The sequence below is a fragment of the Curtobacterium sp. MCLR17_043 genome (genome assembly GCF_003224215.1).
GTDB lineage: Bacteria > Actinomycetota > Actinomycetes > Actinomycetales > Microbacteriaceae > Curtobacterium > Curtobacterium flaccumfaciens.
Map to the genome: position 1 here is coordinate 1 of NZ_QKLH01000011.1, position 111,399 is coordinate 111,399.

Sequence of the window (111,399 nt, forward strand, 5' to 3'; positions counted from 1 at the left end):
GTGCGCGGGCGGGCCCCGCCGCGCGCGCCCGTGCGACGGCGCCCGCCCGCGCACCGCGCCCCCGCGTACCGTTGGTGCCATGAGCAACTCCTTCGCGATCACCGGTGCCCACGTCGTCCCCGTCTCCGCTCCAGCCTTCGACGGCGGCGCGGTCGTCGTCGAGGACGGCCGGATCACCGCGATCGGTCCGGACGTCTCCCCGCCCGAGGGGATGCCCGTGGTCGACGCCACCGGTTCGTGGCTGGTGCCCGGGTTCGTCGAGGCGCACGGCCACGTCGGCATCCACGAGGAGGCCAACGGCGAGGCCGGCAACGACACGAACGAGATGACCGCCCCGAACATGGCCGGGGTCCGCGCGATCGACGCGATCGACATCGACGACGAGGGCTTCCGGGACGCCCTGGCCGGCGGGATCACGAGCATCGTCGTCAAGCCCGGCTCCGGCAACCCGATCGGCGGGCAGAGCGTCGCCATCAAGACCTGGGGCGGCCGGACGATCGACGAGCAGCTCATCTCCGACTCGGTCAGTGTGAAGAGCGCCCTCGGCGAGAACCCGAAGCGCGTCTACGGCGGCAAGGGCCAGACGCCCTCGACCCGGCTCGGCGTCGCGAAGATCATCCGTGACGCCTTCGTGGAGGCGCAGAACTACAAGGCCGCCCGCGACGCCGCAGCCGCGAAGGACGAGCCGTTCGCCCGCGACCTGACGAAGGAGACGCTCGTCCGGGTGCTCGACGGCGAGCTCGTCTGGGACCAGCACACCCACCGCCACGACGACATCGCCACCGCGATCCGCCTGTCCGAGGAGTTCGGCTACCGCCTCGTCGTGAACCACGGCACCGAGGCGCACAAGATCGCCGACGTGCTGGCCGCCAAGGACATCCCGGTCATCTACGGCCCGCTCTTCACCAGCCGCTCGAAGGTCGAGCTCCGCGACCGCGGCATCCCGAACCTCGCCACCATCGCGGCCGCCGGGGTCCGGGTCGCCATCACGACGGACGCGCCGGTCGTGCCGATCAACATGCTCGTCGACCAGGCGACCGCCGCCGTGAAGGAGGGCCTGCCCGCCCAGACCGCACTCGAGGCCCTCACCGTCAACCCGGCCGAGTTCCTCGGGTTCGGGGACCGCGTCGGTCGCCTGGCCGAGGGCTACGACGCCGACCTCGTGCTCTGGGACGGCGATCCGCTCGACGCGACGAGCCGCGCGACGCGCGTCTGGATCGACGGCAAGCCCGTCTTCACGTGGACCGACGGAGCGGGCGTCACCACCCCGCGCTGGTAGGGACCACGAGACGCCGGCGTCCTGCGTGACGCGGTGGGCTCAGCCACAGGCGGACGGGAGGCCCGTGTCGGGCCCGCCACGGGCCTCCCGTCCGTCAGGTGCCCGGTCGCGAGACGCCGTCGTGTCGGCACGACGCCGTCACGCCCGCGAGACGCCGCTCGATTCCGCGGCGTCTCGCGGACACGACGGCGTCTTCCGGGTTGAGCGGTCAGCCCGTGCTCAGACCTCGCGCGCCAGCAGGAAGTCGTTGATCCGCGTCGTGAGCTCGGCGTCGATCGGACGCGCGTCGCCGTTCACCGAACGGATCGGCGCAGCCTGCCGCACGCTCGACACGAGCCAGAGCGCGTCCGCCGCTGCCAGGTCGGCGAGGGTGACGAGTTCGTAGGCGGTCTCGATGCCCTCCTGCTCGGCGAAGCGGAACACGTCGGCCTGCGTCGTGCCGGCCAGGATCCCGATGTCGGTGCGGGGCGTGACGAGCCGGTCGCCGACCTTCATGATCAGGTTGGCGCGCGTGCCCTCGAGCACGTATCCGTCGCTCGAGACGAACAGGGCGTCGTCGGCGCCGCGGCGGACGGCTTCGCGCAGGGCGGCCATGTTGACGCCGTACGACAGCGTCTTCGCGCCCTGCAGCAGCCACGGCGAGGTGCGCTCGACGTCGTGCCGGTACCCGCGGTCCAGGACGACGACGGAGATGCCCTCGGTGCGGGCGGCAGTGGAGTCGCCCGACGGTGCGGCGTAGACCCACCCGGTCGGGCGGTCGGCGCCCTCGACGCCACGGGTCAGGACGGTCTTGGCGAAGGCCTCCCGCACCGGGTCGAGGCGGGCGCAGACGGCCTCGATGGCCTGGCGCCAGGCCTCCGGGTCGGGCGAGGGCAGGTCGAGCATCGCGGCGGAGCGGCCGAAGCGGGCGAGGTGCGCCTCGAGGGCCTGGGGCCGACCGTCGATCACCGTGATCGTCTCGAACACGCCGTCACCGCGCGTGACGCCGAGGTCCTGCACCTGCACGTGCTCCTCGAGCGGCTTCGCCCAGGTGAAGGCGTCCGCCGCGGGGTCGTGCGGCGCGGCGTCGCGGGAGGGCTGGTTGAGGACGGCGAGCACGGTTTCGGTCATGGGTCCATCCAACCGCAGCTCAGCCGGCTTCGGGCAGCGCGCCCAGCAGCTTCCACACGGCGGGCGTCAGCTCGGGGTGCTGCAGCGCGATCCGGCGCAGCCGGTGGTACTCCTCGCCCAGCCGGGTGCCCTGCCCGGACGCCGGGTGGCTCGACCACTGCGCGTGCCGCTTGCCGATCGCCTCGTCCAGGTCGACGGCGTCCGCACGCAGGATCAGCACGACCTGCTCGTCGACGGTGGGGAGCGTCGGCATGAACTCCCACGGGTCCTCGCCCTGACGACTGCGGTGCTCGACGAGCATCGAGATCTCCTCGGCGGCCTCGGCGCGCAGCACTTCGAGGCTGCGCCCGGTCCTGCGGGGCTCAGCCATGGTGCCCCCGCAGCACGCCTGCCATGGGAAAAGCGTACGACACTCCATCGGTCACACTGGACGCGTGACCCTTCGCGACGAGAGCAAGTCCCAGCATCCCCGGGTGGTGGTCGTGTACCTGCTGCGCGACGGCGAGGCAGGCCCCGAGGTCCTGCTGGGGGAGAAGCGCCGCGGCCTCGGCACGGGCCGGCTGGTCGGCCCCGGCGGCAAGCGCGAGCCCGGCGAGTCGGCGGTCGAGACCGCCGTGCGCGAGGTGCGTGAAGAGGTCGGCCTGCGGATCGACGCGGTCGACCTGGAGGCCCGTGGCACGTTGGACTACCGGTTCCCGTACCGACCGTCCTGGTCCCAGGTCTCGGACGTCTTCGTCTGCCGCCGCTGGCAGGGAGACCCGTCGGGCTCCGACGAACTGGAGCCGCGGTGGATCCCCGTCGACACCGTCCCGTACGACGCCATGTGGGACGACGCCCGGTACTGGTTGCCGGGGGTGCTCGCGGGCGGCAGCGTCCGCGCGCGGTTCACGTTCGCCGAGGACGACGCGACCGTCGCCGGGTTCACCGGGACGGGTGTCGGTGTCGGTGTCGGCGTGGGTGAGTAGCTGCTTGCTGCTTGCTGCTTGCTGCTAGCGCGGCTGCTGGGTGCGGGTGCTGCCGGTGCGCGCTTCCTCGGCGGCGGCCATGACGTCGGCGTCGCCGCTCCGGCCACCCAGGGGCCGCACGAAGAAGTCGATGATGCCGACGACGATCGCGCCGATCATCGAGAACATCGCCCACCCGACGAACAGCCCGGCGGTGCCGCGGCCGTCGGCGGGCGCGAGCAGGACGCTCGCGGCGTAGAAGCCGACCGTCATCACGAGGAACACGACGACGACGGTGATGAGGACGCGGTGCCAGGTGATGCGCGGGTTCATCCGATCAGGATACGCGTCAGCGGTACCGCACCGGTGCGCGTGCCGGCACGGATGATGCGCGCGCATCGTGCGACAGAGCACGCGTCGTTCGACTGGCGCATCGTCGCAACATGCGCACGCACTCGGTCTGCGGGAGCGGTGCGATCGTCAGGAACGAGCTACCGGTCCGCGGGACGCTGCACGGCGATGCGACCGGTCGGTGTCGCGTCCGGCTCGAGGCCGTCGCGACCGCCGGTGAAGACGTCACCGCCGGTGCGCTCGTCCTCCCAGGCGTCGTCCCGCAGCACGCTCAGGGTGCCGGTCTCGGTGGAGGTCAGGCCGTGGCGCGCGAGCTCGGCGTCGCGCTGCCCGCCGAGGAACTCGCGGTTGGCGGTGTTGGCGTCCTGGAACATCGTGGTCCGGCCGGTGACGATCGCGCGGATCCGTCGGCGCTCCCACCACTTCTTGCCGAAGTACATCAGCACCAGGCCGGCCGTGGCGTAGCAGGCCATCGTGATCAGGCCGCGGGCCGGGCCGGGGCCGACGCCGTAGACCTGGTGCTTGATCATGTCGACCATGCTCGAGCCGACGACGACGTTGTTCAGCCAGGCGAAGGGCTCGGGCATGAACCACTTCGGGTAGGCGCCGCCGGACGACGGCATGGACAGGAAGACGAAGCAGATCATCGCGGGTGCGGCGATGAACCGGCCGACGAAGTAGCTCAGGCCGTTCACCGCCAGGCCGATCGCCACGATCCAGCCCCAGGCGATGAGCACGAGCTGGATCCAGTGCCCGTGGATGGCGCCGAGCACGGGCCCGGCGAGGGTGTTCGTGATGAGCGAGATGACCAGGCCGCCGACCACGATGACCGTCATCCGGGTGCGGTGCCGGAGCGGGCCGCCCATGATGCCGATGAACATCGCGACCATGTAGCCGCCGATGCACCACGCGAGCATGACGTACATCGCGACGGTGCCGTACTCGTCCCAAGCGGGCAGGGGTGCGAGCTCGGTGACCTTCGGGGTCGCCACGCCCAGGCCGGTCAGTACCGCGGTGAGGGTGGCCGGGACGAGGCTCGCGACCTGGAACTGGTGCGCGCTCGCCTTGAAGAACTCGTTCGCGGCGGGGTCGTACGCGACCGCCATGGAGCCGCCGACCACGTCGCGCTTCGCCTGCGCGAGCGAGTCGTACGTGTGGAACACGAACTCGCCCGGCAACGCCTGCTGCACCGCCTGCACGAACGCCGGGTCGCTGCCGATCAGGGCGATCGGGACGTCGTGCGGGTGCGGGGCGTGGAACGCGAAGACGTAGCACAGGCAGAACCCGACGATGAAGAACAGCGGCATCCAGAGCTGCAGGCCGATCAGCTGCAGCGACGGGTGCAGGGTCGAGTACCACCGGCGGTAGGCGCCGTGCTGCTGGGGCGCGGGCACCGGAGCCTGTCGCCGGGGTCCCGAACGCGTGTGCCCGGCGACCTTGCCGCCACGACGCGGCTTGGTCCCACGTGCGGAGGGCCTGGTCCCACGCGGCTTCGGCGGCGTGGGACGGGAACCGCCGGGGCGCTCCGGTCCGTCGTCGTTCCTGGGGACGTCGTTCCGCGGCGTGCTCACTCGGCGCTCTGCTCCTGCTCTCGATCGGAGCGCCAGGATACGCCCGGGGTACTCAGGAGCGACTGCGCGACGCCTGCGCCGAGTCCATGGCGAGTTCTTCCGCGTCGAGGGTCACGAGCACGCGGCGCATGACCTCCTCGTCGAGGTTCCCCTTCTCCCGCTCCTCGAGCACGATCTCGCGGCGGCGGTCGAGGAGCTCGCGGCGGATGTCCTGGATCTGCGAGCCACGCAGGCGCAGTGCGACGTTCCGCCCCTCGTCCTCTTCTTCCTCGGCGTCCTGACGGAACGTCTCGGCCTGCCGCTCGAGTCGCGCCTTCAGCCGGTTCACCACCGAGTCGACGGCTTCCGAGCCGTACTGCTTCGCCCACGCCGGACGCCGTTTCTCGAGCAGCTCGATCGCGGCCTCGGTGGTCCGCTGGTTGAGCCGCATCTCGCTGCGCACGTCCTCCTCGCCCTCGGCCGGGTCCTGCACCTTGAGCGCGCGGATGACGAAGGGCAGGGTGAGTCCCTGCAGCAGCAGGGTCCCGACGGTGACGAAGAAGGCGATGATGAAGATGGTGTCCTGCGCCGGGATCTGCGTCGGGCTCGCCACGACCGACACGGCTGCGGCAAGGGTCACCACGCCGCGCATGCCCGTCCACGAGATGACGGTGAGCTCCCGCCAGTTGAGCTTCGGCTCCGCGGAACCGCGCATCCAGCGCAGCGACGGGTGCCCGCGGGACAGCTTGATCCGCAGCGGCCGGAGCCACTTCCCGTTGAAGCGGTTGCGCGCGTAGGACTCGAACACGAACAGCGGCCGCACCAGGATCACGACGCCGAGCACGACGGCCGCGGCGGTGAGTGTCTGCCCGAGGCTCCGCTCGCTCTCGACCAGGTCCTGCACGACGGTGTTGAGCTGCAGGCCGATGAGCGCGAACACGAAGCCCTCGAGGATGACGTCGATGCTCGTCCAGAGCGGACGTTCCTGCAGGCGGGTGGCGTAGCCCTCCTTCGGCGAGTTGTAGCCGATGTACAGGCCGGCCGTGACGACCGCGATGACGCCGGAGCCGGACAGGTCCTCGGCGAGGATGTAGGCGACGAAGGGCAGCAGGATGCTCATGATCGTCTCGACCACGGGGTCGTTGATGCGCATCCGGATCCAGTGCACGACGACGCCGAGCACGATGCCGACGACCAGACCGACGCCGATCGCCAGGCCGAAGATGCCGAGGTCCTGCCAGATCGTCAGCGACGTGCCCGCGATGATGAGCGTGAACACCCGCACCAGGGTCAGCGAGGCCGCGTCGTTGATCAGGCTCTCGCCGGACAGCACGGTCATGACGCGGCGGGGGAGCCCGAGCTTCCGGCCGATCGCGGCGGCGGACACCGCGTCCGGCGGGGCGACGATCGCGCCGAGCAGGATCGCCGCCGGCAGCGTCATGTCCGGGATGAGCAGGTACGCCACCCCGCCGACGACCAGGGCGGTGACGATCACCAGGAAGATGCCGAGCCGTCGGATCTGCTTGATCGAGCCGCGGAAGCTCTGCCACGACACGTCGAGGGCCGCCGAGTAGAGCAGCGGCGGCAGGATCACCGTGAGGATGACCTCGGAGTCGATCTCCATCGGCGGCAGCCCGGGCAGGAACGAGGCGGCCAGGGCGACCGCCGTGACGAGCAGTGGAGCGGGGAGTCCCTTGGCCCGGGCGAACCCCGTCACCGCGAGCGATCCGATCAGCAGGATGAGGAGCTCAGCGGTGTCCATGGACCCATTCTTCCATCGGCATGGTTCCGAACCTGAACGAGTGTGAAGCTCCGGTGAACAACAGGTGGCCGATCAGGTTTGCTCGAAGGGCCGACGCCTGGGACACTTGCCCGCGGTGGACATCACACTCATAGTCGTCCTGGTCATCGCGTTGGCCCTCTTCTTCGACTTCACAAACGGTTTTCACGACACCGCCAACGCGATGGCGACCCCGATCGCGACCGGCGCCATGAAGCCCAAGGTGGCGGTCACCGTCGCTGCGGTGCTCAACCTGGTCGGTGCGTTCCTCAGCACCGCCGTGGCGACGTCGATCTCGCACGGGTTGATCAACGAGGGGCCCGGTGGCGTCGCCATCAGCCCCGAGATGATCTTCGCGGGCCTGATCGGGGCAGTCGTCTGGAACATGATCACGTGGCTCCGCGGGCTGCCGTCGTCGTCGTCGCACGCGTTGTTCGGTGGGCTGATCGGTGCCGCGATCGTCGGTGCCGGGTTCCAGTCGGTCAACTACGTCGCGCTGCTGACGGTGGTGATCATCCCGGCGTTCGCCTCGCCCGTGATCGCCGCGCTCGTGTCGTTCCTGTCGACGCGCATCGCGTACCGGATCACGAAGCGTCCGGTGTTCCCGAACGAGCGTGGCGGGTTCCGCATCGGGCAGGTCTTCACCAGCTCGATGGTGTCCCTGGCGCACGGCACCAACGACGCGCAGAAGACGATGGGTGTCATCACGCTGACCCTCATCGCCTCGGGCGCGCAGTCGTCGAACCAGGGCGTGCAGTTCTGGGTCGTCGTCGCCTGTGCCCTTGCGATCGCCCTCGGTACCTACACGGGCGGTTGGCGCATCATCCGCACCCTCGGCTCGGGCATCACCGAGATCCGTGCGACGCAGGGCTTCGCCGCCGAGGCCTCGACCGCCGCGACGATCCTCGCCTCCAGCCACCTCGGCTTCGCACTGTCGACCACGCAGGTGTCCTCGGGCTCGATCATCGGTGCCGGTCTCGGCCGCCGCGGCTCGAAGATCCAGTGGTCGACCGCCGGCAAGATCGTCATCGCCTGGTTCATCACCCTGCCCGCGGCCGCCGCGGTCGGTGCGGTCGCCTCGGGCATCGCCCGCCTCGGTGTCATCGGGCTCGTGCTCGACGCCGTGATCGGTGCCATCGTCATCCTCGGCCTGTACCTGTGGTCGCTCCGCAAGCCGCACGAGCAGGCCTCCGCGATCGAGGTCGACGTCGCCGCGAACGCGGTCCTGACCCGCAAGGAGCTGCGTGACATGCAGCGCAAGAAGCGTGCCGACGCGGTCGCCCAGCGTCGCGCCGAACTGAGCCGCGAGCGCACGCTCCGTCGCATGGCGGCCCGCAAGGGAGGCCGTCGCTGATGGGCATCGCGCTTGACGGACGCCGTTTTGCATTCCTCGAAGGGGGAGACCGCTGATGGGCATCGACTGGTTCGCATTCCTCACCGTGGCGCTCGTCGCCGTGGTCTCGTCGTGCTTCGTCGTCGCCGTGTACTCGGTCGGCCTCCGTCTCTGGAGCGCCGCCGACACCCGCGAAGGCAAGTTCACCGTGAAGGACGACGGCACGATCGGCCCGGCCACCGCCGGCTTCCCGAACCCCGCCGGAGCCTCGGCGGCCGCACGCGCACTCCGCGCCGCTGCCATCGCGTGCTTCGTCGTGTGCGGCGCCGTCGTGCTCTACGGCATCTACCTCATCGTCCCGCAGTTCCACTGACGGGCACGCTCACTCGTCGCGCGTTCGCCGGGCCCGCCGCGCCCGCTCGCGCGGGCGGCGCGCTTGGTGAGCAGAAGATGTCGAGTCGCCGTCCGTGACCCGACCTCTTCTGCTCACGAAGGGCGCGGGCGGACGGACGGGACGCCCGTTGCGGCCTGGCACCGGGCCTCCCGGCCGTCGCGGGCGAGCGGGCGAAATGCCGCCGTGCGTGGCTGAAGTGACCCCGGCATTCCGCCCGCTCGCGCGGGCGGCGCGCTTGGTGAGCAGGAGATGTTGAGTCGCCGTGTGGAACCCGACCCCTTCTGCTCACGAAGTGCGCGGGCGGGCGGACGGGAGGCCCGTGGCGGCCTGGCACCGGGCCTCCCGTCCGTCGCGGGCGAGCGGGCGGAATGCCAGCGTGCGTTGCCGAGGCGACCGCGGCATTCCGCCCGCTCGCGCGGGCACGCCGCCCGCTCCGCCCAGCCCCGGCGCGTTCCCGGACCGGCCGGACGGACGGGACTAGCCTCGACGTGTGACCGGCAACGAGGAGGCACCTGTGACGACGACGACGCGGACCGAGAGCGACTCGCTGGGATCACGAGAGGTCCCGAACGACGCGTACTGGGGCATCAACACGTTGCGGGCACTCGAGAACTTCCCGATCACCTCCGTACCGATCGCCGTGTACCCGGACCTCATCGAGGCGCTCGTCACCGTGAAGCAGGCGGCCGCGCGGGCGAACCGGGCGATCGGTGTCCTCGACGAAGAGCGCGCCGACGCGATCGACCGTGCAGCGCAGGAAGTCCGCGACGGAGCACTCCGCGAGCAGTTCGTCGTCGACGTCGTGCAGGGCGGCGCCGGGACGAGCACGAACATGAACACGAACGAGGTGCTCGCGAACCGGGCACTCGAACTCCTCGGGCGGGAGCGGGGCGACTACGCGTACCTGCACCCGATCGACCACGTGAACCGCAGCCAGTCCACGAACGACACGTACCCGACGAGCATCAAGATCGCGATGATCTTCGGGGTCCGTCGTCTGATCGTGCAGCTCGAGGAGCTCTCCGCGGCGTTCGCCGAGCGGGGCCGCGCTTTCGCCGACGTGCTGAAGGTGGGCCGGACGCAGCTGCAGGACGCGGTGCCGATGACCCTCGGGCAGGAGTTCACCGGCTTCTCGCACACGATCCAGGAGGATGCCGACCTGCTCCGCAAGGTGATGCCGCTGCTCGCCGAGATGAACCTCGGCGCGACGGCGATCGGCACCGGGATCACCGCGGACCCGCTCTACCGCGACGAGGTCCGCCGGCAGCTGCAGGAGGCGAGCGGCATCGACGTCGTCACCGCCCCCGACCTCATCGAGGCGACGAGCGACGCCGGTGCGTTCATGACCCTGTCCGGCACGGTGAAGCGCAGCGCCGCGAAGCTCTCGAAGATCTGCAACGACCTGCGGCTGCTGTCGTCCGGTCCGCAGGCGGGCCTCGGCGAGATCACGTTGCCGGCTCGCCAGGCCGGCTCGTCGATCATGCCGGGCAAGGTCAACCCGGTGATCCCCGAGGTCGTGAACCAGATCGCCTACGCGGTCGCGGGGGCGGACACCACCGTGACGATGGCGGCGGAGAGCGGGCAGCTGCAGCTCAACGCCTTCGAGCCGATCATCGCCCACTCGATCCTGCAGTCGCTGCAGTGGATGTCCCGCGGCTGCGCGACCCTGCGCGAGCACTGCGTCGTCGGCATCGAGGCGAACGAGGCGAAGCTCGCGGCCCAGGTCGACACGAACGTCGGCGTCGTCACCGCGCTCACGCCGTACATCGGGTACGCGGCCGCGGCGTCGATCGCGCACACGGCGCTGACCACCTCGACGCCGATCTCGACGCTCGTCGTGGCCGCGGGCCTGATGGAGGAGGACCAGGTCATGCGCGTGCTCAGCCCGGCACGGCTGTCGGGCATCGAGCTGGCGACGGGTGCGATCCCGATCATCACCGAGGAGATGCTGGACGCCGAGGCGCGCAAGCGCTGACGCGGGGCGTCCGCGCCCCAAGAACGCAAGCACCGCACGCACACACGCCCGTCAGGGCAGCGGCCGCTCGCCCACCCGCACCTGCTGCGCCATCGCCCGCAGGTGCTCCTCGTTCGGGGTCAGCTCGGCGTCCTCTTCCTCGGCGACCCGCGCGGCCTCGGCCCGGACGTGCTGGGCGGCCGCGATGTCCTGGTCCCGCCAGCGCGCGAGCGTGAAGTTCCGCGTGACGTCCCGCAGCGGCAGCCGGATCGACTCGTCCGCCTCGATGCCGGCGAGCAGCTGCCGCATCCGGATCACCTCGGAGTCGAGCTCCCCGCCGACCACGAGCACGAAGTTCGAGATGTACAGGTACACGAGCAGCAGGATCGCGCCACCGAGCCACCCGTAGGCGCGGTTCCCGCCACCGAGGGTCTCCACGTAGAGGGCGAACCCCACCGTGGCTATGGCCCAGGTCACGATCGCGAACGCGGCACCGGCCGACACCCACCGCAGCTGCGGGGTCTTCACGTTCGGCGTCGCGTAGTAGAGCACCGCCACCATCACGACGAGGTCGGCTGCCAGCACGGGCCACTTCACCACGTTCCACACGTCGTCGATCCAGGGCGCCCACCCGAGCTGCCGGATCACGGCCTCGGAGATCGTCGGCGTCCCGAGCAGGATGACGATGGCGACGGCACCGCCGACCATGACGAGCAGCGTGACGAGGAGCATCATGCTGCGGAACTTCCATATCCGCCGGCCCTCCTCGACCTCGTAGGCGGTGTTCATCGCCCGCCCGAACGCCGTCGCGTAGCCGGACAGCGACCAGAGCGTCAGCACGACGCCGATCGTGAACCCGAGCCACGGGTTGTCCAGGGTCAGCAGCTGCCGGAGCGGCCCCTCGAGGTGCTCGGCGGTCTCCGGCCGGACGATGAACCCGAGGACCTCGACGATGTCGGTCAGGCTGTCGCCCTTGCGGTCGACGATCGACAGCGCCGACACGACCGCCAACGCGGTCGGGAACACCGTCAGGAGCGCGAAGAACGTCAGCGACGCTGCCGCGTCGACGACGCGGTGCCGGATGACGGAGTGGTAGGTGCGCCGGACGACGGCGCGGACTCCCGTCCGCTGGAGGTCGCGCGATGCGCTGTCCGGCATGTCTCGTACGGTACCCGACAGGTGCGGTCCTGGAGGCGCGGTGCGGCGTCCCCACGGGCCTCCCGTCCGCCTGTGGGTCGCGCTGGTGCGCCTGCAAGACACCGGTGTTAGCGCTCCGCACCGCGGGACGCGGGTGTTCCAGGCGCGAACACCGGTGATCCGCGGCCCCGACCCGCCCGTCAGTTCGCGTGCGGGTGCAGGGCGTCGTAGCGGCGGAACGAGGGGACCATCCGGAGCAGCAGCGCGACGAGGCCGATGATCAGCACGCCGCCGATGACCGGCGGGTACGCGATGCCGGCCGCGACGACCAGGCCGGCGTACAGGTCACCGAGCCGCGGGCCGCCCGTGACCACGACGATGAAGATGCCCTGCAGCCGACCGCGCATGCCGTCCGGCGACGCCGCCTGCAGGATCGTGTTCCGGAACACCGAGCTGACGTTGTCCGCACCGCCGGCCATGGCCAGGAACAGCGCCGCGAGCCCGAGCGCCGGCAGGATCTCGACGCCGAACGCCTCACCCGAGCGGCCGCCGAGCACGTGCGCCAGCGCGATGACCACACCGAACGCAGCGATCGCCCCGCCGTACGCCGTGATGGCCCAGCCGACGGCCTCACCCTGGCGTCGGACGTGCCCGAGCGGCCCGGAGAACACGCTCGACAGCAGCGCCCCGATCGCGTACGCGGCGGTCAGGGTGCCGACGGTGATCGACCCGCCGCCGATGACGAGTGCGCCGATCGCGGGGAACAGCACTCGCGGCTGCCCGAAGGTCATCGCGATGATGTCGAGCACGAACGTCATCGTGATGTTGCGTGACCGCCGCAGGAACTTCGCGCCCTCGATGAGCGATCCGAGCCCCGGCCGCAGTGCGTCGTGGTCGGCGGCCATCCGGGGCAGCGTGAACACCCCGAGGAACGCGAACGTGAACAGCACGACGTCGATCGTGTACGTCGGCGCGAACCCGACGGTCGCGATGAGCACGCCGGCGATCGCCGGACCCACGGTGACCTGGAACCCGGACGCGATCCCGCCCAGGGCGCTCGCCGCGGGCAGCAGGTCGGTGCCGACGAGCCGGGGGACGATGGCCGAGCGGGAGGCGTTGCTGACGGTCGCCGCCACGGCGTTCACCGTCGCGAGCACGTAGAGCAGTGCGACGCTGTGCAGGTCGAGCCAGGCGTGCGTGGCGATCAGTGCGACGGCGACCCACGCGATGATCGACGACACGAGCGCAACGAGGCGTCGGTCGAAGGCGTCCGCGAGCATGCCGCCGTACAGGCCGGCGACGATCATCGGCACGAGCGCGATGACACCCACCAGGGCCACGGCGAAGGTCGAGCGGGTGATCTCGTAGACCTCGAGCCCGACGGCGACCGTGGTCATCTGGGTACCGATGCCGGCGATCGCGGTTCCGGCCCAGAGTCGGGCGAAGGCAGGGGAGCGGCGGAGCGGGGTGAGGTCGGCGAGCAGGCGGCGGCGAGGCGGTGCGGGAGTCGATGGTGTCACGGTGGAACCATTCTGCGGGCTGGACGCTCGTTGCGCGTGCCCGGTGCGCGCTCTGGTTGACTGATCGGCATGACTGACCTGAACAGCAAGCCCGAGTTCGACGCCCCCGAGGGCCCCGCCCCCACCGAGCTCGTCATCACCGACATCGTCGAGGGCTCCGGCGAGGAAGCGTCCGCCGGCTCGACCGTCAAGGTCCACTACGCCGGCGTCGAGTACGAGACCGGCGAGGAGTTCGACAGCTCCTGGAACCGCGGCGAGCCCATCGACTTCCCGCTCGCGGCCCTGGTGCGCGGCTGGCAGGAGGGCATCCCCGGCATGAAGGTCGGCGGTCGCCGCAAGCTCGTCGTCCCGCCGGAGCTCGCCTACGGCCCCGCCGGTGGTGGCCACTTCCTGTCCGGCAAGACCCTCATCTTCGTGATCGACCTGCTCGGGGTCCGCTGATGCAGGTCGGTGCCCCGACGATCGAGCTGAACGACGGCCACCGGTTCCCGGAGCTCGGCCTCGGCACCTACGGCTTGAACGGCGACGAGGGCGCAGCCGCGGTCGGCACGGCGATCGCGAGCGGCTACCGGTTGCTCGACACGGCGCTGAACTACGGCAACGAGGACGCCGTCGGCAAGGCCGTCCGCGAATCCGAGGTGGCGCGCGAGGACCTCGTCGTCACGTCGAAGCTGCCCGGCCGGCACCACGGCTACGACGAGGCGCACCGCTCGATCGACGAGACCCTCGGCAACCTGGGGCTCGACCACGTCGACCTGTACCTGATCCACTGGCCCAATCCGTCGGTGGACAAGTTCGTCGAGACCTGGAAGGCGTTCGTCGACCTCCGCGACAGCGGCAAGATCCGCTCGATCGGCGTCTCGAACTTCACGCCCGAGCACCTCCGCCGCATCGTCGACGCCACCGGGGTCGCCCCGGCCGTCAACCAGGTGGAGCTGCACCCGTACTTCCCGCAGGCGGAACTGCGGAAGGTGCACCAGGAGCTCGGCATCGTGACCGAGAGCTGGAGCCCGCTCGCGAAGCGGTCGGAACTGCTCACCGAGCAGCCGATCGTCGACGCCGCCGCGGCGCACGGTGTGGCACCCGGCCAGGTCGTGCTGCGCTGGCACGTCCAGCTCGGTGCCGTGCCGGTGCCGAAGTCGGGTGACGCCGCCCGCCAGAAGGAGAACCTCGACGTCTTCGGCTTCGAGCTGACCGACGACGAGGTGCAGGCGATCTCCGCGCTCGAGCGCGGTCGTCTGTGGGACGGCGACCCGGACACGCACGAAGAGATGTGACTCCGACGCGACCCTTCGGGGACAGCGGGGCTCCCGGTGGGCAGTACACTGGTTCCCCCTCTTCCCGAAGGGTTGCGTGTGTCCGAACCGACCGAGATCGACCGTGAACGCGGCTACGTCGACGGCCTCTTCCGTCGTCTCGACGAGCTGACCGCCGAGGCCGAACAGCGCCTCGCCGAGACCCGCCGACAGGCGGTCGGCGGCAACCACCAGAGCCGCAGCGAGCGCGACGCGTACGCGCGGCTCTACGAGGACACCGTCGCGACGCTCGAGCGGGTGGGGGACCGTCTGGTCTTCGGCCGGCTCGAGGTCGCCGAGCCCGACAGCCCAGACGACACCTTCCGGTACATCGGCCGTGTGGGGCTGCGCGACGCCGAGCACCGGCCGCTGCTGCTCGACTGGCGCGTCCCCGGTGCGAGCGCCTTCTACCAGGCCACCGCCGCGCACCCGATGGGCATGCGCTCCCGTCGGCACCTGTCCCTGCACGGCCGTCGCGTGGTCGGCGTCGAGGACGAGGTGTTCGACGCCTCGCTCTACGACGACGAGCGCACCCACCTGCAGGGTGAAGGGGCGCTGCTCGCCGCGGTGACCGCCGAGCGCACCGGCCGGATGACCGACATCGTCGCGACGATCCAGGGTGAGCAGGACCGCATCATCCGCTCTCCGCTCGAGGGCGTGCTCATCGTGCAGGGCGGCCCCGGCACCGGCAAGACCGCCGTGGCGCTGCACCGCGCCGCCTACCTGCTCTACTCCTACCGCGAGCGGCTGCGGGGCTCCGGCGTGCTCATGGTCGGCCCGTCCCCGGCGTTCCTGACGTACATCGAGCAGGTGCTCCCGTCGCTCGGCGAGACCGGTGTCGTGATGGCGTCGCTCGGCTCGCTCTACCCGGGCGTGCACGCGACGACGCACGACTCCCGCGACGTCGCCGCCGTGAAGGGCGCCGCGCAGATGGCGTCACTCCTTCGGCGGGCCGTGCGCTCGCGCCAGGTCGTGCCGACCGAGTCGGTCACGCTCGACATCGAGGGCGAGCGGCTCGTCGTGCCGCCGCAGCTCGTCGCCGACGCCATGAAGCGTGCGCAGGACCGCGGCAAGCCGCACAACGCCGCCCGCGTCACGTTCAACAAGACCGCCCTCGACGCGATGACCCGTCTGCTCGCCGAGCAGCTGCGGGAGCGCGGCACCACGGTGGACGAGGCCGACGAGAAGGTCCTGCGCGAGGACATCCGGAGTTCGTACGACGCCCGCGTGCTCCTCAACACCGCGTGGCTGCCGCTGCCGCCGGAGAAGTTCCTCGAGGACCTCTACGCCCGGCCGAACTGGCTCGCCTCGCTCACCCCCGACTGGACCCCGGAGCGCCGAGCCCTGCTGCAGCGTGCCCGAGGCGCAGCCTGGACCGTCGAGGACGTCCCCCTGCTCGACGAGGCCGCCGAACTGCTCGGCCCGTTCGACCCGACCGGCGGTGCCGCCAAGCGCGCGGCGAAGGCCAGCCGGAACCGCGACATCGAGAACGCCCGCCAGGCCATCGAGAACATGGGTGTCGAAGGCATCGTCAGCGCCGAGCAGGTCGCGGGCTCGTTCGCCGAGGGCGGCGACCCCCGCTCCACGGCCGAGCGCGCCGCCGACGACCGCGAGTGGACCTACGGGCACATCGTCGTCGACGAGGCGCAGGAGCTCTCGCCGATGCAGTGGCGCGTGCTCGCCCGCCGCAACCCGCTGCGCTCCTTCACGATCGTCGGCGACATGGCGCAGGGCTCCTCGCCGGGTGCCGCACGCACCTGGGACGACGTCATCGGGGCGCTCGCGCGTCGCCGACGCGGCCGTGCGCCGCAGGTGCCGCTCGACCACCGCATCGAGCAGCTCACGGTGAACTACCGCACCCCGCGCTCCATCGTCGAGGCCGCGGGGGCCTTCGCCGACAGTGCCGGGCTGACGGTCACCCGCAACGAGGCCGTACGCGACGGCGACCCCGTCGAGCGCGTCCGCGTCGCCCGGGCCGACCTGCTCGACACCGTCGTGGCGGTCGCCGACGCCGAGCGCGCCCGGATCGGGTCCGGCACCATCGGCGTCATCGTCCCCGAGGCCCAGGTCGACACGATCCGGCAGCGGCTCGCCCGCACCGAGGCGGACGTCCGGGGCCTTGCCTCGCCGAACGCCGGCTCGCTCACGGTGCTGACGGGTGCGGACGCCAAGGGCCTGGAGTTCGACGGCGTGCTGCTCGTCGACCCGGACGGCGTGGGGGCCGACGCCGCCCGTGCCGCCGCCGCGGTGTACGTCGCGATGACGCGTCCGACCCGTCGCCTGACGGTCATCGACGTCGACTGACGATCGCGTCCCCGCGGGGCGGACGGGAGGCCCGGTGCGGGCCCGCCACGGGCCTCCCGGCTCAGGTCGGGTCGCCCTCGGAGCGCACCCGCGCGACCAGGTCGGCCCACGGACCGTCGAGGCGGCGACCCGGGATCGTCACGGTGGTGCGCTCGACGGTGATCGTCCAGCTGAAGTCGTCGGGGACGGGCGTTGCCGTCGGCGCCGGGGTGCGCTGCAGCGCATCGACGACCTCGGACCACGCCGTGGGGTCGCTGCTCGTGTCGGTGTCGACCCGCCAGCGCCGTGTGGTGCCGGCGAAGCCCCCGGAGCGGCGGACCTCGATGCGCATGCCCTCGACGCTACGCCCGGGTGGCCTGCTCAGTCGAGCACGCCCACCTGCTGCCAGGCCTGACGGACCGCGGTCTGCTCGGCGGAACCGTCCCCGAACCGCCGCCCGGCCGCGTCGACGGTGACGGTCGCGAACCCCGCGAAGTCGATCGAGGCGGTCACCTCGGCCGACGTCAGGGCGTCCCACCAGACGGCGCCGGCACCCAGCCACGCGGGGCCGCCGATGGCCGTGGCCGTCAGGAAGAATGCGTGGTTCGGGATGCCGGAGTTCGTGTGGACCCCGCCGGCGTCGTCCGTGGTGACGACGAAACCGGCCATGGTCGCCGGCTGCGGGTCCTTCCCGAGCACCGGGTCGTCGTACGCGGTGCCTGGGGCCCGCATCGACCGGAGCGCGTCGCCCTGCACGGCGTCGGTGAACAGCCCCTCGCCGATGAGCCAGCTCGCCTGCTCCGCCGTCTGCCCCGCCGCGTACTGGGCGACCAGGGAACCGAAGACGTCGCTGATCGACTCGTTGAGGGCGCCCGACTGGCCCTGGTAGGTCAGGTCGGCGGTGTACTGCGTGACGCCGTGCGCGAGCTCGTGGCCGATGACGTCGAGCGCGACGGTGAAGCGGCGGAACACCTCGTCGTCGCCGTCGCCGAACACCATCCGGTTGCCGTCCCAGTAGGCGTTGTCGTAGTCCTGGCCGTAGTGCACGGTCGCGTCGAGGGGGAGTCCGGCGCCGTCGATCGACACCCGGTCGAACACCTCGAGCCAGAAGGCGTGCGTCGCGCCGAGGCCCGCGTACGCCTCGTCGACCGCGGCGTCACCGGAGTCGGCGTCGCCCTCGCGCCGGACGACGGTGCCGGGCAGCGTCGTGGTGCCGTGCGCGTCGGTGATCGTCCGCTGCGGGGAGCGGTCGACGGCGCCGCTGACGCTGCGCGGTGCGACCAGGTGCGCGTGCTTCGGCGCCTGCACGGCGTCGAGCGAGGCCAGTGCGGTGCGTGCCGCCGAGGCCGCCCGTGGGAACGCATCGGCGTCGGCGACGGCGCGGAGCAAGTAGGGCGGGACGACGGAGCGGATGCGGTCGGTCGCGGTCATGCGCACATGCAACCACCGGGCACCGACACGGCCCTGCGCGGGCCGTCTTGCGGCGTCGTCAGTCGCGCTTGCGGTGCTCGACGAGGGCCAGCGCGTACGACTCCCACCACTGGCCGGCCGCGGGGCCGCCGTTGCAGGTGCCGTCGCTGAGCCCGGGCGTCTTCACCCAGAGCAGGGCGTCGAGCCGGGTGCTGCCGCCGGTGACGTGCGGCTCCTGGCCGAGGCCGGCGCCCTCGGGGTTGCACCAGGTGCCCCGCCACCCCTGCCCGTTGCGGGAGACGTCGATGACGAAGTGCGGGTCGCCGCCGATCGCGTCGCCGAGCTCGTCGGCGTACGCGCGCTCCTGGTCGACCCGGTAGAAGTTCGACACGTTCGTGAAGAAGCCCTGCACCTCGTCGACGCCGGCCTGCCGCAGCCAGTCGGCCATGGTGGCGGTCGGCACACGGTTCTCGTTGCCGCCGTCCAGGTACACGGTGAGCCCGTGGCCGGTCAGGGCGTCGACGGCCTTCCGCAGCAGGGGCAGGCGTTCGTCGCGCAGCCGCTCGCAGTTCTGGACCTGGGCGATCGAGTCGGGTTCGACGAGCACGACCGCGTGCGAACCGGCCATCGCCCGGACGGCGGACCGGACCCACGGCAGGTAGGCGTCGTCCTCGGTGCCGCCCTTCGAGTAGCTGCCGCAGTCACGGTCCGGGATGTTGTAGAGGACGAACACGGGGGTGCCACCGCGTTGCTCGGCCGTGCTGACCACCGACCGGATCGTGGAGCGGGTCTCGGCCCGCGAGGTGTTCGTCAGCCACGTCGCGATCGGCTGGTCGGCGATCACCGCGATCTGCTCGGCGGTCTCGGCGTCGCCCTCGGCCCGGGCCTGGCGCTCGCGGAGGCCGGCCTGGTTCACCGCGGTCGGCTGGCGCGCGAGCCCGCCCGGGAACGCCTCGGCCGCGGACTTCCGCTCGGCGACGGTGCGCCCGCTCGGGGTACGGTCGCCGTCCGGCTGGCCGCCGTTCCACGGGCCGACGACCACGAGGGTCGTGACGACCGCGGCGACGACGACGGCCGCAGCGGCGATCCACCCCCACTGCCGCAGGCCGCCGGTGCGGTTGCGGCGTGGGGTGCTGGGTGCCTCGTGCTCCGGCATGCTGCGGTGCTCCTGATCTGACCGTGCGGTGTCGGTGGTGCGGGCACCGATCGCGCCCGGACCCATGCTGACAGGTGCGGGGGAGTCCTGACCAGCGCCGATCCGCGATCGCCCAGGTGTCGCACCGACGGCTGACAGGAGCGCTCCAGCGACCGCGCAGGACCGTGCAGCACACTGTGCGGATGTTCCGTCGACTCCTCCTCCTCGCCCTGACCGCGGGCTACGCCTGGGCGATCTGGCGGATGACGCTGACCCCGCAGGTCTTCACCTCGGCCCAGAACTCCCTCGTGCTGCACGCGATCGCCTGGGTGCAGCAGCTGCCGCACGGTGCCTGGTTCACGTACGAGCGCACCGAGTTCCTCGCCAACATCGCGATGTTCGTGCCCGTGGGGATGCTCGCGGCGCTGTGGCTGCCCCGGCGCTGGTGGATCCTCGGCGCGCTCGTCGCGGTCGCCCTGTCCACGGGCATCGAGTTCGCGCAGGCCACCTACCTGCCGTACCGCGTCGCGGACCCGCGCGACGTGCTGTCGAACGGCCTCGGCGGTCTGCTCGGCGCCACGCTGGTCGGACTCGTCCGCAGCCTGCTGCCGGAGCGTCGCCGCCGACGCCGTCTGCACCCCAGGACCGCCTAGGACTCTGGTAGTCTTGTGCGGTTGCCGTCGAACGGCCGCGGACAAAGAGCGCTCGTGCATCAGGCACGGGCACCGCGCAACGGACAGGAAGGGGATCACCATGGCACTTGACGCACAGGTCAAGCAGGAGATCATCGAAGAGTACGCGACCCACCCGGGCGACACCGGATCCCCCGAGGTCCAGGTCGCCGTTCTGACGCGTCGTATCAACGACCTGAACGAGCACCTCAAGGAGCACAAGCACGACCACCACTCGCGTCGTGGCCTGCTCCTCATGGTAGGTCAGCGTCGCCGTCTCCTCGGCTACCTCTCCGACGTCGACATCGCCCGCTACCGCACGCTCATCGAGCGCCTCGGCCTGCGTCGCTAGTCGACCGACACACGCTTGACCGAACGCCCCGGTCCTCCTCGTGAGGACCGGGGCGTTCTTCGTTCCGCGGGGCGTTCGACGCTCGGCGGGGCCCCGCTCCGGCCGCACTCCGTCCTCGGTCGGTCACGACACGTCGCCCGCGCTCGTCCAGCGGTCACGACTCGTCGGCCACCACGGTTCCACTCGACACTTCATGACCGATCGGCGGCCGGCGCGCGGGGAGTCGTGACCGATCGGCACGCTGTTCGATGGCGGGAATGGTTGCGAGGGCAACCCGGTTGGATGCTATGTTCATGCAAACGCATCGAAAGTCGGGAAGCATCATGACCACCATCGCCGTCGTCTCCGCCGGACTCTCCGAGCCCAGCTCCACCCGCTTGCTCGCCGACCGTCTGGGGGAGGCCGCCGTCGCGTCGCTCGTCGCCGAGGGCACCCCGGCACACGTCGTGCACGTCGAACTCCGGCCGCTCGCGCACGAGATCACCGACGCGATGCTCACCGGCTTCGCGGCCCCGGCGCTCTCCGCAGCGATGGCCGCCGTGGTCGAGGCCGACGCCGTCGTGTTCGTCACGCCGATCTTCACCGCGGGCGTCAGCGGACTGGCGAAGTCGTTCCTGGACGTGCTCGACAAGGACTCGTTGGCCGACATGCCCGTCCTGCTCGGGGCCACCGGCGGGACCTCGCGGCACTCCCTCGCGATCGACCACGCCCTGCGGCCCGTCTTCGCGTACCTGCGCGCGGCGATCGTGCCCACCGGGGTCTTCGCCGCGACCGACGACTGGGGGACCGACGGTGACGCGGCCGCCCTGGACGGTCGCATCCGCCGGGCCGGAGCCGACCTGACCTGGGCGATCCGGGCCTCCAGGCGGGCCCCGCAGGAAGCCGATGCGCTCCCCGCGACCCCGGACTTCGCGAGCCTGCTCGGCGGCCTCGGCCACTGACCCGCGTCCCGCCGCCGTCGACGGGAGCACGTGCTCTTAGACGGACCACAGGGTTCGTACGGTCGGTGCGCGGCGGGTGCGCGGCTGGCTCATCGGTGCCCTCGGGAACCTCGTCGTGACGACGAGGAGCACCGATGGACACCAGAGGCAGCGGCAGGCGATCCGCACGGATCACGAGTGCGCTCGTCAGCGTGGGCGGGCTCGTGGTGGCGATGGTCACCGGTGCGGGGCTCTGGCTCGGGCACGAGCAGGCGAGCACGAGCACGAGCAGTGACACGAGCACGAGCAGCTCCAGCAGCAGCGAGTCCAGCAGCAGCGACTCGAGCAGCAGTACCGACACGAGCACCGACTCGTCGACCCAGCCGACCGACTCCGCCACGAGCGACTCCGGGACCAGCGACTCGGACACCGGGGTGTCGCAGGGCACCACCGGCGGGACCTCCGACACCACGACGACGGGGTCGTGACCGTGCGCGCCGCCACCGAGTGGGACCTCTGGACCACGACCGCCCGGGTCGTCCTCGACCACCGGGACCGTCGGCACCTCGCGGACGCGGAGTCCTGCGTCCGGCAGGTCACCTCCGCCGTCGACGCCGCGTGCAGCCGCTTCCGCGACGACTCCGAACTCACCGCACGCGCCGACGACCTCGTGCGTGGCACCGTGGTGTCGCCGCTCCTCGCCGCACTGGTGCAGCAGGCGCTCGACGCAGCCCGGCTCTCCGACGGTGACGTCGACCCCACCCTCGGGCGCCGGATGGTCTCCCTCGGGTACGACGCCGCCTTCGCCGACGCCCAGCCGGTCCCGTCGCCCGAGGCCCTGTCGCGTGCACGCGACGACCGTCCGGCGTGGCAGCGCATCCTGCTGTCGGGCACGTTCCTGCGCATCCCCGAGGGCGTCACCCTCGACCTCGGTGCCACGGCGAAGGCCGCTGCCGCCGACATGGCCGCGGCGAGCATCACCGCACGGCTCGGCATCGGGGCGCTGGTGTCCCTCGGCGGTGACGTCGCGACCGCCGGCCCGGATCCGTCCGGCGGCTGGCAGGTGCGGGTGGAGGACCTCGAGGGTGACCCGGTCGACCACGTCCGGATCGCCTCGGGGTGGTCCGTGGCGACCTCGAGCACGCAGAAGCGCCGCTGGGAGCAGGACGGCACCGCCCGGCACCACATCCTCGACCCCCGGTGGGGTCTGCCCGCCGAGCCGGTCTGGCGCACGGTGACCGTCGTCGCCCCGTCGTGCACCACCGCCAACACGATGACGACCGCCGCCGTGGTGCGCGGTCGCACCGCCGCCGAGTGGCTCCGGCAGAGCGGACGCGCCGCCCGGCTCGTCGCCGCCGACGGCACGGTCGTACGGCTCGGCGGCTGGCCCGACGACCAGGGCACCGACGGCCAGCGCGCCGACGACGACCGATCGGCGGTCGCCTGATGGACACCGCTCTCTGGGTGATCGGCCGGGGCTTCGGGGTCACCGCCGTCCTGCTCCTCACCCTCGCAGTGCTCCTCGGCATCGTTACCAGGAGCGGACGACCGCTGCCCGGGCTGCCCCGGTTCGCCGTGCAGCTCGTGCACCGGGACGTCGCCCTCGCCGCCACCGTGTTCGTCGCGGTGCACGTGGGTTCGCTGCTGCTCGACACCGAGGCCGAGCTGCGCCTCCTCGACACGGTCGTGCCGTTCGTCGGCGCCGACCGGTGGTTCTGGCTGGGGCTCGGCACCCTGGCCGTCGACCTGCTCGTCGTGCTCGTCGTCACCGCACTGCTCCGCCGTGTGATCGGGCCGCGGGCCTTCCGCGCCGTGCACTGGGCGGCCTACGCCATGTGGCCGATCGCCCTGGTCCACGCGGTCGGCACCGGGACCGACGGCACCTCCGCGTGGTTCCTCGTGCTCGCCGGCGTCTGCACCGCGGCCGTCGTCGGCGCCGTCGTCTGGCGCTGCACCGCCCGTGTCACCGAGTTCCGTTCCGCGAAGCTGGAGGTCGTCCGATGACCCTGACCCACCCCCGCACCGTCGTCCCACCCACCGGCACCCGACGGCTCCTGGCCGCACCCGGTCCGGCCCGCACCGACCACGAGGACACCTTCGGCCCGCTGCCGCAGCTCGGCCCGTGGCTGGTCGACGAACTCGGCCGCGCCGGCGTCGACGGCCGCGGCGGAGCCGGGTTCCCGCTCGCCCGGAAGCTCGCCGCCGTGACCGCGAATGGTCGACGTCGGGGTCGGGGTGCGCCCCTCGTGGTCGCGAACGCCGCCGACGGCGAACCCGCCAGCCGCAAGGACGCCGTCCTGCTCGAGCGCGCACCGCACCTGGTACTCGACGGCATCGTCGTCGCGGCCGCCGCGATCGGTGCCTCCGAGGCGGTGCTCGCCACGAGCGACCGACTCGCCGGTCCGGTCCGCCGGGCCCTCGCGGAACGCGCCGACCGCGGCGGCGACCCCGTGCCGATCAGCCTGCGGGTCCTGCCCCACGCCTCCTTCGTCTCCGGGGAGGCCAGCGCCCTCGCCTCGGCCGTCGCCGGTGGCCGGGGTGTGCCCGAGGACCGCGTGGTGCGGCTCGCCGAACGGGGCCCGAGCGGGCGACCGACCCTGGTGTCGAACGTCGAGACCCTCGCCCAGGCAGCACTCGTCGTGCGCTTCGGGGCGGCGTGGGCCCGGGGCGTCGGCAGCCCGAGTGCCCCCGGCACCCGGCTCGTCACGGTGAGCGACGTGACGGACCCGACCACCGCGGTGGTGCTGGAGACCGCCGGGGGTGCGCCGCTCGGGGAACTGCTGCGGGCCTCCCGGCTGCCCGTGACCGATCCGGCGCACACACGCGCCGTACTGGTCGGCGGATGGGGCGGGACGTGGCTGCCGGCCGCGGCCCTCGACACGTCGTTCGACCCCGAGGGACTGGCTCGGTGGGGTGCCGCGCCCGGGGCCGGGGTGCTCGCCGTGCTCGACGACCGGACCTGCCCGATCGCGGTGACGGCACGGCTGGCGGCGGCGCTCGCCGGAGCGTCGGCCGGACGGTGCGGACCCTGCGTGAACGGACTGCCGCGGATCGCCGACGTCGTCGGGGACCTGGCCTCGGGGCGAGCATCGGGGGACCTGGCGGGCGAGGTGCGTCGGGTGGCCGCGCTGGTGGACGGTCGTGGGGCGTGTCACCACCCGGACGGGGTGGCGCGGATGGTGCGGAGCGCGCTCGACGTGTTCCACGACGACGTGCAGGCGCACCTCGGTGGCCGGTGCCTGCTGCGGCGCGGGGGTGCGTGGTGAGCGGGGGCGCGGGCGCAGGCGCGGATGTCGTCTCGCTGCACGTCGACTGGACGCGCTGCCGGGGCCGGGGGTTGTGCACGGAACTGTTCGCCGAGCGGCTCGAGCGCGACGAGTGGGGCTACCCGATCGCCCGGGCCGGCACCCCCGGCGCCCGGGCCGGAGGCGACCCCGGCGATCCCGGTGTCCGGGCCGGCAACCCGGGCGACCCCGGCACCCCCGGTGCCGGCACCCGCGACGTCCCGGTCCGTCCGCACGAGCGGGCCGCTGCGGCCGACGCCGTCGCGATGTGCCCCCTGCAGGCGCTCCGACTGGTGGAGCGGTGAACAGCCGGCGACCGGCGCCCGGCCGGCCCAGCGCTCAGTACCAGTGCGGGTTGACGCTCATCTCGTGGCCCCACGCCCCGCAGGGTGATCCGTAGGCGCTCTTGATGTACGCGAGCCCCCAGTCGATCTGCGTGTTCGCGTTGGTGCGCCAGTCGGCTCCGGCGACCGCCATCTTCTCGGCCGGCAGCGACTGCGGGATGCCGTAGGCGCCGCTCGAGGCGTTCAGGGCGTTGGCCCGCCACCCGGACTCCTGCGTCCAGAGCGACACCAGGCACGAGAACTGGTCGGAGCCCCACCCGTACGACCCGAGCGCGCTCCGTGCGTAGGCCTGCGCGGCCGCGGGGTCCACGGCGACGCCCCCGGTGCTCGGGTAGGACGAGCCGGTGCCGCCGCTGGTCGCGCCGCCGCTGGAAGCGCTGCTGCCGGCGTTCGCCGCGGCCGCGTTCGCCGCCGCCTCGGCCGCAGCCGCCGCAGCCCGCTTGCGCTGCTGCTCCGCCTTCTGCGCGGCGACCCGCTGGCCGAGTTCGTACCCGGCCTCCTGCTTCGCGGTGCTGTCCTTGAGCGACGCGAGCTGCGCGTACAGCTCGTCGCTGTGCTGCTCCGTCGACTCGACGGCGGCGTCCGCCGCCTGTTCCGCCGACTTCGCCGCGGCCGAGCGTTCCTCGGCCGCCTGCGCGCGCGTCGCGCGTTCCGTCTCGGCCCGCTCGGCCTGCTCGTGCAGCGACGACGCCGTGCCGGCCGCGACGGACGCGTCGTCCATCACGCCGGACCAGGTCTCCGACAGCTGGTCGAGGGCGCCGAGCTGGTACAGCAGCTGGTCCGGGTTCTTCGCGGTCGCGATCCGGGTGGTCATCTGGTTCGTGCTGCCGTCGCGGTACAGGTTCGCGGCCAGCTGACCGGCCCGCTGCTGGGCCCGGTCCGCCGTCTCGCTCGCGTGCTGCGCCTGGGCCTGGAGGCTCGTGGCGGCCTGGGTGGCCGACGCCAATTCCGACTCGGCCGCGTCCGCCTTCGACGAGGCCACCAGGGCGGCCTGCGACTTCGCGGCGGCTTCGTCCTGCGCCGACTGCAGCGCCGCCTGCACCTTCTGCACCTCGGCGCGCTTGGCGGTCTCGTTGCCCTTGGCGCGCTGGACGTCCTGCCAGGTGGGGTACTCGGTGGCGTTCGCGGGGGCAGCGGTCAGGGCCGGGGCGACGAGCGCGCCGACGACCACGGCGGCCGCGACGAGCACGCCCCGCGAGGGGGTGAGGCGCATGTCGGCAGGCTACCGATGTTCACCAGGAGTCCAGCGAGCCGCGCCGCCGACAGCCTGAGGACTGGTAAAGTCCATTGTGTCCGAGGACTCATTCCCCGGACGTCACACACAACACTGCGCAGGCCGGGCACGGAGCTGGTCATCGGTGGTGGCTCGCGGGCCGGAACGGTTTCCCGAGTGCTTCTACTGCTGGCCAGACATGCGTCCGGAACGATCGGCGCGCACGCACCATCGAGTGCCGTCGCCATGGCCTGCCGGAAACACATCAAGGAGGCGCCCTTTTGGAGGGTCCCGAGATCAAGTTCGCCGAAGCCGTCATCGACAACGGCAAGTACGGCAAGCGCACCGTCCGGTTCGAGACCGGTCGGCTCGCACAGCAGGCCCAGGGCGCGGTCGCCGCGTACCTGGACGAGGAAACGATGCTCCTCTCGGCCACCAGCGCCGGCAAGCACCCGCGTGAGGGCTTCGACTTCTTCCCGCTGACCGTCGACGTCGAGGAGCGTTCCTACGCCGCCGGCAAGATCCCCGGTTCGTTCTTCCGTCGTGAAGGCCGTCCGTCGACCGAGGCCATCCTCGTCTGCCGTCTGATCGACCGGCCGCTGCGTCCGTCGTTCGTCGACGGCCTCCGCAACGAGGTGCAGATCGTCATCACCGTCCTGAGCATCGCTCCGGACGAGTTCTACGACGCGCTGGCGATCAACGCCGCGTCCGCGTCGACGCAGATCTCCGGTCTGCCGTTCTCCGGCCCGATCGCCGGTGTGCGCCTCGCGCTCATCGGCGACCAGTGGGTCGCGTTCCCGAAGGCCTCGCAGCTCGCCGACGCCGTGTTCGACCTGACCGTCGCCGGTCGTGTCGTCACGGACGAGGCGGGCAACGAGGACGTCGCGATCATGATGGTCGAGGCGGAAGCCACCGAGCACGCGTGGGACCTCATCCAGGGCGGCGCCACGAAGCCCGACGAGGCCATCGTCGCCCAGGGCCTCGAGGCGGCGAAGCCGTTCCTCAAGTCCCTCGTCGACGCGCAGGCCAAGCTCGCCGCGCAGTCGGCCAAGGAGATCCAGGACTTCCCGGTCTTCCCGCCGTACGCGCCCGAGGTCTACTCGGCCGTCGAGGCCCTCGCGCTCTCCGAGCTCGGTGACGTCTACAAGATCGCCGCCAAGACCGAGCGTCAGGACGCCGACGACGCGCTCAAGTCGCGCGTCAAGGCTGCCATCGCCGAGCAGGTCACCGCGGGCTCGCTGCCCGAGGTCGCCAACTCGCAGGTCGGTGCCGCGTACAAGTCGGTCACGAAGAAGGTCGTCCGCGGCCGCATCCTGACCGAGCAGATCCGCATGGACGGCCGGGGCCTCGCCGACATCCGTCCGCTCGACGCCGAGGTCGCCGTGATCCCGCGCGTCCACGGTTCGGCGATCTTCCAGCGCGGCGAGACGCAGATCCTCGGCGTCACCACGCTGAACATGCTCAAGATGGAGCAGCAGATCGACTCGCTGTCGCCCGTCACGAAGAAGCGCTACCTGCACCACTACAACTTCCCGCCCTACTCGACCGGTGAGACCGGCCGCGTGGGTTCGCCGAAGCGTCGCGAGATCGGGCACGGCTTCCTCGCCGAGCGCGCCCTCGTGCCGGTGCTGCCGTCGCGTGACGAGTTCCCGTACGCCATCCGTCAGGTCTCCGAGGCGCTGAGCTCCAACGGCTCGACCTCGATGGGTTCCGTCTGCGCCTCGACCCTGTCGTTGCTCAACGCCGGTGTGCCCCTCAAGGCCCCGGTCGCCGGCATCGCGATGGGCCTCGTGTCCGACACCGTCGACGGCCAGACCCGCTACGCGGCCCTGACCGACATCCTCGGTGCGGAAGACGCCCTCGGCGACATGGACTTCAAGGTCGCCGGTACCTCGGAGTTCGTCACCGCGATCCAGCTCGACACCAAGCTCGACGGCATCCCGTCGACGGTGCTCGACGCGGCGCTCAAGCAGGCCAAGGAGGCCCGCTCGGCCATCCTCGGTGTGCTGAACGAGGCCATCGACGCCCCCGACGAGATGGCGGACACCGCTCCTCGCGTCATCTCGGTGCAGATCCCCGTCGACAAGATCGGCGAGCTGATCGGCCCGAAGGGCAAGACGATCAACGGCATCCAGGACACCACCGGTGCCGACATCTCGATCGAGGACAACGGCACCGTCTACATCGGCGCCGTCGACGGTCCGTCGGCCGAGGCCGCTCGTGCCCAGGTCAACGCGATCGCGAACCCGACCAACCCGGAGATCGGGGACCAGTTCCTCGGCACCGTCGTGAAGATCGCCACCTTCGGCGCCTTCGTGTCGCTGCTCCCGGGCCGTGACGGTCTGCTCCACGTCTCCGAGGTCCGCAAGCTCGCCGGTGGCAAGCGTGTGGAGAACGTCGAAGACGTGCTCGGCGTCGGCCAGAAGGTCCTGGTCGAGGTCACCAAGGTGGACGACCGCGGCAAGCTGTCGCTCGCGCCGGTCGTGGCCGACGAGACCGAGGGTGACTCCACCTCGGCCGAGACGGTCCGCGCCCACGCCGAGGACCCGGCCGAGGGCTGATCCTCTCCGCGTCCTGACGCACGAACGGCCGCCGTCCCCTCCGGGGCGGCGGCCGTTCGCCGTTGCAGGGCAGGTGCCACGCGTGCGTTGGCCTCGCGTGCTTTCGCGGTCAGCGACACCTCACGGGCACGGCTCCGCGTGAACTGTCGCTGTGCGCGAACGATCGCCGCGCCGTGCCACGTGCCGGTCAGGCCGCGGGGGTCTCCTGCGTGCCCATGAGCTGCGCGCGCCCGAGCAGGTGCCCGCGGAGCATGAAGCCCACGACCGCGGGGGTCGCGTCGGCGGGGACCTCGAGCACGGGGACGTCGAGGGCGCTCAGCGTGAAGAAGTAGCGGTGCACACCGTGGCCCGCGGGCGGAGCAGCCCCGAGGAACGTGTCCGTGCCGAACTCGTTGCGGCGGCGGAGTGCCTCGGCGGGCAGCAGGGCGTCGTCGGTGCCGGCACCTGCGGGGAGCGAGGTCGCCGAGCCCGGGATGTCCGTCAGGCTCCAGTGCCAGAAGCCGGAGCCGGTCGGGGCATCGGGGTCGTAGACGGTCAGGACGAAGCTCTTCGTGCCTTCGGGCGCGCTCGACCACTCGAGTGCGGGGGAGCGGTCCTCACCGCCGGCGTCGGAGCCGCGTGCCGAGGTGGGCAGCTCGCCTCCGTCGGTGAAGTCGGGGCTCGTCAGGGTGAAGGACGGGACGTCGGGCAGGTTCCAGTTGGGGTCGTTGGCCATGCCTCAAGCCAACACCCGCCGGCTCGGGCCGCGCTCGGTGCGCGCGCGGGGCTGTGGGAGTTCGCACGTGACGGCCTGGAGGCGCGGTGCGGGCCCGCCACGGGCCTCCCGTCCGGCCGCGGTCGCCTCGACCGCCCCACGAAAGCGACACATGTGCGTCGCGCGGGTGCGTCGGTGCCGCGAAGGCGACAGGATGCCGCGAACTGTTCGCGGTGATCTGTCGCTTTCGCGAAAGCGACAGCCGACAGCCGACAGCGACAGTCGGGCGTCAGCCCGCGAGCACCCGGTCGACCACGCGGTTCAGCGCAGCGGTGGCGGCGATCGCGTCACCGGCGTACGCGCCGGCCATCGCACCGTCGCGCGCGAGCATGAGCTCGTCGGCGCCGTCGCCGGGCAGGGGGTGTCCGGCCTCCTGCAGCAGGGTCGCGAGCCGCTCGGTGTACCAGTCGCGGTGCACGGCGACGACCTGGCGGACCGGGTCGCGCGGGTCGTGGTACTCGGCGGCGGCGTGCAGGAACGCACAGCCGCGGAACGCCGGGTCGTTGACGTCGTCGGCCAGCGCGGCGACCCACGCACGGACGGCCCGCTCGGGGGAGCCGGCGTCGGTGATGAGCTGCTCCATCCGCTCCTGCACGCGCTCGTGCTGGGTGCGGATGTAGGCCAGGATCAGGTTGTCCTTCGACCCGTAGTGCTTGTAGAACGTCGCCTTCGTGACGCTCGCCTCGGAGATGAGGCGGTCGACGCCGACGCTGTGGATGCCCTCTTCGTAGAAGAGTCGGGTGGCGGTCTCGAGGACACGGACCTTCGCGCCGCCGGAGCGGGGAGTCGGGGGGACGCTCGACCCGTCCGGCGACGCGAGGTTCGTGCTCGGGCCGGGGAGACGCTGGACGGCCGGTTGGGGGGAATCGACCGTCACAGCGTGTACTCCTCGGACTCATCGGCTCCGCGACCGGAGTGGGGGGACTCGGTGGTCGCGCAGGACTGATGTCCCGAGCCGCCGGATCGGAACTTAGGGGGGCTTTCGATCCGGCGTGACCAACAGTAGCACAAGGAGGACAGACAGACGAGTCGGTCTGTCCACATTTTCTGTACCCCACTTCGAGTGGCATGCGACCGAGACCGGGAAACTGGGCGGGAGGCATCGACGGATCACTAGGCTCGTCTGCGATGAACCAGCCAGTGCCACTGCCGCTCGGGGCCCCGGACACGTCGTTCCTGACGTCCGGCGGGGCCTTCGTCCGTCGCACCGTGCTGCCCTCGGGTGTCCGTGTGCTGACCGAGGCGGTGCCGGGTGCCGCGTCGACGAGCATCGGGTTCTGGGTCGGCGTCGGTTCGCGTGACGAGCGCGACGGGCAGTTCGGATCGACGCACTTCCTCGAACACCTGCTCTTCAAGGGCACCGAGACCCGATCGGCGCTCGACATCGCCATCGCGTTCGACTCGGTCGGCGGTGAGCACAACGCTGCGACCGCCAAGGAGTACACCTGCTACTACGCACGGGTCCGGGACACCGACGTCCCGATGGCCGTGAACGTCATCGGTGACATGGTCACCGGTTCGGTGCTCGAACCGGACGCCTTCGCCGTCGAGCGCGGGGTCATCCTCGAAGAGCTCGCGATGGCCGCCGACGACCCCGCCGACCTCGCCGGCGAGGCGTTCTTCGCCGCGGCCTTCGGCGGACACCCCCTGGGCCGTCCGATCGGCGGGACCCCGGACAGCATCCGTGCGGTCCAGCGCGACGAGGTCCTCGCGCACTACCGCGAGCACTACGCACCGAACGGCATCGTCGTGACCGCTGCCGGGGCCGTCGACCACGACCGGTTCTGCGAACTGGTCGCCGGCGTCTTCCACGACGCCCCCGACGCCGAGCCGCTGCCTCGCCGCACGCCCGAGACCGTGGCCGACCCGGTCGAGGCGAAGCTGTCCGTGGTGCACCGCCCGACCGAGCAGGTCAGCATGCTCCGCGGCTCGCAGGGCCTCGACCTGCGCGACGACCGCCGTCCCTCGCTCAGCGTCCTGAACGCCGTGCTCGGTGGTGGCATGAGCTCGCGCCTGTTCCAGGAGGTCCGCGAGCGCCGCGGTCTGGCCTACGCGGTGTCGTCGTTCGCCCCCGCGTACCTGGACAACGGCGCCTTCGGTGTCTACGCCGGGTGCGCGCCGGACAACGTCGCCGGAGTCATCGACATCGTCGACGCCGAGTTCCGCCGGATGGTCGACCACGGCATCACCGACGACGAGCTCCGACGTGCCAAGGGCCAGATCGAGGGCGCGCTGACGCTCTCGCTCGAGGACTCCGACGCCCGCATGACCCGGCTCGGCCGTTCCGAGCTCGGCACCGGCGAGTACACCGACCTGTCGACGGCGCTCGAGCGTGTCGACGGTGTCACGACCGACGGCGTGCTCGAACTCGCGCGCGACCTGCTGACCCGGCCGACGATCACCTCGGTCGTCGGTGCCGTGCAGCAGGACGAACTCGCCGCGGCCATCGGGATCGGCAGCTGAGCACGGACATGTCGCACTACCTGTACCTCGTCCGGCACGGCGAACACCAGGACGCCGAACACGGCCTGCGGGACGGCAAGCTCTCCGAACGCGGCAAGCGTCAGGCGACCCTGATCGCGGACCGTCTCGGCGGCGTGCCCTTCGACGGCGTGTACCACTCGCCGCTCGAGGCCCCGAGCGAGACCGCCGCGTTCCTGTCGCAGCGCCTGCCGTCGATCCAGCCCGAGCCCTCGACACTGCTGTTCGACTGCATCCCCTCGGGCCCGACCCCGGACATGCCGCACGCCTACCAGGGCTGGTACGGCGGCATCACCGAAGAGGAGATCGTCGCCGGGCAGGCCCAGATGGGCGACGCCGTGTCGGAGTGGTTCACCCCGGCGCGCGAGGACCGGCACGACCTGCTGATCACCCACAACGCCGTGATCGGCTGGTTCGTGCGCGAGGCGTTCCAAGCCCCCGAGTGGCGCTGGATGGGCACGAACGTCGCCCACACCGCGCTCACGATCATCCGGATCCGTTCGGCGAAGCCCGCCGAGGTCGTCACGCTGAACGACCTGGCCCACCTGCCGGTGGAGCTGCGCACGGGTCTGCCCGTCGACCAGCCCGTCTAGCGGCTGCCCGTCCGGTCCGCGGTGGCGCGGCCGGGAGGCTCGTGGCGGCTCAGGCGATCGGCTTGCGGTACCAGGCGGTCGCGTTCGGGTTGTCGTTGAACGGCTCGACCCGCTGGTACCCGCGGCCGCGGTACATCGCACCGGCCGCCACGAGCGAGTCGTTCGTGTCGAGGACGATGCTCGTCGCCCCGAGGTCGGCCGCGGCCCGCTCGAGCAGGTCCATCACGGCCGTCGCCACGCCCGTGCCGCGCCCGGCCGGTGCCACGAAGACGTGCTTGACCTCGAACCGGACGTCGACGGCACCGGTCGCGTCGACCCCGTCCGCGATCCGACGGAGGCCGCCGCAGCCGACCGCGACGTCGTCGTCGTACGCCACCGCGAACACCCCGTTCGGCGGCGTGAACTCGGCCGCGGGGGTGCGCTTCCGCGAGTACGTGCCCTGCGCGCTCGGGAACGTCGCCGCGCGCTCGTCCAGGTACGCGTCGAGCAGCGCGTCGACCTCGGGCAGATCGGCCGGCACGGTCCTGACCTCGACTGACATGCGTCGATCCTAGGATGGACCGCATGGTCACTCCCGTCGCCGTCGTCGGCGCCACCGGTCGTCTCGGGGGCCTCGTGGCGTCCGTCGTCGAGGAACTCCCGGAGTTCGAGCTCGTCGCCCGCCTGTCGTCGAAGGACGGCGCGCACGAGGCGCCGCCGTCGGTCTTCGGCGGCGCGGCCCTGGTGGTCGACGTGACGGTGCCCTCGCTCAGCCCGGCGATCGTGGAGAACGCGCTGTCGAGCGGCGCGAACGTGCTCGTCGGCACCTCCGGCTGGTCGCTCGACCGGCTCGCGAAGCTCCGCACCGGGCTGCGGGAACGCCCGGACCAGGGGGTGCTCGTGGTCCCGAACTTCTCGATCGGCTCCGTGCTCGGCACCCACCTGGCGACGATCGCGGCACCGTGGTTCCCCGCCGCCGAGATCGTCGAGACCCACCACGCCGGCAAGATCGACTCGCCCTCGGGCACCGCGGTGCGCACCGCCGAGCTGATGGCCGACGCCCGGCGCGAGGTCGGTCCCGTGGACGCCCCGCACGTCGACCAGCGCGCCCGCGGCCAGCAGGTCGCCAGCGTGCCCGTCCACTCGCTCCGGCTCCCCGGGGTGAAGGCCGTGCAGGACGTCGTGCTGAGCGGCCCCGGTGAGACGCTGACGATCCGGCACGACACCAACGACGACGTCGCCTACGTCGCCGGCATCCGTGCGGCGCTGGCGAACGTGGTGTCGGCGCGCGGCCTCACCGTGGGCCTCGGCAGCGTCCTCGGCATCGGCTGACCGCCGTGGGTCGGATGGAGCGGGCCGGACGCACGATCCGCTCGCCGTTCTGGGGTGCAGCGCTGATGGCGGTGCTGCTCGCCCTGTACATCGTGCTCGTCGGGCAGCGCGCCGTCGCCTTCATCGCGACCGGGATCCCGATCGGCATCGGCATCGGCGTCGCGCTGTTCGTCGTCGCCGCGATCGGGGCGCTCCTGCTCGTGCTGGAGTTCCGCTTCGGCATCCGCATCACCCGACTCGGCGCGCGGCTCGAGGCCGAGGGCGGCACCCCGGACGACGTCGTCCCGGTGCGACCGTCGGGCCGGCCGATCCGCGACGCCGCCGACGAGCTGTTCCCGCGGTACCGCGACGCGGTCGAGCAGGACCCGGCCGACTGGCGTGCCTGGTACCGGCTCGGTATGGTCTACGACGCCGCCGGTGACCGCAAGCGCGCGCGTTCGGCGATGCGCACCGCCCTGGCGCGCGCCGCCGACCGCTGACCCCGGGGCCGGAGGCGGATCAGAAGACGGCGTCGATCGCGTCCGCCGCCTGCGTGTACCGGAACGTGTAGCCGGACTCGAGCAGCTTCGTGGGGACCATCCGCTGGCTCGACAGGAGCATGTCGTCGGCGGCGTCCCGCAGCGCCAGGCGCAGGGCGAACTCGGGGATCCGGAAGAGGTACGGGCGGTGCAGGACCTCGGCGACGTGCTTCGTGATGCGGTCGGCCACGACGGGCTCGGGGCCCGCCAGGTTCACCGGGCCGGACACGTCCGGTGCCGCGGTCGCCAGGTGCACGATGGCGCCGACCTCGTCCTCGAGCGCGATCCACGGCCAGTGCTGGCCGCCGGTGCCCAGCCGGCTGCCGACGCCGAGCTTCGTCAGCGGGACGAGCGGCGCGAGCGCACCGCCGCCCTTGCCGATGACGATGCCGGTGCGGAGCGTGACGACCCGGACCCCGGCGGGAGCGGCGTTCGCGGCGGCTTCCCACGCGGTGCAGACGTCGGCGAGGAACCCCGTGCCCGGGGCGGCGTCGTCCTGCAGCACGTCGGCCGGGCGGTCGCCGTACACGCCCGAGGCCGAGCCCGAGAGGAACAGCGCCGGGGGAGTGGCGGCGTGCCGCATCGCTTCGACCAGGGTGTCGGTGGCGTCGATGCGCGAGCTGCGGATCTCCTTGCGGTACGCGTCCGTCCACGGCAGCTTGCCGATGTTCGCGCCGGCCAGGTTGATCACCACGTCGGCGCCGTCGAGGATCGCCGGGTCGAGCGGTCGTCGCCCCGGTGCCCAGCGGAACTCGGTCGCGGTGCGCGCTTCGCGGCGGACGAGCGTGGTGACGTGGTGCCCCGCCTCGCGCAGGGCGCGGACGAGGGGCGTCCCGATGAACCCGGACGAGCCGGCCACCAGGATCGAGAGCGGTTGTTCCGTCGTGTCGGGCATGCCCGCAACGCTACTCACACCGACGTAGGCTTCTGTGTGTGACCGACAGCGAGACCGTACAGCCCGACGCCTCCGTCCCGACGCCCTACGAAGACCTGCTCCGCCGGGTCCTGACGGAGGGCTCGCCGAAGGGTGACCGCACCGGCACCGGCACCCGCAGCCTGTTCGGCGCACAGCTCCGCTACGACCTGTCGAAGGGCTTCCCCCTCGTCAGCACGAAGCGCGTGCACTTCAAGTCGGTCGCGTACGAGCTCCTCTGGTTCCTCCGTGGCGAGGGCAACGCCACCTGGCTGCAGGAGCACGGCGTCCGGATCTGGAACGAGTGGGCGGACGCCGACGGCGACCTCGGCCCGGTGTACGGCGTGCAGTGGCGCTCGTGGCCGACCCCCTCGGGCGAGCACGTCGACCAGATCGCCCAGGTCATCGAGCAGATCAAGACCAACCCGGACAGCCGCCGGCTCATCGTCTCGGCGTGGAACGTCGCCGACGTGCCGGACATGGCGCTCGCCCCGTGCCACGCCTTCTTCCAGTTCTCCGTCAACGACGGCAAGCTCTCGTGCCAGCTCTACCAGCGGAGCGCCGACATGTTCCTCGGCGTCCCGTTCAACATCGCCTCGTACGCGCTGCTGACCCACATGATCGCGGCGCAGACCGGGCTCGAGGTCGGCGACTTCGTCTGGACCGGCGGCGACTGCCACATCTACGACAACCACGTCGAACAGGTCGAGGAGCAGCTGTCCCGCACGGCGTACCCGATGCCGACGCTCGAACTCGCACCGCGCGACTCGATCGACGACTACGAGTACGAGGACTTCACCGTCGTCGGCTACGAGCACCACCCGGCGATCAAGGCCGCGGTCGCCGTCTGATGATCGGCATGGTCTGGGCCCGCTCGACCACCGGCGTCATCGGTGCCGACGGCGGCATGCCCTGGCACGTGCCCGAGGACCTGGCGCACTTCAAGCAGGTCACCGGCGACGCGACCGTGCTGATGGGCCGGCGCACCTGGGAGTCCCTGCCCGAGCGCTTCCGGCCGTTGCCCGGTCGGCGCAACGTCGTGCTCACCCGGGACACGACGTGGACGGCCGACGGCGCCGAGGTCGTGCACGACCTGCAGGCCGAACTCGAGCGTGCCGAGGGCGCCGACGAGACCGTGTGGGTCATCGGCGGCGGTCAGGTCTACGCCGCCGCACTCGACGCGGCCGACCACGTCTCCGAGACGCTGATCGACGTCGACGTGCCCGGCGACACCGTCGCACCCACGCTCGACGAGGCGGCCGGCTGGACGCTCGCCGACGAGGGCCCGTGGCAGGAATCCCGCACGGGCACCCGCTACCGGTTCCTGGAGTGGCAACGCCGCGCCTGAGCGCCCGCACGCGCCGGGCGTGACCGGCGGGACGGACGTGATCCGGGCCTCCCGGCCGCGCCGCAGGCTGTCCACCGTCCACACGGACGGCGGTCCTCGCGCGCATCCCCGGTACGCTGGTGCCCGTGTCCCCGCGTGAGAATCCCTTCGGTCAGGTCCTCGTCGCCCTCGTGACCCCGTTCGCGGCCGACGGCGAGGTCGACTGGCCCGGCGTCGAGCAGCACATCGACGACTGCATCACCGCCGGCGCCGACGGCATCGTCGTCACCGGCACGACCGGCGAGACGTCGACGCTGACCGACCCGGAGAAGCTCCGTCTGGTCGAGGTCGGCAAGTCCGTCGCCGCCGGCCGCGCGAAGATCATCACGGGCGGTGGCTCGAACGAGACCGCGCACGCGATCCACCTGTACAAGCAGAGCGAGAAGGCCGGCGCGGACGGCGTGATGATCGTCACGCCGTACTACAACAAGCCGACGCAGTCGGGTGTCCTCACCCACTTCCGGATGATCGCGGACGCCACCGACCTGCCGGTGATCCTGTACGACATCCCGGGCCGCACCGGCATCCCGATCACGTACGACACGATCCTGCGTGCGTCCAAGCACCCGAACATCCTGGCCGTGAAGGACGCCAAGGGCGACTTCGCCGAGGTCTCGCGGGTGCTGAACAACACCGACCTCATGTACTTCTCCGGCGACGACACGAACGTGCTCCCGCACCTGTCGATCGGCGCCACCGGCCTGATCGGCGTGACCGCGAACATCACGAGCGCGCCGTACCGCACCATCGTCGACGCCGTGAACCGGGGCGACCTGGCCACCGCGACGGCCGAGCACAAGCGACTCGAGCCGCTCGTCCGCGCCGTGATGACGCACGTTCCCGGTACCGTGGCCGCCAAGTACATCCTGCACGGGCTCGGCCGCATCGGCAGCCCGCGTGTCCGACTGCCGCTCGTCGGCCCCGAGGACTCCGAGGCGTACGCCATCGAGACCTCCCTCGAAGCCGTGCGCGACGTGCCCGGCGCCGACTTCTCGAACTTCCGCCCCGACCGCAACGCGGCGGCCGGCGGTGCACTACCGAAGGTGCCAGGCACCACCCGCTAGCGAACACCGCGGCGCGCAGCACGCGCGTCGCCCGAATCCGTAGGACCGAATGCCCACACAGATCTCCGAACCGCAGCCGCTCGAAGCCGGCACCCTCCGCGTCGTCCCCATCGGGGGCCTCGGCGAGATCGGTCGCAACATGACCGTCTACGAGTACGAGGGCAAGCTGCTCATCGTCGACGCCGGCGTGCTGTTCCCCGAGGAGCACCAACCCGGTGTCGACCTGATCCTGCCGGACTTCTCGCCGATCCGTGACCGCCTCGACGACGTCCTCGGCGTCGTGCTCACGCACGGCCACGAAGACCACATCGGCGCCGTCCCGTACCTGCTCAAGCTCCGCGACGACATCCCGCTGATCGGCTCCACGCTGACCCTGGCGCTCGTCGAGGCGAAGCTCAAGGAACACCGGATCAAGCCGTACACGCTCGTCGTGGCCGAGGACCAGACCGAGCAGATCGGCCCGTTCCACCTCGAGTTCGTCGCCGTGAACCACTCCATCCCCGACGCCCTCGCCGTCGCGATCACGACCCCCGCCGGTCGTGTGCTGCACACGGGTGACTTCAAGATGGACCAGCTCCCGCTGGACGACCGCATCACCGACCTCCGCGCGTTCGCCCGTCTGGGCGAGGCCGGCGTGGACCTGTTCCTACCGGACTCCACGAACGCCGACGTGCCGGGCTTCACCGCTCCGGAGCGCGACATCGGCCCGGTGCTCGAGAACATCATCATGCGCGCCCGCAAGAAGGTCGTCGTGGCGAGCTTCTCGTCGCACGTGCACCGCGTGCAGCAGGTCCTCGACGCCGCCGCAGCCGCGAACCGCAAGGTCGCGTTCATGGGGCGCTCGATGATCCGCAACATGACGATCGCCGCCGACCTCGGGTACCTGCGGGTGCCGGAGAACGTGCTCATCGACACGAAGAAGGCGAAGAACGTCCCCGACGACCAGATCGTCTACATGTCGACCGGGTCGCAGGGTGAGCCGATGGCCGTCCTGGCCCGCATGGCGAACCTCGAGCACCAGATCGAGATCGGCGAGGGCGACACCGTCATCCTCGCGTCGTCGCTCATCCCGGGCAACGAGAACGCCGTGTACCGCGTCATCGACGGGCTGACCAAGCTCGGTGCGAAGGTCGTGCACAAGGGCAACGCGAAGGTGCACGTCTCCGGACACGCCTCCGCCGGCGAGCTGCTCTACTGCTACAACATCCTGCGGCCGCGCAACGTGCTCCCCGTCCACGGCGAGCACCGCCACCTGTACGCGAACGCCGACCTGGCGATCCAGACGGGTGTCCCGCCGCGCAACGTGATCCTCGGGCAGGACGGCATCGTCGTCGACCTGAAGGACGGCGTCGCGACGGTCGCCGGCCAGCTCGACATCGGCTACGTCTACGTCGACGGCTCCACCGTCGGCGAGATCACCGACGCCGACCTGAAGGATCGCCGCGTCCTGGCGGAAGAGGGCTTCATCTCGATCTTCTGCGCGGTGGACTTCACCACCGGGCAGTGCGTGATCGGCCCGGAGATCCAGTCGCGTGGCTTCGCCGAGGACGACTCCGTGTTCGACGACGTCCGCCCGCAGATCGCCAAGGCGATCTCCGAGGCCGCGGCCAACGGCACGCGCGACTCGCACGCCTTCGCGCAGGTCGTCCGTCGCACGGTCGGTCGCTGGGTGAACACCAAGCACCGCCGTCGTCCGATGATCGTCCCGGTGGTCATCGAGGCGTAGGGCCCGTTCGCAGGATGGGCGCGCGTTCGCGTCCGTCCGGCCCGGGAGGCCCGTCCAGCGTCCGTCACGGACGCTGCGGCGGGCCTTCCTGCGTTTGTCCTGAGCGGGCGTTAGGGTTCTGCCCATGGCCGGAGGCACCAAGTCGACCACGCGCTCGCGCGCGTCCACGTCGTCCCGTGGCAACGGGACGCGCGGTTCGTCGCGCACCCAGGCCACGACGAAGAAGCTGCCGCAGGCCGCACCCACGCCGGTGTTCCGCGAGCAGAACCCGCTCGTGACCTTCTGGCTCGCGATGGCGCACGGCGTCGGCGCGATGTTCCGGCTGCTCGGCAAGGAGACCCTCGAGAAGGACCAGCGGCGCGACGGGTTCCCGTTCCTGCTGTTCCTGCTGGCCATCGCCGGCGGGGTCGTCGAGTGGCTCAACCCGACCAACAGCGTCTCCGTCGCACTCGACGCGTACACGTTCGGCGGGCTGTTCGGCCGCCTGGCCTTCGCCCTGCCCGTCATCATGATCGTGTTCGCCGGGTGGTTGTTCCGGCACCCGGCCTCGGTGCACGACAACACCCGGATCGGCATCGGCCTGGGCATCCTGATCGTGTCGATCGCCTCGCTCTGCCACGTCTTCGGCGGCCGTCCGAGCGCCGCCGACGGCATGCCCGCACTGGCCGCCGCCGGTGGGGTGCTCGGCTGGGTGGTCATCGGCTGGCTCGTCACGATCGCGACCGCCTGGGTGGCCGTCCCCGTGGCGATCGTGCTGCTGGTGCTCTCGCTCTTCATCATCACCAAGACGCCGCCGAACAAGCTCGGGCGACGCCTGCACGAGCTCTACGCCTACCTGTTCGGCGCCCCGGCTCCCGCAGCAGAACCCGAGGCCGACGCCGCCGCCGTGGCGGAGCCCGCCGCCCGCGCCCGCACGTCGAAGCGCGGCAAGAAGGGCGACACCGACTTCCAGCTGTTCGACGACCTCGGGTTCGGTGACGAGCAGGCCGCTGCCGACGCCGAAGCCGGTGGCGACAACGTGCCGTGGTGGCGCCGGAACAAGTCCGGGCGCGAAGAGGACCCGGCGTACGACAGCCCCGTGCTGCCCCCGGCCAGCGGGGTCGCCCCGGCTGCCGCCGCCGTCGCACCAGCTGCCCCCGTCGTGCCCGCTGCGCCCGCCGTGAGCCCGAACGCCGGTGCCGCCGCCGGGCTCGTCGACCTCACACCGGCCGAGCCCGCGTCGGTCAACCTCAACGACTCCGTCGAGCAGGACCTGCAGGACGCCGAGCAGGCCCTCCGCGCGTTCGGCACCGACGTCCCCGCGCGGCCGGAGCCGACCGCCGACATCCGTCCCGCGGTGCCCGAGGTGCTGTCCGAGCCTGAGATCGTCGACGAGCCAGAGGACATCGACGCCGCCGCCGAGCTGAGCGCGGCCGCCGCCGGTTCCGATGACGATCCGTCGAAGCCCTACCGACTGCCCGCCGCCACGACGCTGAGTTCCGGAACGCCCTCGGTCGCGCGCAGCCAGGCGAACGACGACATCGTCGCCGCCATCACCGGGGTGCTCACCGAGTTCAAGGTCGACGCGAAGGTCACCGGGTTCTCCCGCGGGCCGACGGTGACCCGGTACGAGATCGAGCTCGGCCCCGGCGTCAAGGTCGAGCGGGTCACAGCCCTGTCGAAGAACCTGTCGTACGCGGTCGCCTCGAACGAGGTCCGCATCCTGTCGCCGATCCCGGGCAAGAGCGCCATCGGCGTCGAGATCCCGAACACCGACCGCGAGATCGTCTCGCTCGGTGACGTGCTGCGCTCGAACGCCGCCCGCAAGTCGAAGCACCCGATGACGATCGGCGTCGGCAAGGACGTCGAGGGCGGCTTCGTCGTCGCGAACCTGGCGAAGATGCCGCACCTGCTCGTCGCCGGCTCCACCGGTTCCGGCAAATCGGTGTTCATCAACTCGATGATCACGTCGCTGCTGATGCGCGCGAAGCCGTCCGAGGTCCGCATGGTCCTGGTCGACCCGAAGCGCGTCGAGCTCTCGATCTACGCCGGCGTCCCGCACCTCATCACGCCCATCATCACGAACCCGAAGAAGGCGGCCGAAGCGCTGCAGTGGGTCGTGAAGGAGATGGACATGCGGTACGACGACCTCGCGTCGTTCGGGTTCCGCCACGTCGACGACTTCAACAAGGCGATCGAGAACAACGAGATCGTCCTGCCGGCGGGCAGCGAGCGGAAGCTCAAGCCGTACCCGTACCTGCTCGTCGTCGTCGACGAGCTCGCCGACCTCATGCTCGTGGCGCCGCGTGACGTCGAGGAGTCGATCGTCCGCATCACCCAGCTCGCCCGTGCCGCCGGCATCCACCTGGTGCTCGCGACGCAGCGCCCCTCGGTCGACGTGATCACCGGCCTGATCAAGGCGAACGTGCCGTCGCGCATCGCCTTCGCGGTGACGAGCGTCACGGACTCCCGCGTCATCCTCGACCAGCCCGGCGCCGACAAGCTCATCGGTCAGGGCGACGCGCTCTTCCTGCCGATGGGCTCGTCCAAGTCGCTCCGCGTGCAGGGCGCCTGGGTGCAGGAGGGCGAGGTCGCCGAGGTCGTCCAGCACGTCACGCGGCAGGCGCAGCCCGAGTACCGCCAGGACGTCCAGGCCGTGGTCGAGCGCAAGGAGATCGACGCCGACATCGGTGACGACCTCGAACTGCTGCTCGCGGCCGTCGAGCAGGTCGTGTCGACCCAGTTCGGCTCGACGTCGATGCTGCAGCGCAAGCTCCGCGTCGGCTTCGCCAAGGCCGGTCGCCTGATGGACCTGATGGAGTCGCGCGACATCGTCGGGCCGTCCGAGGGGTCGAAGGCCCGCGACGTCCTGGTGACCGCCGACCAGCTGCCCGCGGTGCTCGCGAAGCTCCGCGGCGAGGAGCCGCCCGCCGCGGCCGCTCCGGCAGCGCCGGCCCCGACGCCGTCCGGCGACGGCGACCGCTACGGAGCAGACCCCGTCGGGGACATGACCCGCGGGTACGATGAAGTCCACGACGAGCCCGATGAGGACGCGTGGGGATTGACGGGCAGGGAGTGACGGCGATGACCGCCTCGGACAGCACGAACACCACGCACGGCGCACGGTTCCCGTGGCGCGGGCGGCTGCTGCGCAAGGGCCCTGGCCCGGCGTCGACCGCGAACGTCGCGAACATCATCACGGTGGTGCGCATCCTCATGGCGCCGCTGTTCTTCGTCCTGCTGCTCGCCGACGCCGGCAACGACGGACCCCTTCGCATCTGGGCAGCGGTCGTCTTCGTCGTGGCCATCGTCACGGACAGCGCCGACGGCATCATCGCCCGTCGGCAGAACCTGGTCACCGACTTCGGCAAGCTCGTGGACCCGATCGCCGACAAGGTGCTCATCGGTGGTGCGCTCGTCGCGCTGTCGATCCTGGCCGAGCTGCCCTGGTACGTGACCGTGCTGATCATGGTGCGCGAGATCGGCATCACGGTCTTCCGGTTCGCGGTGCTCTCCGACCGGGTGATCCCGGCCAGCCGCGGCGGCAAGATCAAGACCGTGCTGCAGGCCGTCGCCCTGACGGCAGCGCTGTTCCCGTGGTGGAACCTGGTCGGCGACTGGGCGCACTGGGTCAACGGCATCCTGATGACGGCCGCGTTCCTGGCAACGATCCTGAGCGGGATCGACTACCTCTGGCAGGCATGGAAGCACAACCGCACCACCGCATGACCGGGCCGGACCGCTCGACGCAGGCCGCGCCTCCCGTCCCGGTCGCACCGGGGCTCATCGCCGAGCTGACGGCACGGGGCGAGACCCTCGCCGTGGCGGAGTCGCTGACCGGCGGACTCGTCGTGGCGACGCTGGTCGACGTGCCGGGCGCGAGCGCCGTCGTCCGGGGCGGCGTCGTGGCCTACGCGACGCCCGTGAAGCACTCCGTGCTCGGGGTCTCGGCGGAGCTGCTCGAGGCCGAGGGCGCCGTGCACCCGGAGGTCGCCCGGCAGATGGCCGCCGGTGTCCGAATCGCGCTGTCCGTCGACGGGGAACCCGCGACGTGGGGGATCAGCACGACGGGCGTCGCCGGCCCGGACCCGCAGGACGGCAAGCCCGTCGGCACCGTGTACGTGGGGATCGCCTCCGCCGCGGGGGCTGAGGCCTTCGAGCTGCACCTCGACGGCGACCGGGGAGCAATCCGGCACGCCACCGTCTCCGAACTCCTTGCACGGATGTCGTCCGAGGTCCGGGGCCGGGAATAGGTCCCGTTTCCACTGGGTTACATCTCACGAAATCTCCAGCAGTACGGCAGCCAGCCTGGCTAACATGCTGCAACCGGCAACGCTATTGTTGCTGAACCCGAACTCGATCCACCGGACCGAGCGGGCGCGGAGACGACAGAGAGGAGGAGTTCTCATGGTTCTCGTTCGTCAGGAAATCGGCGATGTGCTCCGGGACTTCCGCTTGCAGAAGGGCCGGACCCTCCGTCAGGTCGCGTCCAAGGCCAGTGTCGCGCTCGGGTACCTCAGTGAGGTCGAGCGCGGGCAGAAGGAAGCCAGCTCGGAGATCCTCGCGTCCGTCGCGGATGCTCTGGACACGCCCATCTCGACCATCATGCGCGAAGTGGGCGACCGCCTCGCGATCGTCGAGGGGCTGACCCCCGTCCCCGACACGCTCCCGGACGACCTCGTCGCCGAGTTCGACAACGACCTCGCGGTGCGCTGAGCGCATCGCACCGAACGCCCTCGCCGGTCCTTCCCGGCGGGGGCGTTCTGCGTTCCGGCCCACGACCACGCGCCTAGGCTGGTCGGATGCGCGTGAGTGAGTTCTGGCGAGCCGTCGACCAGGTGTTCGGTGAGGCCTACGGATCCGTGGTCACCCGTGACGTCGTGCTCGAAGGGCTGGGCGGTCGCTCTGCCGTGGACGCCCTCGCGGCCGGCATCGACGCCCGCCGCGTGTGGGACGCCCTGTGCGACTCGCAGGACGTGCCGATGGACCGTCGGCACGGCAAGGGCCTCGCCGAACCCCAGGACTGAGCGGGTTCCGCGGGGCCGCGCACCCGAAACTGTGTTCGGCGTGTTGCTCGAACGCGTGTTCGATCGGTGGTAGCTTCCTCCACAGCGGCGTCGCCCGGATGTTCCATCCACAGATCGCGTGACCGTCGGCAGTGATGTCGGTGGCTCGCCATAGGTTGATGGACATCGGGAACAGCCCGAAGCCTTGTCGCAGAACCATCGGCCTTGCACCATCGGCCGGCGTGGACGCGACAGCCTACAGGCGGCCGAACACGAGCACGAAGGAGCACCCCATGCCATCACCGGCAGACCGCGAGAAGGCCCTCGAGACCGCACTCGCACAGATCGACAGGCAGTTCGGCAAGGGTGCGATCATGCGCCTCGGTTCGGACGAACGCGCCCCCGTCAACGTCATCCAGACCGGGTCGGTGGCGCTGGACGTCGCGCTCGGCATCGGTGGCCTGCCCCGTGGCCGCATCGTCGAGATCTACGGCCCGGAGTCGTCGGGTAAGACGACCCTCACCATCCACGCCATCGCCAACGCCCAGCGCGCCGGTGGCATCGCGGCCTTCATCGATGCCGAGCACGCGCTCGACCCCGAGTACGCCAAGAAGCTCGGTGTCGACATCGATGCCCTGCTCGTGTCGCAGCCCGACACCGCCGAGCAGGCGCTCGAGATCGCGGACATGCTGGTCCGCTCCGGCTCCATCGACCTGATCGTCATCGACTCCGTCGCGGCCCTCGTGCCCCGTGCCGAGATCGAGGGCGAGATGGGTGACTCGCACGTCGGTCTGCAGGCCCGCCTCATGTCCCAGGCCCTGCGAAAGCTCGCCGGTGGCCTGAACCAGACGCAGACCACGATGATCTTCATCAACCAGCTGCGCGAGAAGATCGGCGTGTTCTTCGGTTCGCCCGAGACCACCTCGGGCGGTAAGGCGCTGAAGTTCTACGCGTCCGTCCGCCTCGACATCCGCCGCATCGAGACGCTCAAGAGCGGCACCGACGCGGTGGGCAACCGCACGCGCGTCAAGGTCGTCAAGAACAAGATGGCACCGCCCTTCAAGCAGGCCGAGTTCGACATCCTGTACGGCGTCGGCATCTCGCGCGAAGGCTCGCTGCTCGACTTCGGCGTCGACCACGGCATCGTCAAGAAGTCGGGTGCCTGGTACACCTACGACGGCGACCAGCTCGGGCAGGGCAAGGAGAACTCGCGTTCCTTCCTGATCCAGAACCCCGAGATCGCTGCCGACATCGAAGGCAAGATCCTCGCCAAGCTCGGCGTCGGCGGTGCCAAGGCCGAGGACGCCCCGGTCGAGTCGATCGCGCCGAAGCTCGCGGAGCGCAAGGGCGCGTGAGCACCGACCACGACGACGACGGCCTCGCACCGGTCACCGACCTGTTCGGTGCGAGGTCTCGTCGTCGCGCTCCTGTCACGCCGGTGATGCCCGCCATCCCCGATCCTCCGGTGTCACCGGACGAACCGCGCGACACCGACGGTTGGGCGCTGCCCGAGTCGGACGAAGGTCGTGCGGACGAGTTCCCCGCGTCGTTCGACGCCGATTCGCCGGTGCCCCTGCACGGTGCCCGCGGGCCGGCAGCGTGGGTGTCGCCCGTCATCGGAGACGGCAGCGGGCGCTCGAACCGTGCGGAGCAGGACGGCTACGACTCCGAGACCGCCGACGCCACCACCGCGTCGGTGTTCTCCATCGCCGGCGGCGAGGAGATCGACCCGGCCGACGCGCCCCGTCCGCTCGACGAACAGCGGGCGGACGCCGAACGGCTCAGCATGCGGGCCCTCGGGCGCAAGGGCGTGAGCGAGTCCGAGATGCGGACCCTGCTGCTGCAGCAGGACCTCGACCCCGACGTGGTCGAGCACGAGATCGAACGGTTGACCCGTGTCGGGCTCCTGGACGACGTCGCCCTCGCCACCGACCTGGTGGATCGACTGCACGCCCGCAAGGGCCTCGGTCGACAGGGTGTCGTGACGGAGCTCCGTCGCCGGGGGATCGACCAGGTGGCGATCGACACCGCACTCGACGAAGCCGCCGACGACGAGGACGACGAGTTCCTCCGCGCGCAGGAACTCGCCGACAAGCGGGCGCCGCAGATGCGCGGGCTCGACCGGGCGACCGCGGAACGCCGGCTGTCCGGCTTCCTGATGCGCAAGGGCTACAGCTCCGGTGTCGTCCGGATCGCCGTTGCGCGGGCACTCGACGGCGGCGGGAAACGGCCGCCTTCCGGCCGCGGGACCGTCCGGTTCGAGTAGCCGCTCCGACCTACACTGGGACGACCATGGCCACCGTCGAAGCGCGCCCCCGCACCTACGAAGTCCGCACCTACGGGTGCCAGATGAACGTCCACGACTCCGAGCGGTTGAGCGGGTCACTGCAGGCCGCGGGCTACACCGCGGCGGACGGTGCGCAGGCCGACGTCGTCGTCATCAACACCTGCGCGGTGCGCGAGAACGCGGACAACCGCCTGTACGGCAACCTCGGGCAGCTCGCGGGGATCAAGCGCGAGCACCCGGGGATGCAGATCGCCGTCGGCGGGTGCCTGGCGCAGAAGGACAAGAACGTCATCCTCGAGAAGGCGCCGTGGGTCGACGTCGTCTTCGGCACGCACAACATGGGGTCGCTGCCGACCCTGCTCGAGCGGGCGCGGCACAACGACGAGGCGCAGATCGAGATCCTCGAGGCGCTCGACGTCTTCCCGTCGACGCTGCCCACCAAGCGCGACTCGACGCACAGCGGGTGGGTCTCCATCTCCGTCGGCTGCAACAACACCTGCACGTTCTGCATCGTCCCCTCGCTCCGCGGCAAGGAGAAGGACCGCCGTCCCGGTGACGTCCTGGCCGAGATCCAGGCGCTCGTCGACGACGGCGCGATCGAGGTCACGCTGCTCGGGCAGAACGTGAACTCCTACGGGGTCGAGTTCCGCGACCGTCAGGCGTTCGGCAAGCTGCTGCGGGCCACCGGGGCCATCGAGGGCCTCGAGCGCGTCCGCTTCACGAGCCCGCACCCGGCGGCGTTCACCGACGACGTCATCGACGCGATGGCCGAGACCCCGAACGTGATGCCCCAGCTGCACATGCCGCTGCAGTCGGGTTCCGACCGGGTGCTCAAGGCCATGCGCCGGAGCTACCGCAGCGAGCGGTTCCTCGGCATCCTCGACCGCGTCCGCGCGAAGATCCCGCACGCGGCGATCTCCACCGACATCATCGTCGGGTTCCCCGGCGAGACCGACGCCGACTTCGAGGACACCCTGCGCGTCGTCGAGCAGGCACGGTTCGCCTCGGCGTTCACGTTCCAGTACTCGATCCGCCCGGGCACCCCGGCCGCGACGATGGACGACCAGCTGCCGAAGCACATCGTGCAGGAGCGCTACGAGCGACTCGTCGCCCTGCAGGAACACATCACCGCGGATGAGAACGCACTGCAGGTCGGCCGGAGCGTCGAAGTGCTCGTCGCCTCCGGTGAGGGCCGCAAGGACGACGCCACCCGCCGGCTCTCCGGTCGCGCCGAGGACTCCCGGCTCGTGCACTTCACCGTGCCCGCCGGGTCCGCGGTCCCGCGTCCCGGCGACGTCGTCACCGTCGAGATCACCCGTGCCGCGCCACACTTCCTGCTCGCCGACGACGACGCTCCGCTGCGCATCCGACGCACCCGGGCCGGTGACGCCTGGGACCGCGCGCAGGCCGAGAGCTGCGGGGTGCCCACGCCCGCTGCCGCTGCGGGCGACGGGCCCCGTCCGGTCTCGCTCGGGCTGCCCACGCTCCGTGTCGGGCGCTGAGGTCCCCGGGGCTGTGCCGACGAGCGCCGCGTTGCTCGCGTCCGGTGACGCCGCGGACCTGATCGCAGTCGTCGGGGCGACGGGCACCGGGAAGTCCGACCTCGGGATCGCGATCGCGGAACGGTTGCGTGCTGCGGGCCGGAACGCGGAGATCATCAACGCGGACGCCATGCAGCTGTACCGGGGCATGGACATCGGCACCGCGAAGCTGCCGCCGGCCGAGCGGCACGGCATCCCGCACCACCAGCTCGACGTGCTCGACGTCACCGACGAGGCGAGTGTCGCCGCCTACCAGGTCGCCGCCCGGGCCGACGTCGACCGGATCCAGGCCGACGGTGGCGTGGCCGTCCTCGTCGGCGGCAGCGGCCTGTACGTCTCCGCGGTGTTGTTCGACCTGGCGTTCCCGGGCACCGACCCCGAGCTCCGTGCGCAGCTCGAGCGCGAGCACGAGGAGCTCGGCCCGGGCATCCTGCTCGAGCGACTCCGCGCCCTCGACTCGGCGGCCGCCGCGACGATCGACGCGCGCAACCCACGGCGGTTGATCCGTGCACTCGAGATCGCGAGCCGATCCGAGGTCGTGACCCCGAGCCTCCCGGCCGCGCCCCGCGCCTGGCGACCGTCCCGGATCCTGCACCTGCGGCGTGACCGCGAGCAGCTCGTGTCGGCGCTGCACGAGCGGGCCACGCGGATGTTCGAGGCCGGACTCGTCGACGAGGTCGCGGCCCTCCGCGAGCAGGGACTCGAGCAGGGCAAGACCGCGCGGGGCGCGATCGGGTACTCGCAGGCGCTCGAGGTGCTCGCCGGCACGGCGACCCGCGAACAGGCGGTCGAGGCGACCGGCATCGCGACCCGGAAGTACGCCCGGCGGCAGGTGTCGTGGTTCCGCCGGTACGCCGATGCCGAGACGCTCGACGTCACGGGCGCGGACCGCGGCGACCTGACGGAACTGGCCCGTAGGATCGTGCCGTGACCGAGCTGCACTTCACCAAGGGCCAGGGGACCGGCAACGACTTCGTCCTGTTCGCCGACCCCGACGCCACCGTCGACCTGACCCCCGAGCGGATCCGCGCCATCGCGGACCGGCGCTTCGGCGTGGGCGGCGACGGCGTGATCCGCGCCGTGCGGTCCGAGGCGATCCCCGAGGGGCGGGCGCTCGTGGCCGTCGAGCCCGAGGCGACCTGGTTCATGGACTACCACAACGCTGACGGCACGGTCGCGGAGATGTGCGGCAACGGCATCCGCGTGTTCGCCCGGTACCTGACCGAGTCCGGCCTGGTCGAGCTCGCTCCCGGCGAGACGCTCACCGTCGGCAGTCGCAAGGGGCTGGTCGACATCCAGCGCACCACGAACGGTTTCGCCGCCGACCTCGGCCGCTGGGGCCTGGGCATCGAGGGCGGTGGTTCCGACGACGTGCTCGTCCGGGCGAAGAACCTCGACGGGGCGCGGCCCGGCATCGGCATCGACGTGGGCAACCCGCACGTGGTCGTCGCCGTCGAGACCGAGGACGAACTGGCCGACCTCGACCTGACCTTCCTGCCGGTGCTCGACCCGGCACCGGAGCACGGGGCGAACGTCGAGTTCGTGCTGCCCGGCGACCCCTTGATCAAGGACGGCGTCGGCGAGATCACGATGCGGGTGCACGAGCGGGGGAGCGGTGAGACGCTCTCGTGCGGCACCGGGGCGGTCGCCGCTGCCCTCGCGACGCGCTACTGGGTCGGTGCGGGGGCGCCGGACACCTGGCGCGTGCGGGTGCCGGGCGGGCTGCTGACGGTGCGGATGACGGCGACCGAGGACGGCGAGCACGTGTCGTTGTCCGGTCCCGCCGAGCTCGTGTTCTCCGGCGACCTGACGGTCTGACGGTCTGACGGTCTGACGCGGAGCGGCGGCGCTTCGGCTCGTTGCCGTTTCGTGAGCAGAAATGGTCGGGTGCCCAGCGGCGACCCGACCATTCCTGCTCACGAAGTGCACGCACACGAAGTGCGCACGCGCCCTACGCGCTGCGACGCACCCGGAGGACGCGGAAGCCCTTGGCCGTCGACTCCCGCGTGACCGCGAACCCCGAGCCGAGCGCCCCGACGAGCCACTTCTGCAACGAGTCACCCCCGAGGTCCTTCGACACGACGAGCCAGGCGTCGCCCCCGACCTCGAGCCGGGGCAGCCACGTCAGCAGGATCTGGTGCAGCTCGTCCTTGCCGACACGGATCGGCGGGTTCGACCAGATCGTGCGGAAGCGCAGGTCGGCCGGCACGTCGTCGGGCAGCGCGACCGTGACGTTCGACGCCCCCGCAGCAGCAGCGTTGGCGCGCGCGAGCCCGAGCACCCGCTCGTTGACGTCGACACCCCACACCTGGGCGTCGGGGGACTGCAGGGCCATCGTGATCGCGATCGGGCCCCAGCCGCAGCCGATGTCGAGCAGCGCTCCGTCGGCAGCGGGTGCGGGCACCGAACCGAGCAGGACCTTCGTGCCGCGGTCGACGCCGTCGGGGCTGAAGACCCCCGCCGCGGTCGACAGGGTGAGGGGCTGACCGGCGAGCGTGACGTGCACCTGGCGCGGCCGGAGTTCGCTCTCGGGGCTGGCCGAGAAGTAGTGGTCGTTCGCCATGGATGAACCGTACCGGCAACCGAGTGTGTCGCAGGGCCTCCAGAGGTAGCCTGTGCACAGGATGACGGATACCCATCAGCAGAACCACCAGACCAACGACGACAGCGCAGACGGTGTCGTCGAGAGGGTGTTGCGCAACGCAGACCACCGCGCAGCATCGTCCATCTTCGCACCCGCCCAGGCCATCCAGACGCAGTCGGTCGACGACCGCAGTTGGACCGGCGACGGCGACCAGTACGACCGTGAGGACCGTGCGGCGTTGCGCCGTGTCGCCGGCCTCTCCACCGAACTCGAGGACGTCACCGAGGTCGAGTACCGCCAGCTGCGGCTCGAGCAGGTCGTCCTGATCGGCGTCTACCCCCAGGGCGACGCCTCGGACGCCGAGAACTCCCTCCGCGAGCTCGCGGCACTCGCCGAGACCGCGGGCGCCGTGGTGCTCGACGGGCTCCTCCAGCGCCGGCCGAACCCGGACCCGGCCACCTACCTGGGCAAGGGCAAAGCCCAGGAGCTCGCGATGGTCGTCAAGGCCACCGGCGCCGACACGGTCATCGCCGACACCGAACTGGCACCCTCGCAGCGTCGTGCGCTCGAGGACGTCGTGAAGGTGAAGGTCATCGACCGCACGGCCGTGATCCTCGACATCTTCAGCCAGCACGCGAAGACCCGCGAGGGGAAGGCGCAGGTCGAACTCGCCCAGCTGCAGTACCTGCTGCCTCGACTGCGCGGTTGGGGTGACTCGATGTCCCGACAGGCAGGTGGCCAGGTCTCCGGAGGCGCTGGCATGGGCTCTCGTGGCCCCGGTGAGACGAAGATGGAGCTCGACCGCCGCAAGATCCACACGCGGATGGCGAAGCTCCGCCGGCAGATCGCCGGGTTCACTCCGGCCCGCGAGGCCAAGCGTGCCGAGCGCAACCGCAACGAGGTCCCCAGTGTCGCGATCGCGGGCTACACCAACGCCGGCAAGTCGTCGCTCCTCAACCGGCTGACGAGCGCGGGCGTGCTGGTGCAGAACCAGCTGTTCGCGACGCTGGACGCCACCGTCCGTCGGACCGAGAGCGCCAAGGGCCGGGAGTTCACGTTCGTCGACACGGTCGGTTTCGTACGCAACCTGCCGCACCAGCTCGTCGAGGCCTTCCGCTCCACCCTCGAAGAGGTCGGCGACGCCGACGTCATCGTGCACGTGGTCGACGGCTCGCACCCCGACCCCGGTGCGCAGCTGTCCACCGTGCGCGAGGTCATCGGCGACGTCGGTGCGGGTGACATCCCGGAGATCGTCGTCTTCAACAAGGCCGACCTGATCGACGACGCGCAGCGCCTCGTGCTCATCGGACTCGTGCCGGACGCGGTGTTCGTGTCGGCGCGCACCGGCGAGGGCATCCCGGAGGTCCTCAGCGTCATCGAGGACCGCCTGCCGGAGCCCGACGTCGACCTGACGATCGTGGTGCCGTACGACCGCGGCGACCTGGTGTCGTCGCTGCACGACACCGGCTCGGTCGAGTCCGTCGACTACGTCGAGGACGGCACGCGCCTGCGAGTGCGCGTCTTCCAGCGGCAGGTCTCCGAGCTCGAGCCCTACGTGGTCACGCCGGTTCCCACCGTCTGACGGTCACCTCCGGCGGGCGCTGGCGCTGGGAAGCGCTGCCGCGCGGCCTGGAGGCCCGTCACGGGTCCGCCGGACGCCGTCACGTCGCCGAGACGCCCCGGAACACACGAAACGCCGCCGGATCCGGCGGCGTTTCGTCGTGCATGGGGCGTCGTACGGTGACGACGGCGGCTCGCGCTGGTGCAGCGCGAGCCGCGGTCAGAGGGAGCGGAGGACCGCGACGACCTTGCCGAGCACGGAGGCGGAGTCGCCGAGGATCGGCTCGAAGGCGGAGTTGCGCGGCAGCAGCCACGTGTGACCGTCGCGCTGGCGGAAGACCTTGACCGTCGCCTCTTCGTCGAGCATGGCCGCGACGATGTCACCGTTCTCGGCGGTCTGCTGCGACCGGACGACGACCCAGTCCCCGTCGCAGATCGCGGCGTCGATCATCGACTCACCGACGACCTTGAGCATGAACAGCTCGCCGGTGCCGACGAGCTGTCGGGGGAGCGGGATGATCTCGTCGACGTGCTGCTCGGCGGTGATCGGGACACCGGCGGCGATCCGGCCGACGAGCGGCACGAGCGTGGTGGCATCGATGTCCGGGCCGCCGACGTCGGACGACGGCTCGTCGACCAGGACCTCGAGCGCGCGCGGGCGGTTCGGGTCGCGGCGGATCCAGCCCCCGAGCTCGAGCTGGCCGAGCTGGTGGGAGACGCTGGAGAGCGAGGAGAGCCCGGCGGCGTCACCGATCTCGCGCATGCTCGGCGGGTAGCCCCGTGAGGCGATCGACGCACGGATCGCGTCGAAGATCGCCTGCTGCTTCGGCGTCAGCGGCTTCTGGCCCCGCAGTTCGTCCACCACGTCGTCTCGCTTTCGTCGGTGCCGGTCCGGCCGCGGCGGGAATGTCGGTGGTCCCCGCCAGGCTTGTCCCAGTCGATCGAAACAGTATCCGACCAGCCAGGGCCGGACAAACACCTGTTCGAGCGTGTCGCAAGAAAACCCCGCAGAAATCCACTCCCAGGACTTGTGCGTCGTCTGATTCGAAACTATGTTCGGTACACGACTTCGGTTCCACCGAACGGGAAGGCAAGAACGACATGAGCACCATCGCCATCGCTGACATCCAGCGCACCGCGGCGCCCGCCGTGCGTACCCGCCTGCGTCTGACGCGTCGCGGCCGCATCGTCTTCACGACGCTCGCCGCGCTCCCGCTCCTCATCGTCGTCGCCCTCGGCGTGCTGAACGGCGGGCAGGCCTCCGCCGGAGACGCCACCGCCGGCGGCGCCCGCACCCAGTTCGAGACCGTGACGATCCAGCCGGGCGAGACGCTCTGGCAGCTCGCCGAGCAGACGGCGCCGAACTCGGACCCGCGTGACTTCGTGCAGGACGTCGTGAGCCTCAACGCGCTCGACGGCTCCGCGCTGCAGGCCGGCGAAGAGATCGCCATCCCCACCAAGTACACCGACGGCGAGTAGCCACTCGGGCAGCGCCGTCCAGACGGCTGGTCGTCGCACGGTGACAGCGGCCTACGATGGATCGGTGGCATTCACGCTCGAAGACCTCCCGATCCGAGACGACCTGCGCGGGCAGAGCCCGTACGGCGCCCCGCAGAAGCACGTCCGCGTGCAGCTCAACGTCAACGAGAACACGCATCCCGTTCCGGACGACGTCGCTGCTGACATCGTCGAGTCGATCCGGCAGGCCCTGCTGACGGTCAACCGCTACCCGGACCGCGAGTTCACCGAGCTCCGGCAGTCGCTCGCCGACTACCTCGGACACGACCTGACCGCCGAGCAACTCTGGGCGGCGAACGGGTCGAACGAGGTGTTGCAGCAGCTCCTCCAGGCGTTCGGCGGACCCGGTCGCTCGGTGCTCGGGTTCCCGCCCACCTACTCGATGCACTCGATCCTCGCGTCGGGCACCGGCACCAGGTGGATCCCTGCCCAGCGCGACGACGAGTTCCGCATCTCGCCCGAGACCGTCGTGGCGGCGATCCGAGAGCACCAGCCGGACATCGTGTTCCTGTGCGGGCCGAACAACCCGACCGGCACCCCGCTCGACATCGAGACGATCGCGGCCGCCTACGACGCGACCGACGGCATCGTGATGGTGGACGAGGCGTACGCCGAGTTCATGCCGTCCGACGCCCCGAGTGCCCTCACGCTGCTGCCCGGTCGTGAGCGCCTGGTGGTCTCCCGCACGATGAGCAAGGCGTTCGCGTTCGCCGGTGCCCGGGTCGGGTACATGGCCGCGCACCCCGCCGTCGTCGACGCCGTCCGGCTGGTCCGGCTGCCGTACCACCTGTCCGCGCTGACCCAGGCGGCGGCGATCGCGGCACTCCGGCACGCCCCCGAGATGCTGGCGATGGTCGACGACATCAAGGCGCAGCGCGACCGCATGGTCACCGAGCTGCGGGACATGGGGTACCGCACCTACGAGACCTGGTCGAACTTCGTCCTGTTCGGTGGTGTCGCCGACCCGAACGCCGCGTTCGAAGCGCTGCTCGAGCGCGACGTCATCGTGCGCGACCTCGGGATCCCGAACCACCTGCGGGTGAGTGCGGGGACCGAAGCCGAGACGACCGCGTTCCTCGACGCCATGAGGCAGGTCGCCGCCGAGCAGCCGCCGGTTAGGGTTGAGGCATGACCGCCCGCACCGCCTCGATCAGCCGTTCGACGAGCGAATCGAGTGTCGAACTCGAGCTCGACCTGGACGGTACCGGGACCTCGTCGATCTCGACCTCCGTCCCGTTCTTCGACCACATGCTGACCGCGTTCAGCAAGCACTCCCTGATCGACCTGCGGGTGCGCTCGACGGGTGACACCGACATCGACGTGCACCACACGGTCGAGGACACCGGCATCGTGCTCGGACAGGGGATCAAGCAGGCCCTCGGCGACCGCTCCGGCATCGGCCGGTACGGCGACGCCCTGGTCCCGTTGGACGAAGCGCTGGCCCAGGCCGTCGTCGACGTCTCCGGGCGTCCGTTCCTGGTGCACTCCGGCGAGCCCGCGGGCTTCGAGTTCCACCGCATCGGCGGCCACTTCACCGGCTCGATGGTCCGCCACGTGTTCGAGGCGATCACGTTCAACGCCGGCATCACCGTCCACGTCCGCGTGCTCGAGGGCCGCGACCCCCACCACATCGCCGAAGCCGAGTTCAAGGCGTTCGCCCGAGCCATGCGCAAGGCGGTCGAGCTGGACCCGCGCGTCGACGGCATCCCCTCCACGAAGGGCGCCCTGTGACAACCGCCAAGCCGAACGTCGTCGTCCTCGACTACGGGTCGGGGAACGTCCACTCCGCCGCCAAGGCACTCGAGCGCGCCGGCGCCGAGGTCACCCTCACCTCGGACAAGCAGGCGGCGCTCAAGGCCGACGGCCTGCTCGTCCCCGGCGTCGGGGCGTTCGCCGCCGTGATCGACCAGCTCGAGGGCGTGCAGGGCGGCGAGATCGTCGACCACCGTCTGGCCGGCGGGCGACCCGTCCTCGGCATCTGCGTCGGCATGCAGGTCCTGTTCTCGCGGGGCATCGAGCGTGGTGCCGATGTCGAAGGGCTCGGCCAGTGGCCGGGCACCGTGCAGGAGATCCAGGCCGAGGTGCTGCCGCACATGGGCTGGAACACCGTGCAGGCCCCCGAGGACTCCGTGCTGTTCGACGGGCTGCACGACGAGCGCTTCTACTTCGTGCACTCCTACGGCGTGACCGACTTCCCGCTCGAGGCGTACGGGCCGTTCCGCGCGCCCCGTCTGACCTGGGCCGAGCACGGGCAGCCGTTCATCGCCGCGGTCGAGAACGGGCCGCTCACCGCCACGCAGTTCCACCCCGAGAAGTCCGGCGAGCCGGGCATCCGCCTGCTCTCCAACTGGGTCCGCACGCTCTGAACCCGGCCGGCACCGGGCGCGACGGCCGCGCCGGACGCGCACCGGGCCTCCCGGCTGTCCGCAGCCCCTTCTCCACCGCAACGAAACCGACAGGACCATGACCGACCTCACCGACACCCCGCCCCTCGTCCTGCTGCCGGCTGTCGACGTCGTCGACGGACAGGCCGTGCGACTCACCCAGGGCGAGGCGGGGAGCGAGACCGGCTACGGCGACCCCGTCGCCGCTGCCCGGACCTGGCGTGACCAGGGCGCCGAGTGGATCCACCTCGTCGACCTCGACGCGGCCTTCGGTCGTGGCGACAACCGCCGCGTGATCGCGCACGCCGTCCGCGAGGTCGAGGGTGTCTCGGTCGAGCTGTCCGGCGGGATCCGCGACGATGCCTCGCTCGAAGCGGCACTGGCGACCGGTGCGGCGCGCGTGAACCTCGGCACCGCGGCGCTCGAGAACCCGGACTGGGCAGCGCGGGTGATCGGTGAGTACGGCGAGCAGATCGCCGTCGGGCTGGACGTCCGCGGCACCACGCTCTCGAGCCGCGGCTGGACCGAGGACGCCGGTGACCTGTGGGAGGTGCTAGACCGGCTGGAAGCCGCCGGGTGCGCCCGCTACGTGGTGACCGACGTCACGAAGGACGGCACGCTGCAGGGCCCCAACGTCGAACTGCTCCGCCAGGTGTGCGACCGGACCGACCAGCCCGTGGTGGCCTCCGGCGGGATCTCGACGCTCGACGACCTCCGTGCGCTCCGCGAACTCGTGCCGTACGGGCTCGAGGGCGCGATCATCGGCAAGGCGCTGTACTCCGGGGCGTTCACGCTGCCGGCCGCACTCGACATCGCCTCCGAGTAGCGCCGTGGCGGGCATCTCGAACGGCCGCGGCACCGGGCCGGACGCCGACGACGCGCACACCCCTGGCGGGGCCGCGGACTCGGCGGGCTTCTCGTGGGAAGGCCGCACGTTCGACCACCACGACACCGCGTTCGCCGACGACGACGGACTCGCCGACCCCGCGGTGGTCGCGGCCATCGGTGCGATCGCCGACGGTGCGTCCCAGGCGGCGATCGTCGAGGCGCTCCGGACCGCCCGCCTGCTCATCCCGCTCATCGCCGAGGCCGGTGACGTGGGGGAAACCGATCAGGGCAAGCTCGTCGACAAGACCCAGGAACTCTCGATCGTGACGGTCGCCGGTCCGGACGGTCGCAGCGTGATGCCGGCGTTCACCTCGGTCGACACCATGCACGCGTGGGACCCGGACGCGCGCCCGGTGCCGGTGGAGTCCCGCCGTGTGGCGATGGCCGCGGCGAGCGAGGACACCCAGCTCGTCGTGCTCGACCCGAAGTCGCCGACCGAGTTCGTGCTGCGTCGTCCGGCGGTGTGGGCGCTCGGGCAGGACCTGCCGTGGACCCCGTGCTTCGAGGACCCCGAGGTGGCCCGCGCCTTCGCGGCCTCGGTCGAGGGAGAGTCCAGCGTCGCCCGTGTCGAACTCGCGCCGGGCGACCCGGTCGGACGGTTCGCCGGGCCGGAGCTGACGGTGGGACTGGCGCTGCACCCGGGGCTCGACCGCGAGCAGGTCGGCGAGCTCGTCGGTCGGCTGCAGCAGCGGTGGTCGACCGACCCCGTGATCGCGGAGCGGGTCGACAGCATGCGCGTCGCCCTGCGCGCTGCCTGACGAGCAGCAGTGCGGCGGTGCGACCCGGCCCAGCCCGAGGTCGCCGGTACGATGACGGGGTGAGCCCGAACCCGACGACCAACCCCACCGGCGCGACCACCCACGGTCCGACGGGGCGTCCCGTCCGGGACTTCCCCGTGCCCGAGGAGCTCGACAGCACCGGCCCCGCCCGCATCATCGCGCTCTGCAACCAGAAGGGCGGCGTCGGCAAGACCACGACGGCCATCAACCTGGGCGCCGCGCTCGCGGAGTACGGCCGCAAGGTCCTCGCCGTCGACTTCGACCCGCAGGGCGCGCTGTCCGCGGGCCTCGGCGTCAGGACGCACGACATCCACACCGTGTACGACCTGCTCATGGGTGCCGTGAAGGACCCGAACCAGGTCATCCAGCCGACGAACACCCCCGGCCTCGACGTCATCCCGGCGAACATCGACCTGTCCGCCGCCGAGGTGCACCTGGTCAACGAGGTCGCCCGCGAGCAGATCCTGGCGAGCGTGCTGCGCAAGGTCGCGAACGACTACGACGTGATCCTGGTCGACTGCCAGCCGTCGCTCGGCCTGCTCACCGTGAACGCCCTGACCGCGGCGCACGGCGTGCTCATCCCGCTCGAGTGCGAGTTCTTCGCGCTCCGCGGTGTCGCGCTGCTCATCGAGACGATCGACAAGGTGCGCGACCGCCTCAACCCGGCGCTCAAGCTCGACGGCATCCTGGCGACGATGTACGACTCGCGCACGCTGCACTCGCGCGAGGTCATGGAGCGGGTCGTCGACACCTTCGACGACCGCGTGCTCGACACCGTCATCGGCCGCACCGTGAAGTTCCCGGACGCCACGGTGTCCGCACGTCCGATCACGCAGACCGCGCCGGACCACCCTGCCGCCCACGCCTACCGGCAGCTCGCACGAGAGCTCGTCCAGCGTGGCGCCGTCGCCTGACGCGGGGTTCCGGGTCCGGCTCGCCAACTTCGACGGACCGTTCGACCTCCTGCTGTCGCTCATCACGAAGCACGAGCTCGACATCACCGAGGTGTCGCTCGGTGCCGTGACGGGGGAGTTCATCCAGTACGTCCGGCAGGCCGAGTCCGCCGACGAGCTCGACGAGGCCAGCGAGTTCCTGGTCGTCGCGGCGACGCTGCTCGACCTGAAGATCGTCGGGCTGCTGCCCCAGGGTGAGCTCGTGGACGCCGAGGACGTCGCCCTGCTCGAGGCCCGCGACCTGCTGTTCGCCCGACTGCTGCAGTACCGGGCATTCAAGCAGGCCGCCGACTGGTTCGGGGAGCGCTGGGGCGTCGAGTCGCGCCGGCACGTCCGCAGCGTCCGGCTCGAGGAGCGGTTCCGCGCACGGACGCCGGAGCTCGTCTGGACCCTGTCGGTGCAGGACTTCGCCGCACTGGCCGCGCTGGCCTTCGCCCCGCGGGAGATCCCGACCGTCGGCCTCGACCACCTGCACGCCCCGCTCATCAGCATCCGCGAACAGGCCGCGATCGTCGTCTCGATCCTCCGCACCCGCGTTGGTGAGGGCGTCTCGTTCCGTGAACTGGTCGCGGGCGTCGACCAGACGGGTATCGTGGTGGCTCGCTTCCTCGCGATCCTCGAGCTGTACCGGAACGCGTCGATCTCGTTCGAGCAGCTCGAGCCGCTCGGGGAGCTGACACTGCGGTGGACCGCCGAGGACTGGTCCGACGAGAGCCTCGCGAACCTGGGAGCCGACTATGACGGATGACGTGCACGACACGTCCAGCGCCGAACCCGGCGGCGCTGACGAGATGGCCGACGCCCGCGCGATCGAGCACGAGATCCACGAGCGCGCCGCATCGCAGTCCCACCCCACCATCCCCATCGACCGGCAGCTCGAGGCCATCCTGATGATCGCCGACCAGCCGCAGTCACTCGTCGCCCTCGGTGCTGCCGTCGGGTCGCCCGTCCCCGTCGTCCGCCAGGCGATCGAACGCCTGGTCGCCGACTTCGACGGCGTCGACGGCACGATCCGCCGTGGCTTCGAACTGCGCGAGGTCGGTGGCGGCTGGCGCTTCTACGTCCGCGCCGACCTGGACCCCGTGGTCGAGCAGTTCGTCGAGGCCGAGCGCCCCTCGCGGCTGTCGCAGGCCGCACTCGAGACCCTGGCGGTCGTCGCCTACAAGCAGCCGATCACCCGCTCGCAGATCGCTGCGATCCGCGCCGTCAACGTCGACGGCGTCGTCCGAACCCTGGTGGCACGCGGCCTCATCGAGGAGTCGTTCACCGACGCCGAGACCGGCGCCATCAACTACGTCACGTCCGACCTGCTCCTGCAGCAGCTCGGCATCAACTCGCTCGACGAGCTGCCGCTCATCTCGCCCCTCCTGGACGACGGTGCGGACGGCTTCGAGCAGAACGAAGGGATCCCCGATGGCAGGGTTTGACGACCGGGGGCGCGGCGCGCCCCGAGACCGAGACGACCGCAACGGACGCTCGGGAGGCCCGGATCGCTCCGGCCGCCCGGCCGGCGGACGCGGCGGGGCCGGTTCCAGTGCCGGTGGCCGCTCCGGCGGGTACGGTCGCGACGACCGCGGGGGCGCACGCCCGCCGCGCGACGACGACCGTCGTGGCGGGTACCCGTCGCGCGACGACCGCGGCGGCGACCGTGGTGGGTACCGCGGGGCTTCGGCGCCGCGTGACGACCGTGGTGGGTACCGGGGCCGGGACGACCGTGCCGGTGGCGGCGACCGTGGTGGGTACCGCGGCAACTCGGCTCCGCGTGACGATCGCGGTGGCTACCGCGGTCGTGACGACCGTGGGGCTTCCGCTCCGCGCGACGACCGCGGTGGCGACCGTGGTGGGTACCGCGGGGCTTCGGCGCCGCGTGATGACCGTGGCGGCTACCGCGGTCGCGATGACCGTGCCGGTGGCGGCGACCGTGGTGGCTACCGCGGCAACTCGGCTCCGCGTGACGACCGCGGTGGGTACCGCGGCCGCGACGACCGTGGGGCTTCGGCTCCGCGTGACGACCGTGGTGGCTACCGAGGCTCGGCTCCGCGTGACGACCGTGGTGGGTACCGGGGTCGCGACGACCGCGGGAGCTCCGCACCGCGCGATGACCGTGGTGGCTACCGCGGCCGTGACGACCGTGGGGCTGCGGCTCCGCGCGACGACCGTGGTGGCTACCGCGGCCGTGACGACCGTGGGGCTTCGGCCCCGCGCGATGACCGTGGCGGCTACCGGGGTCGCGATGACCGTTCCGGTGGCGGTGACCGTGGTGGGTACCGCGGCAACTCCGCTCCGCGCGACGACCGCGGTGGGTACCGGGGCCGCGATGACCGTGGCAGCTCCGCTCCCCGCGACGACCGTGGTGGGTACCGGGGCCGCGATGACCGTGGCAGCTCCGCTCCCCGCGACGACCGCGGTGGGTACCGGGGTCGCGACGACCGTGGCAGCTCCGCTCCCCGCGACGACCGGCGCGACGACCGCGGCCGCGACGACCGCCGCACGCCGGACGGCCAGCAGAGCCGCGTCTGGCACAACGGCCGCCGCTACGTCGGCGGCACCACGAGCGTCCGCAACAGCGACCGCACCACGCCGAAGCCGAGCGGGCAGCGCGACGACCGGGGCAACCCGGCCGAGGGCACGCCCGAACGGCCGATCATCGAGGACTGGGACGCGGCGGACGGAACGGCTCCTGCCGGGGCCGAGCCGAGCCTCCAGGCAGAGGGTGAGCGCCTGCAGAAGGTGATCGCCGCTGCCGGCGTGGCATCCCGCCGGGTCGCGGAGAACCTGATTGTCGAGGGCCGCGTGACGGTCAACGGCGAGGTCGTGGACGCCCTCGGGCGTCGCGTCGACCCCGAGAAGGACGCGATCAGCGTCGACGGCGTGCCCGTGCAGATCGACTCGTCGCGGCGCTACATCGTGCTGAACAAGCCGACCGGTGTCGTCTCGAGCCTGCAGGACGAGCGCGGTCGCCGCGACCTGACGGAGTTCGTGGACCGGTACGAGGAGCGCCTGTTCAACGTCGGCCGCCTCGACACCGAGACCTCCGGGCTGCTCGTCCTGACGAACGACGGCGACCTGGCACACGTGCTGGCGCACCCGTCGTTCGGCGTGCAGAAGACGTACATCGCGAAGGTCCACGGCAACGTGAACCCCGCCGTGGTGCAGCGCCTGACCGAGGGCGTCGAGCTCGAGGACGGTCCGATCAAGGCCGACAAGGTGCGGTTGCTCGAGTCCTCGCGGGGTGAGTCGCTCGTCGAGATCACGCTGCACTCCGGCCGCAACCGCATCGTCCGTCGCATGCTCGAGGCCGTCGACCACCCCGTCCTCGAACTCGTCCGCCGGTCGTTCGGACCGCTGCACCTGGGCAGTCTGCCGCCGGGCAAGATGCGCGAGCTCGGCACGGTCGAGGTCGGCAAGCTGCTCAGCACCGTCCGTGACGCGAAGCCGTCCGCTCGTGACGACCGCGACGTCGCGCTCGACCAGGACGACGGCGAGTACGAGGACGAGTCGGCGGACTGACCGACCCCGAGGCCCGGGCATCGACCGATGCCCGGGCCTCGATCGGTAGGCTTGCCCGGTGACCGACCTGACCCCGACCGACATCGACCGCCGTCTGCGCGGCCCGGTCCGGGTCGTCGGTGCCGGGCTGCTCGGTGCTTCGATCGGTCTCGCCCTGCGTGAGAAGGGCGTGGACGTCGTCCTCGACGACGTCTCACCCGCCGCGCTGGCGCTCGCCGTGGACTACGGCGCCGGGCGTCGACCGGCTGCGGGCGACCAGCCGGAGCTCGTCGTCGTCGCGGTGCCGCCGGACGTCGTCGCGACCGTGGTGGAGCGTGAGCTCGCCGCGTACCCGGACGCCGTGGTGACCGACGTCGCCAGCGTGAAGTCCGGGCCGCTCGCCGCCCTGGTGGCGGCCGGCGCCGACGTCTCCCGGTACATCGGTTCGCACCCGATGGCGGGGCGTGAGCGCAGCGGGCCGACGGCCGCCCGCGCCGACCTGTTCTTCGGGCGCCCGTGGGTGATCGCCGGGCACGACGGCATCACGTACCAGCGCGCCGCGGCGGTCGAGGACCTCGCGCTCGACCTCGGCGCCACCGTCGTGCCGATGGACCCCGAGTCGCACGACCTCGCCGTGGCGTACGTCTCGCACGCACCGCAGCTCGTGTCGACGCTGATGGCCTCGCGCCTGCGGGACGCCCCCGACGGGTCGCTCGGCCTGGCCGGCGGCGGCGTGCGCGACGTCACCCGGATCGCCGCGAGCGACCCCGGGCTCTGGGTGCAGATCATCGGGGCGAACGCCGGGCACATCCGGCCGGTGCTCACCGACCTGCGCGACGACCTGTCCCGCGTGATCGACGCCCTCGGCGACCCGGACGGTGCCGGTTCGCCGCGCACCATCGCCGAGACCATCGCCGACGGCAACCGCGGCGTCGAACGTCTGCCGGGCAAGCACGGCACCACCAAGCGCTTCGCCCAGGTGGTCGTCCTGGTCGACGACACCCCCGGTCAGATCGCCGCACTCCTGACGTTCATCGGGGAGATCGGCATCAACCTCGAGGACATGCGCCTCGAGCACTCACCGGGCGCACAGATCGGCATCGTCGAGGTGTCGGTGCTGCCCGAGCAGGAACAGCGACTCGTCGAGGAACTCGAGGGGCGCGGATGGAGGATCGCAGCAGCATGGGCCTGAACGACGACACGAACGACTCTGGCGTGATCAGTGGACGCGCTCCGGCCGGTGGGACCGACGGGCCCGACTCGGGCTTGCCGACGCCGACGCCCGGTGACGGGGCACGCGGCGGCGCTGAGGGCGGTCCGCTCGGTGGTCCGGCCGGCGGCCTCGGCGAACCCGGCGGGGAGCCCGGTTCGACCAGCGCCCCGATGCCGTCCGGCCTGGCCGACGGCGCCTACGTGGCGAAGATCGTCATCGCGGTCGACGGCCCCGCCGGCAGCGGCAAGTCGAGCGTCTCCCGTGCGGCCGCCCGCGCCCTGGGCTACGGCTACCAGGACACCGGCGCCGCCTACCGTGCACTCGCGTGGCACGCCCTGCAGCAGCAGGTCGACCTCGACGACGCCGCGGCGGTCCTGGCGAGCTGGGACACCTTCGACTACGCCATCGGCACCGACCCCGACGACTACTACGTCAAGGTGGGGGAGACCGACGTGACCGAGGCCATCCGCACCCCCGACGTCACCGGCGCGGTCGCCCACATCGCGAAGCTCCCGGACGTCCGGAAGCGCCTGGTCCAGCTGTTCCGGAACGTCATGCGGAAGACCGATGCCCCGGGCATCATCACCGAGGGCCGGGACATCACCACGGTCGTCGCACCCGACGCCGAGGTCCGGATCCTGCTGACGGCCGACGAGTCCGTTAGAATGGCCCGACGCTCGGCAGAGGTCACGACCCAGTCGGCCGCCGAGACCTCCGCAGCACTCGCTCGTCGCGACGCGGCGGACGCGAAGGTCGTCGACTTCATGAACGCCGCCGACGGCGTCACGACGCTCGACTCCACCGACCTCGACTTCGACCAGACCGTGCAGGCGGTCGTCGACCTGGCCCGCGCGGCCACGCACTGACGCACGACCGGACGGCCTCGGCCGCCTGGTCACACCACGGCCGGACCCCCGGCCCCGGCCGGCAACGGCCACCGACACCGCGGCCCCGGCCGCTCGCGAGGAACCCAAGATGGCTCAGCTGGACAACCCGGACAACGACGACTTCCCCCGGTACGACGACGCCCTCGGCGAGCGGCTCGCCGGACTCGACGAGGCCGAGGCCGAGCAGCGCGCGACCGCGCTCCGCGCCGGACTCGAGGAGTACGACCTCGAGGACGAGGACCTCGCCCTGCTCGAGGCCGGTCAGGTCGGCGAGGACGGCGTCCACTACCTGCCCGCCTACCCGGTGCTCGCGATCGTCGGCCGTCCGAACGTCGGCAAGTCCGCGCTCGTGAACCGCATCCTCGGTCGTCGTGAGGCCGTCGTGCAGGACGTCCCCGGCGTCACTCGCGACCGCGTCAGCTACAAGGCCGACTGGAACGACAAGCGCTTCACGCTCGTCGACACCGGCGGCTGGGAGCCCGGCGCCGAGGGCATCAACGCCTCCGTCGCCGCGCAGGCCGAGGTCGCGATCGACCTCGCCGACGCCGTCCTGTTCGTCGTGGACGTCACGGTCGGGATCACCGCCACCGACGAGCACGTCGTCAAGATGCTCCGCGGCACCGACCGCCCCGTCATCGTCGTCGCGAACAAGGCCGACGACGAGCGCCGTGAACTCGACGCCTACGAGCTCTGGAACCTCGGGCTCGGCGAGCCGCACCCGGTGTCGGCCCTGCACGGCCGCGGCGTCGCGGACCTGCTCGACCTGATCATCAAGACGCTGCCCGACACCTCGGCCGTCGCCAAGCAGGAGGTCGGCGGCCCCCGCCGCGTGGCCATCCTCGGCCGCCCGAACGTCGGCAAGAGCTCGCTGCTCAACAAGGCCGCCGGTGAAGAGCGGGTCGTCGTGAACGACATCGCCGGCACCACCCGCGACCCGGTGGACGAGCAGATCGAGCTCGGCGGCAAGGTGTGGCGCTTCGTCGACACCGCCGGCATCCGCAAGCGCGTGCACATGCAGCAGGGCGCCGACTTCTACGCCTCGCTCCGCACCACCGCGGCGCTCGAGAAGGCCGAGGTCGCCGTGGTCGTCCTCGACGTCACCGAGCCGGTCTCCGTGCAGGACCTCCGCATCATCGACCTCGTCCTCGAGTCCGGCCGTGCCCTCGTGCTGGCCTACAACAAGTGGGACCTGCTCGACGACGAGCGCCGCCGTTACCTGGAGCGCGAGATCGAGCAGGACCTGGCGCACGTCGCCTGGGCCCCGCGCGTGAACATCTCCGCCCGCACCGGCCGTCACCTCGAGAAGCTCGTGCCGGCGCTCGAGACCGCTCTCGAGTCGTGGGACACCCGCATCCCGACCGGCAAGGTCAACGCCTTCATCGCCGAGCTCGTGCAGGAGCACCCCCACCCCGTGCGCGGCGGCAAGCAGCCCCGCATCCTGTTCGGGACCCAGGCGTCGAGCCAGCCGCCGACCTTCGTGCTCTTCACGTCGGCGTTCCTCGACCCGCAATACCGACGCTTCATCACGCGTCGCCTCCGCGAGGTCTGGGGCTTCTCCGGCACGCCGATCAACGTCAACATGCGGGTGCGCGAGCGCCGGAAGCGCTGAGCGCTCCCACCCGTCACGCAGAACGCGCCTCGATCCGTCGGGGCGCGTTCTGCGTTCGCGTCCGGCCTGGAGGCCCGCAGCCGGTCCGGCACGCCGGTGCGGCATCATGGGGGCGTGGGTACCGGGCCGTGGGCAGCGGACCGACGTCGGTTCGCCCTGGTGGGTGTCCTCGTCGGTGTGGTCGTCGTGGGTTCGGCGTCCCTGTGGACGATCTCGCACGCACCGGACGACGGCGACTCGGTCACCCGTGCCGACCCCGTGCCCTCCGAGCCGGCGCGGTCGCCCGACGTCCGACTGCCGCCGTCCAACGGCCTCGAGGAACCGATCGAGCCCGAACCCGTCCGTCCGGTCGACGGTTCGCCCATCGACCCGTGGTGGCGCCGCGTCCCGCCGGTGTCCGGTGACATCGTCGGCATCGGTGCTGCGGCCTCCGGGCACGTGCGGATCGCCGGGAACACGGATGACGAGACCCTCGCGGTGCAGATCGACCACCTGGAGACCGGCGGGGACGGCCCGGTCGACGTCGTGCTGTCCGCGGGGACGGTGCGCGGTGGCTCGAAGCCGGTGTGGACGCCCGCCGGGGAGTCCTACGACCTGTTCCAGGCTGCCGGGGTCGAACAGGGGCTGACCGTCGTGCTCAGCGACCCGTGGTCACTGCCCGACGAGGTCCGCTCCCTGGTCCTGCTCGACGCCGACACCGGGTCGGTGCTGGGTGGTGCGGCACTCGTCCCGTCCGACTGAGCCGTCCCCGCTCGGGGCTGCGTCTCCTGTCGGCCTCGGGATGGGGCACGATGTACTGGTGACGCAGCAGAACGACGGACTCGGTGTGCTCGCCGACCGTGTGTGGTGCCGTCTGCGACTCGACCGGTTGGCCGGAGGTCGACAGGCCGGCTATGTGATCCGCGAGGACATGCTCGAACACCCGGACACCGTCCGTTCGTTCCGGTGGATCCGGTGGCTGCTCGTCGCGGAGACCGTCGTCGGACTCACCGCCATCGTGGTCGCCGTGCTGCTGACCCGCGCGGGGGACACCCTGTCGTGGGCGGTGTGGTTCCGGTCCACCGTGGTGCTGCTCATCACCCTGACGCTCTACGTGTTCGCCTGGCGGGCACAGCTCGGGTACTACTGGGCGTACCAGCGGCTGCGGTTGTTCAGCCGGATCTTCCCCATCGTGACGCTGATCGTCGCGGCGATCCCCGGGCTCTACCCGTTCTGGATGGTCATCGAGCAGATCCTGTTCTCGGTGCTCATGGTCGGCATCGGCGACGTGCTGACGAGCGACCACATGCGGGCCACGTTCCCGAAGCCCGCGCGGCGCTAGGGCTCCGGCGGGCGGTGGACCGGCTCCGCGACAGAACACGAGTCGATCGACGCGTGGAGTGTCGCAAAACAGGTGCGGGGGGCGGTGCGGGGGCTACGCCACCGTGGCCAGGGCGAACGGGAGCACGGCGGAGGCCCCGGCGCGCCGGAGCTCCCGGCCGGCGACGGTCATCGTCCACCGGCTGTCGACCAGGTCGTCGACGAGCAGCACCGGGCCCTCGTGCGACTGCAGGGCGGCGGCGAGCGACGGATCGACCACGAAGGTGTCCCACACGCCGGACAGTCGGTAGGCGCTGTTCGTCGCACCGTCGCCGCGGGGGGTGCCACCGGCGCGGCCGAGCGTACCGAGGAACTGCAGCCGCCCGATGGTGGACAGCGCCTGGGCGAGGGACCCCACGAGCTCGGGCCGTGACCGCGAGGACATCGCCACGACGCCGGTCGGCCGGGTCTCCCACGGCCAGTCCTTGAGCGCCCGGACACAGCCGTCGACGAGCTCGCGCGAGATCGGGGCATCGGGGGTGGACGGTGAGAACAGCGCACGCAGGGGACCGCCCCAGCCGAGGTCGGTCAGGCGCGCCACCGCACGGCCGGGCTGCACGAGCTCGTCCGGGCCGATCTTGCCCCGCACCGAGACCCCGAGCGACGACATCCCCGAGGGCCACTGGGCACGCGGCGCGATCTCGACACCGACCTTGTCGAGCGCGGCCGCGGCTCCGGACGAGTCGGTGTCGGACACGGCGGTCGGGAACCACGCCCCGGCGCAGTTGTCGCACCGGCCGCAGGGCTCGGCCGAGGGGTCGTCGAGGTCCTGCTGCAGCAGCTGCATGCGGCAGGCCGAGGTGGACTCGTAGTCGAGCATCGACGCGGCCTCGGCAGCGCGGGCCGCGGCGACCCGCTCGTACCGGGGTGCGTCGTACTCCCACGGCTGCCCGGTCGACACCCAGCCGCCGGTGACGCGTCGGACGGCGCCGTCGACGTCGAGCACCTTGAGCAGGAGTTCGAGGGTGGAGCGCTTGATGTCGACCAGGCCCTCGAGCGCCACGGTCGACATCGCGGTGTCGGTGGACAGGGCGCCGAGCACGGCAGCGGCACGGGCCTCGGTCGGCATCGAGGCGCTGGCGAAGTACTGCCAGATCTCGCGGTCCTCACGCCCGGGCAGGAGCAGGACGTCGGCGTTGTCGGTCGCACGACCCGCACGACCGATCTGCTGGTAGTAGGCGACGGGCGACGAGGGAGCCCCGACGTGCACGACGAACCCGAGGTCGGGCTTGTCGAACCCCATGCCGAGCGCGCTCGTGGCGACCAGGGCCTTCAGCTCGTTGCCCTTGAGCTGCTGTTCGAGCTGTTCGCGCTCGTCGGTGTCGGTGCGCCCCGTGTAGGCGCGGACGGCGTACCCGTTGTCGCGCAACAGCCGGGCAATGTCCTCGGCCGCCGAGACCGTGAGCGTGTAGATGATGCCGCTGCCCGGCAGGTCGCCGAGGTGGGCGAGGAGCCACCCGAGCCGCTGCCGGGCATCGGGCAGCGTGAGCACGCCGAGGCGCAGGGACTTGCGGGCCAGGGACCCGCGGATCGTGAACACCGGGTCGGCCGGGCCGGCGGTGAGCTGTTCGGCGACGTCCTCGACCACGCGCTCGTTCGCCGTCGCGGTGGTCGCCAGGACGGGGACGCCGTGGGGGAGCGACCGGATGAGCTCGGCCAGTCGGCGGTAGTCCGGCCGGAAGTCGTGGCCCCAGTCCGAGATGCAGTGCGCTTCGTCGACCACGAGCATGCCCATCCGGGCGATCAAGGTCGGCATCTGCTCGTCGCGGAACTTCGGGTTGTTCAGCCGCTCGGGGGAGACCAGCAGCACGTCGACCTCGTCACGGGCGAGGGCCGCCTGGGTCTCGCCCCACTCGTGGGCGTTCGCGGAGTTGATCGACACCGCACGGACACCGGCCCGCGCGGCGGCGGCGACCTGGTCGCGCATCAGGGCGAGCAGCGGCGACACCAGGACGGTCGGGCCGCCCCCGCGTCGGCGCAGCAGCAGCGTCGCGAGGAAGTACACCGCGGACTTGCCCCACCCGGTGCGCTGCACGACCAGGGCACGCTGCCGATGCTCGACCAGCGCGGAGATCGCCTCGAGCTGGCCGGGGTGGAACACCGCGTCGGGGCGCCCCGTGAGCGCAGCGAGCGCCTGCTGCGCCTCGGCGGCGATGTCCGCAGAGGGGGACACGGAAGACGACGCGGTGGACCCGACACCAAGACCAGACATGCCCCCATGCTGTCAGGAGCAACCGACGAAACCCGACCCGCGCCTCCAGGCTGTGGACAACCGGACCAACCGGGCCCTACTGGTAGGTGACCAACGACGGTGTCGGCCTCACGTCCTGCATGGTCTGCGCGGGCGTCAGCATGGGCATGTCCTCGTCGTAGAAGTTCTTCCAGCCCCAGTGCAACCCCTCCGGCGCGCCCTGGTGCAGTGCCTTCCACGTCGCCTGCTTGTCCGGCTGCGACCCCTGCCCGTCGACGTGCACGAGCATGTCGAGCTCCGGGTGGGTCTGCAGTGCGGAGCGGTCCTGGATCATCGACAGCCGGAACTGGTGCAGCACGAGGGCTTTCGGCGGCAGCCCCTCCTTCTGCACGAGGGCGGCCAGCCACGAGGACACCTCGTTCACCTCGGACGCCGAGACACTCCCGATCTGCTTGAGGGGCACCTGGTCCTTCGTCAGCCGCCACTCCGGGTCGAGCGCCAGCCAGACGCCCGGCTTCTTCAGCAGCGACTCGTACTTCTTGGCCTGCGACAGGAAGTCCGACCGCCCGGGCTGCAGATCGATGATGACCGGCATGTCCGCATCATGGGCGGCCTCGACGTAGGGCTCGAGCGTCGACACCGGCAGCTCGGTCGAGTAGTCGCCGTCAGCTCCGGCGTCCCCGGCGGCGACGGTCGCGATGACCTCCATCGCGGGCGTCACGAGCTCGTCGGACTCCGCCCGGTACGGCTTCGCGACCTGCTCGGCACGCTGCACGGTCTCCTTCGGCCCCTGCTCGCCGAGCACGCCCAGCGCCGGCGCCCCCGGAGCCCCGTAGAGCGCCACGTACCGGTGCCCGTCGAACGGTCGCTGGCCGCCGTTCCGCAGCTGGAACCCGCCCTCGGCCGCCCGGACCGTCCACTCCGGGTCCGGCAGGGCGTCGAACGCCGCGCCGACCAAGACCGTCGGGTGCTTCGCTCGCTCGTGCAGCGCCGTCACCACGTCGGGCGCGGCAGCCGGGTCGGTCACGTCCTCCGGCATGGTCACCACACGAGCGCCGGCGGCCTTCGCGGTCGCCACGGCAGCGGCGTCCGCACTCGCGTCCGCCACCACCACGGTCGCCTGCCGGGAGGCCCGGGTCGGCTCCGGCGCGTCGCCACCCTCAGGCGCCTTCCGCTCGTCGACGTCCGTGTCGACCGACACGTCGCCCTCGGCCTGGTACCAGTCGGCCCCGAGCCGGTCGAGCTCGCGGGCGACGGCAGCGCTCGTGTTCTTGGCCGTCAGCAGCACCGGGACGTGGGCGCTCGCCGCAGCCTTGGCTGCATCGCGGATGCCGTCGGCGTCGCCGACCCGGGCGACGACCGCGCCGGGAGCATTCGCGAACAGGGCCTTGCTGACGCGGACGGACCGGGCGGCGGCGTCCGCAGCGTCGGCCACCGTGACGGTGTCGGCCGACGCCTTCGCCAGGGTCGGGCGGCTCGTGTCCGGTCCGCTCGACGTGCACCCGGCGGCTCCGAGCAGCAGCCCGGACACCGCGATCGCGAGCAGGAGACGAGGGGTGGAACGAGAACGCATCGAGCCACCATACGAGCCAGACGGAGAGGTCGCTGGGAATCCGACGGGTGTCGTCTCGTAGAAGGGAGTCATGCACCACCACCCCGACGACCGCCCGCTCATCGGACCGGTCCGGTCGCCCGAGGTGCACTGCATGACGCTCAACGTGCGTCGCCGCGTGCCGCGACAGCCGACCCACCCCGACGCCTGGGAGCGTCGCCGAGAGGCCGTGCTCGCGCTCGTCGCGTCCGAAGCGCCCACCGTCCTCGCCGTCCAGGAGGCCCTGCCCACGCAGGCAGACGACCTGACGTCCGGCCTCGGGTCGGGTTGGGAGCCCGTCCTGGCCGGACGGGGAGCGCGCGGCGGTGGCGAACAGGTCGGCCTGTTCCTCGACCGCTCCCGCCTCGACGTCGTCGAGCGCCGCACCTGGGCGCTCTCCCGCACGCCCCACCGCCCCGGCTCGCGGTCGTGGGCCACGTCCTTCCCCCGGCACGCCGTCGGAGCCGTCGTCGACGACCGCGCGACCGGCGTTCGGTTCCTGGCGATCGCCACCCACCTCGACGTCGCCTCGCCGTGGGCCCGAGTCCGCTCCGCCGAACTGCTCGGCCGGATCGTCCGGCAGCGCGGCCTGCCCGCCGTGGTCATGGCCGACTGGAACAGCCCCGCCGGTTCCGCACCATGGCGAGCCCTGGCGGAGGCGGGGGTCGAGGACAGCTGGGGGCGGGCCTCCAGGCAGGTGGGTGAGCCCTACGGGACGTACCCGCACTACGGGAGTCCGCGTGTCGGTGGCCGGCGGATCGACGGGGTGCTCGTGACGTCCGAGGCGGAGGTGGAACGCGTCGCGGTCGACGTGCGGCGGCCGGGCGGCGTGTGGCCGTCCGACCACGCTGCCGTGCACGCGGTCGTGCGGTGGGCGTCGTGATAGCCACGCTCGGACCGACGTTCCTGCGGCCGCGGTTCCTGGTGGCCGACGTGGTGCGGGCCCTGACGCTCGTGAGCGTCGTCCTGGCGGCTGTCGGGTGGGGCGGAACGGCGTTCCCGGTCATGGCGCTGGCGCTGCTCGGTGTCGTGGTGCCGCGGATGCTCGGGCTGCGGCCCGCGTTCGACGTGGCGGTGTGCGTGCTCGTGCTCCTCGCTGGGTGGTCGAGCGTGCTCGAGTGGTACACGACGGTCTTCCTGTGGGACAAGTTCATGCACGTCGTGCTGACGGGGTTGCTCGCGGCGGTCCTCTACGTCATCGGTGCCGACCTGCGTGCTGTGCCGGCCCCGCACGCCGAGCGCCGGGTGGTCGTCGCGGTGCTCGCGCTGTGTGCGGGACTCGCGGTCGGGGCGGTCTGGGAGATGGGGGAGTGGCTCGGGCACAACTTCGTCGACTCGAAGATCTTCGTCGGGTACGACGACACGATCGGGGACCTGGCGGCGGACGGGTCCGGCGGGCTGCTCGTCGGGCTCGGGTTGCCGTGGTTGGCGGCGCGACGCGAGGTGGTGCGGCCGGGCTGAGCGTCTCGTTCGGGTCGTCCGGGTCGCTCTGGCCGCTCGTTCAGTGCGACTCGCCGTGGCACGGAGGGGGGCTGACGTCCGCTATGCTGGACCGGTCGCTCGCGCTCCGGTCGGACGTGGGCGAGGATCCTCCGGGATCCTGAGTTCTCCGGAACTCGCGGGCTGTGGCGCAGCTTGGTAGCGCACTTGACTGGGGGTCAAGGGGTCGCAGGTTCAAATCCTGTCAGCCCGACCGAAACGTGTCTGACACGACGACAGAAGCCCACCGAAGATCTCGGTGGGTTTCTTCGTTTCAGTAGCGGTCGTGGGGTCGTACCCATAGGCTCCCCGGATTCACTTGGTCGACGCAACACCTTCTCCGGAGGTGTTCCTCGTGTACCTGTCGCTGTCGTCGCCGCAAGCTGTCCGGTTCCTCGCCTTGCTTCGGGAGGGACGGGGTCTCAAACCCTCCGCCCGAAGCGCTGGCATCGGCAAAGAGACCGGTTACCGGTTCCTGCGCGAGCGATATTTCCAGCTCCGCCGTTGCGGTCGTGATCCCGCGGCAGCGTTGAACACGGTCGGCGTGACGAGCAGCCGCGCAGCGTCCTGGGAAGCGCTCGTGAACCGCGACGGCCGGCACCACTTGCGCGTCGAGCTGGGTGTCGAGGACCGGTTCTGGTCGGCGTTCAACGCAGGCGCGTCCGTCGAAGCTGCTGCGGTCGGAGCCGGGCTGGGCCTCGCGACCGGCTACCGGCTCCTGCGACGTCGATTCGACGAGCTCCGATCGGCTGGAAGTGCCGTCTCATCTGTCGCCGGCACGCTCCGGATGAGCGGGAGACGCGCTGACCTGCTCGAACGGGAACGGCAGAGCAGCCTCCGCCGTGACCAGAACGCCGCCGCGGCGGCGCTGCGGAAGGCGCTGGCAGCTTCGGCTCACGTGGCTGACCTCGCGCTGACGCCGACGCGGCGAGGCTGGAAGGTCCGTGACGTCGAGGATGAGTACTGGAAGCTGATGCGTCAGGGCATGAGCAACACCGACGCCTGCAAACTGCTCGGCATGTCTCGACGCTCCGGCACCCTGATCCGCAAACGAGCCGGCTACCGCATCCCATCGCCCACGCCGACCGCACCGGCAGCGGTCGGTCGCTACCTCGAGCTGCGGGAGCGGCTCCAAATCGCGGACCTGCACCGACTCGGCCTCTCGATCCGCCAGATCAGCGTCCGTCTCGGCCGGCACCCGTCGACGATCAGTCGCGAGCTTCGACGGCACCGCACCGGAACAGGGGACTACCTGCCGCATCTTGCTGACGATGACGCCAAGCGCCAGCGCGCCCGTCCGAAACCACACCGTCTCGTCGCCGATCTTGCCCTCCGGCGTCTGGTGCAGCGGAAGTGTCGGTGTTTTCGCCGCGATACTTGTCGTGACTTCCGCTGGGTGACGCTGAAGGCCCCGGTAGCGAAGGGGGACGCTACCGGGGCGGTCGTGTAGTCGACGCGTCGGCGAGACGCGGGCAATCAGGGGTTAGACAGTGAGCGGATCGGGGGCGTGTTCGACGCGTGCTACGTGCTCGCCGTGGTGGCGACGGCTTCGGCGGGCGTGTACGAACGCGCCGGTGCCCATGAGGGCAAGGCCGAACGCGGTCCATCCGCCGAGGATGAGCCACTGCAGAGTGGAGTTGACCTCGGGGAAGTAGGAGATGTCACGGATGAGTCGAGTGCCCGCTCCCGGGGGGAACCACTGTCCGATCGTTCCCCACGGTGCAGGAAGGAATGAGGTGGGGGTAGCAGCCGAGGAGATCGGGTTTGCGAACAGCAGGAAGAGCACCGGGCCGGTGCTCACCCCGATCCGACCGATGAGCGTCGAGGCTCCGAGGATGGTGCCGGCGATGGAGCTGAGCGCCAACGCGAACGCTGCGGCGTTCTCGAGGTACGGGCCCTGGAGGATCCCGAACCAGCCCTGCAGGATGCCGGGGATCGCGAGTCCGCCGGCGATGGCGTAGACGATGAGGCCGGTGAGGCGGCGGAGTGTGCCGTGGACGAGGAAGACGAGGAAGATCCCGCCAAGCATCCCGCCCATCACCAGCGGGAAGGCGGCAGCGACGAGGCCGCCGCCTGAAGTGTCGTCGTCTGAAAGCGGCACGACGTCAGTAACTTTCACCGCCGGCGTGAGCGCGGTGGTTCCTGCTGCTTGCGCGGCGGCTGCGGCGGTCTGCTGCTGGAGCTTCGCGGCAACGGTGTTCATCACCTGCGCGACGGCGGGGCTGGCCGCCGGGGCGGTCAGCACCTCAGGGGCACCGGAAGCGGAGAGGATCACGGCGCCGTAGACGTCGCGGTGCTTGATCAGGTGGACGGCATCAGAGCGGCCGTCCGCACGCTGGATGTTGAAGGTGTCATTGCCCTTCGTCAGGGCCGCGGAGACCTGGCTGGTCTGCGCGGAGGGCCCCGCGATCGCGATCGGGATGTCTCGTGCCTCGGTCGTGCGGGTCGGCCAGGTGAACGCGATGACGACGAGGGAGACGAGCGCGGCGACGAGCACTCCCATCGTGATGACGCGGCGCCACGGCGTCGGTTGCGGAAGTGGAGCGGGGGTGCTCATGCGGAGCTCTTTCTGCGAGGGGGACGTGCCCTGGCAGCGGCGGCAGGGGTGGACCGGATGCGAGCGTAGACACTTCTCAACAATAAAGCAACGCCCGTTGATATCTAGGCCCGTCGATCTAGACTTGCCACATGTCCGGTTCCGCAGCAGCTTCGCCATCCCGTCCGCGGGGGCGGCGGCCGGGTGACAGCGGATCCAGGAAGGCCGTCCTCGATGCCGCCCGTGTCCGATTCGCCGCTGACGGCTACGCAGCCGCGTCGATTCGGAAGATTGCTGCAGATGCCGGCGTCGATGCAGCCCTGGTGATGCGGTTCTACGGATCGAAAGATGACCTGTTCGCTGCAGCGATGGTGATCCCGCCGGAGACGGCGCAGGTGTTGAGCGGCGCACTGGATGGGCCGGTCGAGCAGATCGGTGAGCGTCTAGTTCGGGCGTTTCTCGGCCTCTGGACCGACGATGATGCGGCGGCGCCGTTGCTGGCGACGTTCCGGTCGGCGGTGACGAACGAGCAGGCAGCGGTGCAGCTGCGAGGGTTCATTCGGGCGCGACTGCTCGAGGTCTTCGTGCCTCGCTTCCCCGACGTCGAGGACGCTCCGTTACGCGCGACGCTGGTGTCATCGACGCTGTTGGGCGTGGTCGTCGGCCGACAGATCGTCGGCATCGATGCCTTGGTCGATGCGGAGTTCGAGGAGATCGTGGCGATCCTGGCGCCGTTGGTGCAGCAGATCCTCGTGCCCTGACCGGCGGGCGCTGGTGGGATCAGGCTCCGCGCGCGGCGCGTGAGCCAGCACGCAGCCACGTTTCAGATGGCGGCTCGAGCGGTCCGCCATCGACACGGAACGACTGGAGCATGTACTCGGCGAATCGCTTCCACGCCATCGGCGCTGACCGCTGGGTGCCGCGGATGAGTCCGGCGGTGGCGTGCTGCAGCATGAACAGGTCTGATTCGTCGAAGTCCCTTCGGACGGCGCCGGCGTCCTGAGCGCGTTGGACGAGGAGCTGCGTCGCGGAGAGTGCGCGCTTCGTCTCAGCCCGGAACAGTTCCGACCCGAGCCCCGGGGACAGGATCACGTCACTGAAGGCGAGATCCTCCGCCTGCTGCCCGGTGATGAACAGCACGTACCCGGCGAACGCCTCCCACGGCTCCGTCTGTGCACGCTCGGCAGCAGCCTCGGCTTCGTCGGCGAAGCGCCGCATCTTCTCCTCGAACACCACGCTCACGAGCGCCTCGATACTCGGGAAGCGACGGTAGATGGTGCCGACACCGACACCCGCCTGCTCGGCGATGTGTTCCAGCGTGACAGCCGTTCCCTCTGCCGCGAAGACGCTCCCAGCCGCGCAGATGATGGCCTGCCGGTTGCGCTCGGCATCGGCCCGAAGCGGGCGGGCTGTGGTGTCCATGTGCTCATCCTAGCGTTTGTGGAATAGATCCTCCAGTTACGCTATTGTCGCTAACTGGAGCGATCGCTCCATTCACACGTTGCAGAGAGAAGCAGTCATGAAGGTCGTCGCGTTCAGCGAGTTCGGTGCCGCCCCCGAGGTCACCGACATCGAGGTGCCCCAGCCCGCCGCTGGCGAGGTCCGGGTCAAGGTTCACGCAGCATCGGTCAACGGGTTCGACCTGTCGGTCGCCAGTGGCCGACTCGAGGGCATGATGGAGCACCGCTTCCCCGTCGTCCTCGGCAAGGACTTCGCCGGCGTCATCGACGCTGTTGGTGAGGGAGCCGAGAACTTCGCCGTCGGTGACCGTGTCTTCGGCGTCGTCACGAAGGACTTCCTCGGCGATGGTTCCTTCGCGGAGTACGTCACCGTCCCGGTCGCTGTCGGCATCGCGAAGCTGCCGGAGAGCATCGACTTCACCGAAGCCGCGGGTCTCGGCCTCGCCGGCACCGCCGCCGTCGACGCGTTCGACGCTGCTGCGATCCAGCAGGGTGAAACGGTCCTCATCGCGGGCGCCACCGGTGGCGTCGGCCAGCAGGCCGTGCAGCTCGCCGTCAAGGCTGGCGCGGTGGTCATCGCGACCGCGTCCTCCGACGAGGAGAAGGCCCTCGTCACCGGTCTCGGCGCCGCGCACACGGTCGACTACGAGGGCGACGTCACCGAGCAGGTCAAGGCCATCGCCGCCGACGGTGTCGACGTGGTTCTGAACTTCGCCGGTGACCCCGCCGCCGCGGTGCAGTCGGTCAAGGCTGGCGGTCGGTTCGTCTCGACGCTGATCATGTCCGCCGACCAGGTGCAGGCCGACGGCGTGCAGGTCTTCCCGATCTACGCGACCCCCTCGGAGGCGACCCTCGAGCGTCTGGCGAAGAACCAGGCCGAGCAGCACACCACGGTCACGGTGCAGCAGGTCTTCGACCTCCACCAGACGAGCGATGCGTTCGCCGCGTTCGGCGCCGGCACGCTCGGCAAGCTCGTCGTCACCATCAACTAGCCCCACCACCGCGGGGGCCGGCCACCGGCCCCCGCACCCCGCACAAGGAGTGCCCCATGGAACTCGGTGTGTTCTCCCTCACCGACATCAGCCCGGACAGCGACGACACCGCCGCCAGCCGGATCGACGACATCATCAGCTACGGCGTCCTCGCCGAACAGCACGGCCTCGACGTCTACGGCATCGGTGAGCACCACACCCGCGCCTTCGCGGTCTCCTCACCCGCCGTGGTCCACGCCGCCATCGCCCGCGCGACCAGCCGCATCAAGCTGACGACGACCGCGACGATCCTCACCGTCCTCGACCCGGTCCGGGCGTACCAGGACTTCGCAACGCTCGACCTGATCAGCCACGGACGCGCCGAGATCGGCGCCGGCCGGAGCGCGTTCGCCGAACCGTTCGCCCTGTTCGGTGAGGACATCGCCGAGTACGACGCGATCTTCGCCGAGAAACTCGACCTGCTCCTCCGCCTCCGCGACGAGAAACGGGTCACCTGGAACGGCTCGTACCGCCCGTCGCTTGTCAACGCCGAAGCAAACCCGCAGCCCACCGGGCAGCTGCCGATCTGGGTTGCCGTCGGCGGAACCCCCTCCAGCGCGGTTCGCGCCGGGAGGCTCGGCCTGCCGATGGCGCTCGGCCTGATCGGCGGCACCCTCGACCACGCCAAGCGCCTCATCGACGTGTACCGGAACGCCGGACGTGACGCCGGCCACTCGGACGAGGCGCTCAGGGTCGGCATCACCAGTCACTTCTACGTCGGCGAGACCCGCGACAAGGCCCTCGGCGACTTCTTCCCCTACTACCACCGGTACCTCTCGCCCGAGACGAACGGCGGGCGCGGCTTCTACGTCGACCGCGACCAGATGCTGCACCTCGCCGCCCGCCGAGGCGCCCTCTTCGTCGGCGGCCCACAGGAGATCGCCGAGAAGGTCCTCGACCTCCACGGTGAGCTCGGCGTCGACCGATTCCTCGGACAGGTCGACCTCGGCGGCATGCCGCAGCAGATGATCCGCGACTCCATCACCCGGTTCGGCGACGTCGTCGCCCCCGCCATCCACTCCATCGTCCCTACGCACCAGAAAGTCTCCGCATGAGCACCGTCACCGTGTTCGGCGCCACCGGCGCCATCGGCTCCCTCACCGTCGACAACCTCCTCGAGGCGGGCCACGAGGTCATCGCCTACGTCCGCAACCCGAGCAAGCTGCCGTCCCGGTGGGATGAACGCGTCCGCGTCATCGTCGGCGAGATGTCCGACGCCGACAAGATCGACGAAGCCGTTGCCGCCGGCGAGGTCGTCGTCAGCGCCCTCGGCCCCTCGATGGATCGCAAGGCAACAGGACTGCCCCTCGTCGACGGCACCGCGCACATCGTCCTCGCGATGCGCCGCCACGGCGTGACGCGGTACATCGGTCACGGCACACCGAGCATCCTCGATGCCCGCGACAAGCCGACCATGCTCACCCGCACCGTCGGGTTCATGGGCCGCACCTTCCTTCCCCGCGCATACCGGGAGCTGATCGGGATGACCGAGCACATTCGGTCCGCGGGGATCGACTACACGATCGTTCGGTTCTCCGCCCCGAACGACAAGCCCGCCTCCGGGAAGATCCGCGCTGGGTTCTTCGGGACCGACAAGATCGGCATGGCCATCACCCGCGGCGACATCGCCGCGTTCACCGCCGCGCAGGTCGACGACGCCAGCTACGTCCGCGCTGCCCCCGCGATCAGCAACTGACCCACCCAACGAACGAGAACCCACCTCCATCATGGACATCGCACTCTGGATCGTCTCCGGCTTCCTCGCCGTCGCCTACATCGCCGCCGGCGGCATGAAGGCCCTCCGCCCCAAAGAGCAGCTGACGAACCTGCCCTGGACGCAGGAGTACGGCGCCGGCACCGTCAAGTTCATCGGCATCGCCGAGATCCTCGGCAGTCTCGGCTTGATCCTGCCTTGGCTGACCGGTATCGCTCCGGTCCTCACGCCGATCGCCGGGACCGGCCTGGTCATCGTGCAGATCCTCGCGATGGTGCACCACCTCCGCCACAACGAAGCCAAGTCCCTGCCGATCAACATCGTCCTGCTCCTGCTGGCGCTGTTCGTCGCCGTGTTCCGCTTCGCCGCGCTCTGACAGCGGAGCATCCATGACCACATCAGCCGCGCACGCGCCGAGCAGCATCGGCATCATCGGGGCCGGGAAGTCCGGCACCGCCATCGCCCGCCTCGCCCTCACCGCCGGCTACCGGGTACAGATCGCGTCGTCCGGAACCATCGAGGACACCGAACTGATGATGCAGTACGTGGCACCCGGCGTCGTCGTCACCGACGTCGAGCACGTCACCGCGGGCATCGATTTCGTCATCATCGCCGTGCCGCTGCGCCGCTTCCGGGACCTAGACCCGGAACTCTTCGCCGGCCATACCGTCGTGGACGTCATGAACTACTGGCCGCCAATCGACGGCGTCCTCCCCGAGTTCGAGGACACCGACCGGCCCTCCAGCGTCGTGATCCAGCGCGCACTGCCGACGGCGACGGTGGTGAAGACGTTCAACCACCTCGGCTACCACCAGATGGAAGACCTCGCCAAGCCCTCCGAGACGGCAGGGCACATCGCCCTCGCTGTCGCCGGGAACGACGAACCTGCTGTCGCGACGGTAATGCGATTCGTCGACGCCGTCGGCTTCGACCCCGTCGACGCCGGGCGCCTCGAGGACAGCGCGCCACTCCAGCCTGAGACTCCGGTCTTCGGCGCCGCGCTGGACCGGAACACCTTGGCGGCCCTCCTCGCGTCGCGCACGCAAGCAGCCTGACCTCTCTTCCGCTCCAACGAAAGGAACCAACCATGACCATCGCAATCTTCGGCGCCACCGGCAAGCTCGGCGGCGACGTCCTCCACTTCCTCACCGAACGCGACATCCCCGCCGGCGACGTTCTCGCCCTCGGCCGGAACGCCGACCGCCTCGCCGAACTCGAAGGCCAGGGCTTCCGGACGGCTCAGATCGACCTCGACCAGCCAGAGGGCCTCGCCGACACGCTGCAGGGCGTCGAGACCGTCCTGCTGATCTCCACCGGTGACCCCGGGCAGCGTCTGCCCCAGCACAAGAACGCCGTCGATGCCGCCAAGGCAGCGGGCGTCAAGCACCTCGTCTACACGTCCGCGCTCGAGGCGCCGACGACGATCCTGATCATCGCCGACGAGCACAAGGCGACCGAGGAGTACATCAGCGCCTCCGGCATCCCGGCGACGTTCCTCCGCATGGGCTGGTACACGGAGAACCACGTCCAGGACTTCGAAGCCGCCCGCAGCCGCGGCGACATCGCGAACAGCATCGGGGACGGCCGCATCTCCAGCGCCACCCGCCGCGACCTCGCTGAGGGCGCCGCTGTCGTGCTCAGCACCGAGGGGCACGAGGGGAAGGCGTACGAGTTCTCCGGCGACGTCGCTTGGAACTACACCGAGTTCGCCGCGGCTGCAGCTGACGTCCTCGGAACGCCGGTGCGGTACGACGCGCTGACATCCGAGCAGGAGCGTGAACAGCTGCTCGCCGCTGGCCTCGACGAGGGCACCGCCGGGTTCATCACCCTCCTCAACGCGAACATGCGCGACGGGGCAATGGCCGCAACCACCGGCGACCTATCTCGGCTCATCGGCCACCCGACCGAGCCCCTCGCCACCACCCTCGCCACCTGGCGCTGACACCGCTCAAGCGGTCGCGCGAAGTCCGGCCCATCGCCGCCTTCGCTCGACCGCTCCCAGCGCTTATGCCAGGGCGGCGTTCCGTGCCACACTGGCCCTGCGTTCATAGTGCGCGCCTATAACCGGTCTTAGGGTCGGTTTTTTGTGCCCGGATGTCATGTCGCCTCGCGCGCGCTTTCTGGTTTCGCCCGTGACGCCCGACACCTTCGGGCTCACGACCTTCTTCCACGGAGGCCCTAGTCCTCGGACGTGCACGGTGCATGACCCCGAGAGCCAGCCATTCTGCTGGCGGATCGAACGGTGGAGGTCCCATGACCCTGTCGATTGACATCCCCGCTGCCGCTGGCTACGCGGTCGGATTCGCTCTCGCGATGAACTCATTGCGATCGCGATCCGGCAGGTGTGGCCGTCGGCTGGTGGGGCCCACCTCCAGGCTCGGCCGTCGCCCCGCTGGCGCGGTGCGCCGGTACCGGCTGATAGGGCCCACCTCCAGGCTCCATCACGTGCCGCGCGCTATGAGTCGCTCATGGTGGAGCTGGAGTTGCCGTCCGCACCGCTGTGCAACGCGCTCACTGTGGGTGACGATGACGAACTTGCTCCCTGCTTGCTGCAGCCGGTCGAAAAGGGCGAGCACTTCGTCTTCGGTCGTCTCGTCCAGTGCGCCGGTGGGTTCATCGGCGAGGACGACGGCAGGGCGCTTCGCGATGGCTCGAGCGATTGCGACGCGCTGCGCTTCTCCTCCTGACAGTCGCCGGGGGCGCTTGGCGGCAAGGTGACTGATGCCCACCGCCTCGAGAGCCTCATGTGCTCGGTCAGCGGAGTCAGCGCGAGCAGGAACTCCGAGCCGGACGTTGTCGAGCACGCTGCGGTCGCCGAGGAGGCTGTGGTCCTGGGTGACGACGCCGATGTGTCGGAGTCGGTGCGCCGCCATCCGGTGAGCGGTGCGCTCGAGCACGTGCCCGTCGTGCTCGTAGGTCCCGCCGAAGTCGGTGTCGAGGCCGGCGAGGATCCGGAGCAGCGTGCTCTTGCCGGATCCGCTGCGCCCGGTGATCGCTACCGAGCGATCGTCCTCGCGAAGGTCGAAGTCGAGTCGGTTGAACAGTGCTCGGGTCGATCCGTCCGGCTCGGTGATGGTCTTGGAGACGTCGCGCAGCACGATCATCGTGGGGTACCTTTTCGCGGTTGAGTGGTCAGTTCGATGCGGACGGCTCGTCGGCCGAGTGCGCCGTCCGCCACACACCAGAGGAGCAGGGCGGTGCCGGCTCCGAGTCGTGCCATCGCACTGTCGTTGGGGAGCAGCGCGCTGGACGTGAGGAACAGCCCGAGCGCGGCGGTGTACTCGATCAGGCGGCTTGCACGGAACAGTCGGTTCGTGGCATCCGGGCTCCTCCCGAGGAGATGGTGGACGCGCGCCACTGGCGCTCGACGGTGATGCAGGAGCCGGCGGAGGAACGCCGTGATGATGCCCACGCCCGCGGTGAGGACGACGAGCAGCGCGGTGACGAGCACCAGGTTGTCCTGGATGAGTTGGCGAACGAGGGAGAGCTGCACGAGGTAGGTCGGAACTCCGAGCAACGTGTACGACCGGAAGCCGGTGTCGTCCCCGATCGCGTCGAGACGCGCGACGACGCCTCCGAAATCGAGGCTGCGGTCCACGGCGAGGTCGGCGTTGAGCACCTGGAACACCAGGCGTCCGAACAGCTCGGGATCCAGCCGGTCCAGTGCTGCTCGGTCGAGTCCGGCGAGTGTCGGCGGGTAGGGCACGAGGACGGTGTCATCGAGGTAGTGGTTGGCTTCACCGCGGAAGTACAGGGCACTGTCCGGTTCGAGGAACCCGACGACCTCGAGCTCCTGCACCTGCAGGATGACCGCTCCGGTGAGTCGCTCTCCGAGCTCGTACACGCCGCGGTACTCGTTGCCGAGCAGCACCGGGATCCGACCGGATCCCCAGTCGACGCCGTCCCACTCGATGGGCTTGCCGTCCTGCACGGAGAGCCCGGCGAACTCGTACGCGGTCTCGTTGAGCTGGATGGACTTGATGTCCTGAACGGTCCTGCCGGACTCGTCCTGGTACTTCCCCTTGAGCGTGTACTCGGTGCCGTACCCGACGTCGAAGCGGTCGTCGCCGCGGAAGTCCTGGACGGTGACGGGCTGGTCGTACGAGGAGATGCAGTCGAATCCGGGATCGTCGTCGATGCGGTCGACGAACGAGGCGACTCCGTCGAGGGCGTGCTGGTCTCGCCGGATCGCTTCGAAAGCCTCCGGGCCGAGATCGTCGATCACGGTGTAGAGGTCGACGTCGGCATCAGTGGACAGGCCCTGGGCCACTGCCTGCGAGGTGGACTGGGTGAACGACGCCACGTTGTACCAACAGAGTGCGAGCAGCACGAGCAGGACGATCTTGGCGACGATGATCGCCCAGTTGGACCGGAGGTCGTTCAGCAGTTCCATCGACGGCTTCCTTGCCAGAACGAAGCGACGGACGCGGCAAGCACGACGGTTCCGACCGCGACGACTGCGGCGGTGACGTCGAGGTCGAGGATGGTGGTCTGCCTGACGACTGCTGCGCCCGCGAGGGCGGTCGTACAGGCGGCGGTGCCGATCACAGCGACTCTGGCGGCCGCGCTGCGCAGGGTGTTCAGCGGTCGGATCCCGGTGGTGAAGCGGACGGCGGCGGTGCGGAGTTCCCATCGTCCAGCCTGAAAACCTGCGACCACGGCGATGAGCACGACGACGAGCGCGCCGAGCGCGACCAGGACCGGTGACACGGCGTCGACGTTCGTCCTGCGGTTCGTGCTGTCGTCGATTACCTCGACGCTTCGGCCGGGGAACTGTGCGCCGTAGTGGCGGACACTGCTCGGGCCGTCCAGGAGTAGCCGTTGCGGTGACGCCGAGAACCGCGACGGATCAGCGAGGACCACATCGTCGGACAGCAGGCTGTCGCCCCGGACGCCGAGTCGCCCCACCACGTTGTAGGTCTTGCCACCGACCGCGATGTCGTCACCGTTGACGCTGACGTCGGCGCCGGCGAGGGCTTCGCCGGCGCGCCCGGTCAGTGCGTGCCCGTCGTGCAGTGGGACGTCTGTCCACTGTCCGGACAGGACCGCAACAGCGCGGACACCATCCTCGAGTTCCACGAACACCTTCGTCCCCGGTTCGAACGCGCTCCGAGCACGCATGAGTTCGTCGATCGTCGCGGTCACCCACGCGCTCTGGCCGGAGCGAAGATCGTTGCCCTCCGCGGCAACGACACGCCGGCGAGCGTCGAACACCCCGATCAAGACCGTCAACAGCATGGCCAGCAGGAGCAGGCCCGCGATTGCCGTGATCTGTTGCTTCGTCACGGCTTCTCCTCACTGACCGGTGTACGACCGTTAACATGTCAGACCGAGAGCTCTTTGTCGAGGAAGCGCGTCGTCAGTGGCGACCGAGCTGCGAGCGTGCGACGGAGCGGTGTCCGTCTAGGATCGGCGCATGGTCGGATCTGACGGCGAGCACGGGTCCCCTTGACGGCCAACGCCTCGCTGCTCGGCAGCTACCTCCGGGCGCGACGCGCGGCGCTCAGTCCGTCCGACGTCGGTCTTCCGGCGGACGACCGGCGCCGCGTCCAAGGCCTCCGGCGGACCGAGGTCGCGCAGCTCGCCGGCATCAGCACGGAGTACTACGTGCGGCTGGAGCAGGGCCGGGAACACGTGCCCTCGGCCCAGGTGATCGCGGCCCTGGCGCGCGCCTTGCGGCTCGATGCCGACGGGGCGGCGTACCTCAGAAGCGTGGCGGATCCGGCACCGGCTGCCACGGTGCGCGGCCGGCAGCTGAGCGGCGACGAACTCCGACGGCTCGTGCGCCGTTGGGACGGCACCCCGGTCTTCGTCGCCGATCGGAACCTCGACATCGTCGCGTCGAACGCACTGTGCGAAGCGATCGGCGGCGGCGTCCTCAGCCGTGGGCAGAACCGGATCGAGTACGTGTTCTCCGAGGCCTGCCGCTCGAAGTACCAGGCCGAGGAATGGCGTGCACGGGCCGCGCAGATCGTCGCCGTCTTCCGGCTCAGCGCCGACCCCGGCGACGACCGGATGCGCGAGGTGCTCAGGGGGTTGATGACGCGCTCCGCCGAGTTCGCGGACCTCTGGGAACGGCACGACGTGGCGATCCTGACCAACGGCACGTTCGTCCAGGACGTGCCGCCGTTCGGGCGGCTCGACTTCGAGTGGGAGCTCCTCGTCGTCCCGGGGGCGGACGGACTGACGATCACGCCACTGTTCCCCTCCTCGCCCGAGAGCGTTGCAGCGGTCGCGTTCCTCCAGGCGCAGGCACAGGCGCAGACGCAGGTGGCGCCTCCGTCGCCATCGTGACGTCGATCAGCGGCAGAACGGACGCGGCGCACGCGAGCGAGCGGGCGATGCCCGCGGTCGCCGCTGCCGCCGCATCGCGGTCCGGTGATCGGGGATCTGCAGCGCGACCACGGACGGACGGGAGGCCCGGTGCCAGCCGGCAGCGTCCCTCCAGGCACGGCCGTCACCCGCTGGCGCGGTGCGCCGGTACCGGCTGGTGGGGCCCACCTCCCGTCCGTCCGTCATCCGCCCGTGACGGGTGACCGCTCAGGCGGGCTCAGGCACGCACGCGGCGTCGCCGGCTCCGCAGCGTCCACACGACTCCACCGGCCGCGAGCAGTGCCGCCGCCAACAGCCCGAGGGGGAGCAGGTTCGCGCCCGTCCAGGCCAGTGCGCCGCCCGGCTCGCTGCCCGCATCCGCGCCGCCGTTGCCCGGCGCTGCCGCGCCCGGTGCAGCGGATCCGCTGTCACCCGGCGTCGGAGCGCCGCTGCCCGGCGTGCCCGCACCCGGCGACGTGGTCGGCGCCGGAGCAGCCGCAGCCACCACGGTGAAGGCGGCCCGAGCCAGGGCCACACCGTCGACCGATGCGGTGACGGTCACCCGACCGGACGCGGTGCCCGGCACCCGCAGGTCGGTCGAGAACGCACCACTCGCGTCGGTGTGCGCGGTGGCACCACCGATGCGTGGCGCGGTCGCCAGCGCCACGTCGGTGTCGGCCGGGAACCCGGCGCCGGTCACGGTCTGCGTGTCGCCCGCGTCCACCCGAGGCGACTCGACCCGCAGGACCGGCGTTGCCGCCGCCTTGCTGCTGAAGGCGACGACCGTCCGCTTCGTCACGGACCGTTCGGCGACCGGCACGCTGATGGTGCGGGTGTCGGCGTCGTAGGTCCAGGCGGTGTCCGCGATCACCCGGCCGTCGATGGTGACGGTGCGGGGGCGGTCGGCGTTCGTGAACGTCGCCGTCCACGAGCGGTCCTGCACCTGGCCGGCGAAGGAGCCGTTGGCGGGGGCGATGGCGAGCGAGCCGCCGGTCGCCTGCTGCGTGTAGCGGACGGCGGTGGAGGCGCTGCCCGCCGTGGCCTTCGCGGACGCGGCGGCCGTGGTCATCGCGCTCGACTTCGCGGCGCCGTTCGCAGCGCTGTCCTCGACGCTGTCCTCGCTGGCGTCTTCGTGCAGGTCGAACGAGCCGTTCGCGCCGGTCGCCACCGTCAGGGTGACGGCGTCGAGCGGTGCGGCGTCGTTCTTGACCTGCTCCGTCCGGGTGGGGACGATGCCACCGCTCTTCACGAACACCGGCATGCTGTTCAGGTCGGTCGTCACGTCGGCGGTGGTGCCTCCGGCGTACGTCTTGCCGGTGAACCAGTCCGTCCACGAGCTGCCGGCCGGGAACCAGACGGAGCGGGTTGCCGTGCCGGAATCGTCGTTCGCGGTGGTGACCGGGGCGACGAGGACGTCCGGGCCGTACAGGTACTCCGAGCCGGCCTGGGCGTAGGACTCCTGCGCCTCGGGGTACTGCAGGTAGAGCGGCTGCAGGATCGGGGTGCCCGTCTCGGTCGCCTGGGCGGCGAGCGTGTAGGTCAGGGGGACCAGCGCCTCGCGGAGGTTCAGGAACCGCTTCGCCGATGCCTCGGCAGCGGCCGGGTACTGCCACGGCAGTCGGTCGCTGTGGTTGCTGTGCAGGCGGTCGATCGGCTGGAAGGTGCCGAGCTGCACCCAGCGGGCGTAGAGGTCCTCGGGCAGCTGGGTCGTGCCCTCCTCGGCGCCCTCGATGCCGTACTGCGCACCGTTGTGGCCACCGATGTCGTGGCTGACCGAGGCCAGGCCGGTCGCTGCGGACTCACCGGGGGTGTAGCCGACCTCGGCGAGCAGCATGTCCCACGACGACGTGGTGTCGCCGGTGAAGTGCACGGTCGTGCGCTTGTCCGCCCACGGGCCGGTCGGGACTGCCTGCGGGTTGCCGTAGCCACCGGCCGTCAGCGAGCCGTACGCCCGCGAGAACGCGAGCCCCCGGCCGCCGAGTGCCTGGTCCGTGTACTTCGCGTACTGCTGGTTGATGAACGCGTCGGGGGTGACGCCGTTCGCGGAGTACTTCGAGTTCTCGCTGCAGCACCAGTCGAGCCACCACATGTCGACGCCCTTCGGCTGCAGCGAGGTGTGCAGGTCGAAGTAGGCCTTGAGCTGGTCGGGGTCGGACCAGTCGAACAGGTACCGGTCGCCGTCGCCCTTGGTGAGCTTGCCCTTCGCGGTGGTCTGGGCCTTCGCGAACTGCGGGTCCTGGCTCGAGATCGACGGGTGGATGTTGAGGGTGTTGTGGATGCCCTCGGCGTGCCAGTCGGCGAGCAGGCCGGTCATGTCCGGGATCCGGGACGGGTCGACCGACCAGCCGTTCCACTTGCTGTCGCCCTGGTTGGTGGGGCTGCCGATCTTGTAGTCGGTGTCGATCGCCATGACGTCGACGGGGACGTCCTCGTCGTCGAACTGCTTCGCGATGGCCAGGTAGTCGGCCTGCGAGCGGTCGTAGTACTCGGAGTACCAGACGCCGTACGCCCAGCGGGGGAGCAGCTTCGTCGGACCGGTCAGGACGGCGAGCTCCTGCAGGGCATGGCGGTAGTCCGAGCCGTACCCGAAGACGTAGCCGTCCTGGTAGCGCTCGCCGCCGTGGTCACCGGCGGGGGTGACGGCGTCGGTCGCCTGGTCGTACAGCGCCGAGGCGCTGTCGTCGAGGAGCGACCAGCCGTCCTGGTAGAGCAGACCCGGGTTCGTCTTCACCGATCCGTTGGCGGTGTCGAGGTCGCGTCGGTACCCGCCGAGCGGTGCATGTGCGGCGAGGACCGGCGACGCGGTGTCGACCACGGCGACGGTGTCGAAGTTCACGTTGCAGTTGTTCGCCACGGTCGGGCACCCGATCACGACGTCGTTCGTGCCGGCGCCCAGGTGCACCGGCACGGTGACGGTGTTCCAGTAGTCCCAGCCGCTCGTCTTCGGGAGCGGTGCAGTGGTGGCCTGCTGACCTGTCGGGGCCGCGGTGAGCGTCGGTGCCCCGGCGGAGCCGTTGGCGTAGCGGACCTGCAGGGCGTAGTCGCCCGCGGCCGGCACCCCGGTGACGTGGGTCGTCAGCTGCGCCCCGGCACGCTCGAACCCGGCGACGAAGCCGTCCCCGGCGAAGCCGTTGTGGTTCGTGGCGGTCGTCGCCGGAGCGGTGCGTGCCGAGTCCTCGGCCTGGCACACGGTGCCGAACGCACAGTCCTCGCCGGTCACCGTGGTCGACGGTGCCGGGTAGGTGTCGCCGGTGCCGACCAGGGCCAGGCTGTCGACGTTCACCCGGCCGGAGTCGTCCGCGGTGCGTTCGATGCGCACGCGGTGCTCGCCCGCTGTCAGGTCGAGGGTCGTGGTGGCGGTGGTCTTCCAGTCGTCCCAGTTCGCGCCGGGTGCGAGCCGGATCGTCTTCGCGGCACCGCCGTCGACGGTCACGCTGAGGGTGCGGGTGGCGACCTGGCCGTCGCCGCCCTGCGAGTTCGCGTAGCGCAGGGCGAGGTCGTACGAGTCGGCACGTTCCGCTGTGGTCGTGAAGGTCATCGCGTTGCCGACGGACTCGAAGCCCGCGGCGAACCCGGCTCCGGTGAAGCCCGCGTGGTCCGTCGCGAGGGACAGGCCGGTGAGCCCGAGCGTCTCGGCCTCGCAGAGCGACCCGATCGTGCACGAAGGGGTCGGCGTCGACACCCACGGCGTGCCGGTGACCCGCTGCCCGGAGGCCGTGGTCACGGTGGTCCGCAGGGTGTCCTGCGTGAAGGGCCCCGAGCCCTCCTTGTACCGGACGGTCATCGCGCCCGTGTCGAGGGTCAGCCAGCCGTCCCGCTCGGTCTTCGTGAACGTCGTGGGTCCGAAGTCGTCGCGGCCGATGACGTTGAAGGTGCTGCCGTCGGTGAACTGCGAGTCACCCGCGTACTCGGTGCGGATCAGGGTGGGGGAGAGCACCTCGAACCGGGCCTGGCCCGAGACGACGGTGCGGTCGGCTGCGGGGTCCGCGGCGGCCGGGATCGCGGCGATCCCGAGCATGCCGAGGGCGGTCGCAGCGACGATGCCCGACGACAGCGCACGGCGCAGCCCTCGGGATCGGAAGGAGATGGGGCGCAAGTGGGTGCTCCTCGTGGACGTCGTCGTCCATCGGGCCGTGCAACGGCCGTGACCTGCGGGCCGTCCCTGCGGCGGCCCGTTTACAACGCTGTAAACCATACGACCCGGAGGGCTCCCGAGGAAGGGGCAGCTGGGCGTCGGCTCGTTTCGCGGCTTCCGCCGCGATCGTGAGCGGCGTGGTCGCGTCGTCCGTGGCCCTGGACTCGAGACGCTGACGGACTGGAGGCACGGTGCCAGCTGGCACCGTGCCTCCAGTCCGGCCGTCACCCCTCTGGGGCGGGGCGCCGGCAACGGCTGGTCATTTCGAGAAGCCGCGGATCCGCGTCGGTGTCACTCGGTGGGTCGCCGGCGACGCCGGCGACCCAGCACAAGCGTCCCGGCACCGGCCAGGAGGAGCAGTGTCGCGAGCAACGCCGGTCCGACAGGTGACTCCGCTCCGGTCGCGGCCAGCGTGCCCGTCGCCGGCGCCGTCGCCGGGGTCGTCGGTGCGCCGGCGCCCTGCGCCGCTGGTGTCACGGTCGGCGTCGGCGTCGGCGTCGGGGTTGGCCCTGGCGTGGCTGCAGCGATCAGCGGGCTCTCGGCCATCGCCGTGCCGGTCAGGCAGTGCTTGAGCTCGGTCTCCTTGACCCAGCGCGACCCTGCGGCGACCGCGCGGCACCCCGAGGCGAACGCGATCTCTCGCTCGTTGTAGAGCATGCGCACGAGCGGCGTGTAGGTCGCTCCGGTAGCGGGGTCGATGCCCGCTCGCGACACGACGTCCCACTGCACGTTCGCCGCCATCGGCGTCACCTTCGAGCCTCGCCACGGGTTGGTGGCGTCGTCGTAGACGTCGGCGTCCGAGGTCGGAGCAGCATTGTCGGGCGCGGCGACGGTGGAGCCCGGCAGACGCAGCAGCGCAGCGAACGGGATGATCGTCTCGGCGTGCGCGAAGCGGAAGGTCGCGACCACGTCGCCGCCGGCGACGCGGGCGTCGATCGTGGCGAAGAAGTCGTCGAGCAGGGGCTCGGCGATCGAGTACGTCTCGTCGTGCCCGGCGAGGCTCGGGCCCTTCTCGTAGAAGTCCTCGGCGTCGAGCAGGTACGCGAACCACTCGGCATCCGCCGGCCGGCCATCGAAGTACTGCGCGAAGTCGAACTGGTGCGGAGCGACGTTCTCCTCATGCATGTCGGCCGCGATGATGTACAGGTTGTACAGCGACATCGCCGCATCGACGGTGCTCTTGATCGACTTCTTCGGATCGCCGCAGGCATCGGGATCGGCCTTGGTGTCGGCACCGGGCGCACACGCCACCGCGCCGCCCTTCGAGCCGTCGGCGGTGTTGTACCAGGTGTGTGCCTTGTCCGTGCCGATCGCGGCGATGAACCCGGGCGTGAAGATGCCGGAGAGCAGGTCCTTCGCTGCTTCGACGGATCGCGGCTTCGCCTCGATGTACTGCAAGGCAGCCGCGATCGTGCCGCCGTCACCGGTCTGTGCGGCGACGTAGTCCTCGTATGCCTGGGCCCGCTGGCGCTCGGGCGACCCTTCGGCCTTCTCGGTGCCGTCCGGGTTCTCGACCTCGTGGAAGTAGAGCAGGTCAGGGCGCGGCTCGAGCTCGACACCCGTGGCCCCGAAGCCCCGCAAGAAGTTCTCGCCCGACTCCGTCGCGCGAGACTCACCCGACGTCTCGGCGACGACACGCCCGCCGGTCTTCGCCGCAGCTGCGAACAGCTGCTTGTTGCGCTGCGCGGCTCGTGCTCCGATGCCCTGGTGCTGGGCGGCGCCCTGACCGGTGAGCATGCCGTAGCCGTTCGCGACGTTCGCCGCGGTGATGGCATCGAGGTTCGCGGAGAACGCCTTCCCGATCTCCGGCGTCAGGAACCCGTCCTCGGCCTGCGCGGTCGCGGCGAGACGGTGCAGCAGCGCGTCGTACTTGTACGCGGAGAGTCCCCGGGAGCCGTGTCGGGCGACCGACTCCGTGGCGACGGGGGCGTAGCCCGTCGGCGCCGGCGAGTAGGCGTCGATGTCCGACTGGCTGGGGGCGATGTAGGGCTGCTTGCTGCTGTAGGAGCTGGCCTCGTCGGCGTGCGCCGGTGTCGCGAACACCAGCGAGGCGAGGGCGGCGACGGCAACGCAGGGCAGTGCGGTGCGGGTGTTCATGGGTCCTCCGGTATCGGGACCCTCGGGCGGCGGTCCGACAAGCAGAGGTAGCGGCAGCGGGTGAACAGCCCTTGACCTGGGGGTGACCGGACGGTGCTGCCGGGTACGGCGGCGCGCGTGGGACGCCACGACAGGAGCGCAGGCCCTGGACGCGTGCCACTGACGGACTGGAGGCCCGGTGCCAGCTGGTACCGGGCCTCCAGTCCGTCAGTTGCGGGCCATCGAAATCTGCTTGTAGCTGCGAGGAGACATGAGACCTTCCTTCCTTGCACTGGCTGGCGCCCCGGTCGAGGACGAACGGGTTCCACCCCGAGAGCGGGGTTCCGGAGAGCCCGTACCCATCATCGGATGGTGACGACGAGCTTGCCTGACCGGGTCCCGTCCTCCATGTCGCGGTGGGCCTGCACGATCCCCTCGAGCGGGTACACCTTCGCGATCGGGACCTGCACGGTGCCGACTGCGACGGTGTCGAGGAACGCCTGCAGCACCGATGCCGGCAGGTCGCTCGCTTCGCCGGAGTACGCGGTGAGGCGCACCCCGTTGGGGATCACCGCCATCGGGTAGAAGTCGGGGATGGTCCAGACGTCGGAGAGCATCCCGCTGAACGACACGGTGCCGTGGACGGCTGTCGCCCGGAGCGTGTCGGGCAGCGTGTCGGTGCCGATCAACTCGACCGCTCCGTTGACGCCGTCCGGCACGATTCGACGGACCGCGTCGGCGATCCTGCCCGAGTCCACCACGACGTGGTCCGCACCAGTGGCGTGCAGTCGCTCGGTGCGGTCCGGGTTGCGCGTGGTGGCGATGACGGTCATGCCCTGCTGCTTCGCCAGCACGATGCACGCCAGGCCGATCGACGACGTGCCACCGCGGATCAGGATCGTGTCGCCCCGGCGGGCACCGACGCCCACGGTGAGCGACCCGTGTGCGGTCTGCAGCATCTCGGGGACGGCGCCGAGCAGGGGCCAGTCGAGGCTGCTCCGGAACGGCACGACGCTGCTGGCCGGAACGACGGTGTACTCGGCGTAGCCCCCGTCGAAGTCGCGACCCATCCCGCCCATCAGCCCGGCTACTTGGGTACCGGCGGGGAACTCTCCACCTGGGGCTGCCTCCACGGTCCCGACGGCTTCGATCCCGGGCACCCGTGGGAAGGTCCCGAAATGGCCCATGCCGCGGCGGAAGTGCAGCTCGGACCGGTTGAGCCCGAACGCTTCCACACGGATCAGCACCTGGCCCGGGCCTGGGATCGGGATCGGCAGCTCACGGAGGTGCAACACGTCGGGCCCACCGGGTGCGTCGATCACGACGGCCCGCATGGTGGCCGTCATCGCCTTGCCTCCAACGTCGACTGCAGGCGCTCGAGTGCCGCGACACCATCCGCGATCGCCGCGGCATCGGCATCCGAGAGCACGGCGTCCAGCGCTTGGTCGAACCGCTCGTCCGCGAGGGCGAAGGCGTCTCTCCCCTGGGGTGAGAGCACACTGCGGACACTGCGCCGATCGTCCGGGTCCGTCGAACGCTCGAGGAAACCATCGGCGGCGAGCCGGTCGAGCAAGCGACTGGCTGCAGCGATCGACGTCCCGACGCCGGTCGCGACGTCCTGCACCCGGGCGCCCGATGGGGCTGCCTGGACGATCCGCAACACTTCCAGTCGGGCCAGGCTCAGCACACCCTCGCCCCGCATCCGCTTCTCGACCGCGTTCCACACGTCGGTCTCGTGCCGCACCAGCGCGGCGAAGTACTCGTGCAGACGTGCCGCTCGCCCGGTCCGGTCATCCGCGGCGTCGATTCCAGGGAGGGGGGCGAGGTCCGTGCTCATGCTTCGACTCTACGGCATCTACTTGCTATGTAAAGTAGTTGCCCATGACCACGGACACACGCCTCTCGTTCCTGCGATTCGTCGACTTCATCAACAGCGCCGACCCGTCCATCGGTGAGACGGTCATCGCACCGGAGGCGGCGTTCTTGACGCCGTTCTCGCCCGAGCCGCTGCGCGGGCTGCCGGGGTACCTGCAGATCCTGACGATCATGCGGGGCGCGTTCTCTGACATCCAGTGGAGCATCGACCGGATCGTCGTCGAGGGCGACACGGTCGCAGCACGTTTCGAACTCCGCGGCACGCACGACGGCGAGTTCCTCGGTGTCCCCGCTACGGGGAGGACGGTGGTCGCGAACGCGAGCAACTTCTACCGTTTCGACGAGGGACTGATCGTCGACGAGGTCGGTCAGCCGGACGTGCTCAGCATCCTCGGGCAGATCGGGGCGCTCCCGCCGGCACTCGGCTGAACGGTCACCGTTGAACGCCCTTGAGAGCCCACCCGTTGTCGCAGATGCGCATCGGGGGAGTGAGCGACCTGGAACCGTGGATGCTGCTCGGGTTCGGCGAGGACATGCGCTGATCGCTACGGTGATGCGCGCGCAGCCTCGGGCGGCAGCGGCGTCCGTTGGCAAGGTGCATGGATACAGACCGAGGACGATTGGGAGATCGCCACCCGAGCTCCGTCACCGACGCTGTTCGCGGTGTCACTCGAGACCAGCGGGCCGAGCGGCCCGGGGATCCTGCGGCTGTTCGGCCCAGACCTCAACACGGAGGGCAGCGAGCTCGAACCTGGCTCGCTCGCGGCGAAACGAAAGGAGTTCGCCGAGTTCTCCAGTCGAGACCGCACCGAGGTCGAGTGATCGGGCGTGACCCGCGGTCGTCGTCGAGGAGGTCCGGAGCGCAGCCGGCGACGGACCGGGGTGGCCGCCACATCCGGGCACGGACGTCACTTCGCCAGCGCGCGCGGATCGCGGAGAGTCGAGAGTCGAGAGTTAGATGGACGCATGTTCCCTCGCATTCCGCCTCGTGTGTTCGGCCTTGCGTTCGGCCTCGGAACTCTGGTCGCGGGGCTCGTGATGGCGCTTCTCGGTGCGGGCGTCCAGTACGTCGGGCTCGTGGCCGGAGGGCTGGTCATCGCGACGATGGGGTTGCTGGCTGCGAGCGTCGGAGCGATCGGCTTCGCACTCCACGGGTCTGCCCGATCCGAGCGTGACCGGTCGAAGCGAACCTGAGTCGCTGGCAGGCTCGTTCGGTGGTCCATCCGTTACCGAACGGCGATCGTCCTGAGTGGTGAGCACATCGCCACGACGACGGCGCCGGCGAACGAGACCGTTCCCCCGACGCGTCCCTGTCCGGGTGGCCGATCGGCCAACGAGAACCCTGGTGATCGGCCGGGCAACTTCGATGGCGTTTATCCGCGGAGCCGGTCCGCGGCATCCGACGCGGCACCGACCATGCGGCGGATGAACGCGGCGTGGTGCTCGAGCTCTGCTGCAGGCACCTGTTGCAGGGCGGCAGCGATCTCGGCGGTCGACCGCTCCGTGAACGCCCGCGCACGTTCCCGTGCCGCCGGTGTCGGACGGAGCGTCACCCGGCGCCGGTCGGTGTGCTCGCGGCTGCGTGCGAGCAGACCGGCCGCTTCCAAGCGGTTCAGCAGCACCGTCACGGAGCCGGAGGTCATACCGATCCGCTGTCCGAGCCGTGCGGGCGACAGCGGTTCCCCGGACGAGTCGGCCCAGAGCACCTGTCCGAGGGCGTTCGCATCTGTGGTCGGCAGGTCGAGCCAGGAGGACATCAGCTGGTTGAGCTCCGCGAACGCCACCGCCCATGTCTGGAGCGCCTCCATCACCTCGACCTGAGGCGCGTCCCACTCCATCCCGAACACGTCGTCCATCAGATTCCTTTACTGTGTAGTATCTCTATTGTAAAGCTCGCAACGGAGGAACACCATGGCAAACCGCACCGCTGTCATCTCAGGAGCCAGTATCGCTGGACTCTCGACCGCCTACTGGCTCCGACGGACCGGATGGGACGTGACCGTCATCGAACGCGCCGCTGCGTTCCGTGACGGCGGACAGAACGTCGACGTCCGAGGCGTCGCGCGCGACGTGCTTCGCAGGATGGGCTTGTTCGACGCCGTGAAGGCACGGAACACCACCGAGACGGGCACCGTCCTCGTCGACGGGCGAGGGGCCGTCACCGCCAAACTGCCCTCCGACGGGGCCGGCGGTGCGACAGCGGAACTCGAGATCCTGCGCGGCGACCTCGCTCGGACGATCCTCGACAACCTGCCGGTCGGCGTCTCCTTCATCTACGGGGACACCGTGTCGGACGTCGCCGACGACGCTGCGGGAGTCACCGTGACGACCGCGAAGGGACAGCGCCTGAGCGCGGACCTGTTCGTCATCGCCGAGGGTGTGCGGTCCCGGACCCGTGCGATGGTCTTCGCCGAGGGCGACGTCGACCAGCGCGACCTCGACGTCACCATGGTGTTCGGGACCATCCCGCGGACCGACAACGATGACGACCGTTGGCGGTGGCACAACGCCGTTCGCGGACGCCAGGTCCACCTCCGACCCGACCCGTACGGCACCACCCGCGCGATCCTCGCCTACTCTCCCGGGGACGACGTCATCGGTCTGAATCGTGAGCAGACACTGGCGGCGGTGCGGCGCAGGTACGACGGAGTCGGGTGGGAGGCGCCGCGGGTCCTGGACGCGCTCGACACGTCCACGGACGTCTACATCGACCAGCTCCAGCAGATCCGGATGCGGACCTGGCACCGCGGCCACGTAGTGATGGCCGGTGACGCCGGATGGTGCGTCACACCGATGGGCGGCGGCGGCGCCTCACTCGCGCTCACCGCCGGGTACGTCCTTGCCGCGGAGCTCGCCGACGCGACGCAGGACCAGGAAGCAGCGCTGACCGCGTACGAGAAGTGGATGCGTCCTCTGGTCGACGATGTGCAGGACCTCCCTCGCGGACTCAAGGCCCTGGCCTACCCGCAGTCCCGACTCGCGCTCGCGCTCCGCGGGCTCCTCAACAAGGTGTTGATGTCACGGCCGCTTCGACCCGTCGCCATGAAGCTCACCCAGGTCGCCGAGACCGATCGCGAGTTGCCGGTCCTCCTCGATCGCTGAGCCCGCAGCGCGGGAGGGGCACTCGCTCCGCGAGGAGTCCGGCAAGCTGGGAGCATGGCCGACACAACCCCACGCATCGTCCACTTCCACCAGAAGCACCACGAAGCGATCATCAGCGGCGAGAAGGTCACCACCGTCCGGTGGAACGAGTCCGTGCAGGTCGGCGCGGCGACGTTCGTCTTCGACGATCACCCGACCGCCGAACCACTGGCCGGCACGATCACCGCCGTGCACCGGTACCGGCTCGACACCCTCACGGCAGAACAGGCGCATCAGCCGCCGGAGACGGACATGCGGCGCTTCGGCCAGCAGCTCCGTGAGAACTACTACCCCGACATGCCGGACGATGCGATCGTCGAGGTGGCCGAACTCACGACCGGGCCGTCTCAGTAGTCGCAGCCCGACCTCGACGTGGTGACGCGCGAGTTCACGCTCGTCGGGGTGAACCCCGCCCTCGATCAGTTCACGGAGCTGGCCGACGAACTGCGGGTCCGCGCCGAAGAGCAGGCGGCCCGGCACGGCCGCACGTTGGCGGCCGTACCGAAGGCCGCCTGAAGACGGCTCCTACGACGCGAGCATCTGCGCCACCACCGCGTACAGCTCCTTGGGGTCCCCGGCGAGCATCTGCTTGATCAACGCGGCCTGCTCGTCCACCACGACCTCGTAGTCGTCACGCTCGACCCCGTCCAGGGTGGCGCGCGCCACATCCGCAGGGTCCGTCTTGGCCATCGAGATCCCCGCGGTCATGTCGGTGTCGGCCACTCCGAGGTGCACGGACATCACCGCGGTCCCTTGGCCGGCCAGCTCGTGTCGCAACGCGTTGCCCATGTTCCACAGGGCGGCCTTCGACACCGCGTAGGCGGAGGCTCCGGGCATGGCGAGCCACGAGGCACCCGAGGCGATGTTCACGATGCTCCCACCGCCGTTCGCCGCCAGGACGGGTGCGAACGCGCGGATCACGGACAGGGTGCCCCAGACGTTCGTGTCCATGTCGGCGTGGGCTGCGTCCAGATCGCCCAACAGGGTCGCCGTGGTCGCGATCCCGGCGTTGTTGATCAGGAGATCGACATCGGTCGCGACCGCGGCGGCGGCTGCGACGGACGCGGGGGAGGTGATGTCGAGGGCGAGACGCTCGACGCCCTCGAGGTCGATCAGTTCGGGGCGTCGGGCGGTGGCGTAGACCTTCGCCCCGCGGGCGATCAGCTGTGCGGCGAGGTGGCGTCCGATACCGCGGTTCGTGCCGGTGACGAGGGCGGTGGCTCCAGAGAGGTTCATGCCCGCTACGGTAGAACCTGACGTCAACGTGAGAATCAAGCCCGAGGGACAGAACGATGCGGATCGGTGAACTCGCAGAACGGGCCGGCGTCAGCGTCCGGTCACTGCGGTACTACGAGGAGCAGGGGCTCCTCGAGTCGGAGCGGACCGCGGGCGGACACCGGGAGTACCGCGAGCCCGATGTCGCGCGGGTGCGCTTCATGCAGATGCTCTACGCGGCGGGCATGCCGAGTCGGCGGATCGTCGAAATCCTGCCCTTCCTCGACACCGGGGTCGCCACGCGGACGATGCTCGACCACTTCGACGAGGAGAGCGATCGCATCCGACGCCAGATCGAGGCCCTCGGCGCCACCCACGACCGCCTCGCGCGGCTCCGCGACATCGCGGCGGAGTCCGTCGCGGGGCGGCCGCCGGAGGAGTGCCGCTCGTCGGCGAACGCCGCCGCCGCCTGAGCCACTCCGCCTAGTTGGCGGCGTCGGGCCTGCTGAACAGGTTGACGACGTTGCCGTCCGGGTCGCGGACCAGTGCGGAACGGTTGCCCCACGGCATCGTGGTCGGCTCCAGGACGACGTCGTCGCTGCCGAGCTGCAGTCCGGCGAAGTCGCCGTCGACGTCGGCGACCTCGAACTCGATGAGCACGGAACGGTTCGTCGCCGGCATCAGCGCGCCGCCGAGCATGGCGACCGTGGCGGTGCTCGCGATCGCGAGGGTCGCACCCGGGCCGCTGAACTGCGCGAAGACCGGTGCGGGGCGCTCGGCCAGCTGGGCGGTGACCCGTTCGTAGAAGGCGACCATGCCTTCGAGGTCGTCGGTGATGATGCGGACGGATGCGAACGACATGGGGTTCCTCACGGTGGTGCTGCTGACTCGGAGCGACCAGCTTCACCGGCCGCCGCGACACCGTCCTGTCGGTGTTTCCGGAAACCGACCGCGTTTCCGGGGACTGACCGCGCTAGTCGTCGAGGACCGGCCGGAGTCGTCCGTACTGGATCGCGAGGTCCTCGGATCGCAGGATGCGCTGCGCCGGCCGCTCGTCGGTGACCTCGACCGACAGCATCCGGTCGCCGCGGAACGCCCGCACCCCGTCGCGGGTCCGGCACCAGGCGATCAGGTACCACTGACCGTCCTTCCCGATCGACCCCAGCGGTTCGACGTCTCGGACGGACTCCGCTCCGACGGCGTCCCGGTACCGGAGTCGCACCACCCGATCCGCGCGCAGGGCCGCCGCGAACTCGGCCGGGGCGACCGTGTCCTCGTCGTCCTCCAGGAAGTGCACCCGGGACGCCAGTGCGCTGGCTCGTGCTGCGTCCCCGCTGGGCATGACCGCGAGCGTCTTCCTGGCCGCGGTCTGTGCCGCGTGCCGGAACGGACTGCGCCCCAGCGAGCCGAGCCCGATCAGCACCGCGAGGGCCTCGTCCGGCGTGAAGCCCGCCGGGCCGAGCGTCGCGGACGCGTCGATGACGTACCCGCCGGTCCGGCCGGGCTCCGCCCAGATGGGCAGACCCGACTGCTGCAACGCGGAGATGTCCCGTTCGATGGTCCGCACCGACACCTCGAACCGCTCCGCGAGACGACGAGCGCTCCGCGGCTGCGGGGCGACGGCGCGCAACTCCTCCACGAGGCCGTAGAGCCGGTCGGTGCGATTCACCTCGCCATCTTCGCTGTCGTGCCGACGTTCCGTCAGATCCACGCCGTCTCGTCTGCCACGTGACGGTCTGGAGGCACGATGCCAGCTGGCACCGTGCCTCCAGTCCGTCCTGGGGTCGCGCCCAGGGCGTGTCAGGACTCCGACAGGAATCCGGCGCGAAGCGTGAGGGCTCCGTCAGGGAAGCACGCACGCCGTCGGCGGTCCGGCATGCTCGGCAGGTTGCCCGCATGCACCACGGAACCAGGAGGACACCGGTGGCCCTCATCGACAACGGCATCTACGTCAACGGAACCCGAACGGAGTCGCCGCAGGACCTCACCCTGACCGACGAGGCGCTCGACGCTGCCGGAAGCGGTGCGATGGCCTGGATCGGGCTGTTCCGACCGACGGCCACCGAGCTGGCCTCGGTCGCGGACGAGTTCGGGCTGCACCCGCTCGCCGTCGAGGACGCGCACAAGGGGCACCAGCGGGCGAAGCTCGAGCGCTACGGCGACACCCTGTTCGTGGTGCTGCGACCCGCCTGGTACGACGAGGACGAGGAGACCGTCGAGTTCGGTGAGGTGCACCTGTTCACCGGGCGCGACTTCGTCGTGACCGTCCGGCATGCGGAGCAGCCGAACCTCGCGGACGTGCGGAAGCGACTCGAAGCCGATCCGGACGCCCTCGGGCGCGGGTCCGAGGCGGTGCTCTGCGCGGTCCTCGACGAGGTCATCGACAGCTACGCCCCGGTCGTCGCCGGGCTGCAGGACGACATCGACGACATCGAGGACGACCTGTTCGACGGTGACGTCGACCCGGCGTCCTCGCGGCGGATCTACCAGCTGCTGAGCGAGGTCATCGGGTTCCAGCGCGCCATCGGCCCGCTTCCCGGGATGCTCAACGCGTTGCTGCGCGGCGCCGAGAAGTACGGCACGGACACCGAGGTGCAGAACCAGCTGCGGAACGTGCTCGACCACGCGATCCGCGTGACCGAGCGGGTCGACACGTTCCGGACGCTGCTCGAGAACGCCCTCACGCTGCACTCGACCCTGGTGACGCAGGAGCAGAACGACGCGATGCGCCGGATGACCAGCGCGAGCCTGGCGCAGGGGGAGGAGAGCCGGCGGCTGGCGCGGGCATCGATGGAGCAGGGCGAAGAGGTGAAGAAGATCTCGTCCTGGGCGGCGATCCTGTTCGCGCCCACGTTGGTCGCGTCGATCTACGGCATGAACTTCGAGCACATGCCCGAGCTGCGGTGGGTGTGGGGGTACCCCGCTGCGATCGTCGCGATGGTCCTGCTGGCGGTCGTGCTGTGGGCGGTGTTCAAGCGGCGGCACTGGCTCTGAGCGTGCGTGACGACGGACTGGAGGCGCGGTGCCAGCTGGCGCCGTGCCTCCAGTCCGTCGGTCAGTCCGTCCAGGTCTGCTGGACGAGCGCTTTCAGGAGGCCGTCGGTCGGGACGTTCGACTGCGTGATCGAGATCCAGGTGTCGCCGCGCACGAAGAACGTGTGCGTCGTCTCCACCCGGTCCGAGTAGTACATCGACGTCTCGGTGTGCTGGCACGAACGTCCACCGAGCGTGTCGGTGCAGGTCCAGTCCTTGTCGGCGACGACGCGGAGGCGGGCCTGCAGGACGTCACGATCTGCCGTGCCCATCTCGAGGAACAGCCCCTCGTCGCCCTCCGAGGTACCGCCCGGTGTCCAGGAACAGACCAGCTCCGCGTCCTCCTTGAACGGGATCTCGGGGTCGATGTAGTAGTCGGTCCTGCCGCCCGGTACCTGGGGGCGGAACTGGGTGATCTCCAGCGAACCGAACAAGCGCGGAGCATCGGCGGCCGGCACGGCATCGGTGCACGCCCCGGGGATCGTCGCCGTGGTGTCGGCCGGCGCCGGGGTCGGCGTGATGCGGGCCGCGGACGGTGACGGTGACCCGGTCGGTGCCGGTGTCGGCGGTGCAGAGGACGGCGCGGGTGCGGGTGCTGCGGCGAAGGGCGTCGGAACGAGTCCGAGCGCCACCGAACCGCTCGCGGTGCCGATGCCGAGCACGCCGATCAACGCCACGATGAGGCCGACGCGACGGCGTGCGGAGGCCGGGCGTGGCTTGTCGTGCATGCCCCTGACGACCTGCTGCCGCATGCCGGCGAGCATCCGCTGCATCTCGTCGCCACCGGGCGGCTCGTTGCTCATCGGGGACCCGTGGTCGGTTCGTCGTTCATCGTTCATCGTTCGTCACCGCCTTCTTGATCCGTGCACGGGACCGCCACACGCGCTGGGTGACGGCGCCGACGCTCATGCCGAGCAGGTCGGCGGCCTCGGCGTAGGAGCGGCCCTCGATGAGGCAGAGCTCGCACACCTGGCGATCGAGTGGTGCGAGCGCGTCGATCTCGGCGCGGACCCACCGCAGTCGCTCGCGGGCGTCGTCGTCCGGCTCGGGCGCCGCGAGCTCGTCGGGCAGGTCGACACCCTCGTGCCGCCGCTGCTGTCGCCGCAGGTTCGCGGCGTGGTTCCGGCACACGACGAGCAGCCACGGCAGGAGTGACTCCCCGGGGACCTCCACGGTGTCGGCTTTCTGCCAGAGGGTCAGGAACGCGTCCTGCACGATCTCCTCGACGTCCATGCGCCGCGTGACCAGTGCCCACGTGTACCGGGTCATGGTCTCGGCGTGACGGTCGAACAACGCGGTGACCGCACTGCGGTCGCCGCGCGCTGCTGCCGCCACGAGCGCGCTGTCCGGCTCGGCTGATCGGTTCATGTCCACCCCCTTCACTCCGCAGTGTGCACGGAGGGGACATCCTCACAGATCCTTCGCCGCCGGGCGTGTCGCGACCGGGGCCGCCGCTGCGCGGACGGCGCGCACCCGCAGGAAGTCGAGCTTGTCGGCGTCGGGGCCGCACTCGGGCGTGGAGTAGACGACGAGCTTGATGTCGGAGTCGGGAACGGTGACGACGTCGCAGTCCAGGACCACGTCACCCACGATCGGGTTGTGGACCGTCTTCACGAGCGACTGGTGCGCCGCGGCTCGTCCTTCCTCCCAGTACCCGGCGAAGCGTTCGCTCTCGGTCCGGAGCCGGACGATGAACGCGCGGAACGCCGGGTCGCCGCCGAGGCTTCCGGCGGTGCGCCGGAGGTCGGCGACGAGCGCCCGCTCGAACGGTTCCGGTCCACCGTGCGCCGTCGCGATCTCGGCGACGCTGTTGTCGAGGAACGTCTGCACGATCAGGTTCTGTTCGGGGTCCTTGCGCACCGACGGCGCGTCGAAGAGTGCCTGCCAGAGCGGCGTGGAGTGCAGCAGTGTCCAGTCGGCGGCGAACACGGCGAGCGGCAGGTCACCCAGGCGGACCAGCATCCGCTGGACACCGGGCGGGATGTGGCGGGACACCACACCAGCCCGGGGAGACGCCAGACCGGCGGCACGGTGGAACAGGTCCGTCTCGGCGCGGTCGAGCTGGAGCGCACGGGCGAGTGCCTGGACGACCTGGGCCGAGGGGGTGCGGGAGCGGCCCTGCTCGAGCCGCATCACGTAGTCGGCGCTGACACCGGCGAGCTGCGCGAGTTCCTCGCGGCGGAGCCCGGCCGTCCTGCGTCGACCGTACGACTCCATCCCGACGTCCTCGGGGGTCAGCCGCCCCCGCCACGATCGGAGGAGATCGCCGAGGGCTTCGACCTGGTCTGCGGACACCCGACCATTCTCCGCGTGTGGACCCGCCGCTGGGTAGGACTGTCCTTCCGTGGCTGGAGATCCGGCAGCGCCGCACGCTGGTCACCTCACCACCAGCAACGAGCTCCAAGGAGATCCATGACAAACACCCTCATCACCGGCGGCAACAAGGGCATCGGCCGGGAGACCGCGCGACGGCTGATCGCCGCCGGGCACACCGTGTGGATCGGCGCCCGCGACACCGATCGCGGTCGGCGAGCCGCTGACGAACTCGGCGCCTCGTTCGTGCAGCTCGACGTCACGGACGACGCTTCCGTCGCCGCGGCCGCCGCGACGATCGGTGACCAGGCAGGGCACCTCGACGTGCTGATCAACAACGCCGGCATCCTCGGGGACGTCACCGCACCCGAGGACATGACCGTCGACCAGCTCCGCGACGTCTACGAGACGAACGTCTTCGGCGTCGTCCGTGTGACGAACGCGTTCCTGCCGGTCCTCCGGCGGTCCGCTGCGCCCTCGGTGATCAACGTGACGAGCGGCCTCGGGTCGTTCACGATGATCCACGACCCCGAACGCGTGGAGTCGCAGTACCCGCTCGCGGCGTACGGGTCGTCGAAGACCGCGGTCACGATGCTGACGATGCAGTACGCGAAGACGACGCCGGACGTCCGCTTCAACGCGGTGGACCCCGGCCAGACCGCGACGGAGTTCACCGGGAACCTCGGGCACAGCGTCGAGGAGGGCGCCGACGCGGCCGTCCGGGTCGCGACCCTCGGCGCGGACACGCCGACCGGCACCGTCACGGATCGCGAGGGCACCCTGCCCTGGTGACCGCGCGGCGGTCCCCACGCCGTGACGGACTGGAGGCGCGGTGCCAGCTGGCGCCTGCCTCCCGTCCGTCCGCTGGTCGCGTCGCGCGACCGACGCCGGCTTGTTCACCCAACCGACGCATGCGCGTGGCAGGGTGGTCCGGGGCATCGTCGCCCGCAGCCCAGCCAGCCGCCAGCGGAGCACGATGCCAACACCCGACCTGATGATCGTCACGGACCTCGACGGGACGTTCCTCGACCACCACGACTACTCGTTCGACGCGGCCCTGCCGATGCTGGAACAGCTGCGGGTGGACGACGTCCCCGTGGTGTTCTGCAGCAGCAAGACGCGTGCCGAGATCACGGCGCTGCAGGCACGCACCGGGCTCGACGGACACGCGTTCGTGGCGGAGAACGGCGCGGTCGTCGTCGGACCGGTGGGCGACGTGCTGGTCGGACCGGTCGACGGTGAGCTCGAGCGGCTGCACGCGGAACTCGACCGCGTCCGCCAGTCACTGGAGCTGCACTTCGAGACCTTCGGCGACGTGACCGACGCGGTCGTCGCCGCGTGGACCGGCCTCGACCTCGAAGCGGCCGGACGAGCACAGCAGCGCGAGGCGTCCGAGGTGCTGCTCTGGCACGCTGAGGACGACGACCGGGCGGACGCATTCCGCGCGGCGCTCGCCGCGGTCGGCCTCGACCTGGTGCGCGGCGGCCGGTTCTGGCACGTGCTGCCGGCCGGCCGCGACAAGGGCGCGGCCGTCCGGACGCTGATCGCCGACCACGAGCGTCGGACGGGCACCGTCCCGCGCACGATCGGACTCGGCGACGGCCCGAACGACACCGCGCTGCTCGACGCCGTCGACTTCGCCGTCGTGGTCCGCGGACACGGCCCGGCACCCGGACCACTCGCCGACGACCGCCCCGAGCGCGTCCACCGCACGACCGCCCCCGGCCCGCAGGGCTGGACCGAGGGCCTCACCCGGTTCACCACCCCGTCCGTCAGGAGCCACCGATGAGCGACTTCCACCAGAACGGCGTCATCACGACGTTCCACGACCTCGGTCGCCGCAGCACCGCGAGTCTCGAAGAGGACCTGCGGGGCTTCGCCGAGAAGCGCCCGATGAGCCTGATCCTGCCGGCGCTGTACTCCGAGCTCGAGCGTCCGGCCCTGTCGCGGATCGTCGACGAGCTGGCCGAGGCCGACTGGCTCAGCGAGATCGTGATCGGGCTCGACCGCGCCGACCGCTCGCAGTTCGAGCACGCCCGCGAGTTCTTCTCGCGGCTGCCCCAGCGGCACCGGATCCTGTGGAACGACGGGCCGCGACTGCGCGAGCTCGACGCCGAACTGGAGCGCGCGGGCCTGGCACCGGGGGAGCCCGGCAAGGGCCGGAACGTCTGGTACTGCACCGGGTACGCCCTGGCGTCGGAGCGGGCGGACTGCATCGCCCTGCACGACTGCGACATCACCACGTACGAGCGGGGCATGCTCGCGCGGCTGTTCTACCCGGTCGCGAACCCCGCGTTCGACTACGAGTTCTCGAAGGGCTACTACGCCCGCGTCGCCGACGGTCGGATCAACGGCCGCGCCGCACGGCTCCTCGTCGGGCCCCTGCTCCGCTCGCTCCGCCAGGTCTACGGGGAGTCCGAGTACCTGGAGTACCTCAGCAGCTTCCGGTACCCGCTGTCCGGCGAGTTCGCGATGCGCGCCCACGTGCTCAACGGCCTGAAGATCCCCGGCGACTGGGGACTCGAGATCGGCATGCTCTCCGAGGTCTACCGCGACTACGCGACACGGCAGGTGTGCCAGGTGGAGATCGCCGACGCGTACGACCACAAGCACCAGCCCCTCGCCGAAGCCGACGGCACCGGCGGCCTCGCCCGGATGGGCAACGACATCGTCCAGTCGCTGCTCCGGAAGCTCGCGACGATGGGCGTCCCGCTCACGTCCGACTCGTTCCGGGTGCTCAAGGCGACGTACTACCGGAACGCGCTCGACATCGTCGAGGTCTACCGGCACGAAGCCGAGATGAGCGGGCTCGCGTTCGACCAGCACGCCGAGGAAGCCGCGGTGGAGCTCTTCACCAAGGCGATCCTCGACGCCGGCGGCGCCTTCACGGCGCGGCCGAACGACAAGCCGTTCATCCCGAGCTGGAGCCGGGTCCGCTCAGCGGTGCCGGACGTGCTCGACCGGCTGCGTGACGCGGTGGAGGCGGACCAGCAGGACTGACCGGTTCGCTCGACCGGGTGACGGCGTCGACGAAGCCGTCAACGACCAGACCGGCGCAAGCCGTCGAGGGGGACCCACCCTGGCTGCGAGCGTTGCCACGATCGGAAACGGTCGATGCGCCCCTGCGCGGCTGCCACCGCAGGCCGAGCCCGCCGGATCACGCGGCTCCGCAAGACGAGGAAGCCCGAGCCCACGAGGACGAAGAAGCCCGCCAGAGCCAGCCCCGTAAATCGGATCGGACCGACTACTGACCAGCCGATCGAGGCGCCGCCGAGCGCACACAGCACACACCCCCAGAACAACAGTCGGCTCGCGGTGTGCCGGAAGGTCCGGACGAGCCGTTCATCGTGTTCGATCGTCGGCGTGCTGCCGGGCTCTGACTCTGCGAACCCCACCCGGAGCCGCATCACGAGCCCCAGATGACGTACGCGACGACCCCGAGGACGACGACACCGCCGATGGGAACGAAGAAGATCCAGTCGTTCCGGATCGGCGCGCTACCCGGTTGATGGTCTCGCTGGAACGGGGCGACCGGGTTGCCGCTGACCCCGGGGAGGAAGTCGGTCGAGTGCTGTCGGACCGGTTCTTCGGGACGCTGGTCGTGCATGTGACCCCCCAGAGTCGACGGGTGCTGATGACCCTCCCGTCGATCTTGCCCGACATCGGGTGCCTTGACCACCACCGGTGCAATCGGCCGACTCGTCATCCGTGCTGCGGGTCCCACCCGTCGGATCCCGGCGCCCAACCGAGTTCCGGACCGAGACGCTCAGCGATGTCGGTGATGATCTGCGCGTAGTCGTCGGGCTCGAACGAGAACGGGAGCGCGAAGGCAACCTCGGTGACCGCCTGGTAGCCGACGTCGGCACGGAGCCGGTCCGCGATCTCGGCCGACGTGCCCACCAGGTCGGCGGCGAAGAGCATCCCGGCGGGGCCCTGCGGGACGCCGACGCGACCCGAGCGGCTGTCGACGTAGGCACGGTAGCGGGCCGCTTGCTCGGCGGTCGCGGTGTCGGTCGGGATGACGACCAGGCCCTGCGAGACGCGGGCGGCAGCGGGGTCGGGGTGGACGTCGAGGTAGGCGTCGATCTGGGCGCGCTGGTTCGTGGCGAAGTCGGTGCCGTTCTCACTGCGGGTGACGCTCGAGGTGAGCAGGTGGAAGCCGTTCTCACCCGCCCACACGGCCGACTTCGTGCTGCCGGTGCCGTACCAGATCCGGTCGGCCAGACCGGCGCTGTGCGGCTGTACGGTGCTCGCGAACTCCTCGATGCCGCGACGTTCGACGGTCTCGGTGGCCGTCACCGGGTCTCCGCGCACGAGGTCACGGAAGCGCAGGAGCCGATCGTTGCCGAGGTCCTCGTGCTCCAGGGTGTCGGGGTAGATCGCGTCGCGGTACAGGTCGAAGTTCATCGGCGTGCCGACCGAGAACCCGGGGTTCAGGCGGCCGCCGAGCAGGACGTCGACCGTGCTGAGGTCCTCCGCCAGGCGGAACGGGTTCTCGGCGCCGAGCGGGGTGACGGCGGTGCCGAGGTCGATGCGCGAGGTGCGCTGCGAGGCCGCCGCCATCACCGCGACGGGGGAGGAGATGCCGTGCTGCAGGTGCCGGTGGCGCAGCCAGGCGCTGTCGAAGCCCAGGGCCTCGGCGCGCTCGATCACGCGCAGGGTGTCCTCGTGGCCCTCGGACGGTCGGGCGGGGTCGAACGACCCGATCGTCAGGAAGCCGAGCCGGTGCAGGGGAGTTCCGTCGAGGGGCATGGGTCGATCGTGCCAGATGCGTGGTGCCGGGTCCGTCGTGCCCGGTGCGTCGCGCAGACCTCGGTCCTGTGGGTCAGGGCCGGGTCTCCTTGATCAGCGCCTCGACGTTGTTGCCGTCCGGGTCGGACACGAACGCGGTGTACGCGTGGTACTCCGGCCAGTAGCGCGGCTCGTGCCGGGACACCCCGCCGGCGGCGACGGCTTCGCGGTGGAAGGCGTCGACCTCGCTCCGTGACCCGGCCTCGAACGCCAGGTGGAGTCCGCGCGTCGTCGCCTCGGGGGTCCGGGCGGTCTCGAGCGAGACGCTCGGGGTGTCGTCCCCGTGCTGCCAGAACTCGGCGACGGCGTCCGTGCGGTAGCCCGCTCCGATGCCGAGGGGCGCGAGGGCGGCGGTGTAGAACGCGTCGCTCGCGGCGAAGTCGCTGGCGAAGACGCCCAGGTGGTGGATGAGGTGACGACCCGGCATGGGACGACCCTAGGCCGCCGTCACGGCATCTGTCCGGGCAGCTTCCCGGTCCCGCTGGCAGGCTGGATCCGTGCACATCACCCTGGACTCAGCGACCGACATCGTCATCTCCGGCATCCGCTTCCCGGAGGGCAACCGCTGGCACGACGGACGGCTCTGGTACTCGGACATGCACACGGGCCAGGTCTTCTCGGTCGACCCGTCCTCGACCGACGGCCCCCGGCTCGAGGCCACCGTCGACGGGCAGTCGTCGGGGCTCGGGTGGCTGGCCGACGGACGGCTCATCATCAGCTCGATGGAGTCCCGCACGGTCGTCGCCGTCGACCCGGACGGCAGCACCTCGGTGTTCGCCGACCTGTCCACGATCGAGTCGTCGCTCGTGAACGACCTGGTCGTCGACGCCCGGACCGGCCGGACCTACATCGGTGCCTTCGGCTACGACCTGTACGCGGGCGAGGAACTGCGCCCCGGCCCGCTCTACGTGATCGACCCCGACGGCTCCGTCCGCCTGGCCGCCGAGGGCCTGGTGTTCCCGAACAGCGCCAACATCCTGCCCGGCACCCGGACGCTGGTGGTGAGCGAGACGTGGGGTGGCCGGCTCACCGCGTTCGACATCGAGGACGACGGTTCGCTGACCGGGCGGCGCGAGTGGGCAGCCCTGCCCGGTGGCGTGACCCCGGACGGCAGCACCGTCGACCGTGACGGCGCGATCTGGGTCTGCTCGGTCGACACGGGGGAGTTCCTGCGGGTCGTCGAGGGTGGCGAGGTGACGGACCGCATCGACGCACCCGGGGACTGCGCGATCGACTGTGCGCTCGGTGGCGAGGACGGTCGCACCCTCTACCTGGCGACCGCCGACAGCTACGACCCGGCCGTGACGGCGACGACGCGCGCCGGTCGGATCAGTTCGGTGCGGGTCGAGGTGCCGGGGTGGTGAGCCCGAGTGACCTCGTCGAGGCGACGCGTCGCGCCGACCACCTGGTCGAGCACGGACCGACGGCGGTCGTCATGTCGCAGCAGGCGGGGTTCGCCGGCATGTCGATCCTGTGGGCGTTCATCAGCGTTCCCTCCGTGCTCCGCACCGACTCGGTGATCTGGTTCTTGTTCGCCCTGGCCGGAGCGGTCGTGAACGTGACCGCATGGGTCCGTGCTCGACGCTACCGCAGACTGCTGCCGTACCTCGTCGAGACGCCGGAGCAGCCGCTCGGCGCGCTCACCCCGGCGGACCGCAAGTCCGTCACCCGACAGATCAGCGGACGGGCACCGGTGACGCCCGAGACCGTGCCGCTCGTGCGGGCGATGCTCGCGTGGCACCGACGCTCCACCCGGGCCTCGGCCCCGACCCTGATCGGCACCGGGCTGAGCCTGGTGGGACTCGGAGGGGCCTCGGCCACGACGTTCGGATGGGGTTGGGCGTTCTTGGTGTTCATCGCCGTCGTCGGTGTGTTCGTCACGGTCGCGACGGTGATCGGCGTGCGTCGAAGCCGCCGAGTCCTGGCCCAGATCGATCGGGCGGGCGCGCCCGTCTCCTGAGCCGGGTCAGTCGCTCGGCTGCGCTCCCGGCCCGAGTGCGATCACCGTGCCGAGGAACCGTTCCGGTTCCTTGTCGACCTCGTCGAAGCGGACCGGGTCGGCAGGGGAGATCGGGATCACGCCGGACACTCCGAGGTCGGTCCTGAACCAGACCATCGGTGCGGGCGTCCGACCTGCCCGGGCGTCGTGGAGCGCCGCATCAGCCAGCTGCGGCCATACAGCTTCTTGCTGTGCGGAGACACGCATCGTCGTCGCACTGATCGTCAGGATTCGCACACGTCATCATGTGCTCCCGACGACCGGTCGGGGCAGCCGCGTCGTCGACCTGGTGGTGCTGGTCGTTCTCCTCGCGCCCGTCAGCGTGGTGCGGGGAGGTCGTGATGGACAGTCCAGGTTGGTGGGCGGCGATCGGGTGTGCCGTGCTCCTGTTCATCGTCGACGCGGCGATCTGGGGCATCGTGTCGGTCGCTGCCGCATCCCGCGCTGCGAACAGCGTTCCGCGCGACGGTTGATCGGAGCGGCCATGCTGGTCCCATGTCGGATGAGGTGGTCGAGCAGGAGTGGTTCCGAGTCGTCCTGCGCTCCGTCGGCGGATCGGTCGACCGGATCGAACGGCTACCCGGCGGGGCGGTGAACCACACCTACCGGGTGGACCGTGCGGGTGCTGCTCCGGTCGTGCTGCGTTTCCCGGTTGACCCGCTCCGGCAGGACGAGTACCCCGTCGAGTCGTGGGCCGCACGAAGCGCGAGCCGGGTCGGCATCCCGGTCCCCGAACCGCTCGCCCACGGGTCGGAGGGCGGTGTCCCCTTCTCGGTGTCGGAGTACGTCGCACCTGACCCACGACCGATCGACCGCCCGTGGCGATGGCTCGGTAGCGCCGCGCGAGCCGTCGCCATGATCCCGCTCGTCGATGCGCCTCGGTCGTTGTTCACGAGGTTCGGCGA

115 protein-coding genes and 1 tRNA gene (1 of these 116 only partly in view) are annotated in these 111,399 nt (G+C 70.9%); 77 read left to right on the forward strand and 39 right to left on the reverse strand.

From position 1 onward, the window contains the following. Positions 1-79: 79 nt before the first annotated feature. Positions 80-1,279, forward strand: coding sequence for an amidohydrolase (locus tag DEJ03_RS11575; RefSeq protein WP_110864708.1), 1,200 nt, complete (start codon positions 80-82; stop codon positions 1,277-1,279). 219 nt (positions 1,280-1,498) lie between these two features. Here DEJ03_RS11575 and DEJ03_RS11580 read toward each other — a convergent pair whose 3' ends face one another. Both DEJ03_RS11580 and DEJ03_RS11585 read right to left on the reverse strand, forming a co-directional pair. Continuing rightward, positions 1,499-2,389: an aminodeoxychorismate lyase gene (locus DEJ03_RS11580; protein ID WP_110864709.1), complete on the reverse strand. Its 891-nt coding sequence runs from the start codon at positions 2,387-2,389 to the stop codon at positions 1,499-1,501. Between the two features lie 19 nt (positions 2,390-2,408). Further along, positions 2,409-2,759 carry a tryptophan synthase subunit alpha gene (locus DEJ03_RS11585; protein ID WP_027464736.1) on the reverse strand — a complete coding sequence of 117 codons (351 nt, stop codon included), beginning with the start codon at positions 2,757-2,759 and terminating at the stop codon, positions 2,409-2,411. A gap of 64 nt (positions 2,760-2,823) precedes the next feature. Between DEJ03_RS11585 and DEJ03_RS11590 the strand changes: the two genes are divergently transcribed. Next, entirely contained in the window at positions 2,824-3,354 is a 531-nt protein-coding gene (locus tag DEJ03_RS11590) for an 8-oxo-dGTP diphosphatase (protein ID WP_181422689.1), read from the forward strand. A gap of 24 nt (positions 3,355-3,378) precedes the next feature. Here DEJ03_RS11590 and DEJ03_RS11595 read toward each other — a convergent pair whose 3' ends face one another. The 3 genes from DEJ03_RS11595 to DEJ03_RS11605 form a co-directional block, all read right to left on the reverse strand. Next, positions 3,379-3,666, reverse strand: a complete 288-nt coding sequence (locus tag DEJ03_RS11595) for a hypothetical protein (RefSeq protein ID WP_110864711.1) — start codon at positions 3,664-3,666, stop codon at positions 3,379-3,381. Positions 3,667-3,824: 158 nt separating this feature from the next. Further along, positions 3,825-5,078 carry an ABC transporter permease gene (locus DEJ03_RS11600; RefSeq protein WP_110864712.1) on the reverse strand — a complete coding sequence of 418 codons (1,254 nt, stop codon included), beginning with the start codon at positions 5,076-5,078 and terminating at the stop codon, positions 3,825-3,827. A gap of 229 nt (positions 5,079-5,307) precedes the next feature. Beyond that, positions 5,308-6,996, reverse strand: a complete 1,689-nt coding sequence (locus DEJ03_RS11605) for a sodium:proton antiporter (RefSeq protein ID WP_110864713.1) — start codon at positions 6,994-6,996, stop codon at positions 5,308-5,310. 115 nt (positions 6,997-7,111) lie between these two features. Here DEJ03_RS11605 and DEJ03_RS11610 point away from each other — a divergent pair, with 115 nt between their 5' ends. The 3 genes from DEJ03_RS11610 (at position 7,112) to DEJ03_RS11620 (ending at position 10,716) form a co-directional block, all read left to right on the forward strand. Then, positions 7,112-8,368, forward strand: coding sequence for an inorganic phosphate transporter (locus tag DEJ03_RS11610; protein WP_110864714.1), 1,257 nt, complete (start codon positions 7,112-7,114; stop codon positions 8,366-8,368). Positions 8,369-8,423: 55 nt separating this feature from the next. Then, positions 8,424-8,720 (forward strand): hypothetical protein, encoded by a 297-nt coding sequence (locus DEJ03_RS11615; protein WP_027464739.1) that lies wholly within the window; start codon positions 8,424-8,426, stop codon positions 8,718-8,720. Between the two features lie 535 nt (positions 8,721-9,255). Beyond that, complete coding sequence (locus DEJ03_RS11620; RefSeq protein ID WP_258367025.1) at positions 9,256-10,716, forward strand: aspartate ammonia-lyase; 1,461 nt, start codon at positions 9,256-9,258, stop codon at positions 10,714-10,716. Positions 10,717-10,767: 51 nt separating this feature from the next. Here the strand turns inward: DEJ03_RS11620 and DEJ03_RS11625 are convergent, their stop codons facing one another. Both DEJ03_RS11625 and DEJ03_RS11630 read right to left on the reverse strand, forming a co-directional pair. Continuing rightward, positions 10,768-11,853, reverse strand: a complete 1,086-nt coding sequence (locus tag DEJ03_RS11625; RefSeq protein ID WP_110864715.1) for a YihY/virulence factor BrkB family protein — start codon at positions 11,851-11,853, stop codon at positions 10,768-10,770. A gap of 179 nt (positions 11,854-12,032) precedes the next feature. After that, positions 12,033-13,352, reverse strand: coding sequence for an MFS transporter (locus tag DEJ03_RS11630; RefSeq protein ID WP_084741172.1), 1,320 nt, complete (start codon positions 13,350-13,352; stop codon positions 12,033-12,035). 69 nt (positions 13,353-13,421) lie between these two features. Here DEJ03_RS11630 and DEJ03_RS11635 point away from each other — a divergent pair, with 69 nt between their 5' ends. From DEJ03_RS11635 to DEJ03_RS11645, 3 genes are all read left to right on the forward strand, one after another. After that, complete coding sequence (locus DEJ03_RS11635) at positions 13,422-13,793, forward strand: FKBP-type peptidyl-prolyl cis-trans isomerase (protein WP_173035534.1); 372 nt, start codon at positions 13,422-13,424, stop codon at positions 13,791-13,793. Then, positions 13,793-14,629 carry an aldo/keto reductase gene (locus DEJ03_RS11640; RefSeq protein WP_110864716.1) on the forward strand — a complete coding sequence of 279 codons (837 nt, stop codon included), beginning with the start codon at positions 13,793-13,795 and terminating at the stop codon, positions 14,627-14,629. The genes DEJ03_RS11635 and DEJ03_RS11640 overlap by 1 nt, the downstream gene beginning before the upstream one ends. A gap of 78 nt (positions 14,630-14,707) precedes the next feature. After that, positions 14,708-16,951 carry an ATP-binding domain-containing protein gene (locus DEJ03_RS11645; protein ID WP_258370780.1) on the forward strand — a complete coding sequence of 748 codons (2,244 nt, stop codon included), beginning with the start codon at positions 14,708-14,710 and terminating at the stop codon, positions 16,949-16,951. Between the two features lie 61 nt (positions 16,952-17,012). On the opposite strand, the gene DEJ03_RS11650 is transcribed toward DEJ03_RS11645, so the two are convergent. The 3 genes from DEJ03_RS11650 to DEJ03_RS11660 are packed head-to-tail and all read right to left on the reverse strand — an operon-like array spanning position 17,013 to position 19,496. Beyond that, positions 17,013-17,282, reverse strand: coding sequence for a protealysin inhibitor emfourin (locus tag DEJ03_RS11650; RefSeq protein WP_110864718.1), 270 nt, complete (start codon positions 17,280-17,282; stop codon positions 17,013-17,015). A 29-nt stretch (positions 17,283-17,311) separates the two neighbouring features. Then, positions 17,312-18,361, reverse strand: coding sequence for a M4 family metallopeptidase (locus DEJ03_RS11655; RefSeq protein ID WP_110864719.1), 1,050 nt, complete (start codon positions 18,359-18,361; stop codon positions 17,312-17,314). Positions 18,362-18,419: 58 nt separating this feature from the next. Further along, positions 18,420-19,496, reverse strand: a complete 1,077-nt coding sequence (locus tag DEJ03_RS11660) for a glycoside hydrolase family 6 protein (protein ID WP_146237707.1) — start codon at positions 19,494-19,496, stop codon at positions 18,420-18,422. 182 nt (positions 19,497-19,678) lie between these two features. On the opposite strand from DEJ03_RS11660, the gene DEJ03_RS11665 reads away from it, so the two are divergent. The 8 genes from DEJ03_RS11665 (at position 19,679) to DEJ03_RS11700 (ending at position 25,007) form a co-directional block, all read left to right on the forward strand. Continuing rightward, entirely contained in the window at positions 19,679-20,128 is a 450-nt protein-coding gene (locus DEJ03_RS11665) for a VanZ family protein (protein WP_110864721.1), read from the forward strand. A 100-nt stretch (positions 20,129-20,228) separates the two neighbouring features. Next, the gene (gene rpsO, locus DEJ03_RS11670) at positions 20,229-20,498 is read left to right on the forward strand and encodes a 30S ribosomal protein S15 (RefSeq protein ID WP_017885935.1); all 270 of its coding nucleotides are present in this window, start codon (positions 20,229-20,231) and stop codon (positions 20,496-20,498) included. Between the two features lie 323 nt (positions 20,499-20,821). Next, positions 20,822-21,439 carry a CE1759 family FMN reductase gene (locus tag DEJ03_RS11675; RefSeq protein WP_110864722.1) on the forward strand — a complete coding sequence of 206 codons (618 nt, stop codon included), beginning with the start codon at positions 20,822-20,824 and terminating at the stop codon, positions 21,437-21,439. 134 nt (positions 21,440-21,573) lie between these two features. Continuing rightward, complete coding sequence (locus tag DEJ03_RS11680; RefSeq protein WP_146237708.1) at positions 21,574-21,906, forward strand: hypothetical protein; 333 nt, start codon at positions 21,574-21,576, stop codon at positions 21,904-21,906. Further along, on the forward strand, positions 21,903-22,865 hold the full coding sequence (locus DEJ03_RS11685; RefSeq protein WP_110864724.1) for an FAD:protein FMN transferase: 963 nt from the start codon (positions 21,903-21,905) through the stop codon (positions 22,863-22,865). Before DEJ03_RS11680 ends, DEJ03_RS11685 begins: the two co-directional genes overlap by 4 nt. Continuing rightward, complete coding sequence (locus tag DEJ03_RS11690; RefSeq protein ID WP_110864725.1) at positions 22,865-23,422, forward strand: ferric reductase-like transmembrane domain-containing protein; 558 nt, start codon at positions 22,865-22,867, stop codon at positions 23,420-23,422. Before DEJ03_RS11685 ends, DEJ03_RS11690 begins: the two co-directional genes overlap by 1 nt. Continuing rightward, positions 23,419-24,684 (forward strand): NADH-ubiquinone oxidoreductase-F iron-sulfur binding region domain-containing protein, encoded by a 1,266-nt coding sequence (locus DEJ03_RS11695; RefSeq protein WP_110864726.1) that lies wholly within the window; start codon positions 23,419-23,421, stop codon positions 24,682-24,684. The genes DEJ03_RS11690 and DEJ03_RS11695 overlap by 4 nt, the downstream gene beginning before the upstream one ends. Further along, positions 24,681-25,007, forward strand: coding sequence for a ferredoxin (locus tag DEJ03_RS11700; protein WP_258370782.1), 327 nt, complete (start codon positions 24,681-24,683; stop codon positions 25,005-25,007). Before DEJ03_RS11695 ends, DEJ03_RS11700 begins: the two co-directional genes overlap by 4 nt. A 34-nt stretch (positions 25,008-25,041) precedes the next feature. Here DEJ03_RS11700 and DEJ03_RS11705 read toward each other — a convergent pair whose 3' ends face one another. Then, a complete protein-coding gene (locus tag DEJ03_RS11705; RefSeq protein ID WP_110864728.1) occupies positions 25,042-26,259 on the reverse strand; it encodes a hypothetical protein in 1,218 nt (405 codons plus the stop codon). A gap of 281 nt (positions 26,260-26,540) precedes the next feature. On the opposite strand from DEJ03_RS11705, the gene DEJ03_RS11710 reads away from it, so the two are divergent. Continuing rightward, positions 26,541-28,820, forward strand: coding sequence for a polyribonucleotide nucleotidyltransferase (locus DEJ03_RS11710; protein WP_110864729.1), 2,280 nt, complete (start codon positions 26,541-26,543; stop codon positions 28,818-28,820). A gap of 187 nt (positions 28,821-29,007) precedes the next feature. Here the strand turns inward: DEJ03_RS11710 and DEJ03_RS11715 are convergent, their stop codons facing one another. Together DEJ03_RS11715 and DEJ03_RS11720 are read right to left on the reverse strand one after the other, a co-directional pair. Then, complete coding sequence (locus DEJ03_RS11715) at positions 29,008-29,535, reverse strand: YbhB/YbcL family Raf kinase inhibitor-like protein (RefSeq protein ID WP_110864730.1); 528 nt, start codon at positions 29,533-29,535, stop codon at positions 29,008-29,010. 268 nt (positions 29,536-29,803) lie between these two features. Next, the gene (locus DEJ03_RS11720) at positions 29,804-30,451 is read right to left on the reverse strand and encodes a TetR/AcrR family transcriptional regulator (RefSeq protein ID WP_071405592.1); all 648 of its coding nucleotides are present in this window, start codon (positions 30,449-30,451) and stop codon (positions 29,804-29,806) included. A gap of 251 nt (positions 30,452-30,702) precedes the next feature. On the opposite strand from DEJ03_RS11720, the gene DEJ03_RS11725 reads away from it, so the two are divergent. Both DEJ03_RS11725 and DEJ03_RS11730 read left to right on the forward strand, forming a co-directional pair. Continuing rightward, positions 30,703-32,037, forward strand: a complete 1,335-nt coding sequence (locus tag DEJ03_RS11725; protein ID WP_110864731.1) for a pitrilysin family protein — start codon at positions 30,703-30,705, stop codon at positions 32,035-32,037. 8 nt (positions 32,038-32,045) lie between these two features. Then, on the forward strand, positions 32,046-32,648 hold the full coding sequence (locus tag DEJ03_RS11730) for a histidine phosphatase family protein (protein WP_027464756.1): 603 nt from the start codon (positions 32,046-32,048) through the stop codon (positions 32,646-32,648). Between the two features lie 49 nt (positions 32,649-32,697). On the opposite strand, the gene DEJ03_RS11735 is transcribed toward DEJ03_RS11730, so the two are convergent. Then, positions 32,698-33,189, reverse strand: a complete 492-nt coding sequence (locus tag DEJ03_RS11735; protein WP_110864732.1) for a GNAT family N-acetyltransferase — start codon at positions 33,187-33,189, stop codon at positions 32,698-32,700. Positions 33,190-33,212: 23 nt separating this feature from the next. Here DEJ03_RS11735 and DEJ03_RS11740 point away from each other — a divergent pair, with 23 nt between their 5' ends. Continuing rightward, positions 33,213-33,959, forward strand: coding sequence for a 4-hydroxy-tetrahydrodipicolinate reductase (locus DEJ03_RS11740; RefSeq protein WP_258370783.1), 747 nt, complete (start codon positions 33,213-33,215; stop codon positions 33,957-33,959). Between the two features lie 14 nt (positions 33,960-33,973). Continuing rightward, positions 33,974-34,438, forward strand: a complete 465-nt coding sequence (locus tag DEJ03_RS11745; RefSeq protein WP_110864734.1) for a tetratricopeptide repeat protein — start codon at positions 33,974-33,976, stop codon at positions 34,436-34,438. A 19-nt stretch (positions 34,439-34,457) separates the two neighbouring features. Here the strand turns inward: DEJ03_RS11745 and DEJ03_RS11750 are convergent, their stop codons facing one another. After that, positions 34,458-35,372 carry a TIGR01777 family oxidoreductase gene (locus DEJ03_RS11750; protein WP_110864735.1) on the reverse strand — a complete coding sequence of 305 codons (915 nt, stop codon included), beginning with the start codon at positions 35,370-35,372 and terminating at the stop codon, positions 34,458-34,460. A 38-nt stretch (positions 35,373-35,410) separates the two neighbouring features. Here DEJ03_RS11750 and DEJ03_RS11755 point away from each other — a divergent pair, with 38 nt between their 5' ends. From DEJ03_RS11755 to dapF, 14 genes are all read left to right on the forward strand, one after another. Beyond that, positions 35,411-36,241, forward strand: coding sequence for a thymidylate synthase (locus DEJ03_RS11755; protein WP_110864736.1), 831 nt, complete (start codon positions 35,411-35,413; stop codon positions 36,239-36,241). Beyond that, positions 36,241-36,738, forward strand: coding sequence for a dihydrofolate reductase (locus tag DEJ03_RS11760; protein ID WP_110864737.1), 498 nt, complete (start codon positions 36,241-36,243; stop codon positions 36,736-36,738). Before DEJ03_RS11755 ends, DEJ03_RS11760 begins: the two co-directional genes overlap by 1 nt. A 125-nt stretch (positions 36,739-36,863) precedes the next feature. Further along, on the forward strand, positions 36,864-37,841 hold the full coding sequence (gene dapA / locus DEJ03_RS11765) for a 4-hydroxy-tetrahydrodipicolinate synthase (RefSeq protein ID WP_110864825.1): 978 nt from the start codon (positions 36,864-36,866) through the stop codon (positions 37,839-37,841). A gap of 49 nt (positions 37,842-37,890) precedes the next feature. Next, a complete protein-coding gene (locus DEJ03_RS11770) occupies positions 37,891-39,567 on the forward strand; it encodes a ribonuclease J (protein ID WP_027464761.1) in 1,677 nt (558 codons plus the stop codon). A 124-nt stretch (positions 39,568-39,691) separates the two neighbouring features. Beyond that, positions 39,692-42,625 (forward strand): DNA translocase FtsK, encoded by a 2,934-nt coding sequence (locus tag DEJ03_RS11775; protein ID WP_110864738.1) that lies wholly within the window; start codon positions 39,692-39,694, stop codon positions 42,623-42,625. A 5-nt stretch (positions 42,626-42,630) separates the two neighbouring features. Next, positions 42,631-43,275, forward strand: coding sequence for a CDP-diacylglycerol--glycerol-3-phosphate 3-phosphatidyltransferase (gene pgsA / locus DEJ03_RS11780; protein WP_035807862.1), 645 nt, complete (start codon positions 42,631-42,633; stop codon positions 43,273-43,275). Then, on the forward strand, positions 43,272-43,799 hold the full coding sequence (locus DEJ03_RS11785; RefSeq protein ID WP_110864739.1) for a CinA family protein: 528 nt from the start codon (positions 43,272-43,274) through the stop codon (positions 43,797-43,799). Before pgsA ends, DEJ03_RS11785 begins: the two co-directional genes overlap by 4 nt. 154 nt (positions 43,800-43,953) lie before the next feature. Beyond that, a complete protein-coding gene (locus DEJ03_RS11790) occupies positions 43,954-44,262 on the forward strand; it encodes a helix-turn-helix domain-containing protein (protein ID WP_027464765.1) in 309 nt (102 codons plus the stop codon). A gap of 86 nt (positions 44,263-44,348) precedes the next feature. Continuing rightward, complete coding sequence (locus DEJ03_RS11795) at positions 44,349-44,573, forward strand: DUF3046 domain-containing protein (protein ID WP_017885915.1); 225 nt, start codon at positions 44,349-44,351, stop codon at positions 44,571-44,573. A gap of 272 nt (positions 44,574-44,845) precedes the next feature. Beyond that, positions 44,846-45,907, forward strand: coding sequence for a recombinase RecA (gene recA / locus DEJ03_RS11800; RefSeq protein WP_027464767.1), 1,062 nt, complete (start codon positions 44,846-44,848; stop codon positions 45,905-45,907). Next, positions 45,904-46,818, forward strand: a complete 915-nt coding sequence (locus tag DEJ03_RS11805) for a regulatory protein RecX (protein ID WP_110864740.1) — start codon at positions 45,904-45,906, stop codon at positions 46,816-46,818. Before recA ends, DEJ03_RS11805 begins: the two co-directional genes overlap by 4 nt. A gap of 26 nt (positions 46,819-46,844) precedes the next feature. Beyond that, positions 46,845-48,341: a tRNA (N6-isopentenyl adenosine(37)-C2)-methylthiotransferase MiaB gene (gene miaB / locus DEJ03_RS11810; RefSeq protein WP_110864741.1), complete on the forward strand. Its 1,497-nt coding sequence runs from the start codon at positions 46,845-46,847 to the stop codon at positions 48,339-48,341. A 31-nt stretch (positions 48,342-48,372) separates the two neighbouring features. Further along, the gene (miaA, locus tag DEJ03_RS11815) at positions 48,373-49,311 is read left to right on the forward strand and encodes a tRNA (adenosine(37)-N6)-dimethylallyltransferase MiaA (RefSeq protein ID WP_258370809.1); all 939 of its coding nucleotides are present in this window, start codon (positions 48,373-48,375) and stop codon (positions 49,309-49,311) included. After that, entirely contained in the window at positions 49,308-50,198 is an 891-nt protein-coding gene (dapF, locus tag DEJ03_RS11820; protein ID WP_027464770.1) for a diaminopimelate epimerase, read from the forward strand. Before miaA ends, dapF begins: the two co-directional genes overlap by 4 nt. Positions 50,199-50,331: 133 nt before the next feature. Here dapF and DEJ03_RS11825 read toward each other — a convergent pair whose 3' ends face one another. Continuing rightward, positions 50,332-50,943 (reverse strand): class I SAM-dependent methyltransferase, encoded by a 612-nt coding sequence (locus DEJ03_RS11825; protein ID WP_110864742.1) that lies wholly within the window; start codon positions 50,941-50,943, stop codon positions 50,332-50,334. A gap of 61 nt (positions 50,944-51,004) precedes the next feature. Here DEJ03_RS11825 and hflX point away from each other — a divergent pair, with 61 nt between their 5' ends. Then, positions 51,005-52,546 carry a GTPase HflX gene (hflX, locus tag DEJ03_RS11830; RefSeq protein ID WP_110864743.1) on the forward strand — a complete coding sequence of 514 codons (1,542 nt, stop codon included), beginning with the start codon at positions 51,005-51,007 and terminating at the stop codon, positions 52,544-52,546. A gap of 198 nt (positions 52,547-52,744) precedes the next feature. Here the strand turns inward: hflX and lexA are convergent, their stop codons facing one another. Next, entirely contained in the window at positions 52,745-53,389 is a 645-nt protein-coding gene (lexA, locus tag DEJ03_RS11835) for a transcriptional repressor LexA (protein WP_110864744.1), read from the reverse strand. Positions 53,390-53,625: 236 nt separating this feature from the next. On the opposite strand from lexA, the gene DEJ03_RS11840 reads away from it, so the two are divergent. From DEJ03_RS11840 to DEJ03_RS11910, 15 genes are all read left to right on the forward strand, one after another. Further along, positions 53,626-54,003: a LysM peptidoglycan-binding domain-containing protein gene (locus tag DEJ03_RS11840; protein WP_027464774.1), complete on the forward strand. Its 378-nt coding sequence runs from the start codon at positions 53,626-53,628 to the stop codon at positions 54,001-54,003. Positions 54,004-54,067: 64 nt separating this feature from the next. After that, positions 54,068-55,174 (forward strand): histidinol-phosphate transaminase, encoded by a 1,107-nt coding sequence (locus DEJ03_RS11845; RefSeq protein WP_110864745.1) that lies wholly within the window; start codon positions 54,068-54,070, stop codon positions 55,172-55,174. Then, positions 55,171-55,773 (forward strand): imidazoleglycerol-phosphate dehydratase HisB, encoded by a 603-nt coding sequence (hisB, locus tag DEJ03_RS11850; RefSeq protein ID WP_110864746.1) that lies wholly within the window; start codon positions 55,171-55,173, stop codon positions 55,771-55,773. The genes DEJ03_RS11845 and hisB overlap by 4 nt, the downstream gene beginning before the upstream one ends. Beyond that, the gene (gene hisH / locus DEJ03_RS11855; RefSeq protein WP_110864747.1) at positions 55,770-56,408 is read left to right on the forward strand and encodes an imidazole glycerol phosphate synthase subunit HisH; all 639 of its coding nucleotides are present in this window, start codon (positions 55,770-55,772) and stop codon (positions 56,406-56,408) included. The genes hisB and hisH overlap by 4 nt, the downstream gene beginning before the upstream one ends. 97 nt (positions 56,409-56,505) lie before the next feature. Continuing rightward, positions 56,506-57,252 carry a bifunctional 1-(5-phosphoribosyl)-5-((5-phosphoribosylamino)methylideneamino)imidazole-4-carboxamide isomerase/phosphoribosylanthranilate isomerase PriA gene (gene priA / locus DEJ03_RS11860; RefSeq protein ID WP_017885902.1) on the forward strand — a complete coding sequence of 249 codons (747 nt, stop codon included), beginning with the start codon at positions 56,506-56,508 and terminating at the stop codon, positions 57,250-57,252. A 4-nt stretch (positions 57,253-57,256) separates the two neighbouring features. After that, positions 57,257-58,072, forward strand: coding sequence for an SseB family protein (locus DEJ03_RS11865; protein ID WP_110864748.1), 816 nt, complete (start codon positions 57,257-57,259; stop codon positions 58,070-58,072). A 59-nt stretch (positions 58,073-58,131) separates the two neighbouring features. Beyond that, the gene (locus tag DEJ03_RS11870; RefSeq protein WP_017885900.1) at positions 58,132-59,007 is read left to right on the forward strand and encodes a ParA family protein; all 876 of its coding nucleotides are present in this window, start codon (positions 58,132-58,134) and stop codon (positions 59,005-59,007) included. Then, entirely contained in the window at positions 58,991-59,794 is an 804-nt protein-coding gene (locus tag DEJ03_RS11875; protein WP_181422690.1) for a ScpA family protein, read from the forward strand. Before DEJ03_RS11870 ends, DEJ03_RS11875 begins: the two co-directional genes overlap by 17 nt. Beyond that, positions 59,784-60,473 (forward strand): SMC-Scp complex subunit ScpB, encoded by a 690-nt coding sequence (gene scpB, locus DEJ03_RS11880; RefSeq protein ID WP_258370791.1) that lies wholly within the window; start codon positions 59,784-59,786, stop codon positions 60,471-60,473. The genes DEJ03_RS11875 and scpB overlap by 11 nt, the downstream gene beginning before the upstream one ends. Positions 60,474-61,767: 1,294 nt before the next feature. Continuing rightward, entirely contained in the window at positions 61,768-62,556 is a 789-nt protein-coding gene (locus DEJ03_RS18250; RefSeq protein ID WP_258370810.1) for a pseudouridine synthase, read from the forward strand. 58 nt (positions 62,557-62,614) lie between these two features. Beyond that, the gene (locus DEJ03_RS11890; RefSeq protein ID WP_110864751.1) at positions 62,615-63,727 is read left to right on the forward strand and encodes a prephenate dehydrogenase; all 1,113 of its coding nucleotides are present in this window, start codon (positions 62,615-62,617) and stop codon (positions 63,725-63,727) included. A gap of 191 nt (positions 63,728-63,918) precedes the next feature. Next, positions 63,919-64,614, forward strand: a complete 696-nt coding sequence (gene cmk / locus DEJ03_RS11895) for a (d)CMP kinase (protein WP_071405656.1) — start codon at positions 63,919-63,921, stop codon at positions 64,612-64,614. Positions 64,615-64,723: 109 nt separating this feature from the next. Beyond that, the gene (der, locus tag DEJ03_RS11900; RefSeq protein ID WP_071405612.1) at positions 64,724-66,244 is read left to right on the forward strand and encodes a ribosome biogenesis GTPase Der; all 1,521 of its coding nucleotides are present in this window, start codon (positions 64,724-64,726) and stop codon (positions 66,242-66,244) included. Positions 66,245-66,358: 114 nt separating this feature from the next. After that, entirely contained in the window at positions 66,359-66,985 is a 627-nt protein-coding gene (locus tag DEJ03_RS11905; RefSeq protein WP_146237709.1) for a hypothetical protein, read from the forward strand. Between the two features lie 58 nt (positions 66,986-67,043). Then, positions 67,044-67,565 (forward strand): hypothetical protein, encoded by a 522-nt coding sequence (locus tag DEJ03_RS11910; RefSeq protein WP_110864753.1) that lies wholly within the window; start codon positions 67,044-67,046, stop codon positions 67,563-67,565. A gap of 93 nt (positions 67,566-67,658) precedes the next feature. Here DEJ03_RS11910 and DEJ03_RS11915 read toward each other — a convergent pair whose 3' ends face one another. Together DEJ03_RS11915 and DEJ03_RS11920 are read right to left on the reverse strand one after the other, a co-directional pair. Next, positions 67,659-69,815: an ATP-dependent DNA helicase RecQ gene (locus tag DEJ03_RS11915; protein ID WP_209082408.1), complete on the reverse strand. Its 2,157-nt coding sequence runs from the start codon at positions 69,813-69,815 to the stop codon at positions 67,659-67,661. Positions 69,816-69,891: 76 nt separating this feature from the next. Next, the gene (locus tag DEJ03_RS11920) at positions 69,892-71,367 is read right to left on the reverse strand and encodes a hypothetical protein (protein WP_110864754.1); all 1,476 of its coding nucleotides are present in this window, start codon (positions 71,365-71,367) and stop codon (positions 69,892-69,894) included. Between the two features lie 70 nt (positions 71,368-71,437). Here DEJ03_RS11920 and DEJ03_RS11925 point away from each other — a divergent pair, with 70 nt between their 5' ends. From DEJ03_RS11925 to DEJ03_RS11940, 4 genes are all read left to right on the forward strand, one after another. After that, positions 71,438-72,268, forward strand: coding sequence for an endonuclease/exonuclease/phosphatase family protein (locus DEJ03_RS11925; protein ID WP_110864755.1), 831 nt, complete (start codon positions 71,438-71,440; stop codon positions 72,266-72,268). After that, a complete protein-coding gene (locus tag DEJ03_RS11930) occupies positions 72,265-72,846 on the forward strand; it encodes a hypothetical protein (protein ID WP_146237710.1) in 582 nt (193 codons plus the stop codon). Before DEJ03_RS11925 ends, DEJ03_RS11930 begins: the two co-directional genes overlap by 4 nt. Before the next feature lie 158 nt (positions 72,847-73,004). Next, a tRNA-Pro gene (locus DEJ03_RS11935) sits at positions 73,005-73,078 on the forward strand. A 141-nt stretch (positions 73,079-73,219) separates the two neighbouring features. Further along, positions 73,220-74,314 (forward strand): helix-turn-helix domain-containing protein, encoded by a 1,095-nt coding sequence (locus DEJ03_RS11940; RefSeq protein ID WP_146237711.1) that lies wholly within the window; start codon positions 73,220-73,222, stop codon positions 74,312-74,314. A gap of 33 nt (positions 74,315-74,347) precedes the next feature. On the opposite strand, the gene DEJ03_RS11945 is transcribed toward DEJ03_RS11940, so the two are convergent. Then, positions 74,348-75,421 carry an ABC transporter permease gene (locus DEJ03_RS11945; protein ID WP_146237712.1) on the reverse strand — a complete coding sequence of 358 codons (1,074 nt, stop codon included), beginning with the start codon at positions 75,419-75,421 and terminating at the stop codon, positions 74,348-74,350. A 131-nt stretch (positions 75,422-75,552) separates the two neighbouring features. On the opposite strand from DEJ03_RS11945, the gene DEJ03_RS11950 reads away from it, so the two are divergent. After that, a complete protein-coding gene (locus tag DEJ03_RS11950) occupies positions 75,553-76,161 on the forward strand; it encodes a TetR family transcriptional regulator (protein WP_110864759.1) in 609 nt (202 codons plus the stop codon). Positions 76,162-76,180: 19 nt separating this feature from the next. On the opposite strand, the gene DEJ03_RS11955 is transcribed toward DEJ03_RS11950, so the two are convergent. Beyond that, on the reverse strand, positions 76,181-76,822 hold the full coding sequence (locus DEJ03_RS11955) for a TetR/AcrR family transcriptional regulator (RefSeq protein WP_110864760.1): 642 nt from the start codon (positions 76,820-76,822) through the stop codon (positions 76,181-76,183). Between the two features lie 97 nt (positions 76,823-76,919). On the opposite strand from DEJ03_RS11955, the gene DEJ03_RS11960 reads away from it, so the two are divergent. Genes DEJ03_RS11960 through DEJ03_RS11985 form a run of 6 tightly spaced genes read left to right on the forward strand, consistent with a single transcriptional unit; the run spans position 76,920 to position 81,547 of the window. Then, positions 76,920-77,852, forward strand: coding sequence for an NADP-dependent oxidoreductase (locus tag DEJ03_RS11960; RefSeq protein ID WP_110864761.1), 933 nt, complete (start codon positions 76,920-76,922; stop codon positions 77,850-77,852). Between the two features lie 56 nt (positions 77,853-77,908). Next, on the forward strand, positions 77,909-78,946 hold the full coding sequence (locus tag DEJ03_RS11965; protein ID WP_110864762.1) for an LLM class flavin-dependent oxidoreductase: 1,038 nt from the start codon (positions 77,909-77,911) through the stop codon (positions 78,944-78,946). Continuing rightward, the gene (locus tag DEJ03_RS11970) at positions 78,943-79,587 is read left to right on the forward strand and encodes an NAD(P)-dependent oxidoreductase (protein ID WP_110864763.1); all 645 of its coding nucleotides are present in this window, start codon (positions 78,943-78,945) and stop codon (positions 79,585-79,587) included. Before DEJ03_RS11965 ends, DEJ03_RS11970 begins: the two co-directional genes overlap by 4 nt. Positions 79,588-79,618: 31 nt before the next feature. Further along, positions 79,619-79,981 carry a DoxX family protein gene (locus tag DEJ03_RS11975; protein WP_110864764.1) on the forward strand — a complete coding sequence of 121 codons (363 nt, stop codon included), beginning with the start codon at positions 79,619-79,621 and terminating at the stop codon, positions 79,979-79,981. A gap of 13 nt (positions 79,982-79,994) precedes the next feature. Further along, complete coding sequence (locus tag DEJ03_RS11980) at positions 79,995-80,660, forward strand: NADPH-dependent F420 reductase (RefSeq protein WP_110864765.1); 666 nt, start codon at positions 79,995-79,997, stop codon at positions 80,658-80,660. A 32-nt stretch (positions 80,661-80,692) separates the two neighbouring features. Continuing rightward, positions 80,693-81,547: an SDR family oxidoreductase gene (locus tag DEJ03_RS11985; protein WP_110864766.1), complete on the forward strand. Its 855-nt coding sequence runs from the start codon at positions 80,693-80,695 to the stop codon at positions 81,545-81,547. Positions 81,548-82,046: 499 nt separating this feature from the next. On the opposite strand, the gene DEJ03_RS11990 is transcribed toward DEJ03_RS11985, so the two are convergent. Genes DEJ03_RS11990 through DEJ03_RS12000 form a run of 3 tightly spaced genes read right to left on the reverse strand, consistent with a single transcriptional unit; the run spans position 82,047 to position 84,891 of the window. Beyond that, on the reverse strand, positions 82,047-82,709 hold the full coding sequence (locus DEJ03_RS11990) for an ABC transporter ATP-binding protein (RefSeq protein ID WP_110864767.1): 663 nt from the start codon (positions 82,707-82,709) through the stop codon (positions 82,047-82,049). Then, the gene (locus DEJ03_RS11995; protein ID WP_110864768.1) at positions 82,706-83,998 is read right to left on the reverse strand and encodes a hypothetical protein; all 1,293 of its coding nucleotides are present in this window, start codon (positions 83,996-83,998) and stop codon (positions 82,706-82,708) included. Before DEJ03_RS11995 ends, DEJ03_RS11990 begins: the two co-directional genes overlap by 4 nt. Next, on the reverse strand, positions 83,986-84,891 hold the full coding sequence (locus DEJ03_RS12000; protein ID WP_110864769.1) for a hypothetical protein: 906 nt from the start codon (positions 84,889-84,891) through the stop codon (positions 83,986-83,988). Before DEJ03_RS12000 ends, DEJ03_RS11995 begins: the two co-directional genes overlap by 13 nt. A 162-nt stretch (positions 84,892-85,053) precedes the next feature. Here DEJ03_RS12000 and DEJ03_RS12005 point away from each other — a divergent pair, with 162 nt between their 5' ends. Then, a complete protein-coding gene (locus tag DEJ03_RS12005) occupies positions 85,054-85,899 on the forward strand; it encodes a helix-turn-helix domain-containing protein (protein ID WP_110864770.1) in 846 nt (281 codons plus the stop codon). A gap of 256 nt (positions 85,900-86,155) precedes the next feature. Here the strand turns inward: DEJ03_RS12005 and DEJ03_RS12010 are convergent, their stop codons facing one another. The 4 genes from DEJ03_RS12010 to DEJ03_RS12025 all read right to left on the reverse strand — a co-directional run bounded on the left by DEJ03_RS12010 (position 86,156) and on the right by DEJ03_RS12025 (position 93,965). Next, a complete protein-coding gene (locus DEJ03_RS12010) occupies positions 86,156-90,013 on the reverse strand; it encodes a TIM-barrel domain-containing protein (RefSeq protein ID WP_220034135.1) in 3,858 nt (1,285 codons plus the stop codon). Positions 90,014-90,343: 330 nt separating this feature from the next. Next, complete coding sequence (locus DEJ03_RS12015) at positions 90,344-92,149, reverse strand: histidine-type phosphatase (protein WP_110864771.1); 1,806 nt, start codon at positions 92,147-92,149, stop codon at positions 90,344-90,346. Positions 92,150-92,490: 341 nt separating this feature from the next. Further along, positions 92,491-93,474, reverse strand: coding sequence for a zinc-binding alcohol dehydrogenase family protein (locus DEJ03_RS12020; protein ID WP_110864772.1), 984 nt, complete (start codon positions 93,472-93,474; stop codon positions 92,491-92,493). After that, complete coding sequence (locus tag DEJ03_RS12025) at positions 93,471-93,965, reverse strand: MarR family transcriptional regulator (RefSeq protein ID WP_110864773.1); 495 nt, start codon at positions 93,963-93,965, stop codon at positions 93,471-93,473. Before DEJ03_RS12025 ends, DEJ03_RS12020 begins: the two co-directional genes overlap by 4 nt. A gap of 44 nt (positions 93,966-94,009) precedes the next feature. Between DEJ03_RS12025 and DEJ03_RS12030 the strand changes: the two genes are divergently transcribed. Both DEJ03_RS12030 and DEJ03_RS17970 read left to right on the forward strand, forming a co-directional pair. Beyond that, positions 94,010-94,432 carry an ester cyclase gene (locus DEJ03_RS12030; protein WP_110864774.1) on the forward strand — a complete coding sequence of 141 codons (423 nt, stop codon included), beginning with the start codon at positions 94,010-94,012 and terminating at the stop codon, positions 94,430-94,432. A gap of 234 nt (positions 94,433-94,666) precedes the next feature. After that, on the forward strand, positions 94,667-94,825 hold the full coding sequence (locus tag DEJ03_RS17970) for a hypothetical protein (RefSeq protein ID WP_181422691.1): 159 nt from the start codon (positions 94,667-94,669) through the stop codon (positions 94,823-94,825). Positions 94,826-95,376: 551 nt separating this feature from the next. On the opposite strand, the gene DEJ03_RS12040 is transcribed toward DEJ03_RS17970, so the two are convergent. Beyond that, positions 95,377-95,859 carry a MarR family winged helix-turn-helix transcriptional regulator gene (locus DEJ03_RS12040; protein ID WP_110864776.1) on the reverse strand — a complete coding sequence of 161 codons (483 nt, stop codon included), beginning with the start codon at positions 95,857-95,859 and terminating at the stop codon, positions 95,377-95,379. 55 nt (positions 95,860-95,914) lie between these two features. Between DEJ03_RS12040 and DEJ03_RS12045 the strand changes: the two genes are divergently transcribed. From DEJ03_RS12045 to DEJ03_RS17975, 3 genes are read left to right on the forward strand one after another with little or no spacing between them, the layout of a single operon-like run. Next, positions 95,915-97,105 (forward strand): FAD-dependent monooxygenase, encoded by a 1,191-nt coding sequence (locus tag DEJ03_RS12045; RefSeq protein WP_110864777.1) that lies wholly within the window; start codon positions 95,915-95,917, stop codon positions 97,103-97,105. Between the two features lie 54 nt (positions 97,106-97,159). Then, the gene (locus tag DEJ03_RS12050; RefSeq protein WP_110864778.1) at positions 97,160-97,498 is read left to right on the forward strand and encodes an ASCH domain-containing protein; all 339 of its coding nucleotides are present in this window, start codon (positions 97,160-97,162) and stop codon (positions 97,496-97,498) included. A gap of 21 nt (positions 97,499-97,519) precedes the next feature. Beyond that, complete coding sequence (locus tag DEJ03_RS17975) at positions 97,520-97,660, forward strand: hypothetical protein (protein ID WP_181422692.1); 141 nt, start codon at positions 97,520-97,522, stop codon at positions 97,658-97,660. A gap of 9 nt (positions 97,661-97,669) precedes the next feature. Here DEJ03_RS17975 and DEJ03_RS12055 read toward each other — a convergent pair whose 3' ends face one another. Beyond that, positions 97,670-98,380 carry an SDR family oxidoreductase gene (locus DEJ03_RS12055; protein WP_071404295.1) on the reverse strand — a complete coding sequence of 237 codons (711 nt, stop codon included), beginning with the start codon at positions 98,378-98,380 and terminating at the stop codon, positions 97,670-97,672. Between the two features lie 56 nt (positions 98,381-98,436). Between DEJ03_RS12055 and DEJ03_RS12060 the strand changes: the two genes are divergently transcribed. Beyond that, a complete protein-coding gene (locus DEJ03_RS12060; protein WP_110864779.1) occupies positions 98,437-98,832 on the forward strand; it encodes a MerR family transcriptional regulator in 396 nt (131 codons plus the stop codon). Between the two features lie 10 nt (positions 98,833-98,842). Here DEJ03_RS12060 and DEJ03_RS12065 read toward each other — a convergent pair whose 3' ends face one another. Both DEJ03_RS12065 and DEJ03_RS12070 read right to left on the reverse strand, forming a co-directional pair. Further along, positions 98,843-99,220, reverse strand: coding sequence for a VOC family protein (locus tag DEJ03_RS12065; RefSeq protein ID WP_110864780.1), 378 nt, complete (start codon positions 99,218-99,220; stop codon positions 98,843-98,845). A 112-nt stretch (positions 99,221-99,332) separates the two neighbouring features. After that, entirely contained in the window at positions 99,333-100,028 is a 696-nt protein-coding gene (locus DEJ03_RS12070) for a YafY family protein (RefSeq protein ID WP_110864830.1), read from the reverse strand. Between the two features lie 254 nt (positions 100,029-100,282). On the opposite strand from DEJ03_RS12070, the gene DEJ03_RS12075 reads away from it, so the two are divergent. Continuing rightward, positions 100,283-101,353, forward strand: coding sequence for a magnesium and cobalt transport protein CorA (locus tag DEJ03_RS12075; RefSeq protein WP_110864781.1), 1,071 nt, complete (start codon positions 100,283-100,285; stop codon positions 101,351-101,353). Between the two features lie 61 nt (positions 101,354-101,414). On the opposite strand, the gene DEJ03_RS12080 is transcribed toward DEJ03_RS12075, so the two are convergent. Genes DEJ03_RS12080 through DEJ03_RS12090 form a run of 3 tightly spaced genes read right to left on the reverse strand, consistent with a single transcriptional unit; the run spans position 101,415 to position 103,686 of the window. After that, entirely contained in the window at positions 101,415-102,194 is a 780-nt protein-coding gene (locus tag DEJ03_RS12080; protein ID WP_110864782.1) for a hypothetical protein, read from the reverse strand. A gap of 25 nt (positions 102,195-102,219) precedes the next feature. Beyond that, positions 102,220-102,759, reverse strand: a complete 540-nt coding sequence (locus tag DEJ03_RS12085; protein ID WP_083389453.1) for an RNA polymerase sigma factor — start codon at positions 102,757-102,759, stop codon at positions 102,220-102,222. 42 nt (positions 102,760-102,801) lie between these two features. Continuing rightward, positions 102,802-103,686 (reverse strand): helix-turn-helix transcriptional regulator, encoded by an 885-nt coding sequence (locus tag DEJ03_RS12090; RefSeq protein WP_110864783.1) that lies wholly within the window; start codon positions 103,684-103,686, stop codon positions 102,802-102,804. A 117-nt stretch (positions 103,687-103,803) separates the two neighbouring features. Here DEJ03_RS12090 and DEJ03_RS12095 point away from each other — a divergent pair, with 117 nt between their 5' ends. The 3 genes from DEJ03_RS12095 (at position 103,804) to DEJ03_RS12105 (ending at position 106,704) form a co-directional block, all read left to right on the forward strand. Next, the gene (locus tag DEJ03_RS12095) at positions 103,804-104,496 is read left to right on the forward strand and encodes an SDR family NAD(P)-dependent oxidoreductase (protein ID WP_071404288.1); all 693 of its coding nucleotides are present in this window, start codon (positions 103,804-103,806) and stop codon (positions 104,494-104,496) included. Between the two features lie 184 nt (positions 104,497-104,680). Next, positions 104,681-105,493, forward strand: a complete 813-nt coding sequence (locus tag DEJ03_RS12100) for a mannosyl-3-phosphoglycerate phosphatase (protein WP_146237713.1) — start codon at positions 104,681-104,683, stop codon at positions 105,491-105,493. Further along, on the forward strand, positions 105,490-106,704 hold the full coding sequence (locus tag DEJ03_RS12105; RefSeq protein WP_027464806.1) for a glycosyl transferase: 1,215 nt from the start codon (positions 105,490-105,492) through the stop codon (positions 106,702-106,704). Before DEJ03_RS12100 ends, DEJ03_RS12105 begins: the two co-directional genes overlap by 4 nt. 406 nt (positions 106,705-107,110) lie before the next feature. Here DEJ03_RS12105 and DEJ03_RS12115 read toward each other — a convergent pair whose 3' ends face one another. From DEJ03_RS12115 to DEJ03_RS12125, 3 genes are all read right to left on the reverse strand, one after another. Continuing rightward, positions 107,111-107,311 (reverse strand): hypothetical protein, encoded by a 201-nt coding sequence (locus tag DEJ03_RS12115; RefSeq protein WP_110864786.1) that lies wholly within the window; start codon positions 107,309-107,311, stop codon positions 107,111-107,113. A 95-nt stretch (positions 107,312-107,406) separates the two neighbouring features. Further along, positions 107,407-108,456, reverse strand: a complete 1,050-nt coding sequence (locus DEJ03_RS12120; protein ID WP_110864787.1) for an LLM class flavin-dependent oxidoreductase — start codon at positions 108,454-108,456, stop codon at positions 107,407-107,409. Positions 108,457-108,529: 73 nt separating this feature from the next. After that, complete coding sequence (locus DEJ03_RS12125) at positions 108,530-108,922, reverse strand: VOC family protein (protein ID WP_110864788.1); 393 nt, start codon at positions 108,920-108,922, stop codon at positions 108,530-108,532. A gap of 70 nt (positions 108,923-108,992) precedes the next feature. Here DEJ03_RS12125 and DEJ03_RS12130 point away from each other — a divergent pair, with 70 nt between their 5' ends. After that, a complete protein-coding gene (locus DEJ03_RS12130) occupies positions 108,993-109,859 on the forward strand; it encodes an SMP-30/gluconolactonase/LRE family protein (protein WP_110864789.1) in 867 nt (288 codons plus the stop codon). After that, positions 109,856-110,455 carry a hypothetical protein gene (locus tag DEJ03_RS12135; protein ID WP_146237714.1) on the forward strand — a complete coding sequence of 200 codons (600 nt, stop codon included), beginning with the start codon at positions 109,856-109,858 and terminating at the stop codon, positions 110,453-110,455. The genes DEJ03_RS12130 and DEJ03_RS12135 overlap by 4 nt, the downstream gene beginning before the upstream one ends. A 6-nt stretch (positions 110,456-110,461) precedes the next feature. On the opposite strand, the gene DEJ03_RS17980 is transcribed toward DEJ03_RS12135, so the two are convergent. Beyond that, complete coding sequence (locus tag DEJ03_RS17980) at positions 110,462-110,611, reverse strand: hypothetical protein (RefSeq protein ID WP_181422693.1); 150 nt, start codon at positions 110,609-110,611, stop codon at positions 110,462-110,464. Between the two features lie 224 nt (positions 110,612-110,835). Here DEJ03_RS17980 and DEJ03_RS18255 point away from each other — a divergent pair, with 224 nt between their 5' ends. Next, positions 110,836-110,967, forward strand: coding sequence for a hypothetical protein (locus DEJ03_RS18255; protein ID WP_258370797.1), 132 nt, complete (start codon positions 110,836-110,838; stop codon positions 110,965-110,967). Positions 110,968-110,989: 22 nt separating this feature from the next. After that, on the forward strand, positions 110,990-111,399 hold the 5' end (the start) of the coding sequence (locus DEJ03_RS12140) for a phosphotransferase family protein (protein ID WP_110864791.1). 508 nt of this gene lie beyond the right edge of the window; only the first 410 of its 918 coding nucleotides appear in the window; it begins with the start codon at positions 110,990-110,992; its stop codon lies off the right edge, out of view.

Excerpts from the sequence above, each read along its gene's own strand:
- DEJ03_RS12050 (WP_110864778.1), top strand. The coding sequence starts at position 97,160 with ATGGCCGACACAACCCCACGCATCGTCCACTTCCACCAGAAGCACCAC.
- pgsA (WP_035807862.1), top strand. The coding sequence starts at position 42,631 with ATGACCGCCTCGGACAGCACGAACACCACGCACGGCGCACGGTTCCCG.
- DEJ03_RS12030 (WP_110864774.1), top strand. The coding sequence starts at position 94,010 with ATGACCACGGACACACGCCTCTCGTTCCTGCGATTCGTCGACTTCATC.
- DEJ03_RS11950 (WP_110864759.1), top strand. The coding sequence starts at position 75,553 with ATGTCCGGTTCCGCAGCAGCTTCGCCATCCCGTCCGCGGGGGCGGCGG.
- DEJ03_RS11825 (WP_110864742.1), bottom strand. The coding sequence starts at position 50,943 with ATGGCGAACGACCACTACTTCTCGGCCAGCCCCGAGAGCGAACTCCGG.
- der (WP_071405612.1), top strand. The coding sequence starts at position 64,724 with ATGGCTCAGCTGGACAACCCGGACAACGACGACTTCCCCCGGTACGAC.
- DEJ03_RS11965 (WP_110864762.1), top strand. The coding sequence starts at position 77,909 with ATGGAACTCGGTGTGTTCTCCCTCACCGACATCAGCCCGGACAGCGAC.
- DEJ03_RS11650 (WP_110864718.1), bottom strand. The coding sequence starts at position 17,282 with ATGCGCATCGAGGTCCGCCGCTCCGGGGGCTTCGCCGGCACCACACGG.
- DEJ03_RS11790 (WP_027464765.1), top strand. The coding sequence starts at position 43,954 with ATGGTTCTCGTTCGTCAGGAAATCGGCGATGTGCTCCGGGACTTCCGC.
- DEJ03_RS11985 (WP_110864766.1), top strand. The coding sequence starts at position 80,693 with ATGACCATCGCAATCTTCGGCGCCACCGGCAAGCTCGGCGGCGACGTC.
- DEJ03_RS11945 (WP_146237712.1), bottom strand. The coding sequence starts at position 75,421 with ATGAGCACCCCCGCTCCACTTCCGCAACCGACGCCGTGGCGCCGCGTC.
- DEJ03_RS12015 (WP_110864771.1), bottom strand. The coding sequence starts at position 92,149 with ATGAACACCCGCACCGCACTGCCCTGCGTTGCCGTCGCCGCCCTCGCC.
- DEJ03_RS12020 (WP_110864772.1), bottom strand. The coding sequence starts at position 93,474 with ATGACGGCCACCATGCGGGCCGTCGTGATCGACGCACCCGGTGGGCCC.
- DEJ03_RS11605 (WP_110864713.1), bottom strand. The coding sequence starts at position 6,996 with ATGGACACCGCTGAGCTCCTCATCCTGCTGATCGGATCGCTCGCGGTG.
- DEJ03_RS12120 (WP_110864787.1), bottom strand. The coding sequence starts at position 108,456 with ATGCCCCTCGACGGAACTCCCCTGCACCGGCTCGGCTTCCTGACGATC.
- DEJ03_RS12065 (WP_110864780.1), bottom strand. The coding sequence starts at position 99,220 with ATGTCGTTCGCATCCGTCCGCATCATCACCGACGACCTCGAAGGCATG.
- DEJ03_RS11745 (WP_110864734.1), top strand. The coding sequence starts at position 33,974 with ATGGAGCGGGCCGGACGCACGATCCGCTCGCCGTTCTGGGGTGCAGCG.
- DEJ03_RS12055 (WP_071404295.1), bottom strand. The coding sequence starts at position 98,380 with ATGAACCTCTCTGGAGCCACCGCCCTCGTCACCGGCACGAACCGCGGT.
- hflX (WP_110864743.1), top strand. The coding sequence starts at position 51,005 with ATGACGGATACCCATCAGCAGAACCACCAGACCAACGACGACAGCGCA.
- DEJ03_RS12095 (WP_071404288.1), top strand. The coding sequence starts at position 103,804 with ATGACAAACACCCTCATCACCGGCGGCAACAAGGGCATCGGCCGGGAG.
- DEJ03_RS11665 (WP_110864721.1), top strand. The coding sequence starts at position 19,679 with ATGTTCCGTCGACTCCTCCTCCTCGCCCTGACCGCGGGCTACGCCTGG.
- DEJ03_RS12115 (WP_110864786.1), bottom strand. The coding sequence starts at position 107,311 with ATGCACGACCAGCGTCCCGAAGAACCGGTCCGACAGCACTCGACCGAC.
- DEJ03_RS11660 (WP_146237707.1), bottom strand. The coding sequence starts at position 19,496 with ATGCCGGAGCACGAGGCACCCAGCACCCCACGCCGCAACCGCACCGGC.
- DEJ03_RS12125 (WP_110864788.1), bottom strand. The coding sequence starts at position 108,922 with ATGCCGGGTCGTCACCTCATCCACCACCTGGGCGTCTTCGCCAGCGAC.
- DEJ03_RS11625 (WP_110864715.1), bottom strand. The coding sequence starts at position 11,853 with ATGCCGGACAGCGCATCGCGCGACCTCCAGCGGACGGGAGTCCGCGCC.
- recA (WP_027464767.1), top strand. The coding sequence starts at position 44,846 with ATGCCATCACCGGCAGACCGCGAGAAGGCCCTCGAGACCGCACTCGCA.
- DEJ03_RS11925 (WP_110864755.1), top strand. The coding sequence starts at position 71,438 with ATGCACCACCACCCCGACGACCGCCCGCTCATCGGACCGGTCCGGTCG.
- rpsO (WP_017885935.1), top strand. The coding sequence starts at position 20,229 with ATGGCACTTGACGCACAGGTCAAGCAGGAGATCATCGAAGAGTACGCG.
- DEJ03_RS11955 (WP_110864760.1), bottom strand. The coding sequence starts at position 76,822 with ATGGACACCACAGCCCGCCCGCTTCGGGCCGATGCCGAGCGCAACCGG.
- DEJ03_RS11705 (WP_110864728.1), bottom strand. The coding sequence starts at position 26,259 with ATGCGCCTCACCCCCTCGCGGGGCGTGCTCGTCGCGGCCGCCGTGGTC.
- DEJ03_RS11715 (WP_110864730.1), bottom strand. The coding sequence starts at position 29,535 with ATGGCCAACGACCCCAACTGGAACCTGCCCGACGTCCCGTCCTTCACC.
- DEJ03_RS11735 (WP_110864732.1), bottom strand. The coding sequence starts at position 33,189 with ATGTCAGTCGAGGTCAGGACCGTGCCGGCCGATCTGCCCGAGGTCGAC.
- DEJ03_RS11575 (WP_110864708.1), top strand. The coding sequence starts at position 80 with ATGAGCAACTCCTTCGCGATCACCGGTGCCCACGTCGTCCCCGTCTCC.
- DEJ03_RS11635 (WP_173035534.1), top strand. The coding sequence starts at position 13,422 with ATGACTGACCTGAACAGCAAGCCCGAGTTCGACGCCCCCGAGGGCCCC.
- cmk (WP_071405656.1), top strand. The coding sequence starts at position 63,919 with ATGCCGTCCGGCCTGGCCGACGGCGCCTACGTGGCGAAGATCGTCATC.
- DEJ03_RS17980 (WP_181422693.1), bottom strand. The coding sequence starts at position 110,611 with ATGGTCTGGTTCAGGACCGACCTCGGAGTGTCCGGCGTGATCCCGATC.
- DEJ03_RS11595 (WP_110864711.1), bottom strand. The coding sequence starts at position 3,666 with ATGAACCCGCGCATCACCTGGCACCGCGTCCTCATCACCGTCGTCGTC.
- DEJ03_RS11840 (WP_027464774.1), top strand. The coding sequence starts at position 53,626 with ATGAGCACCATCGCCATCGCTGACATCCAGCGCACCGCGGCGCCCGCC.
- DEJ03_RS11750 (WP_110864735.1), bottom strand. The coding sequence starts at position 35,372 with ATGCCCGACACGACGGAACAACCGCTCTCGATCCTGGTGGCCGGCTCG.
- DEJ03_RS12040 (WP_110864776.1), bottom strand. The coding sequence starts at position 95,859 with ATGGACGACGTGTTCGGGATGGAGTGGGACGCGCCTCAGGTCGAGGTG.
- DEJ03_RS12045 (WP_110864777.1), top strand. The coding sequence starts at position 95,915 with ATGGCAAACCGCACCGCTGTCATCTCAGGAGCCAGTATCGCTGGACTC.
- DEJ03_RS11960 (WP_110864761.1), top strand. The coding sequence starts at position 76,920 with ATGAAGGTCGTCGCGTTCAGCGAGTTCGGTGCCGCCCCCGAGGTCACC.
- DEJ03_RS11775 (WP_110864738.1), top strand. The coding sequence starts at position 39,692 with ATGGCCGGAGGCACCAAGTCGACCACGCGCTCGCGCGCGTCCACGTCG.
- DEJ03_RS11920 (WP_110864754.1), bottom strand. The coding sequence starts at position 71,367 with ATGCGTTCTCGTTCCACCCCTCGTCTCCTGCTCGCGATCGCGGTGTCC.
- DEJ03_RS11990 (WP_110864767.1), bottom strand. The coding sequence starts at position 82,709 with ATGATCGTGCTGCGCGACGTCTCCAAGACCATCACCGAGCCGGACGGA.
- DEJ03_RS12080 (WP_110864782.1), bottom strand. The coding sequence starts at position 102,194 with ATGAGCAACGAGCCGCCCGGTGGCGACGAGATGCAGCGGATGCTCGCC.
- miaB (WP_110864741.1), top strand. The coding sequence starts at position 46,845 with ATGGCCACCGTCGAAGCGCGCCCCCGCACCTACGAAGTCCGCACCTAC.
- DEJ03_RS11580 (WP_110864709.1), bottom strand. The coding sequence starts at position 2,389 with ATGACCGAAACCGTGCTCGCCGTCCTCAACCAGCCCTCCCGCGACGCC.
- DEJ03_RS11980 (WP_110864765.1), top strand. The coding sequence starts at position 79,995 with ATGACCACATCAGCCGCGCACGCGCCGAGCAGCATCGGCATCATCGGG.
- DEJ03_RS11760 (WP_110864737.1), top strand. The coding sequence starts at position 36,241 with ATGATCGGCATGGTCTGGGCCCGCTCGACCACCGGCGTCATCGGTGCC.
- DEJ03_RS12060 (WP_110864779.1), top strand. The coding sequence starts at position 98,437 with ATGCGGATCGGTGAACTCGCAGAACGGGCCGGCGTCAGCGTCCGGTCA.
- DEJ03_RS12085 (WP_083389453.1), bottom strand. The coding sequence starts at position 102,759 with ATGAACCGATCAGCCGAGCCGGACAGCGCGCTCGTGGCGGCAGCAGCG.
- DEJ03_RS11615 (WP_027464739.1), top strand. The coding sequence starts at position 8,424 with ATGGGCATCGACTGGTTCGCATTCCTCACCGTGGCGCTCGTCGCCGTG.
- DEJ03_RS11970 (WP_110864763.1), top strand. The coding sequence starts at position 78,943 with ATGAGCACCGTCACCGTGTTCGGCGCCACCGGCGCCATCGGCTCCCTC.
- DEJ03_RS11695 (WP_110864726.1), top strand. The coding sequence starts at position 23,419 with ATGACCCTGACCCACCCCCGCACCGTCGTCCCACCCACCGGCACCCGA.
- DEJ03_RS11915 (WP_209082408.1), bottom strand. The coding sequence starts at position 69,815 with ATGTCTGGTCTTGGTGTCGGGTCCACCGCGTCGTCTTCCGTGTCCCCC.
- DEJ03_RS11995 (WP_110864768.1), bottom strand. The coding sequence starts at position 83,998 with ATGGAACTGCTGAACGACCTCCGGTCCAACTGGGCGATCATCGTCGCC.
- DEJ03_RS11785 (WP_110864739.1), top strand. The coding sequence starts at position 43,272 with ATGACCGGGCCGGACCGCTCGACGCAGGCCGCGCCTCCCGTCCCGGTC.
- hisB (WP_110864746.1), top strand. The coding sequence starts at position 55,171 with ATGACCGCCCGCACCGCCTCGATCAGCCGTTCGACGAGCGAATCGAGT.
- DEJ03_RS18255 (WP_258370797.1), top strand. The coding sequence starts at position 110,836 with ATGGACAGTCCAGGTTGGTGGGCGGCGATCGGGTGTGCCGTGCTCCTG.
- DEJ03_RS11675 (WP_110864722.1), top strand. The coding sequence starts at position 20,822 with ATGACCACCATCGCCGTCGTCTCCGCCGGACTCTCCGAGCCCAGCTCC.
- DEJ03_RS11690 (WP_110864725.1), top strand. The coding sequence starts at position 22,865 with ATGGACACCGCTCTCTGGGTGATCGGCCGGGGCTTCGGGGTCACCGCC.
- DEJ03_RS12025 (WP_110864773.1), bottom strand. The coding sequence starts at position 93,965 with ATGAGCACGGACCTCGCCCCCCTCCCTGGAATCGACGCCGCGGATGAC.
- DEJ03_RS11770 (WP_027464761.1), top strand. The coding sequence starts at position 37,891 with ATGCCCACACAGATCTCCGAACCGCAGCCGCTCGAAGCCGGCACCCTC.
- priA (WP_017885902.1), top strand. The coding sequence starts at position 56,506 with ATGACCGACCTCACCGACACCCCGCCCCTCGTCCTGCTGCCGGCTGTC.
- DEJ03_RS11640 (WP_110864716.1), top strand. The coding sequence starts at position 13,793 with ATGCAGGTCGGTGCCCCGACGATCGAGCTGAACGACGGCCACCGGTTC.
- DEJ03_RS11795 (WP_017885915.1), top strand. The coding sequence starts at position 44,349 with ATGCGCGTGAGTGAGTTCTGGCGAGCCGTCGACCAGGTGTTCGGTGAG.
- DEJ03_RS11655 (WP_110864719.1), bottom strand. The coding sequence starts at position 18,361 with ATGACCGCGACCGACCGCATCCGCTCCGTCGTCCCGCCCTACTTGCTC.
- DEJ03_RS12105 (WP_027464806.1), top strand. The coding sequence starts at position 105,490 with ATGAGCGACTTCCACCAGAACGGCGTCATCACGACGTTCCACGACCTC.
- DEJ03_RS11680 (WP_146237708.1), top strand. The coding sequence starts at position 21,574 with ATGGACACCAGAGGCAGCGGCAGGCGATCCGCACGGATCACGAGTGCG.
- DEJ03_RS11975 (WP_110864764.1), top strand. The coding sequence starts at position 79,619 with ATGGACATCGCACTCTGGATCGTCTCCGGCTTCCTCGCCGTCGCCTAC.
- DEJ03_RS11730 (WP_027464756.1), top strand. The coding sequence starts at position 32,046 with ATGTCGCACTACCTGTACCTCGTCCGGCACGGCGAACACCAGGACGCC.
- scpB (WP_258370791.1), top strand. The coding sequence starts at position 59,784 with ATGACGGATGACGTGCACGACACGTCCAGCGCCGAACCCGGCGGCGCT.
- DEJ03_RS11725 (WP_110864731.1), top strand. The coding sequence starts at position 30,703 with ATGAACCAGCCAGTGCCACTGCCGCTCGGGGCCCCGGACACGTCGTTC.
- DEJ03_RS12100 (WP_146237713.1), top strand. The coding sequence starts at position 104,681 with ATGCCAACACCCGACCTGATGATCGTCACGGACCTCGACGGGACGTTC.
- DEJ03_RS11585 (WP_027464736.1), bottom strand. The coding sequence starts at position 2,759 with ATGGCTGAGCCCCGCAGGACCGGGCGCAGCCTCGAAGTGCTGCGCGCC.
- DEJ03_RS11740 (WP_258370783.1), top strand. The coding sequence starts at position 33,213 with ATGGTCACTCCCGTCGCCGTCGTCGGCGCCACCGGTCGTCTCGGGGGC.